The organism is Paenibacillus profundus (assembly GCF_021369635.1).
Classification (GTDB): Bacteria; Bacillota; Bacilli; order Paenibacillales; family Paenibacillaceae; genus Paenibacillus_B; species Paenibacillus_B profundus.
In genome coordinates this window covers 1-115343 of the sequence record NZ_JAJNBZ010000019.1, presented here as the reverse complement: position 1 = coordinate 115343, position 115343 = coordinate 1, and the positions used below count along the sequence as shown (strand labels likewise).

Genomic DNA, 115343 nt, shown 5'->3' with positions numbered 1-115343 from the left:
AAGGCTGAAATTGCTGTCCTCCGATGGCAATCCAGCGTACAGAACCATTGATGTCAACCCCTTTGAACATGACGAGTGCCAACAATGCAATGCCAGTGACATAGAGGATGACGGATAAATAACGCACGACAACCCGATAATCGAACCAAGCCGTAACGAGGAGCGGAATAAAAAATGCGGCATAGAGCATCATGTTGTTCTTGTGCAAGCCTTCATAACTCGTATTTGTCGTTGCGCTGTAAATAACGATAGTGCTAACCGCCATAAAGCACAGCAAAATCCACAGCATCAACGGATCCACACGTTTTAATTTTCGCAGCATACCATAACCTCTTTTATTTCATAATTGCTTGGCAGCGGCTCTCGGATGTATGCAAATGATATCAAAAGCGTTCCGTGGCAAAATCAGTGAGATTCATAACCAAAGTACGTATGCCCGTTGGCAACCATCAATGGAAATGATCAGGGAATGCTTCTGCATCGCAGACCTAAGCCGTAATTGGTCAAACATCCTACTTCCGCTTCCGTCCATTCGAACAGTCACCTCCCGCGCACATAATAAAACCCTCCAAGCATAGCTGCTAGAGGGTGCATAATGAAACAAATGTGTTTACTTACGCCTCCCCTTAACCGGGCTTTGGCACTATACAACGTAAAGAAATACAATCATTTCTTAGCCACCTTAAGAAAAGCCTTAGCTCGACAGTTCCTGTTCTACCCGTAGGCATCTTTCGATATTTCCGGGCAGTGGCCTTTGTTTGTATAGGAGCCTCACCTAATGAGGATATATAATCAGACTACCGAGAATACTATCCTTAAACTCCACCTTTGTCAACCATTTCCTCGATATCCAATATTGGCATCATGCTTATTTCCAATTCAATTATATCAAGCCGTTTAATAGTCCTTTGTCCTCTTCCTTATCGACGTGTCCGACGAGCCGGTCAAGGCGCGCAATCTGAAAACCATATTCATACATGGACGCCGCCACAATCGAGAGGCGCAGCATCCCTTCCTGTTCTTGTACGCAATGCTGCATTGCCTTCTGCATAAACAATTCGTTCTCTGCTTCCATCAGTTCAATTTCCGTGCTGTCTGGCTTTACCTTGTCCTCGAATTTGAGCAGCACGTGTTCATGACATTTGATAAGCATCTCCAGATGATGATCGAAGAACTTATTCGTCTCCGGCGTCCGGGTTGTTTGAAAATAATGCTCTTCAATCGCATTCAGCACCGCCATCCCCTTCCACAGCGTATTCAAGAGATGCTTGTACACAACCAATTGGCGCGTAGCCCGGTACTTGGCGCGCTTTAACTTCTTCGTCTCTTCCTCGAACAGCTTGTACTTATCCGCAAGCGACTTCATAATGTCTTCCAGAGCTTGCTTCTCTGTTCGGAACGCGGCTTCCTTGATCTCATCCGAAATAATCGTGCGCAGAAGCAGCGACATCTTGTTGAAGACGGTCTGGATCTGCCCGATGAATTGAACCTTCGGATTCGGCGGGAAGAACAAAATGTTAATGAGAAACGCCGAACCGATGCCAATCAGGATTTGCACGAATCGAATCAATGCATAATTCCATTGTCCCGAGGCTTCCATTACCGTAATGACCGTCACGAGCGTCAGACCGACGGTCTCTTCCATTTTCATTTTCAAACATATCATAATGACCAGAATACAGACGATACCTACCGCAATCGGTGCATTGGAAAAGGCCATCCCCGCCAATAATGCTACTACTGCTCCAACCGTATTAGTCTGGAACTGGTCCAGAAAATAACGCCAAGAACGGTAGATGGACGGCTGCATCGCGAAGATCGCAGCTACCGCGGCAATGACCGGTGTCTTGAATTGCAGGAACATACTGATATATAGCGACAGGGTAACCGCGATCCCCGTCTTCAATACTCTAGCGCCAAATGCCACAGTCACCCCTCCTTTAACTAATATATGACGCAATATATTCACTTACTCCTTCTCTATTGGTATCGAGATGAAGTACCTTCCTATTGTATACGGCAAGTCTGCCTGTATCAAGCATCAGGAGGTAAGAGCGCACGAGGGCCGCCGATTTTAATATGGACGCTGCGGACGCGCAAATAAGTCCTTGCACTTTAGTGGTGCAAGGACTCTTTTTTTCAACCGTGCAGCAAACGCTGTCTGATGACTATAACAAAGAAATGACCAGCAAATTATACAACACCAATGGCAAAATGACGTCGTTATTAAAATAATACGAACCGTACAGTGAGCGTTGCGGCATGGGATGCTGGGTATGCAAATAAAGATAATCTCTATCGACATTTGAGATGACCCCATCATATACTTGACCGTCAACCGTCTGAACTCGCACATGCCGATCCTTATACATGTTGCAGACATGGTGAACTTTTTCCCTGGCCGAATGCATGGCTTGAACCATCGCGGGGTCTGCCTGATAAACCAACTGCTGGTGAGCAGGATTATTGTGCAAGGGAAGAACCTCCGTTCTTACTGTAATGAGATATACTTCACCATATGCGCAATTTTTAGGTATCAGCACAGAAACTTGCTATTACTTGTCCGTTTCTGCCGTTTCCAAGTAGAAATAGAATGCAACGCTCTGAGCACCCCGAATTAGGGCGCTTCTTTTTGTTTGCAAGATCAAAAAAACCACAGGCACACGACCTTACTCGGTCATAGCATGTGGTTTCGTTTCTCTTCATTGCGGGTTTCTCGGCAGGCTCAACACCTGACGCATGTCGAGGCTTGCTGTGCTGCATTTATGACGAATAACCAAGCTCTGCAAACTGCTTAATACGTGCTCCTATCTCATCACGGACCCGCTGAACCACGGACCAATCCTGCCCTGCCGGGTCGTCGAATCCCCAATGCTCCCGTCGGACGTGTGCCGGAACCGCAGGACAGACCTCATTCGCGTGACCGCATAAGGTCACGACCACATCAGCGCGGCGCAACAGCTCCATATCGATGACGTTCGAGGTTTGTCCAGAGATATCGATATCCACTTCCGCCATCGCTTGAACGGCTTTCGGATTGACGCCATGCGCTTCAATGCCGGCAGAGTACACGTCCCATCCCTCTTCTAAGAAGTGTTTGCCGAACCCCTCCGCCATCTGGCTTCTGCAGGAATTGCCCGTGCATAGAAAATATATCGTCTTTTTCGCTGTCATTTCGATTTCCTCACTCTCTATGGATGTTTTGATTTGGTTGGGAATAAGAATTGCATCCGCAGAGCGATCCGAACTAATCCGATCATGACCGGGACTTCGACCAATGGTCCGATGACCGCGGCAAAATCTGAAATACGGAGTTGAACGCAACTAGCCCTGCAGCATATTCCGTGTCTCCCTGCGCCAGATCATTCCATACGATGACCATTGCGATGCAACGTGCGAGGGCAATCAAGATGAGACCAACCATATATTCAGGATGGTCGGGCAGCAAAAGAATCGCCAGCAAGAACATGAGAAGCGGGCCGATAATCCAGTTCTGCACGAGTGATAAGATCAGCACCTTAACGTCTTTGAATACACGCCCCATCCCGGAAATATAGAACCGAGCCCGACGCCAAGCGCCATAGCGAGAAAGATCCATAACGTCAAGTAGCGGTCCAACACCGACAATCGCCTCGAATTTGTACTGTTCATTGCTTTACACTCCCTTGCGCTCCGTATCTTCATCCATTGCCGCACCGATTCGCCGCCTGGCTTGCCTCGATGGTACGCAGCTGTACGGATGGTTCAGGCAGCCGTCCAACAATTTCCTGCAGCAGGGCGTAGTGTGGATTCGCGGGCTGCAGCGAATAATAAATCCACTGCCCTTTACGAGCTTCCTTGACGAGATTCGCATCCTTCAGCTTGCGCAGATGCTGGCTGATTGAAGGCTGGCTGACGTCGAATACTTCAAGCAACTCACATACACAACATTCGCGCCGGGACAATATGGCCACAATCGTCATACGAGTCGGATCGCCAAGTAATTTTAAAAAGGCGGATACGTTCTCAATTGCTGTATGCTTCTGTTCAGCATGATCCATATGTTCCATCTTGCACCTCCTGTCTTCTTCATCAAATATAATATCACCATATAGTTATTTGCTTATATATTCAATACAATTATGATGACATCTGTTTCATTCTTATGTAACTGCATCGTTTTCCGTTCACGAGCGCAAAATAAAGCCTGCAGATTGCTCTGCAGGCTTCGGCTTCAAAGTTCGTCATTATCCTGTAAATTCTTGTACCCACTCACCATTGTAGTATGCAACGCCGATTGAAGTATAGCTTGCGTTCAGAATGTTTTTACGGTGACCTTCACTGTTCATCCACGCATTCATTACTTCTTCCGGTGTGCGTTGTCCTTTGGCAATGTTCTCGCCAGCGGTACGATATTGGATCCCTTTGGACTGCATCAGATCGAACGGAGAGCCAAGGGTCGGCGAATTATGATCAAAGTAATTGTTGTCGTACATGTCTTTCGCCTTCACCATTGCGACATTAGTGAGCGCCGCGTCCGATTTCAATGGCTCAAGTCCTGCTTTGGCACGCTCTTGGTTCACTAAATCAACCACTTGCGCAGCGAAATCGGAGTTAGCCGTCACGCCTTGGTTCGGATTTTCCGTACCTGTTGCAGGTGTTGTTGGTGCTGGCTTGCTTGGTGCCGGAGTCGCCGGTTCAGGCTTGCTTTTGTCCGGTACCGCAGCATCTGGTTGTGTGACTACAGGCTTCGTATTAGGAAACAGCTTGTTCAACATATCGGTCAAGTTCTGATTGTTCTGCTCATTGCCTTGCAGTATCGTATTGAAATCGAAGCCGGAGCAATCGATGTTCGTCAGATTTTGATTAGGTGCTTGAGCTGCAACATTCAGCGGAGCGGCCATTGCCGAACCTGCTGCCACGACTGGTGCCAGAACGAGTGCTCCCGTGATAACGACTTTCTTGAACGTATTTTTCATTCAGATTATCTCTCCCTTTGCAGCCTACGAGGTTAGCTGACGGGTTCGGGTCAAAGAGGATTCCCCCTGCCGCATCTATGCGACTTCACCCCAATGTGTGGTTCCCCCGTGCTCAGATGAGCTTCGGCCTTATTTTTGGTACGTCCAGATCGTAACACGGATTCCCGTTCGATTCATTTTAAATTTAATGTTATTTTATGAAAATATAACCATGCAAGAAGTTCAGCCTATACTTTTTTCCCTATATACAACAAATGAGACGAGGTTCCTAGGATGTATGGACTGTCTGCTGCATCCATAACAATTTGCATGATCGATTGAAACGCTGCTTCCCCTTGGTCGCGCCAATACTGCCAGTGCTCCGGCTTCATCAAGCCCGCAATGCTGCCCGATCCGATGAGCTTAACTTGTTCGAACCCATGCGCTTCCATAAACGGCTCAATTTCTTCTATGGGAAAATAATAGGCTCCCGTAAACCTTCCTTCATCGCTATGATTGAAAATTCCGGTGCGCATAAACTCGGTCAGCCCTTCTATTGTGTCATTGGGCTTCCAATGCTGCGGATATAACAGCGAAGTTGCCACGTGCCTCATTCTCGGCATGAATGCGACGAAGACAAGACCGCCTGACTTTGTCACACGATGCAATTCCTGAGCGGCGCTAACCCGGTCTTCCTCCTGCTGCAAATGATACAATGGGCCTAACATCAAAGAAGCATCGAATTGCTCATCGGCATACAACTGCAAATTTCTCGCATCGGCAACGTCAAAGCCTTGAAACTGGCGCTCAAGCCCGTATTCCCGTACCTTCTCTCGTGCGCTTTCGGCCAGCTTTGGTGTAATGTCCGCCAATGTGATGTCATATCCGGATTTCGCCAGCTCTATCGCATATTTTCCGGGACCTGCCCCGATATCCAAGATGTGTCCTTTTTCCGGGAGGTGCGATTTAATATAATGACAATTGACCGTGAACTCCAAAGGTTCCCGCTCGAGACGTCCCCATTCGTCGAACGAAGAATAATAGTTTATCATTTGACTCATCTACATCCCTTCCCCCTTATTGTCCGATATATCAGTTGAATATAGCACGCAGTGGCACATTCTGACAATTCATTTCTAGAGCTAACGTCACCGTTTTCAAATGGAGCTGGAAGCAGAGTCACAACGAAAAGACTTGAATTTTTGTTGAAAATCGTTCATGAATGTTCTGTATTTGTTATTTTTTCTTCATGAAACGTTTCATGATGGGAATATTGATGTAATGAAGTAGTGAAGGAAAAATGTACGATTGGGGTGCTTGGTATGAAAGTACAGATGACAAAAGGCAAATACGAAGCGTTAACGCGCTTGTCGGACGAACACGGATTGGTCATTGCAACAGCGCTCGATCAGCGCGGTTCGTTGAAGAAGTCGCTGACCAAGGCGCTCGGCCACGAAGCCGACGTGAAGCATGTGGAAGAATTCAAGGTGGCCGTAACCGAGGAATTGACCCCATACAGCACGGCCATTCTGCTAGATCCGGAATTTGGCTGGAGCGCAGCGGAAGCGCGTGATAAGCAGGCAGGACTGCTCATCGCTTACGAGAAGACCGGTTATGACGCGACCGTCCAAGGGCGCCTCCCCGACCTGCTGCCGGAGTGGTCTGTTCGCCGTTACGCGGACAAAGGCGTAGACGCCATCAAAATATTGATGTACTACGACCCAGACGATGCGGCGCACATTAACGACCAGAAGCACGCGTTCATCGAGCGTATCGGCGCCGAGTGCAAGGCGAACGATATTCCGTTCTTCTTCGAACCGGTCACGTATTGTGACGACATTGCCGATGCGAAGGGTCCGGAATACGCAAAGGTGAAGCCGGAAAAAGTGAAGAAAAGCATGCGCGAATTCACGAAGCCGCAGTATCACCTCGACTGTCTCAAGGTCGAAGTGCCGGTCAACATGACATACGTGTCTGGCACGGCAGCGAACCGGGGCCATGAAGCGGAAGCGGTATATACGCGCGAAGAGGCGCTGCAGCACTTCAGGGATACGGCGTCAATTGCGACGGTTCCGTTTATTTATTTGAGCGGCGGCGTCTCGAACGAGGACTTCATCGAGACGCTGGAGTTCGCTGGCGAAGCAGACGTTCCGTTCTCAGGCGTGCTCTGTGGCCGCGCCACTTGGCAAGACGGCATTGCCGTGTATGGCGAGAATGGCGATACTGGCCTGCGCGCATGGCTGAAGGATGAAGGCGTGCAGCGCATGGAGCATTTGAATCGAGTGCTGCAGCAAGCGGCGAAGCCTTGGTGGACGGTGTATGGCGGCAAGGATCAGATCGTCATTACCGAATCATAAGAGCACTGCAGGCGATTGATTTAAGACTGCCCCTGTCCAAGACGGACAGGGGCTTTGCTGCGTCGTTCGGTCCTCATCGGCACACATCAGCATCTTGCTGTAGAGATCGAGATGTCGGCAGCAAAAAACGGCGCGTTGCCAATCCGAAATTCGGAGATTTGTTCGGATATTCAGGAATATTCGATGTCGAGTATGTATATATAGAACCTGCGCACATACCCCAAGATGTCCGGCCCGTTCGGGAAGAGATGCTCCCGGATCAATGTAAAGGAGGTTTCTCATGGATGAACGCGCAAAAGCACGACTTTGTTTTTTCGCCTATATACTGATGCTTATCATTTTTGATACGGCCTATTCATTTATGATATTAAATATGTTTCTCGCTTTTGCCGCTTTGGAGCTTGCTTTTTTATTGCCCTTATTTAAAGCAAAGAGCAAGCGGGAAATCCCCGTTAGTGCCGCTTTTTATATTGTTTTTATACTGTTATCCCCTAATGTCCTTTACGTGATAACGGATCTCATTCATCTCAAAATTTTTGAGTTTAATTTTAAAAAAGGTTTGATTGTTGAGGAATGGTGGAACTTTTTTGTTTTAATAAGCGGAGTAGTATTGGCTATTTATTATTACATTCTTATGTTAAAACAGATTCACAGTCTTATCTTACATATAAAGTGGAGCAAGACGATCCTATTGGCTTTTATCATCCTGTGCAGCATTGGAGTCTACATAGGAAGATTTCTGCGTTTTCACTCTATTCATTTATTTACAGAGCCATTCTCGTTAGTTAGTCAGGTATTGAGTTCAATCAATGAGGATTCTTTGCTATTCATAGGTTGGATGAGTATGCTGCAGTTCATCATGTGGTGGTTATTTTCAGATTCAAGGCGGAATTCGTTATGAATGACACCCACACTTGGTTATTTACGGTATGGATGATCACGATAGGTGTTGTTATGTTATTTACACAAGTTTACGTTTCAAGACTGCTGTATCGTTATGAAAAATCTGTGTTGTGGGGCTGTATTGGGTTTATACTGTTGTTTGGTCTTAATATGTATGTTTATCAAATTAGAAAATTAGAAAAACGTGCAGGCTATGCTTTTGAGCGATTAGATCCGCAAGCACGAAAAGTTTGGAGACGAGTTTATGTCCTCATTCTTATACAATATTTGTTGTTTTTCGTCTTTTTTGGGTGGCTTTCATCTCCCGGATAAGTGAACAATGTATTGATATAATAAAAGTAGTATTTTAAAATAACACTATAATAAACATTGCAAAAAGGAGGTAACTCATTTGATTGATGAACTTCGGAAAATCGGTTTATCCGATCTGGAAGCAAGATGCTACTTGGTACTGCATGAAGAACCGAACATATCGGGTTATGAGGTGGCCAAAAAAGTCTCTGTATCCCGCTCAAATGTGTATGCGGCACTCCGGTCTTTGACAGACAAAGGAATGTGCCGGGCGGTTGAAGCCGAACCTGTTTTATACGGCGCCGTGCCCATTGAGCAGCTCGTTCGACTGCTGAAGACGGATTTTGAACAGACAGCCCACACGCTGCTGGAGCAATTGCAGTCCCCTCCACGGAAGTCCGCGTCGTTCTATAACTGGCAGGGCGATAAAGCGCTGGAAACGACCATTCGACGTTTGTTGTCCAATGCAGATAAAAGCATCGTGGCGGACATATGGGCGGAAGATGTAAGCTGGTTCGAAGAGTCGCTGCTGGAGGCGGAACGACGGGGTGTTGCGGTAACGGTTATTTCCATCGGCGAATGCCATACCCGATTAAAGCATGTTTTGGTGCATAGGCGGAGCGAAGAGTGGAAGTATCTGGAACCCAGACGTTTTTCCATTCTCTGCGACTCCCGTTCCGCGCTCATTGGCAGCTTCGGCAAGTCACTCAAGTTGTCCGCATTGGAAACCGATCATCCTTCCGTGGTCGAGCTGCTGCAAAACGGCTTCTATCACGACGTCATTATGGATCGGATTGAGCGGGATTTCGGCAATCAATTGGCAGAGAAGTATGGGGAGCACTATGACAAGCTCATCAATCCTTACAGGGAAATACTTGAATAACCTGCGGTATTCCCTCTTTTTTTAACTGAATTGTAGTAGTATTTATGAATACCATTATTAACTGAAGGTGAACTCTATATGCCTACTGGGTATTTGATCCAGTCGATGGAGGCGTTCATTTACATCAGGGCTTTGCATTCTGGTCCATGTCCCTCTGCCTGATCGAGGACGGGCAGCCTGTTTTTGCAATGGTATATGATGCGTATCGTAAAGAGTTCTTCCATGCAATACGGTTTGTCCAAGAGGCACAGGGCAGCGTGACGGACTTGAATGGAGGGGCGTTTACCTGGGGCGCTTCAGGCATCATTGCCGGTAACGAAGCATTGCGTGCCGAAATACAGACGCTCCTGACACGTTAATTCGATCATTAGGCGAGACCGCCGTTCACACGCTGGCCTCGCCTTCTTTTTGAACATAGTAGAGCGAATGCTGAGCTGAAGGCTGGTTCGTGCCTCCGAGTCTAAGCTTGCATTGGATTTCGTACAATGGATTAGCGCGTATCCTCTTTCCGAAGAAAGTTCCATTGGATTTCATCCAGTGCTTTGCCCCCATTTCGCACCAATCGCTGAAAAACAGCCCAATCCACTGTACAAAATACAGTCCACGTGCCGACTAACCGTCTAATCCGCACATTTGACTGTATATTTTCCAATGGAGCTCACTTCATGAAGCTTACTTCGACAGGAAACCAATCTAATTCATCTTATCCTACCCTGATATCACGGGATAAAGCGGCCTCTTTCGAAATCGTAACTCCATTATGAAAAATGAATCCAATCGATATCGCAAATGCCCGCATCGCGCACTTGCCATTTACGGATATTCGAATTCGTGAATGCAATGTGCAGATTCTGCTTGCCTGTCAGCCGTACCGCCAGCTCTATCGTATATTCCTTGTAGAACGGAGCCAGCTTGCCATCGTGCAGCGGAAGCTCCATATCCACTACGGCTTTGCCTTCCGGTCCGCCAAGCATCATTTGCATGCGCGTATCTTCGGTCAATACCGCAGCGCGAACTGTAATCCGGCTTACGCCCTGCTCGCCGAAGTCAACATCATCGAACGCCATCCAATCGGCAAAATGCAAATCACGCACATGAACGTAGTTGCCCGGAATGAACAGACCGTTGGAACGGTCGTACTGTTCAGCTTGCAGCGACACGCCTTGCTCCGGTGGCGCAACAGGTGCGACAACCTTAACGTCGACACGGAACGATATGCCCGCTTCGCCCATCACTTCCCCAGCTTGCGCCGTGACAGACGCGGTTCCTGACGCTATGGCTGTAAGCTGACCGCGTTCATCTACCTCTACAACCTTCTCGTCGCTGGAGCTCCAGGTCAATGCCAGGTTGGACGCCGTAGCAGGCGTTACACGGACATTCAAATAACGGGACCAGCCGGCCTCAAGGACGATATCCTCTTCCGCATTAAACTGCGGCACGATGTGCTCTGCTGGAATAGGCTCATAGCTGTATTCAGCCCGTTCCCCGTCTCCCCACTGCCAAGTGATGACGGAGGCCTCGCTCTCCGTACCCTCGACGTTCACAGCCACTGCTTCCAACGTAATCGTCTCTTCCCCGTGGCGGTCGATCGATTTCACATAGTAGACACCATCCAAGATGCGGCCAATCGCTTCACGTTCCCCATCGCGGACACGATACAGATCATAGTACCATATGTTATCGGTATCGCAATCTTCAGCAAAATCCCACGACAGATAGAAGGATGCCTGCTTGTCGTCGAAGAAAGCCCGAGCAACCTTAAATTGAGATGGAGCCTTCGGTGCCGGCATCCCCGCGCCTGCGGTCAGCTTCAACTCGCCAAGATTGACCTTCACTTCTGCGTCCTCGCTCCAGGCAGAAGCGATGCGCATACCGATCGCTGCAATGCTTCGTCCTTTATATGTTCCTAAGTTAGCTATCACCGTCGTCCAATCCTTGCTAACACCTGCACTACAATCGACAACGACCGGAGTTGCAGGTTCGTCTGTAAAGAATAGAAGCGCCTGCACTCCAATCGCATTCGCAGGGATCTCCATGCCCGAACGTCCTTGATGCGTTACTTCTGTCTTGTACGTGAAAGTCAGTTCCACATCTTGTTGAACCGGCAATTCAGTTTTGAACAAGCGGATATCCGTTGCCATGCCGGCGCTCAGTACGCCCTCGGCCTTGACAGAGGAACCTCCGTTCCATGCCGTGCCATAATCGTAATCGACCGCCAGCGGTTCCCCTTTCGATGCAGTCCACCACTGCCATGTCGGCAAAATATCTTGCGCGCTCATGTTGTTCCAGCCTTTGGCGGATGCCGTGCGTCCGTTCAAGAAGAAGAATAGGCCGTGACCGTTGTTGAATCGCGTCGCAAAAGGATAGTTACCGATAACGGAACGCTCCGCAATAAAGTGCGCGATACCGTCCCAGCTCTCGGATTCAGCGCCGATGGCCCGACCGCTTTGCGCAGGATTGCCGTTCCCTCCGGACCAATACAGCCGCTCGCGGTGTTCGACGTATTTCTGCATGTTCGGGTCCGACGGATTCGGCGCTCTGTGCCATACCATATCCGTACCGAACAGGGCCAAGCTGGTGCGTGGCGTACGGGAAGCATCTTCACGGAACACCGTCTTCAACTCGTTGCCGCGTTCGAAGCGGAACTTGTCGTTCTCGATGCCCGAGTACAGTGCTTCAAATGGATCCAGGCCGATTTCTCGAGCATAGGAATTGCTGTTCTCCAACCGTTCGGGCGTGTACGCATAGTTGATGAAAATGCTGTCGTTCGCTTTGCGCCCATCTTGCTGTTCCATAACCCAAGGAGCATTCTTTTCATTGAAATAGTTAATGTATTGCAGCTCCCCCGTTGGGCTCAAACAGTCATAAATGCTGACATACATGCCACGATCGCGCAAATATTTCAGCATCTCCATCAGCTTGATGGCATGCTCTTCGCTAATGGCAGCTTCTTGGTTGATGAAGTAGCCATCGAACCCGAAGTAATGAGCCATCTCAACCATCTTGTCGGCAATCGGGAACCGACCGTCTTCCGTCACTTCAACCAGTTCGCCAAAGTCAATGTTGCGCGGCCAGAACCAGCAGCCCAGGCTGATGACGCCGTTGCGGTGCGCCGCATCCGTGTAGGCCGGGTTAGGAATGTTGACGACTCCGTATTCATGCTCCCCTTCTTCTGTCGGCGAGCCGTACACCGGCAATCCGTGCCAAGAAGCATAAATATCTTGATACTGCCAGAACTTCAGAATATTGCGGCTAAAGCTGTCATTATACCGGTAGGAGCCGAACCACTCTTCCTTGTCATAGTCGGCAGACAGGTTCATCACCTTCGCCGCATCAGTCAATTCCGGATGAGCCTGCGTTGGCTGGAATGGCTTAATCCGCTTCGCAAGCGGCACTCTCGAACGGAAGTACGGCGCATATGGGTCCGTTCCCGGGGACCATTCTCTTAGCTCCCGGGCATTATAGCCGTGCAGATAAGGTTGTTCCGGTCCGCGCGGGGTTTCTGCGGCTGCCGCCCAATTCAACGCATCTTTCTTGTCATTCTTCGTGATGTTCATAGCAGATGTTGGTTTCCAATCCATCGAACAGTACCTCTCTTCGTGATATGATGTTTTCTAAGAAATGAAAAGGGTTACATGCTTAATCCTAACAAAAATATTGCAAAAATCAAATCAAAAAGCATTTCCTACCGGATTTCGTTCTTGTTGGGAAAGTGAAGCAACTCGAATCACCTATACTGATGGGGTGCATGAAACGGTTCATGGGCGGTAAATACGACAATCGCTTCAGCTTGTGGAATGCTCCGACCCAACTCTTCCAGAAATCCGGTGTAATCATTATCATGAATCGCTATTATTGGCGATCCATGCGCCAAAAATAAAGCAGGCGCTTCCGTTGCTGTACTCGTACCTAACGTCTTCGTCATTCGGCTCTCCTCCGATGTGTTCCTGCAGTTTCCATAGCAGTAATTAACATATCCCGATATGCTTACTATGTTTTAAATCATACCATGAATTTACAATTGATGCTATCGTTTTTTAACTGAACATTTTCATTAGCAGCGCAGCAGCGATGACTGTCGCGGCTCCGCCAAGCCGCGTGGAAATTTGAGCGAACGGCATCATACCCATCCGATTGGATGCGGATAGAATTGCAACGTCACCCGTCCCGCCCAGACCGCTATGGCAACCGGTCACGATGGCCGATTCCACCGGGTACATATTCATCCAGCGCGCAACGAAATAACCAGAGCCAACCATCGCCAATACAACGGACGCGCATACCAATACATATCCCGGACTGATGATGTTGACTACATCATTCAACGGCACGTACAGCATGCCCAGTCCGACCATGAGCGGCCACGTCAATGAAGTGGAAACGAATTTGTACATATGAAATGCGCCGTGTTCCATCTTCGCGGGCAGCAGCTTCGCATATTTGACGATCGTCGCTCCGATAATCATCATGATGGCGCCCTATCCCATGCCGACCGAAGCAAGCGTGCCCGCCACGAGCGGCACGAACATCCGGACGAAGCCTTTGACCAGCACAGTACGATTCATGCCAATTATACTGCCGGCCACGAGACATGAAATATAGAAGTACAGAAAATTCGCTTCTTTCATGAGTGCAGTGACCGCATCCGTAACAGAAGGGTTAAACACGTTCAGGAACACCAGCACGGACGGCACGAATATAGACAAGATCGCCGGACCGCCGATATCCTTCAGAATCGGCACCTTCAGTCCGATATCCCCAAGCAGCATTCCCAAAATGATAATAACGGCAAAGCCGCCGATCATATCCGAAGGGAGCTTGCTGAAATAGGCCGCCAGGAATATGATAGACGCAAGTCCGATATAATGCGGCAAAGGAATGACCCCCACCTTCAAGTCGGACCATTTCGACCTTCGGCCGGACTTCCTCTCCGTTTTTGCTTCCGATTTCTTCAATGGACCCGTCTCATATTGTTGGGCGTTTTCCATCACCAACACCTCCATCATATAAGTTACGGCTCCATCATAACGGAATTGTAAACGCTTTTATAGATTTTGAAAGTTAAGCATTCATTTTTTGACACTCAAGATACTCCGTATTCTTGGCCGTTTCATGCTCTATCATGTAACCGGTTACAATCAATGCCAAAGCCACCACTCCGCATACCAGCCACATGATTGTTGCCTGCAGACTGAACCGAAATTTATTGTGCGGCACGGTATGCTCACCTCTTCAATGGTTTTTCCTCACTCCAATGGCGTTTAGCTAACCCGCGTATACGAAGTAGGGAGCAATGATGTTGAAAAGTCTTGGGTATTCCGGGGCTTAATTTCATAAGGTTCTTGTGAATTGACATTACCACGCAATTGCTGTGTCGTCATCCCGTATTTGACTAGAATGCGCCGAATGCTGCTCATGATCTCATAATCCTGCAAGGCATGGATACGCTCCAATGTTTCTATCGTATCGTTCAAATATAGTCCCGACGAGTTTTCCAAAAATCCAACAATGCCATTCATACGGGATCAGCTGATGAATGAGTACTTTCAGCATGCTCATATAGACCTCCCATAATGAAACTATGTAAGTTGAACTATTGAATTTATTGATAAGAGTTGGATACCGTTTCGTTACTTATTTCAACATATTGGAGCGGCGATACTCTCTCCGTTCGGCACTTCCTGACACTCTCCCTTTCAATCAGTAATAATCGATTCCCGCATGTCTTAGGCGTTAGGCTGTGTGATCTAACAGTGATGTTGCTGCATCGTCTGAGTAACAATGTTACTAGAAATATGTACATCAAAGTTAACCTTACCCTACGGAAGGATGACCATTCTGAACGAGAGGGAGAATGGATAGAAGTACTTGGCAGCGTATCGTTATTGGCTGGCAAAGTGATCTTTCTTTCGTTCCATTTATATAGCTAATGATGAATGACGCGTTACGCTCTCACTTTACCCGCAATCGCTTCCATACTTATATGAACCGATTTCTCGATATAACTAATAATCTCCTCAAGCCGGAAAAACTGCAACGCTTCCCCTCGGGTATCATCTTTTCGCACGAAGTCATCTTTCAAATCGGCAATGAGCGCTGGCAGACAAACGCAATCGATCTCATCGATTTCCACTGCAATGGGGTTCATGTCCTTCCACTCTAAATGATAATGATCAATGAGAATGCCGTTCAGCCGTCTAAAATCATTGTAATATCGCTGCTGTGTCTCTTTTTTCTCGCCCGCTTCCAGCCACTTTATTTTGGGATAGTAAATATCTTGCAGCCATATGTCATCCGCGATGAGGTGGCAGTAATATCCTAAATGAAACGGACGAGCTTGTTCCGACAAATATTTGCGGCAGAACCGCTCATGATTGACGAAGCTGTGCCCCTCCGCATCCTTGTATACAAAGTGAGATTGCTGCTTAGGAGCATTTATATGTTTACTAGCATCGGGAGCGATGCCTCCCACCAGAAAGCTATCGTCTTGTATGCCTAGCTTGCCGGTCAGTAACGTTGCGATCGTAAAGTGCATGATTCTGGATCCCATGGCCTGCCTCCCTCTAGAGGTTATTCAATCAAACAGCGTTTAAATGTTCCATCCATTCTTCAATAGTCTGTTTAATCTCAGCTCTATCGCGTGATGGCAGCAAAGCAACGATGAATTCTACCGATTGCTTACAGTTCTCTCGAATATCGTATCTACTTTGTCATCGGGGCTGCAGTTCATTAGCCTTTCTCTCCACAAGTGATCGGTAATCGGAAGATATTGATCCAGTTGATCGACCAACTCCCCCCATCCCTCAAAATCATCATGCACTTCGGCGAACTTGCCATATTCAAATTCCAGTTCAATACAGCGATTGGTCCAAAGCACACAGTCTATCACATAAATATGAACTCTATACACTTCATACCATTCATTGGATATAGAACGCCCCTGATCGTCAGTTATCGTAAAACATTGATTTGTCATTTCAATTTTCATCGTTATATCACCTTAGCTTATGCACACAGATTAACTATCCATTCAAGCTGTTGAACCGCTCAGCTTAACAATGACCTCCGCAAGTGGCATATCCGACATGGAAGTCAGCATCAGATCATGTTCTGCGAATGGCAGATGGCGAGTTACCTCGTTCGGGACGACGACGCAATTCAATCCCGCCGCCTTGGCAGCCGTAAAGCCATTCAATGAGTCCTCGAAGGAAATGGCCTGACTGCCCTCGACCTCCAATGCCGCCAATGCTTTTACATATAGCTCTGGATCCGGCTTCACCTTGGCCACGACGTCTGCGGTCTGTATCGTATCGAAATAATGGAAGATGTCATTCTTCTTCAAAAGCGGCTCGATCCATGCATATTCGGAGCTCGATGCGATCCCGACCTTCAAGTTGAGCCGTTTCGCTTCTTTCAAATAATCCTGTACACCCGCTCTTAGCTCAATACGCTCCATTAAAGCGGCATGCGCTGTTTTGCACTCACGTGTAATCACTTCCACATCGACACCAGCTTGTTCAGCCAGATTCGCATATGGGTTGAAATCATGGAATGTCGTGCCGATGCATTGCGCATATACGGACAAGGGCAGTTCAAATCCATATCGCTGATATACTTGCTGGAACGCATAATACCAAGGGGTTTCCGTATCAATAATTAATCCGTCAAAATCGAAAACAAGGGCTTGTATCATTCTATTCACTCTCCTATTTAGTCTCTTATCCTTCCACTTGCCTACATGAGCAAGCTCAATATTTCTCCCTGACCTGTATATAAAATCACCCGAGATAGAAATGTTCCAAGGTGAATTGTCAGTAATTATTGTGCTATCTTCTCCTTTCACTGCGATTGATACACGTTAGGAAACCGCTGCAAAATGTGATTGACGAAGCGGACGAAGCGCTCTTTGTATCCATGTTGAATCTGCTCGTGCTCAAGCCAGAACTCCCCATCCGCCAGTTCAAACATTTCAATAGCCGTAATCTCCATACAATCCGGATGCTGCAGCACTATTTCCATCGGCTGGATGTCATCGTCCCAGTTAAATCCAAGCACGTAAGCATGCAAAAGTTCAGGCGTTTTCAGCTTATGCATAAGTCCAACTGGTTCGTCTGAGTAGAGCACCTCATCAATGAGATTCCGCTCGTCCTGCGTCAATGTCAGACGGACTGCGCCTTTAGTAGATAGGAGCAAATCCGCAATCTCGGGATAATGCCTCGCTTGAAACCAAGGCGTACATTGTACACCTGCTGGATGATCCAGCCCCGCCCCGCGGGCTATCAATGCTTGAACCGCAGCTTTATTTTTGAATTTAATGGCTTTGCCGATTACACTCTCACCGAGCTTATCCTTAATACGCGGATCGGCGCCAAGCTCCAGCAGAGCCTCGAACAGTTCAATCGGCGCTTTCTGCGTAATGGCGTAATGCAGCGGCGTTCGTCCGTAATTATCCTGCTCGTTCAAATCGGCCGCGACAGCTGCTTCTCTCAATTGAGCAAGAGACTTGTTCTTGATTGCAGTGAATAGTGTCATATCATCCTCCAAGTTCTCTGCGCCACTCCATGGCTCAATCCAACAGTTCATTTAAGTAGACTTTACGATTTTCCAAGAGCAGCACGTTGAAATTATAGATGTCTGCGTCGGGATACCCGAGCAGAATGGGCGAATGTGTGGCAATGATGAGCTGAGCGTTCTTCTGCATCTGATGGATAATGCTGAGAAACGCCAATTGACGCGCTGGAGACAAAGCCGCCTCACAAGTGTTGAATTGCTGGAATATGAAAAGGATATCGGTCTTCCTTTTCAATCCGATCGGTGAGTTTCTTTACTTCACGCAACATCCTATCACTTCCATAACAGTCATCCACCATCCTCTAACGGACGGATTGCTTCAAAATACCTCTCGCCCTACTATTATACCATCCATACCCCACACGATTCCAAGAACATTCGTTCCGTTTCGACTGGCGGGATTGCCGCTGGACCGTGGGTTGCTTTTCTGAAGACCTGCGCTGCCTGACTTTTCATACGAAAAGAACTAGCCGATCGTAACCTCCAATTGGTAAATTCGTTAGAATCACGATCAGACATTCCACTTTACTGTCGAAAGGGGGCTATCTCTAAGTCATTTTCATGACTTCTGAGACAGCCCCCTTTTCACAGAACCGTTATAAATCTTTCTAAATTGGACTTTCGAAACCGCTAGAGCGCACTGCAACTACAGTTGCGGGCCAGCAAGCTTGATTGTGTCCGATACACCGCTGAATTTTTCGAAATTTTGAGAAAAGAGCTGCGCAAGCTGTCTCGCTTGTCGATCATAGGCCGATTTATCCGCCCATACGTTTCTCGGATCGAGCAGTTCATTGGGAACCAACGGAATAGCATCAGGGATAAGCATGCCGAACACGGGATGAGGAGTGAATGACGCATTCTCAATACTTCCATTTATAATCGCCGTAATCATAGCTCTTGTGTACGACAGATTCATCCGCTCGCCAATCCCGTAAGGACCGCCGCTCCAACCTGTATTGACCAAATAGACGCGCGCGCCGTGCTTCGTTATTTTGTCGCCGAGCATTTCCGCGTAAACATCCGGTCTAAGCGGAAGGAATGGGCCTGCAAAGCATGCTGAGAACGTTGCTTCCGGGTCGGTTACGCCGCGTTCCGTACCCGCCAGCTTGGAGGTATAGCCCGACAGGAAGTGATACATCGCTTGCTCCTTCGTCAGCTTGGACACAGGAGGCAGCACACCAAAGGCATCGGCGGTTAAAAAGATAATGACGTTCGGATGGCCGGCGACTCCGGGTATGACCGAGCCTTGAATATATTCAATCGGATAGGCGGCCCGCGAATTCTCCGTCAATTCATTATTATGGTAGTCTGCCTCGCCGGAAACGGCGTCAATCACCACGTTCTCCAAGACGGAGCCGAACTGGATCGCATTCCATATTTGCGGCTCTTTCTTCTGTGTCAGCCCAATGCATTTGGCATAACATCCGCCTTCGAAGTTAAATACACCTGTGTCCGACCAGCCATGCTCGTCATCGCCTATTAATCTGCGGTCCGTGTCAGCCGACAACGTCGTCTTGCCTGTTCCCGATAAACCGAAGAACAAAGCGGTATCTCCCGCCTCCCCTACATTAGCCGAACAATGCATCGGCATTACGTCATGGAATGGGAGCAAATAGTTCATCACGCTGAAAATCGATTTCTTCATCTCACCCGCATAGTGGGTTCCGCCGATCAGTACTGTCTTTCTCTCGAATGAAATGACAATGAAGGTCTCGGAATTCGTACCGTCCGTGACCGGATCCGCTTTCAAGCCAGGCATCGCAATAACGGTAAATTCGGGTTCATGAGACTGCAGTTCAGCCGCAGTAGGACGAATAAACAACTGATGAACAAATAAATTTTGCCATGCGTATTCGTTAATAATTCGGATAGGCAGGCGATAGGCTTGGTCTGCCCCTGCATAACCGTTGAACACGAATAGATTGCGGCTCTCCATATAATTCATCGTTTTCTCATAAAGCAAATCAAATTGTTCAGGAGTGAGAGCCTGATTAACTTTCCCCCACGCAATATGGTCTGTCGACTGAGGCTCCCTAACGATGAACTTATCCTTCGGAGAGCGTCCTGTATACTTGCCTGTCGTAATTTGCAGCGCGCCTGTAGAAGTCAGATGCCCTTCTCCGTGGAGGAGAGCGGACTCAACAAGCTTAGCAACCGGCAGGTTTCTATGAGATACTTCCACATTTGAACCGGCAATTCGAGTTCTTCCCTTCGTATTCGCGATCACGGTTATCCTCCTATTCCTACCTTACAAAATTCCTGATGGAATCGTTCTTGCTTCACTCATCTTCACTTGCACCAGGTTCGCCAAATCTATGACTCTACTTGAATATCCCCACTCATTGTCATACCAAGCCATCAATTTGATAAATCCGTCCGATGCACTTACGGTTAAGCCGTCGATAACCGCCGACTTGTCATTTCCTATAAAATCAGATGAAACAAGCGGTTCCTCCGTATAATCCACATAAGCCGAAAAAGGGCCCGCCGCCGCTTCGCGCAACACGGATTGAACGTCCTCCGTACTTATTTCCCGCGAGACCTTCAAGGTCAAATCGATTAACGATACATTTTGCGTCGGAACGCGAATCGAGCTTCCTTCGACACACCCGGACAGATGAGGAAGCACATCGCTCAATGCTTTGCCAACGCCGGTCGTAGTCGGGACAATGGATTGCGTGCAGGCCCTTGCCCTCCGTAAATCTTTGTGCGGATTATCCAGATGTTTCTGATCGGAGGTGAACGAATGAATCGTGGTCATCCATCCCCGCTCCACGCCGTATGCTTGATCTAAAATGTGCAATACGGGAGACAAGCAGTTCGTTGTACAGGATGCCGCTGACAGCAGCGCGTGCTTCTGGGGATTATACTTATCATCGTTGACCCCCATTACAACCGTGAGATCCATCCTGTCTCCCGGCGCCGAAATAATAACCGTTGAAGCTCCTCCTGTCATATGCTGCTGCGCACCGTCGCGATTATTGAATTTTCCGGTAGCGTCTATGACAATATCCACGCCAAAGGCTTTCCATGGAATTCGGGATGGATCGCGCTCATACACCACCTGTATGGAATGTCCATTGATCACAAGCAAATTATCCTTTCCCGAAATGGTTGCATCCCAAATCCCATGAACCGAATCGTATTTCAACAAATGGGCAATAGTCTCGATAGGATACATACTGTTAATAGCTTTCAAATGGTTTGGCGTCTCCGACATAAGCTTCCTTATTAATAGGCGGCCGATCCTCCCCATTCCGCTAATACCGATTCCTTGATTCATCTTGTCTCCCCCAAATATGAATTGTATATATTATCCTACGCAATTAATGTACAATATCAATAAATAATACGCAATATATAAAAGCGTATTGACGATATTCAATTATTTATGACGTCATTTTGAAAACGATTTCAATAGTGTCAATAATAAAAAAGGGTGTTCATGCAGCCGTACAACCTATCTGCATACTCGGAATTGTTCGAGCCCACCTGCTGTACGTCAGATGGCTTCCATTTTTCAGAGAAAAAAGACAGGCAAAAAAGCCGCCAAACACAACAGAAATCCTTGTGTTTAGCAGCTTTTCAGTTATGGAGCCAGGGGGATCTTACTTGATTGTCCTTGTTGCCGAAGTTCACCCAATGAGGGATAACAACCTTATCGATCGCTTTCAACGTCGTGCTCCTTCATCTGCGCAATTGTTTCATCTGTTTGCTAAGCATGCCGCTCGCGTTCGAACTTTTGAATCAATTGCTCCATAACCTGATCGGGCGATCTGTCAATCAACCAGCTTTGCCCGAACATTTGAATAATCTTGATCGCCGGGAAGTCCCCCCAGAATCCGATGAACTCGTCATCAAGACGAATCTTGTCCTTCACGTGAGCATTCATTTCTTCCAGGCAGCTTTCAAGGATGGCTCTTGCATTCGGATGGCTAAGCCAATCACTTAATAAACTGAACTTATGAAAGGAAATCTCTTCATTTCCGAAATGGCAGTGCAATCTCTCGCAAATGCGGATATCCCGCGAGGAGCTGCCTATCATGAGCTGGAAATAGCCCGTTTCCGCGACCCATTTGTTATATTTCGTGTTGTAATACGCAAAGTCCCGTTCTTCCAGAACAAAACGTACTTCCTTCTTCTCGCCGGGCTCAAGCGCGAGCTTAGCGAACGCTTTGAGCTCCTTCTCCGGACGCACCCACTTGCACTCCTCGTCATGCACGTACAACTGCACAACTTCTTTGCCGAACACGTCGCCTGTATTTTCTACGCTGCATGTGACGGTCACTTGTCCGCTATGCTGTACAGCCTTCAAATTCGAATAAGCGAACCTCGTAAACGATAAGCCGTGCCCGAACGGGAATTGCGGCGCAAGCTCTTTTCTGTCGTAATACCGATATCCAACGAACATTCCCTCTCGGTAATACAGCTTTCCGTTCTCGCCGCGCAGACGCATATGCGATGGGTTGTCCGACAGCTTGACCGGGAACGTTTCGGACAATTTGCCTGACGGATTTACACGTCCGAACAAAATGTCGGCGATCGCTCTGCCGCTGCCTTGTCCGGCGAGCCACGAATGGAGGACGCCCGGCACATGCTGCACCCAAGGACGCATCGCAAGCGCTGTACCGCTGCATGTGACGACGACGCAGCGCGGCTGAACCGCTGCTACCGCTTCAATGAGCTTCACTTGGTGCAAAGGCAACTCGATGCCGGTCAAGTCATGCATTTCCGATTCCGCATACTCCGGCTGTCCGACGAACAGCACAGCCATATCCGCCTTCGCTGCCAGCGCCGCGCTTTCTTGGATGAGGAGCTCATCCTCGCTGTCATCCTGCGGGTAACCCTCCGCATAGGTCAGCGCAATCGAATCGGCCGCGATCTTCTTCATCTCTTCCCACGGAATATCCATGCAGGTCGGCGTTACCTTGGCACTGCCCGCTCCTTGAATTCTCGGCTGCTTCGCGAACTTGCCGATGACGGCGACGGACGTTACCTTGGCGGCGTCAATCGGAAGAATGCGATTGTCGTTTTTAAGCAGCACCATGCTTTCGGATGCCGCTTTCCTTGCCAGCTCATGGTAATCGATGGCGGCTTGCACGCGATCGTCCTGCGAATCCGTTGTTTTGCGCACGAGTTCGAGAATGCGGCGCACAGTCTTATCGAGCTGCGCCTCCTCCAGCTGCCCGGCTGCCACCGCCTCCACAATCACCTTCTTGTTGTAATGAGCCGGTCCCGGCATTTCCAAATCGAGGCCGGCCTTGAGTCCGCTTATACGATCGTTGACGGCTGTCCAATCGGACAGGACAACGCCTTCATATCCCCATTCCTCGCGCAAAATATCATTCAGCAAATGTTCGTTCTCACTGGCATAGGAACCGTTCACGAGATTATAAGAGCACATTATGGTCCAAGGATTCGCTTTTTTAACAATTCGTTCGAAGGCGTTCAAATAAATTTCACGCAGCGTCCGCTCGTCTACCTCCGAGCTTGTGACCATCTTCTCGTACTCTTGATTGTTGCAAGCGTAATGCTTGATTGAAGCGCCGACGCCTTGGCTTTGCAAGCCGTTCACGAAAGCAGCGCCAAGCTCGCCCGACAAGCAAGGATCCTCAGAATAGTATTCGAAGTTACGACCGCCGAGGGGGGTACGCTTCATGTTGATGCCTGGCCCCAGAAGCAGCTGAACGCCCATCTGTCTGCCCTCCGCGCCAAGAGCGACTCCAACCTCATGGAGCAGATCCGTATTCCACGATGAGCCGATCGCCGATCCGGTCGGATAACATGTAGCTGGCATATTTTCCCCCGTAATGCCGAGTTCCTCATCGCTGTTCGTTTTGCGAATGCCGTTCGTCCCGTCATACATATGAATCGGCGGAACGCCAAGGCGGTCAACTCCTTTCGTCATCCACATATTCAGACCGGCGCACAGCGCGGCTTTTTCTTCCAGTGTCATCGCTTTCAATAAGTCTTCTTTTGAATGTTTCATTTTTGCATTCCTCCTCGTTCTACCCTTCCTGCAGATCTGCTTGCTCTTTTTCTTTCTTAAGCTCCTGCAAGTCATACACTTTAAAGAATGGAAACCAAACGACGAAAATAATGAGCAATATAACCGCGAGCAAAATCAATCCATTCAATCCGGATAAAATATAGGTTGACAATCCAATTGGCGTATACCACAGCTGGTACACCTTGGCCGGTATGTCGACAAGACCGGAATCGAGCACCATGTAGACGATAATTGGCGTGATGAGACCATTAATCCACATCGGAATCATTAAAATGGGATTGAAAGCGATCGGCGCCCCATAAATGACCGGCTCGTTAATGTTGAACAGCGAGGGAACAATCGTCGCTTTTCCGATCGAGTTCAATTTTTTTGACTTCGCGAACAGGAACCAGATGATGAGCGGCAGCGTCGCGCCTAGTCCGCCAACGCCTACCCAACCGGAGAAAAACGTTTCGAATGTATTAATGTTGACGGGTTCCAAGCCTTGCGCGGCCAAAGCGGCATTCTCCTCGATCGCGGGAATCCATATCGAATAAAAGATCGGGGTCATCACCCAAGGGCTGACGCCGAAGGAATAAAGCACAACGCCGATAAAATTAAACAATACGAAGCCGATGAGGCTTTGGCTGATCGTGTTAAGCGGTTTGAATATGTTGACGATCAGTTCGAAAATATCGAAATCAAGCTGGTAAATAAGCACCCAGCCGAACATTAGAATCAGACCGATCGGAACGAGAAAGTCAAACCAGTCCACGATAAATTCAGGCAGCTTCGTATCTTTCTTGAACAAAGAGAAACGGTTAAACATATTCATGACGACCGCTACAAGGATACCGACAAGCAGCGCAGTAATCATGCCGGACGGTCCGAACCGCTCCAATAGAAACTGAATTGTGCCGTCATCGCTAATCTTCGGTTTCAGCAGCATCATGAACAAGGATAAGCCTGTTGCTCCCGCTATCAGCTTAATTTTGTGGCGATCCTTTTTCTGCATGACCATATACGGCGTCAGAAAGGCAATAAATATGCCGAGAAGACCAAAGCTGAACGTTGTAATCGGTGTCAAATCAGGCATCCCCGGAAAATAATTATTCAGAATCGACACCAGCGTAATCAATGAACCGATGAAAATCATCGGCAACGCGACCATGATCGCTTCTTGAATGGAGTCCACCCATACATTTTTCGTGAATGCTTCCAGCCGCGGCGCGAATTTTTCCGTCATCCACTTCATCAGACGATCCATTATCCTTCCTCCCTACGTTCTGTTTAGCACTTTTCGATTGCTTGTTTAGTATAAAATCTTTTGTTACCGCTTTCTTGTTGTTATTTGCCGCATGTTGGTTCACTTTTTGTCTTATCGAAGCCCCTTCCATATAGATTGGCCTCCGTGAAGTAACGTATACAGCAAAAAACACCTCTTGGCTGTTAGAGGTGCTTCATCCTTCGCGTGGTATATAAAGTACAATCAAAATTGTTTATCCAGTGTAATCAACAGGACGCCATGAGACGGAATAATAAAGGTCTGCTTATAGCTTTGCGCATCGGTCAACTGTTCCGTCCGCAATTCGGGGCCGCTTTTATTTCGTAAATACGCTATTTCTTCCTCCGACGGGCAAGCCGGCTTACCCAATCGAATCCATTCGTCGAACACAGAGCCATGCTCGCGATCAAGCCGGTAGCTCGTCAGTTTATAATTGCCCTTTAAGCCATCCAGCTTAAGATGATACGCTCTGTTTCCTCTCTCCTCAAATATGGTGTACCGACTCGTTTCCGTCAACCCCGACCAATCGCCGCTTGCGAAGAGCTGATCCACATGCGTGTAATGGTACATTAATAGCTGCAGGCTCCCATCATTCCGGCTCGTTACGATATAGCCGTCCCCACGAGCGACAAGTCTCTTTCCCAGCTTGGCCAGCAGCTCGAATGCATAAAAGCTCGGCTTCTTTAAGCCGTTGCGATTCATTAAGCCGAACCCGCCGTAGAACAGCGGCTGAGGGACTTGGCTTTCTTCGAAAACGTCAGTGAACGACCAGAATGCGATTGACGTCAGCGTCCCTATCGTTCGGAGCGCATGATGAATGACGAAGGGCCCCATAAACATCGTATCGTGAATCAAATTGCGGTCATAGAGGGAGAAGTTCCACTCTGTCATATGCAGCTCAAGGCCCGGCGCTTCGTTCTTACCTATTTGAGCTCTTAGCCGCTCTACACTATCAAGGTAGAAGGATGGCGGCATGATCTTCGTCAGCCTGTTGGCCTCTTCCTTCAGATTCGGATATTCCGAGTACACATGAAACGAAAAAAAGTCGATCGGCACATTCCCGTCACGGCAATAAGCCATAAAATCCTTCGCCCAGCTGTCATTCCACAGCGAGCCGTAGCCGAGCGCAGGCCCGCCTACACGCAGTTCGGCAGAAACCGACTTGATCGTACGCGCGGTGGAGTTGTAAAATTCAAAATACTGCTCCTTCGTGCCTGCCCAGCAGACGCCTGCCAGATCAGGTTCGTTCCATACTTCGAAATACCACTTCTTCACTTCATCCAATCCGTACCGATTCAGGCAATAACGAACAAATTCGCGCACAAGCGCATCCCACTTGCTCTGGATAGCCGGCGGGGAAATATTGCCCTTCCACCAAAAAATAGTCTCGTTCGAGCGGCGCAGCGGCGTCGGCATGAAGCCCAGTTCCACGAATGGGTGCAACCCCGCCTGCAACAAGAAATCATACAGCTTGTCTACATATGACCAGTTATAGATGGGCTGGCCGTCCTCCGTTTCGCTATATACCATCATCTCGTCATTGAATATGCCATGGAATCGGATATGGGTGAAAGCAAGCCTTCGCTGCAGATCCAGCAATTGCTCCTGCCAATCCGCTCGGAGCCCTTCAGCGGCTCTGCCGGCGGTTGTCACCCGATTCCAATGCGGCTCATAAGGAAGACCTGAATGGTCTGCGTGTATTCGAATATCAATCCGGTCATGAACGATACTCCTTCTGTCAAAGCCAGCCGTGTCCTCTTCAGATCGCTCCAAATAACGGTATAACGATTCCATCGCTTGTATCGTATCGGTTTCATAATAATCGCCGCTTGACGATTCAGCATAAGTGAGCGGCTTCCTCGCCGGACTGATCGGCGTCTCAGTTATTGCGGCATCTCGAAAAGCGCTTGGCGTGCAATCATACTTCTCTTTGAAATATTTGTTGAATAGCTTCACGTTCGCAAAACCGCAGTCCAAGGCGATTTGCGTTATGCTTTTGTCGGACTCCGTTAACTCGGCTACCGCCTTCTCCAAACGGACCGAAGTCAAATATTTCTGAAATGGGATGCCGATTTTATCGCTAAAGAAATGGGAGAAGTAATGCAAGCTTAGATGCTCCTCATCGGCGATTGTTTGCAGCGTTATTTTCTGGCCATAATTACGATCGACGAATTGCAGCACACGATTGAGCCGTTTGTAATCGTATGCCTTGTTATTCTCTAGAGACGCTTCGTTCATGCCAGTCGAGAAATAACGCAGCAGATGGCCAGCTAACAGCTGAAGCACGCCCATTGAATAATGGCGGCAGCCTGGCGCCTTCTTGCTTGCCTCCCATGCCAATTCCGCAAGACATCGGCGAATCCGATCATAACGGCCGCGGTCGTCGGGCGTCTGGTTCAATGAGTTGCACTCGACGAATGTATGATTATCCAGAAGGTCTGGATTAAACTGGAGAGTCAGCAATACATTGTCTTGGCTTGTGCGCTCGATCTGGTGGATGGACATGCTGTTCACGACGATAATATCGTCCTGCTTCAATGTGTACGGACGCTGATCCAAATAGATGGTGATGGTGCCCTGCAACACATAAATAATTTCAATTTCCTTATGCCAATGAAAAGGAATATGTGCAACGCTATTGACGAACAGCCGAATCGGCAAGTCTTCTTGATGCTCGATAAACTCATAATGATAACGCATATCGATACCCTTTCCTTTTTTTGAGTGTCTACTTAAAGGGGATAATACCACAGGTGGAGGTCTTTTTTCGATGGATCAAGCAACAGTGTGCCCTGAACTATTCGCAAACAGCCGAAATTTAGCAAAAAACTTTAAAATCCCTATTGTACGTGCGACTACTGCCAAAAATCGGAGTTTTGTCTCCCATAAAAAAAACCGCTTGGAATCCCAAGCGTTAGATTGATTGGATGATGGAATTTGGTCGGATCGCTCCCTGACTTTATCACGAGAAAATTTTGTACATAATTCCAAAACGAACAGGACCCACTTAATAGAACATAATGTTCCCCGCCCTACCTTATGTCGTATTCCGCATCTCTTCCTCAACGGACTCTCGCAGCGCCTTTTCATTAATTCCATTTTGTACGAATTGGAATCGGCATCCGGTCATTCGCTGTGCTCTATCGAAAATTTGTCCTACATGGTAACCGGTATGTTCAACCAAATGATAAACGTTATACATGTCTATCTTCTCTTGTGCCGTAGTATCCATTGCATGCTTCCATTCTGCGAAAGCGTTGTCTAATTGTTGCAGCATGCGTTGTTTATCAAGATGAGGGTATGGGAAATAGTCCTCGATCCCCTGCTCGAACGTGGCGTTAACCTCGATCAATCGGAGCGTATTGCGCTTTACATGCTCCATGATATGTAAGACGATGCCACCGATACTGGCAGCATTTTCGGAATCCTGCTTCCAAATTTCTTCATGTTTCAATTGTTCCAAGCTAATTTTCACTTTCGGAAGATAGTGGTTTACCATGCGACATACCGAGATGACGTGAAATAATCGGAACGTATTCTCTTGAGCCATCATGTCCTCCCACAAGTTCATTTTAATGAAACAACTTGTACATTAACCAGTCTTCGTTCGCTATTCTTTCGCCAAGTGTTGCACCACGATGTCGCGGATTGGCTTCGTTATGGAATCGAACTTGTCTTCATCCTGTAGGTCAATCCAGTCAACCTCTACGATTTCTTGATTGTATGGCTTTGTCTTATCTAATGATAAAGTGCCGCCGATGATTTCTGCCCGATACGTATGCTTATGTTTAATCTCGCTCATTCGCCCGTGGAGTGTAATCTCGTATCCCGTTTCTTCCTTGACTTCGCGAATACACGCTTCTTCAGGCGTCTCTCCTTGCTCGATACCTCCGCCGGGATAACTCCATACCAATTTCCCGCGATCCGTACGCTGCCTAACCATCAGAATCTGATTATTATTTCTCACGATGATAGCTTGAGATCTCAGCATAACCACCCTCTCTTTACATAAATAATGAACCATGAAATCCAATAAATCCATCTTCATCCTTAATAACAATCCCAGTACATATACCACTCGCCGTCGGCACGCGATCTGTAAAAATACAGATTGCCATTGTCACCGATCATGAAGCGCGGCTTCTCCTCAGATGCGAACTGCATGACGAATTGGCAGTCTTCCATCGAGATCGGGGATTGGATGTAGGACGGATAACCCCCGATTTTAGTAAAAGTATAGCGCGTGAACTCATCAAAAAATTGGTCACTCCATTCGTCGTCCTCATTAACCTGCGTCAAATCAACATAGTCCCATGCCTCTTCCCAGCACGGATAATCATTTTCTTCGGATAAGTGCCATTTAATCTGAAATTCTCTTAATCCTCTCACTTCTTCCGGCGTGTCAACCAACTGCAATCCATCCACAGATGGATGCTCGATAAGTTTCCATCCGTCTCCGTTCTTCGCGGGCTCCAGTGGCAGCTGCTTCTTATTCAGAAACACTTGGATCATACTGGAATGGCCCACGCCTTCGATGCCGCCTGGTATTTCAGGTACATACGCTTGCAATACGGGAATCATATGACCATCCGTATCGGTAGGCCATCCCGCTTCTGCATCTATGTAAAAGTGTCCGCCAAACCAGCTCCGTCTGCCATCTTCTGGACGGAATCCACCAATCTGTGCCTTAACCGGTTTCTTCCCTATTTCTTTCAGCTTCTTAAATGCCTCAATCTCCATCATTGTTCACCTCTTGTATGCAATATTATATCTATGCAGTCGAAGTCAGATCCATTGGTAAACATCAGCAGTCTACTCCGCTTCTGCTCCGATACGGCTCACATCAAGATGATCAACGAGCTGCAGTTGAATGGTTTCCTTGTTTTTCTTTCCGTCATTATCCTTCCAGATCATTTCAACGTAGGTGTTCTCATAATCTTGTTTCGTCTTCGCTATTTCACCGTACTCATAAGGCCCCGTAATAGTCCCTATCTTGTTCACATTGACCAGTATATTCACTGGACCGCCCTCTGCACGGGCCTTTTTACTCAACACAGGTTCAGCTCCGAACTTCACATCCTGTTCAAAAAAAGTCACCGAATAATAGTCACTGTCGGCAACATCGTCTGCCGATCCCAAATAAACCAAGCTGGCATTGCCCCGTTGTATGTTATCGGGAGTCACTACAATTCGATAGTTGTCCACCCGCCAATTGATACCGCTTCCTGCTAAAGTATAGATGTCTGTCCCTTTGTTGTCGCGTACTCCCTGTTGTCCCTGCTGATAAGCATAGAGTATGCCCCAACCTACATTCGTAAGTAAGAAGATTACGGCTAACCACGTCGTTTTTTTCATCATTGCCTCCTATTCCCCAGCCTCTATTCCATATTTTACTTAATAATGCAGCCCGATCAAAGGGCTAGATGAAAGAAAACTGTAAATTACGCCAATAGTATAGGCGGTGGGCGGCAGCTTGCACTAAATTATTTTTAACGCATCAAAGTCATACATTTCTCTAAAAACTACATTAGCACAGATATAAGAAAGAGTCCCGATTTAACGTCATATGCTTCCTGCCTGCGGCATTCAATTCGAATTCCAGCACCCAACCATTACATTGATTGATCGGACACTTTTTGATAACGGGGAATGTGCTAAAAGAGTCGGCCGCAAGCTACAAAAACGTACGCAGGGCATGCTATAATGATAAGAAATGGAGTTGATTATCGGATGACAGATTTGCTCGATCCCCGGAATGATTTCGTGTTTAAGCGAATTTTCGGCAGTGAAGAAAATAAAGACGTGCTACTCACTTTCTTAAATCGAACCTTCGCGGAGTCGGGCGAGCCACCGCTAACGGAAATCGTTCTTCTAAATCCATACACGGATAAGGATGCTCCGCTGGATAAGCAGTCCATCTTCGACATTTGGGGCAAGACTGCGGAAGGCAAGCTGATTAACGTCGAGATGCAGTTGTTTAATAAATACGATATTGAAAAGCGTACCCTTTATTATTGGAGCAAACGCTACTCCAGCCAGTTGCAGGAAGGGCAAACCTACAAGGAGCTGAAGAAGTGTGTCACCATCAATATCTTGAACTATTCGTTCCTGCCTAATGACCGTTACCACAACGTGTTCCATCTGCGGGAAGACCACACTGGCTTTGAATTAACCGATGATATCGAAGTGCATTTCATGGAACTATCCAAGCTGGACGACCAATCCGTTCCGGTTGAGAGCGGCTTAATCAATTGGCTTCTGTTTCTGAAGGGTGCCGACAAATCGAATTGGGAGGTGCTGAAGATGAATGAACCGACATTGAAGAAAGCGATGGATACGCTGGAATTCTTAAGTCAGGATCGTGAGGCCCGCCGATTGTATGAGGAACGACAGAAGTATTTGCATGATGAGGCTTCTATGATTGAATGGGCAAGAGAACAAGGTGAGCGAAATAAAGCAATTGAAATCGCTAAGAACATGCTAGCGTTGGGAATCGAGACGGCAGTCGTTGCCAAAGCTAGCGGCCTATCTGAATCGGAGGTCAAGTCCCTAAAGGCGGTTCAATAATTTGCTTACTTATGGACTGACCGCCTTTCGGCAAGGCATTCAGCGGCTAACCAAATCGCCCTGTCCTCCTCAAAAAGGACAAGGCGATTCATTTTTTTATCGAGGGAAACGATACTGAAATATAACGCTAACTATTCGCAAAATTCAAAATACCAGAAAAAAATTTCCTCCTGAGACCAACCGTGTCACCACGATCAATCACAGCCAAAGAATGTTAAATGCATTTTTGAGGCTTTGTATAAATTCTAGCTTCTGCCCAAGCAGGAAAAAGAACAAACCTCTTAAACGGGAAGAGTAGACGCGCTGGGTGTAGGCGTAAAGGATGACCTTGGTGAGCATTTTGGGATGGTAACTATGACGACCTCCGCCAGGATAAGCGGCAGCAAACAGTTGGTCGTCCAGTCGGTTCACCATCTCGTTAACGATACGAACAAGATGATTGCGGGGAAATATTCATTTAACCTTTATACAAGCTAGACTTTAACTGTGTAAAAATATATTCTTGCATTTGATTTGCAAGAAGAAGTATATTCGCATCTTTTTCGTTTTTTAAAACCCAATTCAGAAACACCATTGAGTTAGCGGCATATAATTCTGCTACATGTTACAATGATCACAAATTTTTTTGATCGTAATATCTTTAAAGTCAGCTTGTTTGAGTAATTCAATTAGTCCCCGTTCAATCGCTCTTTTTCTATGCTTTAGAATAACTACATACTCAACTACAGGAGGGATAAATATGTTTAAGCAATATGTAAATAATGAACAATTCAATCTTCAAATTAATCGTTTCATAAATGATTATTATCAAGAAGATGATAGAGCAAATGCTGACTTGGAAACCATTATTCCGAGATTAAATGATGCAAATAGCTGGTATGAAGCTTGGCTGGATTTTGCCAAGAAACGCGAAGAGAGCAAGGACTATGACTTAGCCTCGGTCTACTATCAAGCTGCAGAATTTTACCTTGCGCCTGCAGACCCAAATAAAGAAAAAATGTATCAAAAATATAGAGAAACCTTCTATAAGGGCTTTCATGATTTTGATTATGAATCCTACAAGATTCCCTATGAAGACTCCTACCTTCCTGCTGTAAAATTATTGACACCTGGGGCTAAAAAAACATTACTGGTCTTTGGCGGTTATGATTCTTACATGGAAGAGATGCTTAAAATGATGAAATTTATGAAAGGAATTGATTACAATATTATTGTATTTGATGGTCCAGGCCAAGGAACTGCATTAAAAAACGGTCTCAAATTCATTCACAACTGGGAAAAACCAATATCATCGGTGATTGATTATTTCAAGTTAGATCGTGTAAGCATCGTAGGCGCTTCTTGGGGAGGATATTTAGCTATGCGTGCTGCGGCATTCGAAAAGAGAATAGATAAAGTAGTTGCCTTTAACATTTTCTATTGTGGTCTAGATGCATTAAAAAATCGTATGCCAGATGAAACATATAATGGTATTATGCAGCTAGTTGATGGTAATGAAGCAGATAAAGTTAATTCTTTATTTGAAAATATGATGGCTAACAATATTGATTTAAGCTGGAAAATTACAAAAGGAATGGAAAACACCGGTGAATCGACGCCTTTTGATCTCATTAAAAATTTTGAAAAACACACGATGCACGGAATTGGACCATTCATTAATCAAGATGTTCTTTTATTAGCTGGAGAAGATGATCAATACGTGCCTATTAGCCGGCTGCCACAAATTCAACAAGAATTAATGAATGCTGCTTCAATTACAACTACAGTATTCACGAAAGAAACAGGTGGTGAACAACACTGTCAAGCAGGCCATAGAGAGTTAGCGTTTAATGAAATGAAGAAATTCCTATAACAAAAAGACAAAAAGGCAGCCCGAGGCTTGATTCTTGGGTTGCCCGTTTTTTTGCGGTCCATAGAGTGCTTCTTGAGCAGCTACTTCACTTCATAACCGTAAGCACCCGCGAAATTCAGGATCACTTGCAGAATGTATACGGCATCGAGGTCGCTCCCACACTCATCTCGAATATCACCATCAGGGGATCGTTCCTGAAATACAGTATAGTATGCGCCTTACCTCCTCGCAATCGTTTCTGACGGAAAGGGAGAATGGAGCTAAGGACTCTTGAACAGAGGTCCTGCACCATAAATCTCTGCACTCAATCTCCTTATCCCTTTGCCTCCCAGCCTTAAACTTCAATCTTATCTACAGAATTCCCTTCAATTAAATAACATCAAGCGCTCTCCTGACTTTTCTTGCGAAAACAAGCGGTTTTTCAACCGCTTCGATGTTGATATAAATCAAACGAGGGCGCTCGAATAGCCATTCGTTGTGTACAGACGTAACTTTGATTCCTTGATTGCGAATGGCCGATGTAAATTTATCGACTTCGTTTTGTAAAAATGCTGCTCTACCTAAACATAGCGCTCTGCCAGATTTATTATTTAATGATTCGAATGAAAAAGAAGACGTAACTGTAAATTGTTTTCCCAATATTTTTGCTCTTATTTGATCTCGGTTTATTGTCGATACGCACTTTCCCCCAGCGAAGCCGGACTGGCCCCCGATAATGTTTGAGAACTGCCCGCAAAGCGATCCGTTACTTGCCATACTTTCATCCCTCCCTATTCCATTTAGAGTATGAGCATAAGACCAGGGTTGAAACGGATTCTCGCCTACTTTATTAGCTGCCAAACGGCAACCTGCAGAATGATGTCCCCAATTATTGCATCTGCTCTAATCACTCATGACGCCAAGAACATGTTAAAGCAAGGAACTGTACAACATCAAAAAACACGACCCACGAGATCGTGTTTACGTCTGTATGATGGTGGGACCTAAGGGGATTGAACCGAAGCGCGGTGTCCGCCAAACCAACTACGTCTGCCATCCTCCGGACAGAATCCGCCTATCTGTGCTTTCACCGACTTTTTTCCTATTCCTCTTAGCGTCTTAAATGCCTCAATCTCCATCATTTATCACCTCTTGGATCCACTTCAACCGCTTCTCTGCTTCATTCTCCCCTTCTGTCAGAAGATGCCCTCTCAAAAGATGGCTTTGGTTAACTTCCATCAGGAGATCGACCGCTTAGATACGCTATGGCATCTATACAAAACGGCATGCGCCTTACCTCATCGTAATCGTTCCTGACCGTAAGGGTGAATGGAACAAAGGACTCTTCTACTGAGGCCTGCACCATATTGCCGTTTCCAAGGGAGGGGGCTGCTGCCATTCCCGCCTGCGCGCAAACAAAAAACGAGCCTAGTCCCGGCTCGCTTCTGTGTTGCAACCTATGTATCCTTTGATTCCGCCGCCTGCGCCACAGCCAGTTCCCCTACCACCGTGTGCAGCAGCTTCGGCTTGGAAAATAGATTATATCCAATGGAGCGCAACGTATAAAAAGGGCCAAATGGCAAGGCCCACCAGCCGAAGAGGAACGTGTACGCCGTAAACATCAAATTCAAGAGCGGCGTATAGTGGTAGCCCTTGATGTAATGGCGGGTTTTGCTCCGCAAGCTAATAAGACCGAACGAAAAACAAACTTCATACTGGACGAGTTCCGAATCCTTATCCAGCCGAATGCCATCATAAATGAGCTCGGAGGACATCATGAATTGTTCCCGATTAGTCAGGAGCCAACCTTCAAAATCAGCCTTTTTCCGGGCATTTCGGCGAAAGACTACATATAATAGAAATAGTATACATGCGATGACGATCTGGAATATCGCATTGCTCATATCTTGCCGATATATGCTGTTGCCTAATCCAAGCAGGAAGAGGAAACATATGAAAAGCAATAATTTGTGCATCTGTCCATCACCTGTTTATGCCGCAAAAACCAAGCAGTCACGCTCTATCGCCCGACTGTTGCACGTCTTATCTGCATTGGTTCCTGTCTGGCGCGAATAGTTTCGTTTCATCATTGGTTTCTCGAATCCTTTCATGCACTTGGTTTCATACGATTTACGATGATCTCATTCACCACGGAATTAAGCTTCCGAGGCTGAACTCGTATATTATGCATGACTGCCTTTATCGTATTTAGAGGTCCCTTCGGCAAGGCCCACCATCCAAATATCAAGCAGTACATAGAAAAAAACAACGAATAAACCGTTGTGAAATGATGCCCGTTCACATAATAAGCGGTCTTGCCCCGGTAACTGATATACGCGATCGAAATGCATACTTCGTACTGAATAAATTCAGTCTGGTCATCGATAAGAATACCGTTGAACATCAATCCGTCTTGCTTCAACCGTTCCCGATTCTCGACAATCCAGTCGGAGAATTCGTCATTCAATCGATGATCTCGCCAAAACAAGAGAGAAAATACGAATGTAACGATCGAAATAGCCGCCGGGAGGGTTGCATGCTCCGGATTAGGATCCGAAACAAGCAGACTTAGGAATAGCATCGAAATAATGAACAATACAACATGCATAGAAGCGTCTCCTGATAGTTTATCTACTTTAGTAACTTAATGCTCTCCTCTATCGGCTCATTAGCATCCTCATCCCACACAACCGAAATTTCAAACGTGCCTGGTTCGAAGAACAAGGGAAACCGTCTCCTGAACCAAGGCTGCATCGGCAGCTCCATCGCTTCATCGATGGACACCCAGAGCAATTCGCCCTCCGGCGGATTGGCCAGCAGTTCTCCCTCGTACGAATCTGCTACATAGTTGAACACCATGTACCGATAGTTTTTTTGCGGGACTACATATTCGTCCAGCCCTTTATAAATCAAGTTTTTGACCCGAAGCCCCGTCTCTTCATACACTTCTCGAATAACGCCTTCCGATAAGCTTTCCGGGAAATCCACCTTCCCTCCAGGTCCCAAATAACCGGGAAAGCCGCGCTCATTGGGGCGATTGATCAACAGCACACGATCGCCGTCTTGCACCAGGCACATCGTGTACATGCCATATTTTACATCCTGCTGCGTCATCTGTAATTCACCATTTTTCTTAAGTAATTACTTCTATTTTTTGAAACCATTAACATTCCAGTTCGTACTAGCTACAAACAAAGAGGAAAGGATGTATCCGGATGGACGTCGGTGCGATAATGATATTCTCCTTGATTATCCCTATATTGGTGCTCCTGGGCATCATCTCTTCTAAGATCATTGCCGGAAAAGGCCTTCCAGACAGCAACTACACGCCGTTCGACTACATCACTGGACATTCCGCCGTCGAATTCCACGAAGAGAAGGAAGACAAGGAAGAAGAAGACGATCAGGGCGATGACAAGGATAAAAATAAGAGCAAGAAAAAGTCATAATTTATAGAAGTCGGGCTCAACTGAGCCCTTCTCATTTTCCACAAACACTAGTAATTCAATTTATTGATTGTAGCATTATATGCCACAATGTGACAAGAACGTTTATCCCTCTATTATTCATACACTATTCATCCCGTCATTCATTGCAACGCCAAGCCACAGTCAGGGCACTCCGCTTCTTTGCCCTTAAGGCGATACCCGCACGCGGGACATTTTACAGGCACTTAAAAGTCCGCAACCATTTTTAGAAAACATTCTCTCTCCTCTATTTGAATCTAACGGCACATCCCGCTACGCAACAAAGCCTCCCTGCGCAAGAAACCTTGCACAGAGAGGCTTGCACCGGCACCACCTACCATAGCATCCCTTCACCTAGCTCCAGATAAACGTCTGTTTCCTCAAAAGCACTACGATTATTTTGCGCTTTATCCGAGAAAAAACGCATCATGGTAGACAACCCTAAAGAATCGCTGCGGAAAGGCTTGCTGCGTGTGCCGCCAACAAGGCATACGTTTTTTTGATATTCCCATCCGCCTTGCGTATAAAAGTTAACTAAAGAAGGTTCACAAGTAAATATGCCGATATCCGGTTCATTTTTTTCGATATACGAAGCTGCTTCTTTTACAAGCTTCACACCGAATCCTTGATGGCGGTAAGGAGGATTGGTCATGACCTCGCTCAGCCCAAACGCTTTATACGTGAGTCCTCCATGTGTAATATTTTTGCCTGGAACGGCAACATGGCTAATTACGATATCGCTCTCAACCAATACGAAAGATGTTGGATGAGTTGCCGGATTCTCTGGCCAGTCTATATTCTTCCCCTTGCCTTCGAATGCTTGAGGCCACTGCTGCCGCATTAGCCATATAATCTGCTCTTTAAGATGCAAGGGACAATCTTCTTGGGCAAATTGAAGCAATTGCATCATCGATCGGCTCCTTTTGTAATAAGAATTGGATGTTCACTGCCGTGTTTTCCCATAAAAGAAGAGTATAATCACTATAGCGAAAAAAGCAACCAACAACCACTTTTCAATATTATGCCTCATGACGGGTTGTTCTTTTTTGCCGTTTTTCTGATTAGCGCCATAATCGTATCCACGGCTGAATTCTCTTCGGCATCCCTTGATTTCATCTGCCTTATATAGGCTTCACGATGTTGGTAGACATCGAATAGGCTCTCCATAAAATTTCCGCCTGTCAGATGCGCTTCAAGCAACATTTTGGCGTACCCGGCCTGTTGAAAGTTCTCGGCATTCAGAATCTGGCCTGTCCGGGCACCGCCGCTTGCGTGTGGAATAAGCAGCATCGGCTTATGCAGCACAAGCAATTCATGGATGGAATTCGAGCCTGCGCGCGACACGACTACATCGGCCGCTGCCAATAAATCAGGCAAGCCATCGCTCACATATTCAAATTGTTTATAACCTTTATCTACGATGGATGCATCCGTTTTTCCTCTGCCGCAAATATGAATCACTTGAAAGTGCGCCAATAATTCCCTCAGCACGCTCCTGACTAGGGTATTAATCCGTTGCGCTCCCTGACTCCCTCCCATAATGAGCAGCACAGGCTGATTGTCACCGAAATGACAGGAAGCGAGCCCGCGCTCACGCTTGCCCGTCTTCAGCGCCTCCTTTACGATGGCTCCGACATGTATCGTGTTGCCCGAACGAACATAGTTACGCGTTTCCGGAAAGGTAGTGCACATGGTTGCGGCAAACGGCAGTGAAATTTTGTTGGCAAGCCCGGGATGAACATCCGATTCATGAATGATCGCAGCAACCTTGTTCATTTTTGCCCCAAGTATTACCGGAACCGCCACAAAACCGCCCTGAGAAAAAACAAGATCGGGCTTCAGCTTTTTCATCAAAAAGCATGTTTGAAACACGCCCCTAATAATCTTAAACACATCAGTGACATTAGCCCCATCGAAATATCTTCTCAGCTTCCCCGTTGAGATGGCATGATAATGAACTTGTTCGAATTCAGCCACAAGCTGTCTTTCAATTCCGTGTTCCGAACCGATATAATGAATGTCCCATCCCTCCCGTATACATCTGGGAATGAGCACAAGGTTCACTGCAACATGTCCGGCAGAGCCGCCGCCCGTAAATATAATTCTTTTATTCATGCCAAGAACCGCCCGTTTTTAGCATCCTTCTGACTTCATCTTTTGTCATGAGCGAGCTTTCAGAATGATAGCTTTGAAAATAAACCGGAGGGCAGTTAGCATAATGCTCCTGAAGTCCTTCGATAGGAAAGGCAGGCAAAATAACAAAGTATTGATCATCGAAATGGATGGACCTGCCGCTTTCAACTTCTGAAATTAACGTTTCATTGAGCCTTTCGCCGGGGCGCATGCCCAATTGTTTGATTGGCACGTCTCCCGTCCCGAATTGTTCAATCATGACTTGCGCGATATCTACAATTTTGCAGGACGGCATATTCATGACGAAGGTTTCGCCGCCTCTGCTCTTCTCTGTTGCAACGATCAGCATGCGAACGGCATCTTCCAGCGTCAGGACAAACCGCGTCATCCGCATGTCTGTCACTCCAACCTCCAGTTGATGCTGAATTTGATGCTTGAAGATCGGGATGACGCTGCCGGTGGATCCCAGAACATTGCCGCTCCTCACACAGACAAAACGGGTTTGCGTATCTCTTGCATTTGCATGAATGATCAATTTTTCACCGATAGCCTTCGTAATCCCGTATGTACTCGATGGATTGGAAGCTTTATCGGTCGACACGTAAATTACCTTTTGGACACGGTGCTCTATGGCTGCCTCAATGACATGCTGTGTTCCGATTACATTCGTCTTCAAGGCGACGTCCGGCTGATTCTCACAGATCGGCACATGCTTCAACGCGGCAAGATGATAGAGCACATCAACTCCTTGGCAAGCTTGGACGACTTCCTGCTTGTCACGGATATCTCCAATGATGAATGTCAATCTTGGGCATTGAACTGCTGGTTCATTGCTACTTGCAACGCTTCATTGCGGGAAAAGACGCGAATTTCTTGCGGATGATGATAAGCCAACAGTTGACTAATCAGCTCTCTTCCCCAAGAGCCCGTGCCTCCGGTTATTAAAATGGTTTTGTTCATCATGATGTTCCTCCTAAATGCTTAGCGAAGCAAAGCTCGCTTCGAAAGCATGCGCTTTGTACATGGGCGCTTACAAAGCCATCATAGATTGGCTATGTTACGCCAATATGACAAAGAGGATAACTGATAAGACGAAGTATTACTCCCTCGGAATCCACGCAGAGAGCACTCAATTGACAACATTGCTTATTTTACTGAATATTTGAACAAAATGGTTAATTCGTTAGGAATTGTTTACCTTTCGTAAAATCCATGGTAAATTATAGGTGGTCAATTACTTGCATCACAAAGGAAGGTGAAGTTGTGAGTACCGTTGCTGCGAAGCCTAAAAGCTTGGGGGAGCTAATACAGTATCACCGCCAAAAAAAAGACATCAGTTTAAACAAATTACAGGAACTGGTGGGCATTGATAAGGGTAGCCTGTCTCGGATTGAAAATGGTGAGGTTAAACGCCCCGATTTTCAAATGATTCTCTCCATCTCTACTGCATTAGACATTCCCTGTGACGACATTGTAGAACTGTATATCGAGATAGGACACAAAGCAAATGTGATGTATTCAATTTTACTGAAAGTACTTGAAATTTCCATACCCTCTTCGTTAGTTATTAAGATAGCGACTAAATTCCTTGAATCACCTAAGGAAAATAGTGAAGATTTAGTAGAAAAACTGTATCAAACGACAGACTCCGTAAAAGATACCTCCATTAAATTATCTTTGTATAAACTCATCATTGATTACTCACGAGACCACGGAATTATGTTTTATATCGCTAAAGGATTAATGCAAGAATATCTCATTGAACGAAATGATTTCAGTAAATTAAACGGTACCTATCAAAAAGGTAGATACATTTTGAAATATGCTCATTGTTTATCGGTAGAAGAGCGCGTTAACTTACATTATAGACTTGGGGTTCATGCTTACAATTTATGTTGTTTTGAGGAAAGTATCGCCTTATGTGAGAAAGTAATCGACGAAGATCCAACAAAAAGTATTTTGAGCGCTGAAGCACATGGTATCATCTGTGATTCTTATTATTTCTTGGGCAAATATGACATGTGCGAAGAGTATATGATTAGATATAGTGAGTTTCCGTTTCCGTTTATTAAAGACAACGTAAAAGTAACGACCGCTGTTTTGTATGCTAAAAAAGGAAATGTGGATTTGGCTATAGAACAACTTCAAGAATGTTTGAAAAGTTGTGGACAAAATTCACTGCTGCACATTATAAATCAGCTTATGCTGCTGTATCTCCAAAATGATAATCTCTCGGCTATTGAAGAGCTTTTAAATTATGAAGAAAAAATAATTTCTATTCCTTACACCTCACCTTTTAAGCAGCTGGAAGTCGCACATTACTATGAAATAAAAGGGAATTATTATATTTCATTAGGAAGTACGGAAGAAGGAATAGACTGTTTTTTTAAAAGCGCTTTGAGATATTCTAGAGTTAATGCAGTTAAAAAGGAACGTGAGTGCATCAATCTAGTAGTCAGTTTACACATTACCAGTAATGAAGGAATGAGCATTGCTAATCTTAAAAAACTCCAAATACTTTACAATCAATGTAATGAACAGGAGGAAGAACATGAACAAACGGTCAATTAATTACTCGTTTTTAGCTGGAATTATTCTTGTGGCTGCTTCACTTTGGGGATCAGACTTTATTACCACATTTGTTAATGATCATATTTGGTAATTGTGAAAATACTAAAATCGTCAATTGGGATTCTGTAAAGAGTAGAACGGAGACAATAAAGGAGAGACCATGATAATGGTTTCTCCTTTATTGATTTACTATAAATGTATTTCAAAAGAAAGGTTTCATTTAATTACATAAAAACAATAATTACCCAACCTCTGGTACAATCAAGAAAGATACAGTTTATGGATGAAGCGCGCCAACCATTTACGCTGTCATAAAATACGAAAGGGTGTTCCAGTAATTAAGCCTTTCTACTATTGTTATGAAAAGCATGACTGCTTAAGCGAAAAAATTGAAAGTATCCGGCTGCAATTGATACAGGCAGTAGATAATAACAAGAGCTTCACTGATTTAACTGTCGTGAGATTGAGTCAAGAATTGGATGTTTATCTTTTGGAGTTTCAGAAAAGGAGTGAAGCTAACTAAAATTTCAGGAAATCAAGTGAGAATTTTATGTCTTTGATCTTGTTATATTTAGTTATATATGGTATTATATCGAATTCGGAAGATACTCTTCATTTCATCAATAGAAAATAAATGATGTATCACTTCATATTAGCTATTTCTCCATAAAAAGCGTGATGCAATGTCCGCTTAAAAAAGGGAATATAGAAAATTGTACTTGCTTGTGCTATGGTGTTTAATGTTTATGCATTATCGGCTTCAGCAGAGGCTGCTCCTGCAAAGGTTGTAACTGCTGCACAATCGTTATCAGTGCATGACATTGTTCCTAACCGAGTACTTCTCAAAGTTTGCAGGAAAGTTTAATTCCTATGAAGAGGTAGCTCAAGCTAATGGTTTCTCAACAGCAAATCCTGCACAGGGAACGCAAGGATTACGTAATGCATCCAGTGCAAACGGATATGTTAAAGTAAACTCTGTTGACGAATATGCGGCATTATTGAATTATTATAATGATTTGACTTCTTCGACACAAAACGCAGTCGAACATCAGTCAAGCTCTGTGAAAGCGCTCGCTGACTACGAGACTCGGACAGTTACACATGAGAAGACATGGAATGATTTGGGCGTTTCATGGATGAAGGCGTATGTCATATGCGAAGTTAGCAATAAAACTGATAAAATTGTTGGCACACCTAAAACAGATAGTGGTCTTTACGGATTCACCCCCGGTAATAGTTGGGAACACAACAAGGACAGAGCTTCCGTGCATGTGAACACTGAGAAAACAGGTGGATATGCTAACATCGTTGGAACTTTGTCTCTGTACATCATTATTGAGGGTATTGGAAAAATAACCTCTAAAGATCTGACTTGCTATATGACCTTCTAGACACTTCTTAAACATAACGGGCGACTCATAAAGTTGCCCGTTATTTAATATTTTAGTTAATGGAGGTGTTGTAATGAAAGAACAGAACAAAAATAATAAAAGCACTTCTAAGCGAAAACTGATAATTGGAATTGTAGTTGGTTTTGTAATAGTATATACCGTTTCAATGTAATTACGTATATACTCGCTACAGATTCGTTGACTCCGTAAAAATATTAATTAACGGTCATTGGTGAATCGAGATACAAAGCCACTCTCATTCAACTATATATCATAATCAGAGGCACCTGTACGATGGATAAATAGTGGTTGCATTCAAAGCTTTTAAATCAAGACTTTTTTGTTATGTAACCACTATAAGTGTTCAACAGACAAACAGACATAAAAGTTAGTCAAAATCAGTAATTTTAGATATATACATATACACCAAAGTCGTACCAAGCCATTTTCGCTATTTTAGAGGCTATTTCAGGGGTGTTTTGAGGTGTTTTGGACGGAAAAAGCCCCCCCCCTTTCGGATGGTCAACAGGAGGAATGTGACATGCGGGTCAGGGAGTTCATGCACTTCCAAGACCCGATAATAGGCACCTGTGGATGGATTCGAACCTTTTACCTCTCGCTTCAAGGCGAGTACTCTCCAAATGATCTACATCTACATGGCACAGATGGCGGGATTTGAATCCGCGGTCGCTTCCTTCCAAGGGAAGACAGGACTTCAAAATTCTTCACATCTGTAAAGGATCCGTCCTCACGGTTAGTAAGCCCGGCGAGCTATTCGAAACTTATTTAATATATCCCATATTACAGTCAAACAAGCCCAACGCCATTTGTATGGCGCGCGCTGCCGAAGTTTCAATACATCTCATGTTACTGTCAAACTCACGTCTATGTGGACGGAAAAGAGAATGAAGTGCTGTTTCAATACATCTCATGTTACGGTCAAACCCTAGAAAAATCAGGCTTTTCGAAAAATTGAATACGTTCATTCTACTACAGCGACGCGGGTTTCGCCATTATTTTCCCAACCGAAATGAAATTAGACAGTTACCATCCTCAAACTACCTGTATCCCTTGTGGCTCTAAGATTAGAGCTGGATCGGTGAACCTGAGAGGTTGGGAAAATTAAAGAAAAAAACTCGGTTTGTTTAATCGAAGCCGTAATCACCTATCATTTTAAATATCACTATTAAACCTATGGCATTAGCTCTATCATCATCCACTCTCAAGGTTGATAACTTCGCTTTCAAATGCGCTATACCGTTCATAACCTTGCCGCAGTAGTTCCATGTCAATCTGGAGTCGTTGAACTGCTGCTTCATTGCCGCTTGCACCGCTTCATTGCGCAAAAAGACGCGAACTTCTTGCGGCTGATGATAAGCCAACAACTACCTGTTCAACTCCCCTCCCCAAGAGCCCGGCCTCCAGTTATTAAAATGGTTTTGTTCATCATGGAGTACCTCCTAGATGCTCAGCGAAGCAAAGCCTGCTTCGAAAGCATGCGCTTTGTATACAAAGCAAAACCACTAGTTAATTCACACCATTTTATGGTGTATATTGTATCCTCACCTCCTTCCTATGACCTATTACTCAAATCCTTTTACACACCTAAAATATGTAAAAATGCATAACAAGGAATGCAAAGAGAATGGCACAGTTACTGGGCTGATACACAACACCAAGCATCTGGCATAAAAATGAACTCCCTTATCACAGCCGTTTTATCATGTCTGGCATTTCAAATGAATAATAAAATCGAACTATGTGCCACCTTTCACAATTAATTCTTAAGTCCCATTAAATAAGCGAGAATTTACTGTATATTAAACGATACAAACAGGCATCGTTCTGCATACAGAATGAATAGTCAAAACATTATTTCCACCTGTGAAGTTCGAAAATGAAAGCGCATGCATTTCTTTTGAGGTATTACTAGGCAAAGCTAGGGAAATCTAGTGACGCAAAGCTAAAGGGGCTAAAGAAGAAATTCTATGCCAGCCAGTTGCCGATTAATAGAATCCACTCCCTATTAGTCGTATGCGTTATTTATGAATTGCTCATAGTAAGAAACACCCTAGCTGCCTATTAATATAATACATTGATAGGAAGTGAACACGGATGAAGACAAGGAGAAAGCAGAGTGCCCGAAGGTTATTCGCAATGACGGTGATGACCATCATGATGTTCGTATCTTCATTGGCGCCAGCCTATGCAGGAACGACTGTTCCCGCAGCAAAGGAACCTGTTGTGAAGCAGAACTCGACAAAGGAAATCCGTAATGTCATGTATTATGGCGATTGGTCGATCTGGGGAGGACAAGGGAACTTTTATCCCAAGGATATTCCCGCGGATCAATTAACCCACTTGAACTATGCGTTCCTCGATTTTGATGCCCAAGGCAATCTCGTCTTTACGGACAAAGATGCAGCTGTGGGCGCGCCTGTAGGTCAGGATGGCGTACAGTGGGACGCAGCCAATGCCGGCGCACTTATCGCCCTGCAGCAATTGCGCGCAGAAAATCCGAATCTGAAAATCGGCATCTCTCTTGGCGGATGGTCCAAATCAGGCGACTTCTCCGTTGTAACGGCAGATGCTTCGAAGCGGGCGAATCTGGTTCAGAATGTAATGAAGTTCATCAAATACACGAACATGGACTTCGTGGATGTGGACTGGGAGTTCCCGGCTGAAGTTCGCCAGCCAGATCTGGTCGATAATAAAAACGATGAAGGCACGAAATACGCCACGCCGGAGGATAAAAATAATTATATTTTGCTCCTGCAAGACTTGAAAAACGCATTGAATAAACAAGGAGCCGAGCTTGGTAAAGCGTATGAACTGACTGTTGCCCTGCCCGCTCCCAAAAAGAAGATTGATATCGGCATTGATGTGCCTAAGTTATTTAACATTGTAGATTTTGCCAATATCATGACTTATGACATGCGCGGCGCATGGGATGAGGTAAGCGGCCATCACACCGGCTTGTATCCGAATCCAAATGACCCGCTCACCGGCAACAATCTATCCATTGACGAGAGCGTGAACTATTTGATTCAGCAAGGTGCCGAGCCGAGCAAGATTGTCATCGGAGCGGCTTACTATACTCGCGGCTGGGATAAAGTGTCGCAAGGCTCCGACCCGAATCATCCGGGACTATTCGGTGAAGCCGCACTATCTGCCAAGGATGCGGATTACACTCCATCCCGCGGCGCGGTTGGCGAATCCCCTCTCGTCCTTGGGGACGGCGGCCGCCGAACAGGGACTTGGTCTTATCGCAATCTCGACAAGTTGAAGGCCACATACCCGAATCTCAAAGAATACTGGGATGATTTTGCAAAAGCTCCCTATCTGTATGATGACACAACTGGCGTATTCTACACGTATGACAATGAAAAATCCATTCAAGAGAAAACGAAATATGTGCTTGCGCACGGTTTAGGCGGCGTCATTGCTTGGATGGCTGCCAATGATGCCCCTACTACGAACCCTGCCAAGCGTGACAAATTAACAAAGGCGACGAAAGAAGGCCTCTTTGGAAGTCAGCCGTTGAAAACACATGAGATCCAATATGCCAAGCTGGACGTGACGGCTGCTATGAAACCGTATACAGAGCCTTGGGGCGACAATAAAGGGTATGAAATTACCCTCGTCAATAACGAGTCTTTGACCGAATCGAATCAAGTATTGAGAGCCGTGGAAAGAGGCACAAAAACGCTTAAGCTGCCGAAGCTTTACATCCAAGCCGATGGACCGTTGACTTCCGGCGATTATTTGGCAGGAACCGTAACCAATGAGAACGGTTATACGGTCGTCGATTTGAAATCGGTTTATGACGCCAAAACGATTGAACCTGGCAGATCCTATACGTTCAAACTTAAGGGAGATGCCGAGATTGCAAGCATGGAACTTGTTCAGCGGGTATCGAATAACAGCCCGGAAATGAATAGACAATTCATTCTGGGCGATGAGACTCCAGGCAAGAATCAAGCGCCTGTATTGCATGGCGTATCGGACCACACGATTCAAGTCGGCGACGTGTTCGATAAGCTGGCCGGCGTAACCGCTACGGACGTGGAAGACGGAGATTTAACGTCGCGCATTGCAGTGACGGGAGAAGTAAACACCAATCTGGCTGGCAAGTATCAGCTGACGTATTCCGTAACGGATTCACAAGGATTAACGGCAGAAAAAGCTCGCACGATTACGGTTGTCGAAGCGGCGGTATCTCCAGAGTATAACTTTGGGGTTGGTGAAGGAATCGAGTGGCCGAAGCAAGTCAATTCTCCGTTCATGGATATGGTTGCATGGGTTACTAAGCCAGGCTATTCCAACAACGGTGCGCCTAACCTCGTCAGAATTTCAGAGGATACAGGCGTGAAATTCTTCAATCTCGGCTTTATTCAATCCATCTCGAAGCAAATCGTTGACGGTAAAGTGCAATGGGGCTGGGGAGGATACTCTGTCCTGAATGAAAAGAATGCAGACAACGCCCAATATCAAGGAATTAAGCAGTCTATCCGGGAACTGCGCGAGATGGGCGGCGATGTCACGATCTCGCTAGGCGGTTTGAACGGCGTTACGTTCTGGGAAGTGACTCAAGATACAGATACGCTCTTCAATACGTATATGGAGCTTGTTCAAGGCTATGGACTGACCAGATTAGACCTAGATATTGAGGGCGGCGCTCAGAACAAAGCCCTGAATATCGCCAATGCGAAGGCGATTAAGAAGCTGCAAGATGCAACGGGAGTCGATATCGTATTAACACTCCCTGTACTGCCAAGCGGTCTGACTTCCGTTCAATTGGATGTGTTGGAAGCTTACTTGTCTGCCGGCGTGGATGTCAAAGTCGTGAACATTATGACGATGTGCTATGGAAACGGAACACTCCTACCTGGTGAAAACTATGGAGCCGCTTCTTTGAGAGCCGTCGATTCGACGAAGAATCAAGTGAAGCAATACTTCAAGCAATTTGCAAACATGGATCTAACCGAGCAAGAGGCTTATGGAATCATCGGAACAACGCCATCTATTGGCTTTGAGGGCGAGGCTCATCCGATCTTTACGACAGAATGGTCGCAATGGGTTGTGGATCATGCGATCGACAAAGGGTTGGCCATGACCTCCTTCTGGTCCATAAACCGGGATGCGATGCTAGAAAATAATATTGGTGTTACAGCGCAATATCAATTTACCGATATTTTCAAAACATTCGGAAATGGAAGCACCCCCCCGGTAGCTTCAAAACCCGTGATTCATGGCGCAACGGATAAAACGATTTTCGTTGGCGAGCAATTCGATCCGAGAGAAGGAGTTACCGCTACGGACAAAACGGACGGCGACCTCACCGATCGCATCGTGATCGAAGGAACGGTTGATTCCTCTACTCCAGGAGCATATAAGCTGGTGTACACCGTAGAGAACAGTCAAGGGCAGCAAGCGGTTGCTGAACGTACTATCACCGTTGCAGAAAAGATTAACAACAAGCCTGTGATTCATGGCGCAACGGATAAAACGATTCTTGTTGGCGATCATTTCGATCCGAGAGAAGGGGTTACCGCTACGGATGAAGAGGATGGCGACCTGACCGATCGCATCGTGATCGAAGGAACGGTTGATTCCTCTGCTCCAGGAACATATGAGTTGGTATACACCGTAGAAGACAGCCAAGGCCTGCAAGCCTCTGCGGAGCGCCAGATTACCGTTATCGATGGACTTACAGATACGTATGATCCGAAGAAGATCTACTACGAAGGTGATTCTGTCATCTACAAAGGAGACAAATACACGGCTAAATGGTGGGTACGAGGAGAAGCGCCAGATACCTCGCAAGCATGGAAAAAAGAAGTCATCCCAAATGAAGATGGCAGTGTGGATTACGTGCCGGGCTCTGTGTATGTAGAAGGCGACTTAGTCCGCTATGAAGGCACACTCTATCAAGCCAAGTGGTGGACACAGAGCATTCCGGGAAGCGATGAGTCCTGGAAGCTTGTAGAATAATAGAAAGACGAAGCTGTATCTATCAGGGCTGACCCGTGCATGGAAGTCTATAATCGAGGATGTATTTCCGTTATGATTATAGATGGCCTGCATGGGTTAGTCCCTTCTCCTTGCTTTCAACCTGAATGACGACCGTAGCCGCCGAAGCTTCTCTTTCCTTGAAACACTTCGTGATCAAAAGATGACTTATTGAGCAACCTCTTCTACCCGCCAATATAGGACATGTTTATTTTTTTTCGCTGTATCGCCGTCTGTTCGGTACGTTCATCCGAATAGCGGTCATTCCGCTTCTCCCACAAACCGCGAATAGCGGCAAGGATTTCATGGTCCGCCACACCTCCGCGAATCAGTTCTCGCAAGTCAAATCCCTGCGAAGCGAACAGACAGGTATAAAATTTCCCCTCCGATGACAACCGCGCACGCGTACATGTCGAACAGAACGACTCCGATACGGAGGTAATAAAGCCAATCTCGGCTTTACAGTCTGTGTATCGATATCGTTGTGCAACCTCCCCATAGTAATGGGGCTCTAAAGGTTCCAATTCGTAGGTAGCGCACAGTCGTTCATAAATCTCCTTTTTGGTGACAACACGCTCAAAGCTCCAGTCATTGTCGTTCCCTACATCCATGAATTCAATAAAACAGAGCGTGATTCCCTGTTCTTTGAAATAGGCTGCCATAGGCAGGATTTCTTGCTCGTTTACACCTTTTTGCACAACCATGTTCACTTTAATTTTGAAGCCTATTTTTCTCGCATGCTCAATATTTTCCAATATAGCAGCAGGTTTAATCCCACGCCCATTCATATGTGCGAAAAGATCCGGATCCAGCGCATCCAAGCTAATGTTCAATCTGCGCAGACCTTTATCATATAATTGCTGGGCGTACTGCTTTAGGAGAAGACCATTGGTGGTCAATCCGATATCCTCGATCCCGTCAATATGAACAAGCATCTCCACTAATACCGGTAAATCGCTTCGCAATAAAGGTTCGCCGCCAGTTAAACGAATCTTCTTCACACCGAGAGAAGCGAATAGTTGTGCCACGCGGCAGATCTCTTCAAAGGTCAGCAGCTCATTTTTCGGTAAGAACATAAAGTCATGACCGAAAATTTCCTTCGGCATGCAATATGTGCATCGAAAATTGCAGCGATCGGTGACTGAAATGCGCAAATCGCGTATCGGTCGGCGCAACTGATCACGCATGGGTTCTATGGTCATATTACAGCCTCCCTCTCTCTTCATGCTATTCCGGCGTATTCATATTTTGAAACACATGGCCGGAGTTCACGGTTAACTTGCTTCCCTGAACCCAGCGCACATCAACTTGTGCCAATAATCTCATTACACTGTATTGACCCTTGCGCGTTTCTTTTCCGCCATCGGCACATAGGCCTCATAAGCCAAGTATAACGTTCTCACACCTTGTGTCCACTCTCGTACATGACCCGTAAACATAGTCACAGCGCCTGCACCTGGATGCAGTACAAATTCCATAACATAATGAATATTCAGGGGGCCGTCGATAATCTCGTATTGCTTCATTTAACGCTCACCTTCTAAATAGTCTAACATCATTCATCTATACAAGCTTCATCCTGGTTGCCCAGCACCGTTATATCTTCGTCCCGATCGATATCCGCATCCTTATATGCCAAGACAAGTATGAATGATATTCGATACTTTCTGCAACCAATCCCATTTTTCCTTCGTGCGTACAATGACCACTTTGGGCTCCAGCGCTTCCTTAAATCCCTCTACGAAAATAATGTGTGGCTTGGCTAACGCAGCTAACATGATTAATTCTTGAAGCTCAGGCCCGCCCTCCATATGCATATGCATCTGAACCATACCGTCGCCAACTGCGATAGAGCTTAAGCTCCCTGAGACAGGAACTTCATACTGTCTGTGTCTGCAGACGGCATGGAGAGCGGTCCGCCGCGTCCATGATGTTTAATCACCGAGACACGCAAACCTCGGGTTAACCAGGAATTGAATCCACTTTTCGAACCGTGTCGTTTTCCCGCAATTTTTATAGCCTACTACCTGCAATATTTTCATAGTACCCACTCCGCAGGCCCTTCCTCAACCCCTAATAAAAGTACGTCCACTTCGCGTCTGCTTCATTCCCGTGGATCCGCCCGGGAGAACGATCAACGCATTGCCCCACGCGATCGAAGCGCCGCGCGGGCAACCGCGCGGTTCAAATTCAGGCATATCCGGACCGCATGATGGATAATCTATCTGCTGATTTTCCCATGTAATAATTCCGTTCTTCACAAATACCTTCCAACTGCAGGATCCCGTACAATTGACGCCGTGCGTAGTACGTACGACTTTATCGTGCGACCATCGCCCGCGATACATGTTCTCCCATGTACGATCCTTTTCCTCGGGAATCAATGATTTGTCTATTCTTATACACTCATTATGAAAGGGAACCATTTTCATTTCTATAAGGGGAAATCCCTCTTTTTTTCAAAAAGCCGTCATTCGCAGCACATAAAAAACCGTCTCCTGAATATTCGATTCAAGAGACGGCTGTTAATATGATTATTCACATGGAATAACTGAGATTATGATCACAATAACTGTGCCCATCCGATGGTTTTACGGTTGAAACGAGTTAGATTGGTTGTGATTGCGCTCTTAGCTGCGCACGCTTTCTTAGCTTCATAAGCTCGACAGCGATAAGCGGGAAGATGGACAGAACCGTAATCAGTGCCCAGTGCGTCAAGCTAAGCGGTACGAGATGGAAGATGTCCATCAACGCTGGGATAACCGCTACACCAAACACGATAGCTAGTGACAACATCGCACACCAGAACAATGGACGATTGGACATGAACCCGATTGTGAAGATCGACAAAGTGTTGCTTCGCACATTGAAAATATGAACGACAGAGGACCAGCCCAAGATGACAAATGCCATCGTCTGCCCTACTTCATATGACGGTCCAACTTGATCAGAGATTTGCACAAAGTTTCCTACATAGAAGCCAACTAACGTCAGGATCGTGTAAATCGTTGCTTGAAGGGCAATCTTCTTGCCTAAACCATTCGAGAATATGCCTGCATTCTTCGCTATTGGCTTCTGGCGCATTGTATCAGGCTCCATCTTCTCGCGGCTCAAGCAGAAGCCTGGGATACCATCAGCTACGACGTTAATCAAGAGCAATTGAATAGCGATTACCGGTGCTCCCCAACCTAGCATAATAGCAATTATCATGATCATGATCTCAGAGAAGTTACAGCTTAGCAAAAAGTAGATCGTCTTGCGAATATTTTCGTATACACGTCTTCCTTCACCAACGGCATCGACAATCGTTGCGAAGTTGTCATCGGTCAATACCATGTCCGAAGCGCTCTTCGCTACATCTGTACCGGTGATTCCCATTGCCGTCCCGACATCTGCAGCCTTCAAGGCAGGAGCGTCATTGACCCCGTCGCCTGTCATCGCTACCACAGCTTCATTAGCCTGCCAAGCTTGTACGATACGAATCTTATCTTCTGGAGATACACGACCGTATACTGCAATATCTTTAACCTTTCGCGTGAGCTCCTCATCCGACATACGCTCAAGCTCCGCACCCGATATCGCGAGGTCGCCCTCTTCCAGAATGCCAATCTCACGGGCAATGGCCGACGCCGTTGCCATATGGTCTCCTGTTATCATGACCGTCTTAATCCCTGCATCCTTAGCGGCTTGTACCGCAGCCTTACTCTCCGGACGCGGCGGATCAATCATCCCTACGAGACCAGCAAAGCGAAGACCCTGCTCCAACTCTTCTGCGTCCAGCTTCTCAGGCAGCTCATCATAGTGCTTGTATCCCAGCGCAAGCACTCGAAGGGCTTGCTCTGCGAATCGATCGTGAACTTGATTCGCCTGTGCTTGATATTGATTCGTGCATGCTGCATTTGGATCCAACGGAATACGGTCGAATGCGCCCTTGGTGATAGAGATGTAGCCATCTGCTGTACGGTGTACCGTCGTCATCAGCTTCCGTGAAGAATCAAATGGAAGCTCATGTACACGCGGATACTTCGCTTCAAGCTCTGATTTTGTCATCCCTTTATTCTGCATCAAACGAATAATCGCGGACTCGGTTGGATCACCGATAATCGTTTCTTCGCCATCCTTTACTTCAATGGATGCATTACTTGCAAGGCTGAATAACGTTACAAGCTCGATCTCTATGTCATTAAATACGGAAATGTCTTCCTTCGGCTCATGAGATACAGCCCAGATCTGTTTAATCGTCATCTGATTCTGTGTCAGTGTTCCCGTCTTATCTGAACAGATAACCGACGCGCTGCCAAGTGCCTCTACGGCTGGAATGCGGCGAATGATTGCATTTTTCTTCACCATATTCTGAATGCCAAATGCAAGGGTGATCGTTACGATAACAGGCAACGTCTCCGGCACGGCAGCTACCGCTAAGGATACAGCCGTCATCAACATTTCCATCATCGTCTCGCCATGCATGAGACCAATCGTGAAGACAATCGCACCGGATACAACAGCAACGACGCTTAGCTTCTTCCCAAGCTCCATGAGACGATTCTGAAGTGGAGTCTTGCTCTTCTTCGTATTGTTGAGAAGGGAAGCGATCTTTCCCATCTCTGTCTCCATCCCCGTTGCTACGACAACCGCTCTGCCACGTCCATTGGTGACCAAGCAGCCAGAGAAGAGCATATTCACTCGATCTCCGAGAGGAGCGGATTCTTTCACCTCTGCATTTTCATTTTTCTCCGATGGAACGCTCTCACCCGTCAAGGCAGATTCCTCAACAAGCAAGTTGGAACTCTCTATAATACGGGCATCGGCTGAAGCCATATCTCCAGCTTCGACCACGATAATATCACCAGGTACGAGCTCTTTAGCATCGATTGGCTGCAATATTCCATCACGCACAACCTTTGCCACAGGAGTATTCATATTTTTAAGAGCATCTAAAGCCTTTTCCGCGCTAAGCTCCTGACGGATGCCAAGCACCGCATTCAATACAACGATGGCGATGATAACGATAGGCTCTGCATAGTCATGCCCCGCCGTCACCGCAAGATAAGTGGAAATGATGGCCGCTGCGATCAGGATTAACGTCGTAACCTCTGATAACTGATGCAGTAGCTTCGCCCATATGCTCTCTTTCTTCTCTTCTTCAAACTCATTATAGCCCTCTTTCTGAAGCATCTCCGATGCTTGCTTACTGCTTAGGCCTTTCTCTCTGTTCGTTTGAAGCGTCTTAAAGATGTCTTCCAGTTTCCTCTCCATCCAATTCATTGCATGCACCTCTCTTTTTTCGTTAATCTATCTTCCCCAAATTCGAATCAAAAATTCAACGAGCAATTCCTTTTTCATGTCCAGTCTAACCGGATGCCCAAAACATTCTGCTTTCACTTTTTCAAGAATAATGGTCAGCAGCACACTGTTCGCGATCATGGCGATGCCTCTGATTTCATCCTCTGTGATAGAATCGTCCGCCATGGTTGCAATCTCTTTTTCAAGCTCCTCGGTAATATATTCAAATATCGAGGGATACATAAATTCCAGCTCTTTGCTGCCCATTTCTTTAATGGTAATTAAAAAGAAATCTTTATGACTTTCATAAATGTCATTTATAAATTGAATCTTGGCCAGCAGCAGTTCACGAATGTTTTCGTGTTCGGCATGGAAAAAGGTGTCGATCTTTGCTTTCATCATCATCATTTGTTGTTCCAGCGCTTCATGAATCAAATCATCTTTGCCTTTGAAATGCTTAAATATGGTCGCTTCATTAATGGCTGCTTGCTTGGCGATACACTTGGTTGTTGTGCCCTTGAATCCATGCACCGCCATATTTTCCAATGCAGCCGACATCATTTTTTCTCTGCTAGTCTGTTTCACGAATATCCTCCTCCCAATTCGTCAAGCAAGTACTTGCTTGCTTTTTAGTTTATGTATCAATCAAGGATATGGCTATGATATACATCACAATATAAAACCATGCAAATATACTTTTTTAAGACCAATGGGAGTATTCTAAAAAACGTGTTCTTCACAATATTGAAAAGACAATATAACAATCCTTATATAAATCATAGATTTGCTATGTTACGCCAATTTGTCAAAACAAAAACCGCCAGGCTTCAGCCTCACAGATAATATCTGAAGTCGGATTCTGTTATACTAATAAGACTTTGGCTAGCAAGAAAGATTCAAGTCAGACATCTTTCATTTCCAGAACTCATGTTCCTCTATCATCCCAAAAACGAAAGGAGTGAAATCTGAATGATAGAAATCAAAAAACCAAACATGTTGGAAGTAGAACAAATTATGGCGCTTTCTCCGCAAGCTTTATTCGAGGGTACGCTGGGCAGAGCAAAACCGTCTCATGAAAAAATCAAAAAACTAGTAGATCCAATCTTGGAAAAGGGCGGTTATTACTTAATAGCGACTGAGGATGAACAGTTGAAGGGCTGGATTTTAATTGGAGCAAGCAAAGACCAATTCACCGATAGCGCGACTGGCTTTATCTATGAGTTATATGTGTTGCAGCCATACCGAGGTCAAGGAATTTCCAAGCGGTTAATGAAAAGTGCCATAGATGAGTTGAAGCTTGAAGGCTATCCTGAAGTTCGCCTAAGCGCCTTCGCAGGCAATCATGCCATACAACTCTATGAAAAAATGGGGTTTGCAATACGGAACATTACGATGAGCCTGCCCTTGTGACAGCTGGTTGCAAAGTGAAGCGTAAAATAGTCCCCTCCTAGTAATAGGACGGGGACTCAGACACTCTTCTTACTCTAGACACCGCAAACCCTCTTAAGGCTGCTTGATAAATCCGCCTTCAAATGCTGTCAATCGTTCATAATCTTGACGCAGCAGCTCCCCGACGGGCTTCATCGTCTTGCGGTCCATATGAAAAATACCGAACGTATCGATCCAATTGTTATGGTTCACATACCAATCATACATAATCCAGAAGTCGATCCCTACCAGGAAGCCGTCCGCGTTCCATTCCGCCTCGCCGTCGGACGATATGACCGCCCGCTCCATCAAAGCCTGGAGTGTCTCCTTGTACGTCTTCACCTGCTCGGCCGCCATCGTATCCCGTTCGGAGGACCAATGACCGAATTCGGTATTCCATACCGGCTTGTTCGGCCACAGCTCCTGCACCTTCTGCAGGAAATCGCGCGTCCCCTCATAATACGTGCTGCCGTGGAAAATGCCGAAGTACATCGTCCATCCCGCCACATCGAGCGGCTCCATCGAAGGGTCATGCGCGCCCGGCTGATCTGCGGCTGCGCTCTGCGTCGTCAGACGGCCATCGGCGTAATGCTCCCTCAAGTCTTGCACGACACGTATGTTATACTTGGTGCGCAGCTCCACCTCGACGGATTCATTTTGCGTGCTCCACATGAGAATCGAAGGGCGATTATATTGGGAGAAGATCATTTCTCTCCACATTTGATCGCACAGCCGCTTCTGCTCCTGCGCCTCGTAATGCTCGCGCTTGAATTGCCATAGCGGAATTTCACTGATGGTCGCCAGACCGAGCCGGTCCGTCAGCACCGACGTATACACATGGTTCGGATAATGTCCGGTTCTCACGAAATTAACGTGCATCGACTGCCGCATATGTGCGAGATCATCGCGGATTCGCTCCCATGTCGCGCTGCGCCCGGTATCTGGCCACTCCTCATGGCGCGCGATGCCAGCCAGAAACACGGGGCGACCGTTCAACAAGAGACGGGTTCCTTCTGTCGTCACGGTACGCAGACCGAACTGTGTGGCGAAGCGATCCGCTTCATCCGCGGTGTCCGCCATCGTAACGCTGAACTCCGCCACGTACAGCTCCGGCTTCCAAAAGGCCCATAGCCGCGGCTCGCGTATGCGCACTACCATCTCAACCGCGCGCGTCTCATATGGCGCCAACGTTGCCGTCCACGACAAATCGCCGTCCCAAGCCGCCTGGCTGCCCTTAATATCCGCAGCGCGCGGTGAATTCAGGAACGCGGCACATTCCCCATCCGCATCGAAAATCTGCCCTTCCACTTGCGATTTCACGGGAAGTGAGCCGCGATTTTCCAAGACGACAGTAAACCTAACACTTCCCTCTACATCCAGTGGAACTGCATCCACTCGCGCTATATGACAACAGGAAGTTCCGCTTATATACAGATCATGAATGACACCGGTATAGTTAAAAAAGTCCGTTCCAGGCGTTGCAGGAATGATATCCACCCGGCTGCCCCATGGGGGATTATCAATCCGCAGCGCAATCGTATTTACCTCGCCTGCCTTCACATAGGAACTCAGATCCAATGCGAATGGCGTAAATCCGCCCTCATGATAACCAACCCAATGTCCGTTCACCCATATATCCGCAATATAACTAATCGACAACGCATGCAGCGTCACCGCTGTATTTGCCCATTCCGTTCCCAACACGAACGTGCGGCGGTACCACACTCCGTCTTCATACGTTTCGCTAGAGTTCGCTTCCTCTTTCCCTTGTATATCGTTCTCTGGCAACGGCAGCTTGCGTGTATCCCAGTCCGCATCGTCGAACTCCACGCCGGTGCGGCCAGCGGCTTCTGCGCGCAAGCGTTCGAACCAGCGCTCGTCACGCGGCGACAGCGAAAAATGATGGTCGGCCGCAAAGCGCTCCTTTTTCCATATTCCCTTCAAATCGAGTGTCAAACGCTCCTGCGCATCAAATGACGGTACGGGAATGCCGCTCTGAAAAGGGACGCATATCCCGTCAACGGTACGCAATTCCATCGTCGTTTGAATCATGCTCGCCGCATCTGGCTGCGTCATAAGACGATTCATTGTCTACTCCTCCAATTGGTATAATGTAATCACGAACCGTTGTTTCCATCGTAGCGTCCGTCATCAGGCTGATAGACGCGAACATAATCGATCTCGAACGTCTGTGGAAACACCGTCGTGTCATCTGGATAGCCCGGCCAATTCCCGCCGACGGCCAAGTTTAGCTGTAAATAGAACGCACGGTCGAACGGCGCCGGGAAAGGCTCATTGTCAGCGTCCTCATTGTTGCGTGTAAGCCATGTCGATGTCCGGTAGTACTCCTCGTCATCGACATACCATCTCATTTCCGTCGGAGTCCATTCGAGCGCAAACAGATGGAAATTGTCTGCTAACGTCGCCTCCAACTCCACATGTCCGCCCCTATAGATGTGCGGATTCCCCATATGCAACGTTCCGTACACTGTTCTCGGCTCGTGACCGAGATATTCCATAATGTCGATTTCACCGCAGCTCGGCCATCCCCCGTACTTCTGCATATCCGTCGGCATCATCCATATGGCGGGCCACATTCCTTTCCCGCGCGGCAGCTTGGCGCGGATTTCGAATCTTCCATAGGTCCAATCCGCTTTGCCCTGCGTGACCAGCTTGGCGGACGTATACGGCTTGCCCCCATACTCCTGCTTCATTGCCTTAATTACGAGCTTGCCGTTATAGAGATACGCGTTGGCCGCATCACTCGTATAATATTGGTCCTCATTGTTGCCGAAGCCCCAGCCGCCGACTTGATGCTGCCACTTTGTCATGTCGATGTCTGTCCCTTCAAACTCGTCGTTCCACACGAGCTTCCAACCTCGCTTCTCCTGCGGAACATTTGCTTCCTTCCCCATATATGTATCGCCCCCCATCAGCTACTCACTCGCCCGTAATTCCGGAGCGGTCAACGCCCTCCACAAACCAACGCTGCAGCACGAAGTATAGGATTAGCAGCGGAGCTATCGTCAGCATCGTACCGGCCAGGTTGATCGCTTCGTTCAGTTGGTTGCCCGGGCTGCCCGGCGGATACACCTTGTTGTAGCTGTCGGCGAATCGCTGCAGCTCCAGCGGCAAAATCGTCAACTCGTTGCCGAAATAAAGTCCGGCTAAATACGTTTCATTCCAGTACCAGACGAAAGAGAACAAAAACACGATAATAATCGAAGGGACAGCCATCGGTATAGCGATGCGGTAAAAAATTTTCAAGCTGCCCGCCCCATCGATCTCCGCCGCTTCCTCCAATACTGCCGGTATGCGTTTAAAAAATTGATAAAAAATAAGAATGAATAAAGCGCTCTTCAAGCCCTGCCCGAGTATAGCCGGATAGATGAACGTTTCCAATGAACCGAGCAGCTCGTATTTTTTGAACATCAGGTAGGTCGGCATCATAGTAATCTGCGTCGGGATGACGAAGGTTGCCAGCATCAATCCGAACAGCAGCTTCTTGAGCGGAAAGTCAAAGCGGGCGAAGCCGTATCCGATGATAGCAGCCGCTACGGTTTGCAGCAGCGCGGGCACCCCTGCGACCAAAAGTGTCTGCAGCAGCGTTGTTTTGTAATCTAGCACCTTCAATGCTTTCGCATAGTTTTCGAAATACAGCGTCGAAGGGATCCATTTTACCATCGAGTTCACCAAATCATCCAAGCTCATGAAGCTGTTGACCAGCATAAACAGCATCGGATACAAGTATACGAAGCCGATTCCGATGAGAAGGAGATACACCACCGCCTTGAACACAAAGCCATCGTTTTCTCCCATGCCGAACAACCGCTTGCGGAATTTGTTCGCCGTGTTGATCGATCGATTTTTCCACATGGCGCTCCCCTCCTTATCGTTTCTTCATGCTGAGCAATCCGGTCCAGATCGCGAGCATGAGCATGATAATGATGAAATAGACCCACGCTACCGCAGTAGCGTAACCAAAGCCGGTAATCGTACTGAACATGTTATTTTTGATCAAGATGATGATCTCATTCAAAGCGAACGTCGATACGTAAACGATGGTATAGATGACGTTGACGATGACGAGCGGCATCAGATCAGGCAGCGTTACCTTCCAAAATATTTCCCATGAAGATGCGCCGTCAATGCGGGCCGCCTCATAGATGGATTGATCCACCTTCTGCAGACCAGCCAAAAAAATGAGAATTTGTACGCCGGAGAACCATAGCACCATAATGATCTGCTTGAACAAATACATAATGGGCTCGGCGATAACCGGATTCAGACTGTTCTCGATCATCGTGAACAGGCCATACTGCTCAATATTCGGAATGGAAGTGGCACCCTGGTTAAGCAGCTCGTTGATGACCGGTCCGCTTGTGATGATGACCGGCAGGAAAAAAATCGTCCGGAACAATCCGCGGAATTTAATTTTTTGATTGATAAGCAATGCGATAATCAAGGAAAACACGACGATAATCGGTACATTGAGCGCCATTTCCTGAAGATACTTGAGCACCTTCTCTACAAATGCCGGATCCGAGAAGATCGCATACTTATAGTTTTCAAAGCCGACATACGTCGTCTTGATCCCCGTTGGCGTAATCTTCACCCGATGAAAGCTGAGAAACATCGAGTGAAGCATAGGGTACATGGTGAATATGAGAAATCCAACGATCCATGGCGAGACGAACGTCAATCCGATAAGCGCCTTTCTGCGCTTGTTCGTCAGTCTAATCCGGGCCATCAGCGGTTCACCTCGATTACTTGGAAGCCGTTCGCCGGCACGGTAATGTCTTCCCCCTGGAAGTCACGGTTCGCATAATTGATGATAACGGCGATTCCATTGTCGTATGTTACTTGCACAACATCAGCAGCGAGACGTGCCCTGTTCTCGATTGCAGCGTAACGTATCGGCTGCAACGCTTCATTCAGAATACGGTAGCCGTCTGCCATCGATTCGCGCCAATCTGCATACGCAGACGTATAGACATCGTTCGAATCCGTAAACTTGAGCTTGTAAGAAGACTCGTGCGTCAAGTAATAGGACGGATACGATGCCGTTTCGATCATGCGCAGCAGACTGGTCTGCGGATTGGCAAAGAAGTTGGTGTAAGGCGCATAATAATCCTTGTAGCCCTTCAGCACCATCTGCACAAATGGCACCACCTCGCTGACATAAATGTACTGCGAAGAGTCCATCGGAACTTCCAGCACTTGATCGGCATAAGGAAGCATGTAATCGTTCGGTGAATACATCAGCACCGAAGGCACCGTTTCCGCGAGCCCCTTCATGGCTGCCATATACGTGTCCGCCGTATTCCTGCGGGCCGACGGCTTGCCGTCTACCGATTCGGAGAACAGCACGGATCCGGTCGTGTCGACCGCTGCTCCCGACACGTTCAGATCGGCGTATTGCTTCTTATTTTGCTGCACGATGTCCCTTGTGCTATCCGCAGACAAGTAATACATCGTATCGTACACTTTTTGGTAAGTCGGCAACGTGATAATGGACTTATCGATTTTCTTGGCTGCATCGGATTGGGCGGAAAATCGTGCAGAGCCTTCATATGCGGCTGTAAAATCGCTATACAGATGAAGCTGTCCGCCTTGCTGCGATACCGCTGCCGCCAGCCGCGCAAAGTCATCCGCGGAGCCGAGCGCCGTCTCGTATTTTACGGGTGCCGGACTTGTGCCAGACAGCCCGCCTTCGTTCCAGCCTTTATACACAACGTTCACATTTTTAATCCCATTCTGCTTCATATCGGCGAGCATCGCTTCCAGCTGCGCGACGGTCGTCACCGGAATGAGACGCTGTGCGAACATTCCATTTTCCGTTTCGGCGCCCAGCACATCCACTTGCACCGGTATCGCCGCATCGCTGCCGGCTTCCATCTTCTTAAGCACGCCCTTGTCAGCCAAGTAGCTTTGATACGTCTTGGCCATGCCGACATAGCTTGCATCCTGACCGTTCAAGAACTTATATCGAATTTGCATATCCTCTGGATTGCGTTCTTTCTCGAAGACAACGATGCCCCCCAGCGTACGACTCGTCATTTGCAGATAAGACTCACGGGACAGAAACTGTGCCGTCGTCCAGTTATACGGTGTATTCACTCCGTTCGGATATGCCAAGATTTTGGCGTTATATTGGCCGTTCTCCACAATGCCAAACAGCCCATTGCCGCCTTCCCCGTGCACGATGCCGAATACCGGATACTGAACGGCATGCGGCGGATTCGTATACATATCACGCTTCGAGGTCTCGATGCCTTCATTCATGCCGTAAATTCTGGCTTCATACGGGATTTTGAATTTCCCCTTGTTGTCCGCAAGACGAATCAACGCTCCGGAGCCGTCGGGAATGAACATATATCCGTCTTTTTCACCGGCTTTGGTCGCCCCAAGAAACGGATAGATGTACACAGCCCCCAGCTTCACCTTCTCCCCTTCGACAATGCTGTGCTGGGGAATATGGACGACCAATTGGTCGTCTTCCAGCTTGACGTAAAGATCCAATCCAAGCTTGAGATCATTCAGACGGATGATGGCTTTAAACCCGTTCTCAATCGGCTCGAACACAACCGATTTATTGGCCTGGGATACCAAATCCGTCCGGGTCGAATTCGGCTTTTCCTGCTCGAAATAGTCGAGTGACAAGCCGGACGCCATGAAGTTTTGCCACGATTCGTTCGCTTCCGTATCCGTTATCTCGGAAGACCACGTATAGCCCGAACGTTTGTCCACCACTTGAATCGACAAGCTGGCTTCCTTGAGCCGCAGCTCAAGCCAGTCACTCTCCGCTACCTTGCGGTATTCGGATGACAGCGGCGCTCCGGGCTTGGCATGATCGGGAAAAGCCACCTGCAGCTCGGCAGTCGAGCTGGCTCCCATGTCCTTACGTTCAGGCCCGTTATTCAAAAAGACAAAATAGAATACAATTGCGGCTATCAATACGATGCCAGCTGTTACGAGAGTCCTTATCCAGTTAGAGTTCCGCACGTACCATCAGCTCCCGTATGACAGAGTATACAAAGTCGAACACCTGATCCAACAGCACATAAACAATGAACAGCACTAGACTCAGAATCAGCATGCCGAACAGCGTAATCAATATATTGCGAATCGTTCCGCCAACTGTGTAATCATGAATTTCCTTTACCTTGATGAACATCAGCACCACGCACCATACGATGACAATATTACTGGAGAAGCTGTACAAAAATGCGTCATTGAATGTCAGCACATTAGAGACAACCACGATAATCGGACTGAACACCAAGTATGGCGCCATTGCATAAATGGTCCCTTTGTACACTTCTGAAAACTTGCCTTCCCCTTCACTAATCGTACTGACCAAATAATTGGAAATAATCCACAGCGCAAACGGCGCGAATACTTTGGCGATCTCCCTCATTAGAATGAGATTGGAAGGCTCCATATTGTTGAAAATGAACCCCGTATCATACAGTGCAAACACATATTCCACAAAAAAGAGCGCATACAAAAACGTTGCGGACCATAGCGACACCTTCTGCTCTTCCTTGATGCCATAGAATCCGTCGAACGGATTTTTGATGAACCGGAATAAGAATAGCACCTCGCGGATAAACGCGATAGACATCATGTTTCTTTTGATGCGAAGCACCGGATCGAAGACGCGCGTTTTACGCTGCACCCATCGCAGCAGCACTCGCAACAGGAGCCAGGCGAGCACCAGGTAAATGACAACAATCAGGTTGTTCTGCAGCCAGCGGTTGCGTATTTCCCAAAAGGCGTTCGAATACCCTTCCTTATCGTTCGCGATTACATATTCCTCAATCGATTCCGCATACAATTGCTGCTTGTAATAGGCGTCAGCCAAACCTTTGTGCGCCAAATCGAACAGGTTGTTTCTTCTCAGCACCTGGCTCCATGGCTCCCGGCTCTCGACGTAATGCCCTTCCTTATACAGCTCCAATGCGTGATGGACCAGACCGGTGAATTCTGTCGGCTCGAAAATTTGAATGTTGTTGCGCTCTTTATCGAGCACATAAAGATGTTCTCGGGAATCGACGGCGATGCCCGCAGCGTTCAGGAACAAGCCGATACGTGATTTCCCGTCATCGGGAGCGCCGAACGAGAACAACAGATTGCCTTCTGTATCGAATTCAAAAATGATGCCCGTTTGGCTGAGCGTATAAATGTTGCCGCTCTTGGAAAGGTACACATCCGTGTAATACGGATCAAAGGTCATATCCACAGGCAGCAGATTGAAGCCGGAAATGTTGAAGCGCTTGACGGACTTGCCCTCATCCCCTTGGGTAATCGTATAGATTAATCCCTTCTCATCAATCGCGATGTTGGTCGGAGAAGGCGGTACGTTTTTGAACAGCTTCGCCCGCTGCGCATCGGTGAAGAAGAACCGCTCCAACATAATGCGAAGGCTTGATTGCGATTCGTTGCTTCCGAAATAACCAAGGAAGTCGCCGTGCGAGCTCATCTGAACGACCCCGTTCGTCGTTCCCTCACTGATGATATATACGTTGCCGCGCTTATCGACCGCCACCTTCAACGGCTTGAACGGATTGTTCTTGCCGAACAGAGGAGATTCCGGACGCTCGTACGTGTGGTTCACACTTCCGTCCTCGCCAAACTTTACGACTTGGCCAAGCCCGCCATCGGCTGCATAGACAAAGCCTTGAGCATCGACAAACACACCGGTCGGGGACTGCAGGACATCCTCGCCGACCGTCCGGATCAAGCGGCCTGCTTCATCGGTCACGACGATGCGGTGGTTGTTCGTATCCGCGACATAAATCCGGTTGTGAGCGTCAATATAAAGGTCGGAAGGTCCGGAAAACTCCAATTCCCCCACCTTTTCAATCGATCCCGCAGGATAATAAGCGTCCTGGGTTCGAACAAACTGCCTGTTATGGTCTTCCGTATATGTCTTGTATGGCGCCTCAGCCAATACTGCGGATGAGGAGTCAAGCCATAGAAAGACGACGAGAACAAGCAGCAGCATTTTGCCGTAAACGTTTCTCATGGTAGTCTCCTCTATTTCAGACCTGAATGCGCCATCGTGTTCATGACTTTACTTTGCAGCAATATAAAAATGATCAGGTTCGGAACGAACATAATTAGGGAAGCGGCAGCGGACATCCCTTGACCGGCGACCGTGTTGCCGGATTGTGACGCAATCGAGCTCATGAAGAAGGACATCGTCTTCAAGCCTTCATCGTTGACATAATAGTTCGAAGTCTCAAGGTTATTCCACACGGCCTGGAAAGCTAAAATCGCAACGGTAGCTAGTGCCGGCATAATAACGGGCACGATGACCTTGCGGAATACCGTAAATTCGCTCGCCCCATCGATGACTGCGGCTTCTTTGAGCTCGTCAGGCACCTGATCGATGAATTGCTTGAGCAAAAACAAGCCGATCGGCATCGCAAGCAAGGGCAAAATATGAGCAAAATACGTATCCAGAATGCCAGTTTGCACGACGACTAAATAACGCGGAATTTGCACCGCGATCGGCACGAACATCAAGGCAAGCGTGTTGACCTCGAACAGCGCCTTGCGCAGCTTGAACTTCATCTTCGACATGGCATAAGCTGCCAATGAGCTTATGAATACCGAAAAGAACATGACCGATAAGGTGACCAGCAAGCTGTTGAATATGAACCGGCTGAACGGAATGCCGGATGTCGACGTCGTAAAGAACAACTCCCTGAAGTTATCAAGCGTCGGCTTCTGTACAATAAAGCGCGGCGGGAATGCAAACAGCTCATCAATCGGCTTAAAGGCATGAAAAATAATAAACATAATCGGCAGCATCATAAAGAACGCCAATGGAATAAGGATGGCATAAAACTTCAGCTGACTGCGGTGAAACTTGGACGGATTCATTTTTGTGCCTTGATAAGACATGGCCTGCACCCCCTATTCTTTCTCACCGAATAATTTCCAGGAAAATTTCGATAGCATATATACACCGATAATCAAAATGACCGAAATCGCGCTTGCATACCCCATTTCATAACGAATAAGGCCGTAGTCAGAAATATGGTTGACGATGAGCTGCCCGGAATATTGCGGCGTCGGGTTGCCGCCGGACAGTTGGACGCCGATATCGCCGGCTTGGAACGTTGTCACGACCGCCATCACCGCGCCGAACAGCATCTGCGGCTTCATCGACGGGATCGTGATATAAAAGATTTCTTGAAAACGGTTTCTAACACCGTCAATATATCCCGCTTCATAGATGGATTGATCAATGTTGAGCACCCCCGCGAGCATCGCGAGGAAGCCCACCCCCATGCTGCTCCACAAGGATACGATGATCATGATCGTCATCAGATGCTCCGGCGATTGCAGCCACTGTATCGGCGCATTGATCAACCCCATATTGAGTAGAAGCGAGTTGATGTACCCCGCCTGGTCGCCGCTGAAGATGATCGTCCATACGACCGCCATCGCGACGCCCATCGTCATCGACGGGGAATAGATGATTAGCGCAAGTATCGTCCGCGGCTTCTGTGGAATTTGCGCCAGCATCCACGCGAGCAGGAACGAGATGAGATAGCCGCCCGGCCCCACGATCAAAGCGAATTTAATCGTGTTGGGCAGGACATGCTGCATGAAAATCTCATCATGCGTCAGCAGATCAATATAGTTTTTGAACCCGAGCCATCTCGGCATCTCCACCGTATTGAAATAAGTGAAGGAGAGGGCTATCGCCACCAGCACCGGGATGATGATAAACGTTCCGAACATTACAATATAGGGCGTCAGAAACAGGTAAGCTTCATTCCATCTGCGTGTCTTCATTTTCGCTCAACCCACTTGTCTATCGTTGATATGGTCGGGACCGGATAAGGCTTGATCATCTTACCATCCGCGTAGTAGCCGAACTCCTCCATTTTGCGCAGGATTTCCCGATTCGTACGCACCACCGCATCATCGATAGCAGTCCGCGGATTGTCTCCGTTGAACACGACTCGGTTCCATACGTTGCTTATTTCCCGCTCAACCATGTAGGCGCCCGGTACGCGAGACGGCTCCCGCACCCATTCGAATTGCTCTACAACTACCTGCTTGTCTTCCTCCGACCAAGGCACCTGCTCCAGCGCCTCGAGGTTGGCGGTATTCCACATGTAGGTCATGCCGAAGGTCGTCTGCATGAGATTGGCAAACTCAACTTGAATCGGAGTGGATAACCACCATTCAAGAAATTTCCAGGACTCTTCCGTGTACTTCGTCCCGTTGAAGATCATACCCGTCTGTCCGCCTGCCGGCGCCCAGCGCTCCACCGTTCCATCTGCCTTTTCCACTCCCGGATGCGGAGCAATCTTCCACATGTTGGCGATTTCTGGAGCTGCCGCCTTCAGCTGAATGTACGTATTAAAGTCAGATATCCCGACCGGCATCGTGCCGTAACGGAAATGATGGTAGAAATTCGGTACGTCCTGCGGCAAATTATAAATGGTAAATAAGTCCGTCATAAACTTAATGCCTTCCAGCGCTTGCTCGCTGTCAATGGCGGTGCTCATGCCGCCTTCGCTGAACAGCTCTCCGTCAAATTGATAAATGAACGGCGTCGTCGCGTTGAACGGCTTGAAGCCTTTGTATAGCGCAAGCGGTTCGTAGAAGTTCATGCCCAGCCGCTGCAGCTCAGGCAGCATCTCCACGACTTCATCCCACGTATCCGGCGGACTTAGCTTCAACATGTCAAGAATGTCCTGCCGATAGAACAGCACCCAGAAGTTTTGTGTTTCCGGCAGTGCGTAGACGCCGTCCCCGAAGGAGAATGGAATCATCGCGCCTTTGGAGAATCGTGTGACGATCTCTTCGTAGCCTGTGAATTGCCGCAGGTCCATTGCAGCCCCGCGGATCGCCAGCTCATATGGAATCCAGTTGCTGACGCCTAAGGCAACGTCAGGCTGCCGATTGGATGCATTGGCCAAGACGAGCTTGTTTTCATCCGGCATGATGGACAGCTTAACAGCGATCCCCGTTGCAGGTGTAAACTGTTCATCAATCATCTTCTGCATCAGCTCCACGAATGGCCTAGGACGGTTCACCCATACTTCTAGTTCGTCTTCCGCCTCGTTCGTGCTGGAGTAGGATTGATTCGTGAAGGACAAGAAGAAGCGTTTGATCGCTTCCCACAGCTTTTCAAAAAAGCCTGCATTGGGCGATGGAAGCTTGTCATCCTCATCCTGGAACAGATAAATACGATCCAAGGCAAGCGGAGACTCTGAAATCTTCTGCAACAGCGTGCCGAGCAGTTGGGCCGCGGATGCGGAGCCCTCTGAGAACAGGTTCAGACGATTGGGCAGCTCGTTCGGATTTTTGGCGATTGTGCGCAGCTGCTTCGAAGCGAGCTTCAGATTCACAATTTCGCCAATCTCCTCCACCTCCGGATTCAGCATGCTAATTTCGAGAAAGCGTTGATCCAGATCATCCGCCCACTTCAGCAACTGCTTATCCAGGCCTGGCATATATTCGAGCAGATTCCAATCTCGGTTCGCGTCCGCTTTGTTGCCGGTCAACTTCTTGATTTCCAACGTCATGCGGCTGATCTCTTTCATCTTGGACACGATATCCTCAGCCAATGGACGCATGCTCGAGAGGTTGACGGTCATGGCCAGCGTATGCTTGCCCTTGCTCAAATAAAATTGGTATGGCTCATCCCCGTTGCCGAGTGTTTCATTTTTCCATTTCTTTGTGTAGTGGAAGGCATAATTGTCCACTTCGCGAAAAGGAACGACTCCGTCGATCTCAATTCTGCGGAACACAGGCAGATCGTATTTGGTCTCCTGCAAGTATTTGAATGCAAGGCGGTAATACCCATCCTGCGGCACGTCCAGCTCCCAGGTCAGCGACTGCCCGCCTTTTTCATAGGATCTCGGGTCGATAATATTGAGCAGCTGCTTTTCCGTGTCGTACGGAGTGAGCCGGCTTTCACGTGCCGAGGCCGCCCGAATGGAGGAATCGTTCTTAATGAGCGGCTGCTCCGCTTCGGTAATCAGAAGCGTCTCCATATGTTTTACGCTTTCATCTACAGTTGGCTGGCTCTTCAAGTAATCATCATACGTTTCTATTTGATCAGGGACTTTGATGTTCACATTGCCCAGCAGCATTTCCCCCCTGGTGTTGACTAGCGTTATGGTGTTTATGCCTCTCTCCAGCTTGAACTTGAGCGGATCCATATGAAAATAACTCGCATCCATGGCGTATACCGTTCGCCATTGCTTCACTTTCTGTGAACGAGGCAGCAGCTCATTGCCATACCGATCCCATTTTTCTGCGAGCGGCTTGTTCTCCCACAGACTCGGGAACAGGATCCGGCGACTCTCATAGAACGGATATTGTCCGTTAATTTGCAAATAACCCTCGGTAGGTAAAATACTGTCATTCAATATGTAGTAATCAAAAGCAAGTTGATATAATCCGGGTTCTTTGACGTTGACATTCAATGTGACCTTTGCATCCTTATTCCAACGCACCGTATCTCCGCCATATCCGAAGCTTTCCGACTGGGAAACAATAAAGCCTTGGTTAGTCTCATCCTTGCTGGGTGACACGGCGATTTGTATATTTGGGATTATGGGAACCTCGGACCACTCTTGCAGCTTTTCCGTGTAGCTTGGCTCAAGCAAATGGTGTGCATTCTCAACTTCACCAGCCTGTAGCGGCACTGGCTGCTCCGATTCCGCCTGCGCTTGCGTTCGTGGCGCCTTATACCCGCCAACAAGAAGAGTTGCGATCATGATGCATATCAGCAATGTTCGATAAGTTTTTTTCATGGTCTCTTCCCTGCCTACTTCTTTAGTAATGCCGTAGGTGCGAAAGAGTTAACATGCGCGATCAAAAGGGGGGCTTTTTGAAAAACCTCTTGGCATATTCTCTCGCACCTACGGTCAATGGCGTTTATTGATTTATTCGTTGCATCGCTTGGCTGACGAACTCATTCGCCTTGTCTTCCATCTCTTTCGCTTTATCCGCTGGCTTCAATTCGCCTTTAACGAATTTTTCAGACAGCTTCTGCTCATCATTCAGCCAGACATTGTATTCTCTCCAGCCCGGGAGCGTTTTGCCGAAGCCAGGCACCGCTTGATCAAACAGCTTGATTGCCGCTTTCACGCCCTCCATCTTCAACTGTCCGTCCATTTTCTCCCACACTTCCGAAAATTCGGCAACCGGGAATTTATCGATATCGATATTTAATTCCTTATTCAAGTCGAGACGAGTCAACCAGCCTTCTTTGCTCCACGTCATGAACTTCATTAACTCATAAGCGGCTTCTGGATGCTTCGTCGTGGAGGATATGCCAATGTAGTCCAGAACGATCGGCATTCTTTGTCCCGCTTTGCCGCGGGGATACGGATAGAAATCAAGCTTGCCTGCTCCATCCTTTTCCATTTGCGCCCCCAATGCTGCCATGTTCCAAGAACCGTCGATCCCGAGCGCAACGTGCCCTTTTTGCATAGGCCATGCCCCTTCGTCTCCGAACACGGCTTTTTTCTCTTCACCGGTCATTTTCTCCTCCACTTTCAATCGGCGAAGCTCAAGCTTCTGATTGTAGCCATCAATCCATTGCTGATTCGTGAAATGAAACTTCTCGCCATCAAAGGTGCTGTTGCCCATAGATACATCACTCAACGCCGGCCAATGCTCATCGAAGGACAGGTTGCCCCACGGGCCGCCAATCCCGTAAATATGCTCTGCCGGATTGGATACTTTCTTCGCGATGTCGATCATTTCATCAATCGTCCAATCGTAGCCCGGCAGCGGGATGTTGTTTTTCTCGAGCAGCGTTTTGTTCACAAAGACGCCCATGATGAATTGGAAGGTAGGCGACGCCAGGCGTTTGCCGCCATATACCGCTTGCTTCGCAATGTTCGGATAGATGGCTTTTGTTTCCTCGTCAGCATCCCATAATTCCGTCAGGTCATACAGCCAATCATTCTCCACGCCAACTGGCACGTTCTCTACCCAAAATACGTCTGGCAGATTGCCGGCGCTAGCTGCCGCAGTCAGCGAATCCGTCCAAGGCCAGTTAATGGAACTATCTTTCTCAACGGTAATATTAGGGTGTTTCTGCATGAAAGCTTCTAACAGCTTGGCTTCCATTTCCGGGGTTTCCCAGCTTGCAAACTTCAGCGTAATCTTTTCTGTTTGCCACGATGGTTTCTCTTCTTCCTTCGGCGTGCCGGTTGCCGGCTGATTCGTCGAACTAGAGCTTTCGTTAGCCGCATTGTTCCCGCCCGTACAGGCAGTAAATATGGATACAACCAACAACAAAGCCAGCAATAATGAAAAACTCTTTCTTCTGCTCATCTCGTTATCCCCTTTGTCTTATAATATATAGGTATAATTGCATGAAACCGTAGTAAGACTCTCAAATGACATCGTTTTCATAAATTCAGAATATATATGTATCCATTGTAGAAATACCACTCTTTTAGTCATACAAGCTACAATAACCACACTTTTATGAAATCGATTTCATTTTTGTGCATTTTATAAAAGGGGTCCTCGGCTAAGAAGCCCGGACTTATGTTCTTTTATAATCCGAGGAACCGCGTATGCATAGTTGAGAATCAATAATCGCTATTCGGTCATGTTCATCATCCAGCTCACCGTTGATCTGCCGAATTAGCAATTCAGCCAGAGCGTACCCCATTTCAACCTTCAGTTGGTTGATCGTGCTCAGGGGCGGCGTCAAGTATCGGGATACCCTCTCATTATCAACCCCAACGATGGCGAGCTCTTGGGGAATGGCTATGCTCCCTTCCCGGCATGCATCATACACGCCTAAGGCCATCTCGTCATTTGCCGAGAATACTGCCGTGAAATCAAGTTCTTTGGCCCAAAGACGCTGTATTGCCGCATAACCGCCTTCTTGGTTGAAGTCACCGTTCTCTACAAGCTCCGGACGAAATGGAATGCCATGATCTCTCAAAGCTTTAATATATCCTTCTAGACGGTCAAAGCTGTCTACGGCATGCGCATAGCCGCTGATGAATGCAATATCCTTATGTCCCTGCTCAATGAGATGCTCCACCGCTTGCTGGGCAACCTCAGCCGTATTGGTCTGGACGTTGAAGATTTTAGGGTCCACAATGCTGCGCCCGATCGTGCCGATTACATACCCTCGTTCGACAAGCTCCATCACTTCTTGCTTGGATAACATCGACTCCACCAAAATCATTCCGTCCACGCTTCGGTTGGTGAGCAGCTGCAAATACTCCGATTCGATATCTTTATTGTTTTGCGCATCACAAATGATGACTTTGAATTTCTCGGAGTAGGCCTTGTTCTGAATGCCTTTGACCAGATTCGTGTAGTAGGACACCATAATATCCGGTACAATCACGCCTAGGGTCAACGTTTTTTGCTGTCGCAGATTTTTCGCAGCAGCATGGGGCACATAATTCAATTCCTCAATAACCTTCAGCACCTTTTTCCTCGTATCGGCCTTTACCAGCGGGTTATTATTCAATACTCTGGAGACGGTCGTCGGAGAAACCTTTGCTGCTCTTGATACATCCACAATTTTAATGTCCATTAAAAACTCAGCCTCTGTCATATATTTTCAGAAAAATGAATCGCTATGTACACTTCGGCACACTTCCATCTGACTCACACCCAGAGTATAACAAGAAATGAAATCGTTTTCAATATTATTTTACAACCGAGACGACAAAATTTACTTGAGCAGCCGCTTGGATCTAATGTAATTCCATGCTGCACTGCTGCACATTCTGAGGAGTAACGTTGCACAGAACAAGCTAACTGTAGTTGTGCAGTTGGAGGGCAACAAGCAACCATACCGATCGGGTATTTCACTTTACCCGTTACATGAGGATATTGAATTTTGAGATGACTGCCATTGCCTAAGCAGCAAACTAGTGAGCGAAGACCAGTCACTGGTCCTATGAATGGCTGTCTGACCCTGACCGTTCGTCGCATCATAGGGACGTCGTCCGGTCATTCCATGAATGTCCGAATCCACATTTGGGGAGACGAGCTCTCTCCGTTTGGCGCTTATAGTCACTCTCCCCTTCGATCAAAAACAACGATTTCACAAGTCAGCCCAACGCTCAACTGTGATGTGGCATGGCAGTTATGCGGTAGCATGAACTGCTGCACAGTCTGAGGACTAACGTTGCACGGAACGGGGAGAAGACAGGCACACAACTTCCCCCATACGGAGGGATGAATCATTCTGAATGAAAGGGAGAGTGGCGATAAGATCTTTTCAGAGTATAGTCGTTGACTGGAAGCACTAAGGATCATATCTGTTATACAACCGTAACGAATCACGTGCCTTGTCTCTCCGTTTCCTTATCAAAGCGCAACAGTTATGTCACCAATCTCATCTCACCAGTTATCAGCCGTTAACCTTGATTCAGCTTGTCTAGCGCAATTGTGGCTTGGTCGCATATGCGTCTGGAGTGAGCCCGGCCACCACCGCGAATCGGATCGCTCTCTGCAGGCGGGATTCGATAGTCGGCGAGCGCCGCTTCCAAGTAAGGACGGGCCTCCTCTATCTTCTGCTCGCCTGCGATAAAAATGGCTTTGTCTTTCACATACAGCTTCCGGTGTTCAATCAACTCGCACATAATGCGCACGCCTTTATCTGGATTAACCTGAAGTTTTTTCGTGAGCCACAAAAAAAGAACATTTTCCAAACTAGCTTCGTTGGGAAAGGAGGGCCGGCATGTCAGAAGCATTGAAGGTTCCTATGGATGATCTGGAGACGTGCGATTATGACCTGGAAGATTAGTCCTCTTTTTGTTCTTCTGTATTCCGCAGTGAGCATAACGTCATGATCATTTCACGGAATGAAGCAAAGATGTCATTTACGTACGGCAGCACATTCGCTCGTACCCGAGACCCATCTTCCCCCAGCTCATGCAAATAATCGTGCAGAATCCATATGACGGGGCAATCGCCGTCTTCGTCCATTCTCAACGTGTCGAAGCAGACAGGGCCTTGACTGTCTTCACATTCCGTAAAAGGAACATAACCTGCCGCTAACAACGGCTCCCAGGACTGAAGCAGAAACCGGTAGTTGGACACCCTGTCCTCCGACGACATCGCAGGCATTTCAATGAATCGGCAATCGCCTTTATATCCGTCCTCTTCCTTCACGTTATTGAAGTGTAGATCGATATAATGATACGTTTGGAGCAATGCCTTCAATAGTGGTGGAAAGGAGATCGAGAACTCAGCTTCCAATTCCCGAATTTCCTCATCGGTAATAGTAGAGGGGATGAGCTTCCAGTTCACCCAACCTTCTTCATCTACTTCACCGGCTCTCATATCATCCGGCACATTTTCCTCCACACTCATGAACGCTAATGGATCCACGTTTTTCAGAAACGAATCCAAATAGTCCTTTATCAGTGCCCTTTCTTCCTTCATCTGCTGTAACTCCTTTCGATGCTTGGCAGTTCAGTCCTTCTACTATAATTTCGAGTATTTTCAAGTATTTGCGGGCTCTGGTTCACTCCACACAACTTGCTAGGTGGTCCAATATAAACTCATAATATGTACGTTCATGCGGAACAAAATCGCCCATCGTCAGCTTCACTTCCACGCCAGCAGGACCGTGCACAGGCACGAATTCTGTTCCAGCAATGCTCTCTGCTTCATGGGTAAACAACAAGCGAAAATGCCCAACTTCGACTGTGACAATCGAAGTGACTTCATCTTCCTGCAATCGGAAATCCGTTAAAGAGCCTTGATACTCATGGAAAAAAACATGTCCTAACTCATTGTCAATGATGTTGTCGCCCTTAATCGAATCGGAAATGACACCGGTATAGGTGAGCTGTGACGGATCCAAGTCAATTCCTAGCTCCTCCCTCAACTCTCGGACGCCATCCAGCGGACGTTCCCCGGCTTCCAGATGTCCTGCTGCCGTAATATCCAATAGCCCGGCGTAATCTTTCTTTTGGCTATGTCTTCTTTGAAACAAAAGGTACGCTTTCCCGTTCTCCACCCTCCATAACCAACAATGAAACGTTTGGTGCCACAGCCCTTCGGAATGAACCTCATCCCGCAGCTTAACACCTGTATGCTCCATATTGCTCGTGAACGTGTCGATATACTCTTTTCTAACCATAATGCTCTCTCCTATGCTCAATGGTTGCGTTCGCCTTCGCCGCATGTTTGAAGCGAATGATGGAAAAATCCAGGGTAGAAGCGATAACGCTATTGCGAATGGGATGCAAATCCGGGGTGAACCGCAATTCTACGTGCTGGCTCGCGATCCGCTCTAGCAAATCGCCGACCGGCTCGACCTGCAAAGGAACGATTTCCTCCGCAGCTGTGTAATACCCAGCCGTTTTGGCTTCTTCGAACAATTGAAACTTCTCCGCGGGAAACGTATATACATATAGCTTCGTACTGCGGATTCGCTCCAGCCACCCATTTTCGACGACGATAATTTTATCTACGGTCGTATTCGCGAAGAAAAGATCGCGATCTTCCTCTGTCGTCCACGCCGCTTTCCAATAGATGACCCGGGGACAGTCCCTTGGGAAAAAGTAATGCACAGCGCTAGCCTCATCAATCGCGAATACCATAGGCGGATATTGCGGAAACGAAGTCGGCGGCCGTGGCTTGAATATTTCGATATCCGGTTCCTCGCTGAAATGATAGAGCATATGTCCTCCCTTTCACATTGTAATGGCATGCCGAGATTTTTCACGCTTGGTTTGCTTTGTATTCAATGAGCCAGCAGTCCCGCATTTCGCCTTCGTGATATTCATGCTGCGGCAGTAATTTGACCTTATGAAATCCGCACTTCTCATACACTTTAAGCGCACGCTCATTCCACGTTTGCGGATCCATGACGATTTTATCGGCATGATGTTCCGTTGTTAAATGACGTGCCATGGCTTGAACCAGCTCGGTTCCAATCCCTTTGTTCCAATACTCCGTTGCTCCGATAAATTGATCCATCCCGAAAATTCGTCCCTCGGATTCTTCATAACCATATTCCTGACGTTCTTCTTCCGCGAGCGAGTAATATTGAATGTATCCGATGGCCGTATCATCATACTCTACAATGCACGGTGTAATGTCGCGGGAGCGCCCATAAAAATGCTTCTGGACCATCGCGAGGTCGTGCGGGCGATCCCGGCCCTCATAATAACGCAGCACTTCGGGATCCGACAGCCACGTGACAAGCAGGGTAGCGTCACTATCACGGAGCGGTCTGACATGGATCCTATTGGCAGTGAACAGCATCACATTTTCTTCCTCCTTTTGAATACCGAGATGACGTCGGTCGTCTGGCCCGATAGACTTGTATCGAAGCAGGATACTAACTCCCAGCCATCCATGCCAAGCTGATTCAGCTCATCTTCGAACGATTTTTCGTCGACCTTGCCGCCGAGGAAACCCCCTGTTTTAATTTTCAACGTCTTATACTCCCATTGTTCCATTGCAATTCATCCTTTCCTTAGCTGAGATCATTACGAATGAGTCTCTACTTATCACTGTTCCAAAAGAGTCCCTTTTTGAACTACTATAAGCCTACGGCAAAACTAGCGCCTCTGTCCATGCCCTGCGCCAAATTTCATCGGCCGTTTCCTCCGGGGTCAGCTCGGAAGAGTCGAGCCACATGCCAATTCGAGGCGTTTCATTGTGAAGGATATGATCTAAATCCGATACCGTCCATATTCCGTAGCCCTGCTTGTTCCGGGCCGCTTCCCGGGCCGCCACGATGTCGGTTCGCGGACAGAGCACGACCATATAGAAAGGGCGGGTCTTGACGGACTGAATGAATGTGTTGACCTCGGCCCCTACAATCACGTCTTGTACCACCGTATGGAATCCGGCTTCTACGTACGCATCCGCTGCGGCTGCCGCCAAGCGGTACCGCAGATGCAGCTGTCGAATCGCTTCCTTCGATGCGTCAGGCAGCATTTCCTCGTGCCCGCTCACAATCATACGGCGGAATGCATCTCCACGCACATGAACTCCTTTCGTGAATCGTTCCGCCAATAGCTGCGCGACCGTTGATTTTCCGGATGCCATAATACCTGTTACGAGAAAGAGGCTTGGATTGCCTTGAGCGTTTAGTTGGTTTTGCTTCATAACATAACCTCCTAACATTAGAATGGGTTGTTATTCCCCTTAGCCACTCATCTATCTAATACAATTTGACTCCCGATGACGATACCTTTACATTCCTTTTCATGCCCGATCTCAATCGTTTTTACGATAGGAATGCTTCTTCGTTGCGTCAGAGCTACGAGGTATTCTTCAACGATGGCGTACTCCCCGTGCTGCTCTAGCTCGGTGAAGGAGCCGAGAATGATGCCGGTACAGTGTTCGAAGGCACCGAGCTGCTGGAGCTGCGCGATGAGAGACACGATGCGATTCGCGCGTTCGCCCAAGCTTTCCAGCTGAATGACGGTGTCCGTGAAATCCGGGAAGTACGCCGTCCCCGCCAGCTTCAAAAAGCAGCGGATGTTGCCCCCGACGACCGTTCCGCTCATGCGGTTGCCACGAATCCATTCGTATCGGAAATCCAACAGATTACGCGGCCCCTGGAAGAATGTGCGGTAGAAATGCCTTTTGTTGCTGACCTATTTATTGCTAATCTGAATCATGGGGAGAGTGAACAAAAGAGCACTTTGACACTCTTTACCTTGCTCTATCTGACGTTAGCTCCAGCAGCTGATGCGCCGCACGCTCATCAATCTCCGTATGTATCTCTATGCCTTGAAATACAGCCGCAGAGATCGTCGTCTTGAAATCATACTTGAATTCTTCATCCCCGGCTTACGTCAAAGCCGCCTTCCCTTGCCAATGAATCGTATAGGCGTCGTTGTCTGCCCGGTCGAACCGGATGCGATGAAATGCGGTGCTGATGCGATGACCATTCGGCCACGGATTGTTAATAAAATAGATTCGATCTCCCATGCTGCACCTCATTCATTGTTTTCGCTATTCTGGACCGGTCGTCGTAGTAGTAGTCACCGTTTCATCGACGATATCCTCCCGCACGATGTCGCCATTGTCATTATAAGTCGTAATATACAGCTTTTGTCCCTGAACCTCATCCAAAAAAGTATAGTACAATTTGAACGAATCGCTTACTTTGATGAGCTCCGCTTGCCTTTCAAGCCCCTTCACTCCATCCTTGACAACCACTCTCGCCTCGTCTGGATGTACGACGACGCCGACGAGCACCGGAAATGGGCTGTCCCCGAATTCCGAGCCTGCCGTGCTCGGCACATACATGCTTGCATTGCCAATCGGAATGGGGTTGTCACGCGCTTGCTGCTCAGGAAGCGTCATATGTAAATTGGAAGCAGAGAAACTGCCGCCATATCCCCATTTCCAACCTGATGGTGTCTTCTTCACATATTCCGTAGAGACCGCAGATCCGGATTTGTTTCCAGTAGCATTCCGCAGGAAGAATACGACGACTCCGCCCTCTAACGGCTGTTCATGAATGATATAACCGACATACGCGTCCCCGCGCACCTTCTCGATGGCGCTGACGATTGAATCGCTTGAGCCATCATCAGATTGTGACTTATACACGAACCATATCGCGCCGACGACGGCAATGGTGAAAATAGCGGATATCAATAATTTTTTCAAGAGCGTGCAACCTCCTTCTATATCGGCGATCGGCTACGATGACGTTCTTGATGCAAAACATCGATTCCCTTGCCCTTCTAATTGTCCAAGTATTCTTGAAAATAATCGGCAACATGCTCCAGGCAGATATTCTGGGCATCATCATCGTCGTCGGAATTAAGTTTTTCCCATGGGGGAGCTATCAATAATGATAAATGGAGATAGCGATAACCCTTCCTCCAGATCCTGTTCAGTGAACTACCTGACATACCCGTCGGACAGAGGGCAGCTATCTCCACGTTCAGTGATGCTAAAGCCTGAAGCGGGCGATTTATCATAACAATGGTTTGCGTTAGTAAACACACTCCTCCAGGCTTCATAATTCGGAACAATTCCAATGCCATTAACAAGAACCAACTGCTTCACAGCCGGAAAATTGTCTGTAGCGTTGTGTAATTTCCGATATTTCTATCGGTTTTCCATGCTGCAATCGAGATTCCTCTGCTGCAAAGGACATCATATGGCTCTGTACGGAACCACGCAACGAAGCTTGCGCATACGTATTATTCGGGTATTGAATAAGATGGCAGAACTCGCTAAGCATAATGCTGCAGCCTTCACTTCCTTCATCATGGACCTTTATTTCATGAGAGCGGTTGCTTGCAAAATCAAACACCGTGAATGATTGCTTCTGCATATTCCCTCTAATTTCACCACGTGTCCCTGAAATCTGCACCGTACGCGAGCTATCATGGGTAAATGCCGATAAGGTGAAAGAGGCCGTCGCTCCATTTTCAAATTCCATATTAACCACTTGGTGATCGACGACGTCATTGTCACATCGGTATACACAGCGGCCATATGGCGTATGGCCAACCGTCTCGCGAATACTTTCATCAGATAGATCTGTAGAGAAATGAAGCGCGCGTCGGCGGCCTTCTCCTAAATAATAACGCAAGTCGGAATAACAGCAGTCCTCAACATGCGGACAACTGTCTGTGCAATGCTCGGTTGCCCCCTCCGGCATATTTTCCTTCTTGAAGTGAAACAGAGAGCCGAATGAAGTTAACCGCTTGCAATCTTGGGCCATCAGCCACAAAATAATATCTAGATCGTGGCACGACTTCGCAAGTATCATCGGGCTGGAATGCTCCGTGCTGCGCCAGTTGCCTCGCACATAGCTGTGTGCCATATGCGCAAAGCCCACATTCTCGCTTAATTGGATATTTACGACCTTGCCAATATCGCCCCGATCGATAATCTGTTTAATTGTAGACCAGAACGGCGTGTAACGGAGAACATAGCATATCGTTAAAATGCGACGGTGCCGCAGTGCAGCCTCCTCAATCTCTACACATTCGATAGGCGATGGCGAGATTGGCTTTTCGAGCAAGATATGATACCCTTTTTCAAGCGCTGTCATCGCTGCGTCGTAATGCATCCGATCCTGCGTGCAAATGAATACGGCATCCGCGAAGCGAGGCTGTTGAAATACGTCCTTCCAGTCCGCATATACATGTTCGTCAGCAATATTATACTCTCGCGCGAAAGAAGCCCGTCTTTTCTCATCCGGTTCGGCAACGGCTACAAATTGCAGTTCTTCCGGGTATTGCAATGCATGCTTCGCGTATACTTCCGCGCCACGCACTCCGGCCCCCAGCAAGATTGCCTTCACACTCATATCCTAGACACCTCTTTATCTGCTTCTCTCTCTTGGTTGAATCAAAATCGAATGCTACATCCCATAATTAATAACACTTCTAATGGTATAGTGCTATTATAACTATTGCCGTTCACAATTCATTGGATTATCTTACTTTATTTTTGGATTTCCTTCTTCATTTTAATTGCTGCGATCGGCTTGCAGGAATAATCGTTCGCGCTCTCTACGGCATACGGGATAAATCCGATGAAAAAACAAAAATGCGCTCCCGCCACGGAACACCGTTTTAGGGAGCGCACGGTTCATGCTAAGCATGTTCAGTATGATAGATACGGATTACAGCTTAGTCAAAATGAGCGGACCATCCTCCGTAATGGCAAGCGTATGCTCATACTGAGCGGACAGGCTGCCGTCCGCCGTTCGAGCGGTCCAGCCGTCGCTGTCCAGCTTGACATGATACGCTCCTGTGTTCAGCATCGGTTCAATCGTAATGACCATGCCTTCCTTCAATCTTACACCGCGGTTGCGAATGCCGTAATGAGGGACTTGCGGCTCCTCGTGCATGCTTTTTCCAATGCCATGTCCGATGAAGTCCCTTACGACTGAATAGCCGAGCGGTTCGGCGTGATGTTGAATGGCGTAGCCGATGTCTCCAATCCGGTTGCCTACGACCGCCTGCTCGATACCCAGGTGCAGGCATTGCTCCGTCACCTTCAACAATCGATCGGCCTCTTCCGACACCTCCCCTACCCGATAGCTCCAAGCCGAGTCGGACAAAGCGCCATTGAGATTGACGACCATGTCGATCGTGACGATATCCCCTTCCTTCAACAATTCCTTGTTCGGGAAGCCATGGCAGATGACGTCATTGACGGAAGCGCAAGTCGCGAAGGGATAGCCGTGATACCCTTTCTGCTCGGGTGTCGCTCCATGCTGCTCGAGAAATTTTTCTACGAATTGGTCGATGTCATGTGTGGTCACACCCGGTTTGATCATGTTTTTAATTTCTGCGTGGCATTGGGCCAGAAGCTTGCCCGACTTCTGCATTTCCATAATTTCTTGTTTGCTCTTCAAAATAATCATGCTACACCTCGATTGTTTCCTATTGATGATATATATCATATTTTACATCAAAATGGTTTGCCATTCGGCATTCTTGTGAAACTTTTTTGCAATTTTCATTCGTAAAGCTTGTTAATTGTCCATCATCACTGGGGAATTAGCAGGTTAAATGGCGTTTGGAGTATGGGCAAGTTGTTCCTCCGACCGCCTTGCTTCACTCTCCCCTTCCATCAGAATATGGTCTCACGACCCAAATGGACCAAGAACTTGAAGAAAGAGATACGCTGTGCAGGCTTTCAGAAGACGGCCCCGTATACCTTCATGAACCCCCAACTCAAAAAGAAGCCAGAGGCATTGTTCCCCTGACTTCTTTTTACCATATGATAAGGTTTATGAGTCCATACAGATTATCATACGTATGATTTGGCTCTAAGCAATAGCAGCCACGCCGTCTGCAGGAAGCAGATCGACATGGAGAATTTCGTTCGTGACCGGATGGCGCTGAATGGCCTTCACTTCTACGGACACGCTGCCTGCCCCGTCAATGCTCAGCCCCAGCTTATTGCTAAGACCATCTCTGACCCATTTTGTAAATTCCTTCGAGTCGATATGAATCATGGTGCTGCTTCCTTTGTCGAGAATAACGCAAGGGATTCTTCCCTCGTTGCGCAGTTCCCGCAAGGCGGAGCGCTTCTCATTCGTTCTTGTTACCGCTTTAAAACAATGTGTCATATCAATTAACTCCTCTACGTATTCATTATTTTGCCCGTCACTACGGCTCATGCATGCCTGTATGATCGTTGGTTCGATAAATGACCATAATGCAGCTTCTCTGCTCAGATGTATCACGATTCGAGCGATAACCTGCCGAATACTTAATATCGATCACTTGGTCGTCTTGCAGCGTAGCCAAAAATTCATTGGCCTTCTTCTCCGCTGAAGCGGTACCTAAATCTAAAAACTCCTTCACCTGAATCATTGCATCATTCCTTTCTCAGTTGTCCATTAAATGTAAAAAGGCACAAATATGCACGAAGGCATCTCGCCCTGTATGGAGCGAAATGCCTCGTTATTCATACTGTATCAATATAGGAACTCGTTGTCAATCTTCCCTGATGTATCCATAAATAGTAAGTGAATAACCTTTTTCTTCAATCTATATAAGTTGAACTAATTATCTTCCGATAAGCGATTGCGTTCGATGATACATTTGACTGTATATTTTCCAATGGGGCTTACTTCGCCCCCGCAAAATAGTGGAGCTAAACTGTAAAATACGTTTGAAACGAATCATAATCTTTCAGATCAAGTGAACGTTTAAGTGACGAGGCCGTGCCCGAGCCAAAATATAAGAAATCTTGAGCTCGGGCCGGCTTCGTTTAGCGTTATATAGATTGCTCCTTACTTTCATATACCGTTGTTGACTTCCTTGTATTGGCGCTGCATCCGATATTCTTGCGGTGTCGATTGATTTTGCTTCTTGAAAAACCGGATAAAGGCCAATGCAGAATTATAGCCAAGCGCAACTGCGATTTCATTGACCTTCATGGAGCTGTTCAGCAGCCATTTTTTCGCTTGCAAGTTGCGATAGTCGTTAATATAGTCGGATAGCCCAATCCCGGTCATCTGCTTGTATAGTCTGGAAAAATAAGATGGATTCAACCCGACATAATCTGCGATGGCACACAGCGATATATCGGTCGCTACGTTATCTTCGATATACCGGTGTACTTTTTTGACTAATTCAACCGGTATCTGCTCCCCTTGTGCAGCCTGTCGTTCAAACAAGCAATCGGCCATTTTCAAAAAATACTGCTTCAAATTCAGCCAAGATACCGAATCGTCCCTCTGGTATAATGGAGCCAAGTCGAGGACAGTGATTACCTTCTGCTTGAACGCTTCATTTTGGCTCAAGAACGACAAAAAAGTGGCCGCCATGGAATGATACAACTCCATTTTTCGTTCATAGGCGTACGTATCGTCACTCCATATTTTCGTCAGATGGAGATACAGCTTGTAATATTCCTCCCGATGGTTGTTCTCCAGGCATTTCACGAGCAGCTGAATGCGGGTATGGCGAAAAAAATCGTTCGTTGTCCCTCCTGTCTCGCTCTCTTGCTGCTTCAAGATGTCAGAGTCAGTCAGAATGACCTCGCTGGACAAGCCAAGGCCATATACGAAACAATACTTCAGCATATGGAAGCGGTCGGAGACGGTGTGCCACTCTGTCGGTCCGCTGCTCATAGCGAATGAAACAGACACTTGCAGCAGCTGCTTGCAAGTCCGCTGAACCGTCTCCAGCGTGTCGCTTAAGCACGAGTACATGTTTCTCCATGCAGCAGAATCGGATACGCCTGACGCTTGCATCTCGCAGGATGCAGATGGCTCCGAAGCAAGGCTTGCCAGCGCGAGCTCCCGCGGTTGGATGAGCCAGACGATTTTGGACGTGTCGTATACACATGAATAACAGCGCACATATGGTGCTACATATTCCTCGGTTATATTTTGCACCCCGTAAATAAGCAGCGCCTTGTCCGGCGTCGTGAACGTGTCTTTCCATGCATCCACTCGCCCGAGCAACAGCAGCACCGGCAGATCCGCCTGCAGAGGAATATCGAATTCCCGCAAATGCCGTGCCAACTCGCTTGCCGTCTCCTGCTTTCCTTGCAGAAGCTCCCAAGCGTACTCCTTCTGCAGCAAAGGCAGCGCCTGCCGCATACGGTTGTTGGCCCGCTCTACCATTTGGCGCTGGTCGCCTTCTTCCTCCAGCAACGCGATCGCCCGTTCGACAGAGCGAATGATCTTATCGTCGCTCTCCACCTTCAAGATGTAATCGAACCCGCCGCAGGTGATGGCGCTCTGAATATAATGGAAATCGTTGTACCCGGTCAGAAAGATGACTTTGCAGGCCGGCCATTGGGATTTGATTTCTTGCAATAATTCAATCCCTTCCAGTCCCGGCATCTTGATGTCTGAAATGACGATATCGACGCGGTAATTCTGCAACACATCCAAAGCCTCTTCGCCAGAATACGCTTTCATAATATCGAGTTCCAAACGTTCCGTCTGTTCGAACAGTTCAAGCAGGCCATCTACAATAATAGGCAGATCGTCGACGATGAGCAGCCGATACATGCAGGTTCCTCCTTTACTTCATGCCGAGATAGATATGCACTCTGAGTCCGCCAAGCTCGGAGCGAGATACCTCAATTCCGTAATCTGCGCCATAACGGAGCTGAATCCGCCGATGCACATTAATAAGTCCCGTCGTTTCGTCGATACATTCCGCGGAATGTCTGAATCGATTCAACAACCGCTCCAGCTCTTCATCGCTCATGCTGTTGCCGTTGTCCTCTACGCAGATTGCAATCCCTTCCGCCTTCTGCTCACTGTGCACCCACAATTCGCCGGTTGCCAACAAGTTGCCGAGTGCATGCTTATAGGCATTCTCGATAATGGGCTGCAGAATGAGACGTGGAACGAAGATGTGCGGTGTCTCTACGTCGAACCAGACGCGGATGCGATCTCCGTAGCAGATCGACTGCATATCCACATACGTGCGGGAATGCTTCACTTCCAGCTCAAGCGGTATCTCGTCTTCATCGTTCCGTGTAATAAATTGAAAATATTCGCCGATGTACAAGCAAAATTGATAGGCCTTCTCCTTATGCTCAGACTTGATTAACCGGCACAGCACAAAGAAGCAGTTGTATAAAAAGTGAGGATTGATTTGGGCTTGCAGCCGTTTCAACTCTGACCTTTGGTTGCGAATTTGTTGTTCATAATTTTGCTCGATCAACGTCTTCAATGATTGAATTGTATCATTAAAGGCTTGATATAGATAACCGAACTCGTCATGTCCGCGATCGTTCGGGATCGGCTGCAGATTGAACCGCTGCACCCGCTTAAACGAATGGATCAGTCGCATTAATGGACGATAGATGAGCTTGAACAGCGAATACGAGAAGAACAGCCCAACGCAGATCGCGAGGGCGCATGCCCACCAAAACCATTGCCGATACGTCTGAAGCGGCCCCAAAATGGTGGATTCCGGAATGCACGTGATCGAGTACGAATTCCATAACGGAGAATACTTATACACGGTCAAATAGCTCTCGCTGCCATATCGCACCATTTCGTAGCCTTCTTCCATTCCTCCGCGCCGCTTCTCCTGCGCAAAAGCCTTGATCTGCTCCATCAATTCCGAATTGCCATTGCTCTGAATGTCCCAGTCGCGATCCAAATTCAAAAGCACGCTTGCTCCGCCCAGCGAGCCGGCAATTTGGTCAAGCGCCTCCTTTATTTCGCGAATGGACAGCTCCACACTAACGGCATACAGCGGCTCCTTGAAGGAATTCGCTGGATACTGCATGCTGATGAACAAGCGATTCCGCCAATAGATGAACGGTTCATCGTAATGCTTGGCGCTAAGCTGCATGGCCTTATATTCCTGCTGATCAATTGCCGTTTCGTATTGCAGACTGAGAATGGTTCGTTCAAGCAGCGGAATGTAAGCTTTCGCTTCCCTTATGAACGGACTCGAATTTTTCATTAGATCAAGCCGCTGCTGAATGGCCGTTATTTTCTGCGCTCGTTCGTAATCGGTCATATCTCTGCCCGTCGCCGCTAGTTCCAGCAAATCTCTGTCCATAACATAGTTGGGCAAATATCGCATGATCCGATCCGCCTCCTTCTCGAGCGAATCGAGATAGAACCGGGTCGTGTTCATGGTCGACCGCGATATTTCCGTCTGAATGCTTTCCGCTCCCTTGTGATTGATGAGCCACGTGATCATAATGAGCGGAAGCAGCACCGTCATGAACGCCGCCATGATTTTCATAAAAATCGAGGAGTCTTTCAAGCGAAATAATAGCTTCATCATCTGATCTCCCTAAGTAGATAACTTTAAACTATTATTCTTTGACGCTTCCCATCACAATTCCTTTAATGAAAAATCGTTGCAGAAACGGATAGACGATCAGGATTGGAAAGGCGGCGACAAATATTTGCGCTGCTTTGCTGGTCCGATCGGACAGTTGAATCATTAACTCTGCGTCTTGCGATTTCAGAAATCGGAAGTCCAGGTTAATAATAATCGTCTGTAAAAACGTTTGCAGCGGGTATTTATCAGGATGATTCATCAGGATCATCCCGTCGAACCAGCTGTTCCAATGCCCGACCATCGTGAAGAGACCGGTTGTCGCAAGCGCTGGCAGAGACAATGGCACATATATTTTCCATAATGTCGTGAAGTGTCCGGCGCCGTCCATCCTTGACGATTCGTCCAGTTCCTTCGGCAAATTGCGGTAAAAATTAAGCAGCAAAATAATATTGAACACCTGCACCGCACTCGGAAGCACTAATGCCCATATCGAATCGATCAGACCGAGCGTCTTAATCGTCATATACCAAGGAATGAGACCGCCGTTAAACAAAATCGTGAATACAAATATCCATACGTAAACGGTACGCAGGCGAAATTGCCTCGTGTCTTTCGATAATGGATATGCCGTTAGTATCGTTAGAAACATGCTGGCGGCTGTCCCGAGCACGACACGCTGGATCGAAATCCAGAAGGCCTGCAAATATTCAGGCTTGCCGAATACATTCTCATAAGCGGCCGTGGTGAACTCGACAGGCCATAATGTCACTTTGCCAGCCGAGGCCGACGCGCCGGAGCTGAACGAGATGGCCAAAATATGGATGATGGGCATCAAGCACATAAACGAGATCGCCGCAAGCAACAGAAAATTGCAGCCAATAAACAGTCGCCGGCCCAGTGTCTTTTTCATAAGTACGCCAAGCTCCTTTGCTAGAAAATACGATAGTTCGCGAAACGATAAGCCAACATATAAGACACGGAAATCATAATAAAGGAGACGATTGACTTTAACAGACCCACCGCGGTTGCAAATCCGAATTGCGATTGCTGGATCCCCATGCGATAGACGAACGTGTCAATAATATCTGCGCTTTCATACACTTGCGGGCTGTATAAATTGAAGATTTGATCGAAGCCCGCATTCAACACATTGCCGATGTTCAAGGTTAACATCAACACGATAATCGGCATCATTCCCGGCAAGGTCACGTAGAGCGTCTGCTTCCAGCGCCCGGCTCCGTCGATCTCTGCAGCTTCGTAAAGCGATGGGTTAATCCCGGTGAGCGCAGCCAAGTACACGATCGTTCCGAATCCGAATTCCTTCCATACATCTGAAATGACCATCACGTAAGGAAACCACTTATTATCGCCCAGGAAAAAAATCGGATCGATGCCGAATACGCCAAGGAGTTGATTGAAGATGCCTGAAGAAGGCGATAAGATGTCGATCAAGATCCCGCTCAGCAGCACCCAGGATAAGAAATGCGGCAAATAGACCAGCGTTTGGAAGGTCCGTTTGATCCATTCTTTGCCTAGTTCATTTAACAAGATCGCGATCGTAATCGGCACGATGAGTCCGGCTGCAATTTTCATAACGGCAATGAAGACGGTGTTGAAAAAGATTTGGCCGATATCGGGATAATCAATCACAAACTGAAAGTTTTTCCACCCGACAAACGGCGATCCAAACAACCCTTTACTCGGGATGAACTTCTGAAAAGCCATGATAATGCCAGCCATTGGAATATAACTGAATATGAGAATGAAGACCAATCCGGGAAGGAGCATGACATGAAGCGGCCACTCGGTCTTCCACATGCGTTTTATTGTATTCATACGCACCACCTGCTTGAAATCAAAATAGGAAAAAGGGGAACCGAACGCGTTCCGATTCCCCTAAGGAACGAGATGTCATCTATCCATCGATGCAATTATTTATTTTTGGCGTACCATTCGTTCACTTCCGCAGTAATCTGATCTCCACCGAGCTTCTTCCAATCGGCGACAAATTGATCGAATTGCTCAATTGGAACTTGATTCATAATGATTTTGACGAACACTTCGTCACGTTTCTTGTTCAAAATCGCGCCTTTTTCAACCATTGTCGGCGTCGGCGCGCCATAGAACTTGGTCTGTTCGAATAGATTGTCCTGCTTCATCTTCGGAACGAGTGACAGCGATCCGTTCGGGCCGGAAATCAAATATTCCCACCACATGGAAATATCGCCCTCCACATATTTCATAGCTCGGCCATACCGGGTTCTGTGTTCCTTCGTCGTCAAAATGCTGGCGTCCTTGTTCTGAATCGCCTTCGGCAATACTTCACCGTTGTCATTCGTCTGGTTGTGTGGCGTCAGCGGGTTAAGCAGCCAGTAGTTGCTAGACTTCTCCACCCGATCTTTACCAAATTCGTACACTTTATTTTCTTCCGTCTGGTTGTTGTCGACCACGATCCAATGATTCAGCAGCTTGATAACAGCCTCTGGATGCTTGGCTTTTTTGGACACGACATAGTAATTGATGGCACCCAATCCGATCTGTGACTTTGCTGGCTTGTCGTCAGCTGATGGCAGCCGATATACGCCCCATTCCTGAACGGCCTTTCCGTCCTTTACCGCCCCTTGGACGAGATGGGCCGGTGTCCATTCGGCACCGTATAGTACGCCAATGCTGTCACCGAAGATCAATTCGGATGCCTTCTGCGTATCCTTGACAGCAAATTCAGGATCAATCAGTCCTTTCTTGAACATATCCTGCAATGCCTTCAATGCATCCTTCATTTGCGGTTGAATGTCTCCGCTCACGATTTGACCTGTACCATCGTCAATCCACTGTTCCAAGTAAGCATGGTAGCCGTTCAAGAAGCCGACAAGGCCGGTTGCGCCGTCGTTAAATGTTTTATTCAATGCCAAGCCGTACGACTTGCCCGTTCCGCCGGGGTCCTTCGTTGCGAACGCTTCCATAATTGTCATTAAATCTTGCATCGTGTTCGGTTCAGGCAGGTTGAGCTGCTTCAGCCAGTCGGTGCGCACCCACACGAACTGTCCGGTATAAGGATTCCCCGTCTGTGGAATCGCCATCAGCTTGTCATCGAACGTAGCAGACTTCATCTGCAGACCGCCGTCCATTTTCATGAACTTTTTCGTTTCAGGCGTGGCGAACTCTTCATACACACTTGTCAAATCCATAATCATATCTGCTTCGATCAGCTGCTGCAGTTGAGCGGCTTCAACCGGGAAAAAGTCAGGGATATCATTGGAAGCTATCGCCATCTTCAGCTTTTCTGGGAACTGGCTGCCGTCGGCTATCCATTTGTTCGTAATTCTCACCCCGGTGTCTTTCTCGTATGCGTCGTACACCGAGTTGTTGTCAAAGTCTTCTCCTTCATCAAACTTCAGATACGGATCACTGGCACGAACCGTTGAAACTTCCAAGACGGCATTCGCCTCGGTGGCTGGTACTCCCTCTGGCTTCTGTGCCTCCTCTTGCTTCCCGCATGCAGTGGCGGCAACGAGGCTAATGATGAGCGCCACGACCAAACTGATTTTCTGTTTTCTTTTCACGTGCGACCCTCCCAGTAAGTGAAAGTAAGTAGTAAATATATCTTATAATGCGTGTTCAAAAAGGTTGGTTTTCAGCACCGAGAAGGTTGCAGGAACTCGAAGCGTATGCTTCCGAAGCGAGTTTTGCTTTGCAAAACTTGTAAGGAGCAGCGCAGTGTAGGCAAGACTACATGAGCAGCTGAAATGTTTCCGCAGGAAACATACTTCGAAAGCATACGCTGTTCGAGAGTGAATGCAAGATTCGATGCCGAGTTACTTCCTGGTTGACTTCGTGATCAAAAGCGGACTTTTTGAACACCCTCTTATAGATTCATTATAAAAAGAGCTTGGCGGCGTTTCTATATACTGGTCTTTACATCTATATACAACTATTGCGGCAACAGTCTTAAACCTAAATGTCATAAACAAAAAAGAGCGATTGTCTGCTTATAACGCAGACAATCGCTCAGTAACGCACGACTCACTCTTCTGTCGGTGCAATCATATGTTCAGGCCGCACGATGCGGTCGAATTGCTCCTCGGTCAACAGCTTGCTATGCAGCGCCGCTTCCTTGAGCGTCATTCCTTCTCGATGAGCCAGCTTCGCCACCGCGGCCGCGTTCTCATAGCCGATATGAGGATTCAATGCGGTGACGAGCATGAGCGATTTATCGAGATTGCTCTGAATCGCTGCCCGATTCGGCTCGATGCCGACTGCACAATGGTCATGGAAAGAACGCATGGCATCGGCCAGCAGGCGCGCCGATTGCAGAAAATTGTAGATAATGACCGGCTTGAACACGTTCAGCTGGAAATTACCTTGACTGGCCGCAAAGCCAATCGCCGCGTCATTGCCCATCACTTGGCAGACGACCATCGTCATTGCTTCGCTCTGTGTTGGATTCACCTTGCCCGGCATAATGGAGCTTCCGGGCTCGTTGGCCGGTATCGTAATCTCGCCAATGCCGCAGCGTGGCCCGCTAGCCAGCCATCTCACGTCATTGGCGATCTTCATCAGATCGGCCGCCAGCGCCTTCAATGCTCCATGTGCATGCACGAGTTCATCATGACTCGTCAGAGCGTGAAATTTGTTGACGGCGGATGTAAACGTCTTGCCGGTCTGCTTGCTAATCTCTGCTGCCGTCAGATCGCCGAATTGCGGATGGGCATTGATCCCGGTCCCGACCGCCGTTCCGCCAATTGCTAATTCCTGCGTATACTCCGCGCTTTGCTTCAGCATGCGTTCCGTCTTATCCAACATACGGACCCAGCCGCTTATTTCTTGTCCGAGCGTCAACGGCGTCGCGTCCTGCAGATGGGTCCTGCCGATTTTGATGATGTCCTGGAATTCCTCGCTCTTGTCCTGGAGCGTACGTTTCAATTCAGCCAATGCCGGCAGCACCTCATCTTCGAGTGCCAAGAGAGCGGCGACGTGCATTGCCGCCGGGAACGTATCGTTCGAGCTCTGCGAACGGTTGACATCGTCATTCGGATGAATACGCAAGCCGCTTCCGCGCTGCTGCAGCCATTGATTGGCGCGATTGGCAATCACCTCGTTGACGTTCATGTTCGTCTGCGTGCCGCTCCCTGTCTGCCAGACGACAAGCGGAAAATGATCGTCCAGCTCGCCGCGGATAATCTCATCCGCCGCCGCAACGATCGCATCCGCCTTCTCCACCTCCAGCTTGCCGAGCGAGCGGTTCGCCAGCGCCGCGCTTTTTTTCAAGATGGCGAATACGCGGATGAGCGGCAGCGGCATCTGTTCCGTGCCGATGCGGAAGTTATCAAAGCTGCGTTGGGTCTGAGCCGCCCAAAGCCTGTCAGCGGGTACTTTCACTTCTCCTAACGTGTCGTGCTCGATTCGGTAATCCATGGCGATTCCTCCTCATATCGTATTCGTCAGTTTAGTTGCCTACTCCATGCAGCATTTGCCGCAGCATTTCCGTTCGAATCATGAGGTACCCTTCGTTGCTGGCTGTCAAGACCTCATGCTTCTTCAATTCGTTCAGGCACCGATTGACCGTTTCTCGCGTCGTGCCGACCATGCCAGCCAGCTCTTGATTGGTAAGCCGGGTATCGAATTTATTCCATCCCCCCTCACAAGCGGAACTATGGGTGTTGCTTAAGCGAATGAGCGATGCCATGACTTGACGTTTCAAAGTATAGCATGATTTTTCCTCCAGCCGGGTCTGCAGATCAATAATCTTATCCGTCAGCAATTGAAACAATCTCGTGGTCATGTCTGAATTATGTATCAAGATCTCCTCGAACGGCTTCAGCGCAGTGACCAGACACAGACTATCGGTTTCGGCTGCCGCATTAGCGGTATAGCTCCCATTGCGGAAAAACCCTTCATTCGGAAACATTTCCCCGTCTGATGCCATATAAAAAGTTTGCTCCTTGCCCTCCTCACTAATCCGGTAAATTCGAATTCTGCCATTAATAACAAAGTATATATTATCCATAGGATCATATTGACAAAATAATTGGGAATTGCGTTTATATGGACGCAAAGCTGAAACATTGGCCATCGCTTCCAGCTCCCAATCTTTAAAATACTGGAACAGAGCTATGGATTTCAAGGCTTTCGTAATTGGTGCGGACGTCGTTGCAACCATAACAGCTCTCCACCTCCTATTAGTGCGTTGTTCAAAAATGTATCGTGATGACAGCAGAGTGTGACCGTATCAGCTTCCCTTATTATAACACATTTTAATGATATTGATAATCATTATCATAGTAAATTTTAGCCCCTTTTTAGAACATGTCATTGATTATGCTGCAGCATTCATGTACTATAGCTGGTACTGAATTGTGAACATGACGCAAGTGCTGCAGTCAGTTCCATACCGTACGCATTGGATGATACCCGTGCCCCCCTCCCACCTGATCGTCCACAACAAAGGAGTGAACCCATGCTCAAACCATTCATTCGAATCGTGGATCACCAGCTTCAATATAATGGTACGAAAAGCCTGTTCTATACGGGACTGAAGGGCAGTCTTGCAACAGAGCCAGCTCAAGAAACCATTCAGTTGTTCAAGCATGACACGGAGAAGCTTCGAGCCTTCTTTTCCCCCGCTCATTTTCAAGAGCAAGGTCAGTTAATACAGTACAGCACCCGTAAAATTATTGAGCTATTCATAAAAACGAATCAATTTTTGAATTTTACATCTAAGGATTATGCGCGCTTGAGCGTGGTCAACTATACATTTATGCAACAGATCCGGGATATTCTCCATCATCATTTCCCCCTCCCGGAACAAGCAATTCGAGCCGTTTTTGCCGTTCATTATAACCAGCTGCGCATGTTTCTCATCGACACGAACGGGAAGGACATATTTAAGAAATACGAGCTTAGTGAGCACACGTTTGAAATCGTTTGTGCCGAATACCGGCCCGAATTTCAAATCTGTATGTTGCATCTTGATCTCGAGCAGATGATGGAGCCCGTGTTGGATATTGGATGTGGCCATAGCGGGAAGCTGGTCAATTACTTGAGAGCGAACGGGATCGAAGCCTACGGCATGGATCGGATGGTGGAAGACAATGGCTGGTTCATGAACCGGAACTGGTCTGACACGAAATTTCCAGATAATCATTGGGGTATGATGATCTCGCATATGGCCTTCTCGAACCATTTCGGACATCATTTGTATCGCAAAGACGGGAAATACCGGGAATACATGACTAAATTCACAAACATGCTTCACTCTCTCAAAGTCGGAGGCAGCTTTGTATACACGCCCCAAATCCCCTTTTTAGAAGATGTCATCATGACTTCAGAACGGTTCCGTGTCATTAAGCACGGGGCGGTAACGACGGCGATCATGAAAACGGAATAGAACGTAAAACGGACAGCCTTTCCTACGTCCTACTTATGGCCGTCTGCAGCGGCACTTGAACATCATCGGGGTAATGGATTCGGCTCGATTGTCACAAATAAGCGGCACTCCTCGTTATATGTGCACCTTAACGGAAACCGAGCATTTGCTGCTTCGGGTTTAGTCCAGCGCAAGCTGTCATGTGGCTGCAAAAATGGGGAATTCATTTTATTATTGCCGGGAAACGGGACTGGGAAATACAGAAATGGGCATGGGATAGTGCCCGTCTTCAATAGAAAGGAATGGGAGCGTAATGGAGTGGAACGAGCTATTTACGCAATATAAGCCGCTGCTCTTCACCTTGGCGTATCAGTTGACCGGAACATAGACTTCCTCAGTTCAGATATCCCCAAGAGCAAGGATTGTACCATTCCACCAACGGTTTTTACTTATCAGTCTCATATATACTCTCTCCATGCAGTCCAGACAGTTTCAGAAACAACATAATTACGCACCATATGCCCCATTGGAAAACATACAGCGGAATCTGTCACTCAGACGGCTAAAAGCGTTCAGACTGTATTTTGTCCAATGGAATCCGGCTGTTTTACAGCGATTGGTGCAGATGGAGTGTGAACCATTGGACAAATTCCAATGAAAGCGACCTTGAAGTGATATACCTCGCTGTTTCATTGGACAAAATCCAATGAAGAATGGGATAAAAAAAGGTGGGGGCGGTCTGCCCTTCAACCTTAGAGTCATATGACATTAACTCCTTCCACTCCCCCACGTCCGATAATCAGATTGCATCCATGCTGTTTCACTTCCGCCCTGTCTGTTCTTTGGCTGTACATGCCGGTGTATAAGCAACCTATTTCGAGATTATTTACCCTTATTTTATCTTTATCACGAATGAGTAGTCCTTTTTGCTTTTTCACACGTCTGATTGATTTACGTTATCCAACAAAAAGACCCACGGGGCAATAATCCACTTCCCCATGGGCCACAAATTCGTATATATGATACCGTGAGCTTCCTAATCCATGTCTAAGCGCCGAACTGTGCGTGGTGCAAACGGCTGTACATACCGCCAACGGCTAAAAGTTCTTCATGTGCTCCTTGCTCCGCAATGCCCTGCTCCGTCACAACGACGATACGGTCCGCATTGCGGATCGTTGCCAGCCGGTGAGCGATGACGAGTGTCGTGCGCCCTTTAGACAACTCGGCCAGCGATTGCTGAATCGCCGCTTCCGTCTCGGTATCAAGCGCCGATGTCGCTTCGTCTAGAATGAGGATCGGCGGATTTTTCAAGAACATCCGCGCGATGGCAAGCCGCTGCTTCTGTCCGCCAGAGAGCTTCACGCCCCGATCGCCGATAATCGTCTTCATGCCTTCCGGCTGTGACTGGATGAAATCCGCGAGCCGCGCCCGGCGAGCCGCTTCCCATATTTCCTCATCGCTCGCGTCCAGCTTCCCGTACGCGATATTTTCCCGAATCGTGCCAGAGAACAGGAACACATCCTGCTGCACGATACCAATCTGCTTGCGCAGCGACGCCAGCTTGAACTCTCGAATATCGATGCCATCGACCGAGATGCTGCCCTTATTCACGTCGTAGAAGCGTGGCAACAGACTGCACAAGGTCGTCTTCCCCGCTCCTGACGGACCGACGAACGCAACCGTCTCCCCTGCCCGAATGTTCAGGCGGATATTGTTCAAGACAGGCTTATCCTGATCGTAGCCGAACGATACATCCTTGAAGCAAATGTCGCCACGCAGGTGATCTACATCCACTGCATTCGGCGCTTCGGCCACATCTGGTTCCGTGTCGAGAATTTCGACGTAACGCTTGAAGCCGGCGATCCCTTTCGGATAGCTCTCAATGACCGTGTTAATCTTCTGGATTGGCCCTAGGAACACGTTCGTCAGCAGGATGAAGGCGAGAAACTCGCCGTAGCTCAACTCGTTCTGAATGACGAACCAAGTCCCGCACAACAGCACGAACACGGTTACGATCCGCATCAATATGTAGCTAATCGAGGTGTTCCATGCCATGATTTTATAGGACAGAAGCTTCGTCAGCCGAAAGCGCCCATTGTTCTTAGCGAACAAGTCTTTTTCATAGGGCTCGTTAGCAAACGCTTGAACGACGCGAATGCCGCCAATGCTATCTTCGACCCGTGCGTTGACATCGGCCAGATCGGACATCATCCGCCGGAAGGCGCCCATCATCTTCCGATTGAAGTATAGCGCCAGCCACAGTAGAAACGGCACAACGATAAACGTCAGCACAGCCATCTTCCAATTGATCCCGAGCATTAGTCCAAATGCGCCAAGCAGCGTCATGACGGCGATGAACAAATCCTCCGGCCCATGATGCGCCACTTCGCCGATTTCCAACAAATCGTTGGATATGCGGGACATCAGCTGTCCGGTCTTATTGTTGTCGAAGAAGCGGAACGACAGCTTTTGCAAGTGGTCGAACATTTTTTTCCGCATGTCGGTTTCAATGTTGATGCCGAGCATATGACCCCAGTACGTAACGACAAAGTGAAGTACCATATTGATGAGATAGATAGCTAGTAAACCGAGACACGCCCACAAAATCCATCTCCAATTCCCCGTCGGCAACAGCTGGTCAACCACTTTGTTGACGGCAAGCGGGAAGCCGAGCTCCAGCAGCGCGGCAATGACCGCGCAGGAGAAATCAAGAATGAACAAGCTTCTATATGGACGGTAATAAGCGAAAAAGCGCCTTAACAAAAACAATCCCTCTTTTCTGTTATGTATCATGTAAAATGAGCAGAGTCTCCAGCCGTCAGGAGCACACATCCATTAACATAATATCGATTCTCATTTTCATATGAATTGTAGTCTACGATCTTCTGCAGAGACAATGGACAATCTTCATGCTTTTTTTGTACAAACTCAAGTCGGGGGATCAAGCGAGCGCCTGCAGTACATCATCCATTTTTTTGCGATGCGAAATAACACCATAATTCATCCACGTCAAAAAATCAACCTCATATACGCACTGATTCCGTACCGCAGGCAACATCCGCCATAATGGGTGGTCCAAGAGCTTCCGTTCCTCCCCGTCTATGGACGACTCCTGCTTCTCGAACGTAATGAACAAATGATCGGCGTCAAGCTGATGCAGCCATTCAAGCGGCAAGTCGGCCCTTCTCGTGCCGTGTGTCAGCTGCTTCACGAGCGGGTGCGGCGTCAGTCCTAAAGATCCGTATAACACGGGACCTGTATACCCCATGTCGGCTCCGCCATACAAGGCGATACCGTTCGAAGTGATCCGCAGAACCGCGATCGATTGTCCTTTGGCAGTCCGGCTTAAGATGCTCTTAGCAGCGGCAGCTTCACTCTCATACTGGGCAATTACTTCCTCCGCTCTGTCCGCCTTCCCGAACCAATCGGCCATCGTTCTCAGCGACGAACGCCAATCCTCGCTAATCCTTGCCAATTGATAGGTCGGCGCATACGGCTCGAAGTTCGTTCGATTCATTCCCCCATCGATCATGATGATGTCCGGCTCGTATTGCGACAACACTTCGTATCGGCCAGACGAGACGTCGAATACAGGAGTCTCATCCAGACCGAGATAATCCTGCTTGCCCCATAAGGAATGCGAGCATTGTACGACAGGCGTAATGCCGAGCGCTATCAGAAAATCCTCCAAATATGGGGAGATGACCCGGATATCGTCGCGATGCATGAGTCTATACCGGGTGGGCGTAATACCGACCGTCTGTGTAAAGCGGCGATTGAAATAATACTCATTGCTGAATCCCACTTTGAGCGCAATGTCATGGAGCCGGTCTTCCGTGCACAACAGCAGCTCTTTGGCCCGACTCATGCGCAGCTCATTGAGATAATCAAGAGGAATCGTGCCGGTTAATTGTTTGAACAGACGCGTATATTGCCACCGGCCCACCTTCGCTTCCGTCGCCATCTGATCCACGGTCATCTGCTCGCAGAAACGGTGACGCAACCGCTCGATCGAGAGCGCAACGGCTGCACGCGTGTCCGTCTGATCCGCGCCCGCCACATTATTTTCCAGTATATGTGCGATCAACTCTTGAAACCGGACATAGTTCTGAAAGGAACCTATTTCATCACTCTCATACCGGAAACGATAGATGGACTCGATCAGCTCGATATACCAGGAGAAAGGATGAAGCTCCACCTCTCCCTCGCACGGAAATGTCGGAGCTTCGTCATTGCTGGCGCTATTCAATTCTCCGCCTGACCCTAATGTCCGTAGAATTTCAAAAGCCACACAGTAGTATTCAAGCGCAGCTTCGCTGTCTTGTTCGATAGACACCTTCATGTCAGGAGTCAGAATGAAGCCTTTCCCGCGTTCCAAGCGGCACCATGTTCCATTGATATTCAGGCGCCCTTCTCCCGCTGCAATCGCTAGAATCGAGTATTGGGCAGCCACGAGTGTGCCTGGTTCATAGTTCAGAAGCTGAACATAGTAACGAATATCCGTCAACGCATAAAATAAAGAACGCCGTGTGATCGGCTTTATATCCTGTTCGTACATACGTACCACCCTAAACTGATAATGATTATCACTATTACATTCTATATTAAAAAAAGAAGCCGTTCAATCATTATTGAACAGCTTCAAGATACTGAGAGACTCTTTTGAGGTTGAAAGCGCAAGAAACTCACATTGATTCTTGCGCTTGCTGTTTGTTGCTTGTTCTGAGCACCCATACGATTAATAGGCTCAACAGAAGCACGCAGAACACGTACGGATACGTCACATGTGCTGTGTATAACATGGTTCCGGCAAGCGGTCCGAGGAATGCCCCGCCCCCTTGAACCGAAGCGATGTAAGAAGCGACGCTTCGCTGCTCATGATCGAGCACCGCCAACGAAGCCCCTGCACTATAGCCGAGCATCGTAAAGCCGATCCCGATTCCTAATACCGTAAACCCTACGAACGAATGATGGATGAGCGTCAACAAACCGATCAGCCCTAAGCCAACGCACGATAATCCGACAGTCAGCAAGCGTTTCGGCTGCCATTTCAAGTATTTGCTAATCAGGATTTGCGATGCAACCACCATCACCCCAGAAATGGCCAGCCCTGCTCCGATAAGCTGCGTCGCACGCTGTGGATTATAGTCCAGCCGATCCTGCACATAGAAGCCGATCGTCACCTGAACGATGTTCAGCGCGGCGGATAGCGCCAAGCCAATCCACACATAGAGGCGAATCCGCGCGTCATTGGGTGAAAGCGCGGCTGAGTGACGTCGCACCTCTCCCTCCGGCTCGTCGGGAATGAACAACAGCAGCAGGATGGCCACTGCGAGTAGAAGCGCCGCCGCCGCATACATCGGAGCGGTCAGGCTTACTACCGCAAGCAGTCCCCCAAGCGCCGGACCCAATACGAATCCAAGTCCGTTCGCTGCGCCGAACAGTGCCATGCCCTGGGTGCGGGTCTGCTGCGTCGTCCACCCCATGACATACGCCTGCGCCTTGGCGGGAATTCCGCCGAAGAAGAAGCCTGCTATGGCGCGCAAGCAGAAGAAAATCCAAAACAGGGTCGACGGATTGGTCACGAGCCGAGTGGCATAATCGGCGAGCAGACCAAAGCCCGCCAGCGTAACCACATAGACGAGCATAATCGATACGAGCATTTTTTTGCGGCTCATGAATGTCTTTTTCTCCCAAAAAAACCCTCCGAAGAGCCAACAAATGCCCGATACCGACACTAATATTCCCGATTGAATCTCGCTTAGCCCCAACGTACGGGATAGTGGGCCTATGATGGGATTAAATGTCGCAATCGAGATCATTCCGCATAAGACGATAAGAAACATAATTGCAAACTTGTATTTCAATTCCATTCTCCCTTTCTCAACAGATAACGACTTACGTTCTTAGGAACATATCTTACTATTCATATGATCGCGCATCTACCTGTTGACGGAGTCCGTTGCTGGTTAACGGGAGAATCTATTTTCATAGTTTCACTTCTCGTGGCATTATTGGTATAATAAGGATAAATCTATGGTGAATGTGGGGAAATGAAAATGAAAAATACTGGCATGATTCGATCGTTAGATATGCTTGGTAGGATTGTCATTCCGGCCGAAATCCGGATGACACGCAACATTGAAATTGGCGACCCTGTAGAGTTTTTCATCAGTGAGGACAACGTAATTGTAATACGAAAATACAAGTCCACGGAATGCACCTTCTGCCGCGGGCTCGACAACGTGATTTACTATAAAGAACAGTTCGTCTGCCAGTCCTGTATCACAGATTTGAAGCCGTCTTTCCATCCGCATGAGGACATCGCTACACCACTTCCAGAATTGCCGCAATCAACACGCAAGAACACAAAAGCGTCGGAAATGAAGCAACGGCTGCAGCAAGCGATGCAGCAGTATCCTAATGCCAACCAGAAAGACCTGGCCCTAATGTTGGGAGTCAGCGCAAGCCGGATCAGCCAGCTCAAGAAAGAATTGAACGCTCACGAATAAGGCTGTAGACAATAGCAAGAGCTCCTTCGTATTCCATTTACGAAGGAGCTCTGTTTTTTCCGCAAACAATCATATTTGAGTTTTGGGAATGCTCAACAATACCATTCATTTTACTTGCCGAGATGCTCCTTGATTGCCTCGAGGCCAGCGATCTGCCCAAGAAAAAACGTATCGCCGACGAGTGTATCAACCGAATAGACTTGATTGTTTTTCACCGCTTTAAGGTTCTTCCATACCGGATTATCCGTCCAGATGTTGATCATTCCTTGCGGATCATCCGGATTCATCTGTCTGCGGTTCTCCGCGATGAATATATGGTCGGCGCCAAATTCACTCAACGCCTCGATGCCGATCCGCCCGCCGATTTTCCCGTCTTCCGGCAATCCCTTCACTGGCGTCAAGCCGATGTCCTCATAAAATATCGGGAAGTTTTTCGGATGGATGACGGTAAAATCTTTCCCGTTAGATACTAAAAATAGCGCCGTTTCCCCTTGATGCTTGGCGGCTGCAGCCGTTGCGTCCTGCTTCAGCTTGTTGAATTCGGCGATCACTTCCTTCGCCTTTTCTTCTTTGCCTACGAGCTCCGCAAATTTCATTAGACGGGACGGTGCGTCGAGCGAGTAATCGATCACGACGGTATCAGCCATCTTGTTGAATTCTTCAAATCGGTCGGCCTTGCCTGTACTGCTGATGACAATGAGATCAGGCTCCATCTCCAGCAGCGTCTCCAGATTCGTTTTGCCGCCCAGATCGGTTACCTTTTTTCCTGCTGCATATTTCGCAAATATCGGCGATTTATCTTTCGTTCCGAAGCCTTCTGACACGATCGGGGATTCGTCCAGCACAAGCAAATAGTCTGTCGCCATAATGTCGACGCTGGCGATTCTATCCGGCCTCTTCTTCAGAACGAGCTCGCCTTTCACATGTTGGATCATACGCGGGAAAGCCGATTGCTCTGGCTGTGCTGGTTCATCAGACTGCTGAACCGTGTTCGCCGGTGTCTCACCAGCAGCACCTTGTTGCGTCCCCCCACCACAAGCTGTTAATACAGACGAGGCGAGCAGAACCGATAGTATACTTGCTATCCATTTCGATTTTTTCATGTTTTTCGAACCCCTTTACGAATATATCTGTGTAAAAAATGACCGTTCCAGCTTCCCTATCTACCTGAGCGCATCAGCAAGTAAATAAAGTAAGGACCGCCCAATAACGAGATGACCACGCCCGCGGGAACTTCCGTATGTTCCATCAGACTGCGGCCGATTGTGTCTCCGGCCAACACGAGCAAGGCGCCGACTCCCGCCGTAATGGGCAGCATGTATTGATGCTGCGGACCGACCAATCGTCTGGCGATATGGGGCCCAAGCAGCCCGACGAACCCGATGCCTCCGCCGATAGCTACAGAGGAGGCGGCCAAGCCGACCGCTGCGGTGATCAGTATAAGCCGCTCCTTGTTAATCGATACTCCAAGGCTGCTGGCAAGCTGTTCGTTCAAGCTAAGCATGTTCAACACTCGCGCTTTCCAGTACACGATCGGCAGCAAAATAACGATCCAAGGCAGAAGAGCCAGGACAAACTCCCAGTTCGAACCCCATAGCGATCCCATTTGCCAGGTCACGACAAATTCGAGATTGCGCGGGTTCAACTGCAGCGTCAAAATAATACTGGCGGAGCTGAAGCCGGCGCCTACCGCAATGCCGGTCAACAGCAGACGAGTAGGTGAAATGCCGTGCCCTTTTTTATAAGACAGCATATAGATGATGGCTGCTGTCACCCCTGCCCCAATCAGGGCTAAGAAGGGCATGAAGAATGGAGGGGCAACTTGCGCAGTCGGGTAGAACGATACAAACAACAGGACGGCTAGTCCGGCACCGGAGTTAATTCCGAGAATCCCTGGGTCGGACAAGCCATTGCGCGAAATCCCCTGCAGAACAGCACCCGACACCGCCAACCCCGCCCCCATCAACACAGCGATGATCATTCGAGGCAGTCGCAGGTCAAATAACACGATATTTTGTTTTTTCGAACCTTCGCCAATCAACGTCTGCCATATTTCATACGGTGCAATGCTATACCGTCCTGTGTTCAGGCTGATGATAAAACCAATCATCAGCAGCAGTGCGAACAACATGATGAGCCTGATACTCCGCTTTCTTCGTGCTTGGGCGAACAGATGTGGATTCATGACAGTTCCCTCCGTTCCTTACGGGCCAGATAAAGAAAGAAAGGAACACCTATGACCGCAATAATGGACCCGAGCGGTGTCTCATAGGGAAGAGCGATCAATTTTGCTCCCATATCGGCGTAGACGACCAGCGCTCCCCCCAATATGGCGGAGCAAGGAATAATCCAGCGGTAATCGACTCCGACCAAGAACCGGGCCAAGTGCGGAATAATAAGGCCAATAAAGCCAACACCTCCAACCGTAGAGACCGAAGCGCCTGCCAATATCATGACGACGAAAGTGCCAATGCCTTTAATCAACCCCGTCCGCTGGCCAAGTCCCGCTGCCACATCTTCCCCCAAGCTCAGTATCGTAATGGAACGGGAAATGAGCATGGCCACAAGCAGTCCGCCAACAATCCACGGCAGCATGACGGAAACTTGAAACCATTCAGCAGTTGAAATGCCGCCCGCCGTCCAAAAGGCCAAGTCATAATTGATTTGAAAAAGCAATGTCAATGCCTGACTGAGCCCCGTAATGAGCGAGCCAACGACCGCTCCGGCCAATACCAGCTTCAGTGGAGATAGCCCGCCGCGGGACATGAAGGCAATGCCGTATACGAGTAATGCACCTAGCCCCGCCCCGATGAACGAGAACAGAATGATATACTTGAAAGGCAGCCATGGCACGAACGCGAACACCAGCACGAGAACAAAGCCAGCTCCGGCGTTGATGCCAAGCAAGCCGGTATCGGCAATCGGATTACGGGTCATCCCCTGCATTATCGCGCCTGCAACGGCAAATGCCGCACCTACCAATGCGCCGGCCAGCGCGCGCGGCATACGCAGCTCCCGTATAATGACATGGTGGTCGTTCTGTGCATCGTAAGCGACGATCGAATTCCAGACCGTGCCGAATGTAATGTTGGCGACCCCCGTTACAATGGAGGCACCGATACCAATCACGATAAGGAACAGGCCGGCACAAATAATAACGGTCGCTGCCCACGGACGGGTTCGAAGGGGTGTGTGATGAGGCAGCGTCTTCAATAGGGTCATCGGAATTCCAATCCTCCATCATGGTCAATCAATGAATCTGAGTTGAAATTGATATTCATTATCAATATTATTTTTGCAGAAATCACTAGAAATTGACATAGCCAAACCTGCTTTTTTTGTTGTACAATCCTCCACTTGTTGCATCCGCAAAATGGATAAGCGCTTCATCCAGCGCCTGTACATGACCGAGCGCCGAATAATGGAACCACGGATATATGCCGGTAAGATGGATATTTCCCTGCAACGGAATTTCACCGCGCCAAGCCTGCCCCTGATCGCGAAACAGTAAAATATGATCCGCACGGAATTCATTCAATTGTTCCAGCTTGCATAGATCGGTGAACGTAAAGCCGTACGTGCTTTCAGGCGCGTTCAATTGCAGCTCACCGTACAGAAACTTTCCGATTTTCCGTCGATTCGCGCCAAACACTCGGACGCCCTGATTCGATATCCGTGCGGCGAGCACCGTTTCATTGCGCATTTTTTTGCGGATGCGCCGCTGTGCCGCTGCCGTTTTCAAATCATAATAAAACAACCATTGCTCCGCCACTTCCTCTACTCCGATGATCGCTGCAAGTTGGGTGAAATGCTCGCGCCAAGTGAATGGCTTAAACGTAATGAAGTGAGTTGGCGCGATAGCAGCCAATTCGTCATGCCATTCCGCCGCATGATCGGTTCCGATGATGAAGTCGGGTTCTTCCCTGCGCAATTTGTCGAGATTGAACTCCCCTGCCGTATTGCGCCGATAGGGAGACTTGTGATCGCAATCATTCCACAGCGGCACAAGCTTCTCCGCCGGTACGCCCAATGCAAGGAGATTCCCGAATAAAGCAGGATGGATCACGGCTATTTTCTTGCTCAGCGATTTCACGTAGTGGGATGGAGAGAGTCCTGTCGTTTTTTTGAATGCGCGGCTAAAATAACAGACGTCGTTATAGCCAACCATTTGCGCCACATCCTGAATTTTCATTTTTTCTGACAACAGCAGACGGCGCGCTTGCTCCACTCTCTTATGGGTAATATATTGCAGCGGACTGAGAGAAGTATATTCTTTGAATTGTTCATAAAAGGCGCTGGATGTCATTCCGGAAAATCTCGCTATCTCTTCTACCTGAAATTGTTCGATAAAATGCTTATCCATATGCTCCCGAATATTTCGCAGCACCGCCTTCGTATTCGGTTGGTTCTCCGTTCGCGACACCCCGGACAAGATCAACTGCCAGAGCTCTTGAAACCGAATTTGCAGCAAAATAGAATCAGACGGTTCATTGTGCCAGCAGCGGAACAACTCATCCATCCGGTGATGTGCAATCGAGAGCGGATGAACTTGCATTCTACCCTGCAGCGGCAGGGTGGTGTCTGTGATTCGCCAATTATCCCCGTCTCTGAATCCTCTTGCTGCGGCAAATTCAATACAATACACCGCAGCAGATTCGGTAAGCAGCTCAAATGAAATGCTGCCTGTTCCGGGGGCAAGCGCGATAAGCTCCCCCTTGTCCAGCATGTCGCTCGAATGCGCGTCATGAATGATTGCTTTTCCTTCCGTCATCAGAATGATGCGGTGCTGATGTTCAGTGACAGCTTCAATCGATTTCATTGCGGAAGAAGCAGTAAACAACTGTACATTGATGATGTCAAACACATTGGGCATTGTATCGGGCCGTTCCATAGCATCCTCCCATTATCACTAGCCATTCAGTTATCAATTGATAATCATTCTCATAATTGATTGTATGGGCAATTGAGAGGGCTTGCAAGATGATAAAAAAAAAGAGAGCTGTCCCAAAAGCAGATAAATCACTTGAGGGATAGCTCGGTTCATTGTTTCCTGCGGTCGATGCGGATTTCGAGATCAGCTATTCCTCGCGTCACGGCCTGAAGACTCTCCGGTCCGAATAGCTGTTCCATATGATATACGCCGTGCGGGAAGGAGGAGCCATATACGGCATTAGCTGCAAATACTGCGACTCTGGCTGTAATTTCGGCTTCATTTTTTCCGTGCAAGAAGCACTCGACCCATGCATCCTCCCCTGCCTTGCAGCCCCGGGCATCGATTTTGACGGCAAACGTCTCTTCCCCGATGCGCATCATACCGAAGCTGCGAACGACCGCGCGGCGAATCCATTCTACTTTCAATAAGCTGAACATTTTCGCTGCCCTTGCTTCGGCGATCAATGCCGTCACCGCAGCCGAGTCGAAGCAGAGCCGCGTGGATACGGTCGGCACGCCGAGCGTGCGGGGAAGCGTCTGTTGATCCGAAAAATTAAACCGGTAAGCGGCTCTGCGCCCCCAATCGGCTCCGAAATCTATATGCTTCCCGTCCGTGAAGCTAGCGACTGTAATCGGTCGTCCATCTTGTATGACTTCGAAGCTCGTGTTCAGGTTATTCACCGTCCACTCGATAGCGGCTTGACCGTGCTGGTCTCCCATCCCGAGCATAATGGATATATCGATCGACTTCGTCTCATCCATCAGCTGTTGAGCTTGCAGAGCCATCAAATTCGTCAAGCCTGGCGCAAGACCAACACTCAGGATAGCCGTAGCGCCATTCGCCGCAGCTTCTTCCTGCCTTTGCTCCACCTGTGCAAGAAAGGCGCGGTTCGCTGATACATCTACATAATGCGTGCCGCTGTTGAAGCAGGACCGGACGAAAGCGGTATCCGACTGATCCAGGCACATAATAACGAGCTTGGCGCGAGCCAGCATGTTGGGATCGGCTGCCTCTTGGACGTTTAGCTTTAAGGGCTTCACTTTGCCGGAGGTTGACCGGCAGAACTGCTCTGCACGTTCAACATTGCGGCCCGCCGCATACACCTTGCCAGGATATAAGTCGCCCAATTCCTTGCAAATCATTTTCCCCACATGACCGTACCCGCCAACTACTACAATGTTGTCCTTCATCGTTGTCTCCATCCTTTATTCTGCTTTTACGGCAAACCATCCATCGATCAAATAAGAGCCAAAATAGCGCGTGACCTGTGTGAAGCCTGCTTCCTCCAGCAGCTCCGCAACCATCGATGCAGGCACCGGATCGCTGCCATGGCCGATAGAGTCTGCGAATTGCTCCCATTCCTGAAGGGGGATGCCATGCTCAAGCATGTGGCTTTTCCATGCCAGCATCTGTACAGCAAATGCCTCTGAATTCGGATTTCCGTTCAACGAGGCCAAGAACAACGGTGCTCCCGGCTTCAGATGTTCGGCTATACGGCACAGCAGCTCCCGCTTCTGCAACAAGCCTTGGACGAAATGAAGCACAAGCATGCAGGTGGCCGCATCGTATCGTTGAGCCTGTGCGAGCCGAGCAATTGTGCCCTCGATGAACGACACTCGATGTCCAAGCGTGGCCCGATCGACACGAAGCTGCGCCACATCGAGCATGCGCGCAGACGGATCGAGGCCTGTAAACAGCCAGCTCTCATGTCTGCTGCCGAAGGTGATAATCTCCTGCCCCCCGCCTGCGCCGACAATCAGAACTTCGGCCGGATCGTTGCCGCTCTGCAGCTGCGCGGTCATAAGACGGTCGGTCATGTCGTACAGCAAGTGATAGCCTGGTATTTTTATAGAAATGGTCTCCACATACCGATGTACGTCCGGATCATCCCAGCTCATCGGAGATTGTGAGTGATTCATCATCATCGCTCCTGTCATTTCAGCTTTCCAACTACTTGCGCTTCCTGTACACTTACAATAAGAATTATTCTCAATTATACCGATGCAGAGCAGAAGCACCATCCCACTATTCTGGGATTGTTAAGCGATGATCGAGAGAACGCAACAGAGGAGATACGACATGGACGCGAAGATGGATTCAGTCACACAGAAGCTGTTGACTCTGGCGGAGAGCTCTGCTTCTTCACAACAATACAGGATGACGATGTTGCAGTATTTGCGCGAGGCGGTGCCCTTCGCGGGCGCATGCTGCACCGCTGTGGACCCGCAGACATTGCTGTCTACAGGGGCCATTACTGAAGAAGGGGTAGAAGCGATTCATCATAGTCTGTTCGAACATGAATACATGCGCGAGGTCGAGGATTTCAACTCTTATCATACATTGGCGAGAGCATCCGATCCCGTCGCTACATTGAGCGAAGCGACGGAAGGCCGCTTGGAACAAAGCGCACGGTACCGGAATATTTTGCTCCCCGCCGGCTTCAAGGATGAAATGCGGGCTGCCTTGGTGTGCGAAGGGGCTTGCTGGGGTTATTTAACGTTATACCGCCGTCATGAGCATCCTTTATTCGAAGAGACTGAGCGTGCCTTCATCTCTTCCCTCGTTCCGTCCATGGCCCACTTTATGCGTAAGGCAAGCTTGACGGTACCGGCTGAGGATGAAAAATGGAAGGGTTCGGAACCGGGGATATTGCTCCTCTCCGAGCAGCTGCGCCCTATCTCTTCCAATGCAACGGCCGATCATTGCCTCTCCCTGCTGCAAGACTGGGAACGAATCGACCAGCAGACCCTGCCGCGCCCGGTGCGTGCAGTCTGTTCCCGTGCGCTATCAGAGACAGCCGCCGTCCCCCCCGAGCGAACTTCCTTGGCGAAGGTCTGCATTCGGATGCCTGACGGCCCATTTGTCACGATTCGCGCCAGCAAGCTTAAGGGATCGGACGCTTCCATCCAACTGGCCGTCTGGTTCGAACCCGCCACAGCGTCCGATATCCTGCCGCTCATCGCGGAAGCGTATGAATTGACGGTACGCGAAAAAGACATTCTCATGCTGGTAGTAAGAGGCTGTTCCACCGCCGAGCTTGCCAAGACGCTTCATATTTCTACCTATACAGTGCAGGACCATTTAAAATCGATATTTGCCAAAACGGGCGTTACCAGCCGCAGAGAGCTTACCTGGCACATGCTCTCCCGGTTCAGTCTGCATCCGGACATGTAAGGCAGCCTACCGGCGCGCGCGGAAATAACTCAGCTTCGCGCCGACCGTCCCGACAGTGACAGGATCGCCGCTGCCTTCTAATAAATATGCGCTTGCCGCGGCAGATCCAAGCTGCATGTTCATAAGTGGCGCCATATTGGACCATGATCACTCCAGCATGCGCAAGTTCTCAACGCTTGATGGAATTCACCACCACAATCGCGGATATACCAGCATCCAGAATATGCTTGGTCTGCCGAAGCTCTGCTTTCGTCATGCACAATATATTGGATTTTGTACAATAGAACAGCACGCATACTTCCTTTCGCGTAGGCTTCATTGGATTTTATGCAGTGCTTTGACACTCATTCAGCACAATCGCTGAAAAAATAGCGAATCCACTGTACATATTACAGTCCACGTGCCGGATAACCGCCGAATGCGTTCGTTTCAATGTATATTTTCCAACGGGGCGTGTTCGCTTTGTCATTAAGGCGGCGAATCCCGCTGCTCAATAACGCCGAGCGAGCTCGCCAGGATTGATGCCATACTTCTCTCGGAATGCTTCGGCGAAGTAGCTCGGATTCGAATATCCGACAGCACAGCTGGCTTCGTTCACATTGACATCCCCTTGCTGCAGCAAGAGGCAGGCCTTCTCCAACCGTTTGCCGCGCAAATAAGCGAATACGGTCGTTCCGTACATTTCTTTGAAGCCGACCTTCAATTTATAGTCGTTCATGCCGATCATCCGGGACAGCTCGATGAGAGAGGGCGGCTCCGACATATTCTCCAGCATAATATCTCGCGCTTGCTTAATTCTCTCCACATCGGTTCGCGACAGCTTCGACGACTCTACCCTTCCTTCGAACAGGAATGAGCGAAACGCCAAAGACAATAGTTCCAGCACCTTGCACTCCAGCTCCAGATTCCGGGTATTCGCCGTATTGGCGGATTGAATGATTTGCTTGACGATAACCGAGGCGGACGGCTCGATCGTCTCCTGGAACATGCGGAAAGCCCCCCCGCCGAGAATCTGCTCAAAGCTGATCGAGCGCCTGCCGTTCCCTTCCTCCATGAAGTGGTGAAAGGTCGGCACGGGGATGCCGATGCCGAGCATGACATAGTCTTCGTCTCCGTTCATTTCGAAGCGCGCATCCACATCATTCACGAATTGCAGCGTGCAGCTGTCAGAGGCGGTTTCGTGCCAAGTTCCTGCCAGATGGGTCCGTCTCGTGCCTTGCAAGCAATAGCTCAATTCCACCATGGCCGTCCCGGAAGGAAGGCTGATTGCGCGGTCCCGATGCAGCCGATAATCGGATATGACCACTTCCATATCGAAGCGAGGCACAAAGCGGCGGATCATCCCTTCGCCGATGCGTGAATGGAATGGCAGATGCTCGGTGCGTCCCGCATGCTGCCGCTGCAATGCCAGTTCATCGAAAAAGGTATTGAAGTTATAATGAAAGTCTGTTGTGTTCAATAAATCTCACTCCGTTCCGTCGCTCATGGCGCTTGGGATGTCATATATCCCTCCACTTTACTGATAATGATTATCATTGTATTATTTTATATGAAAAAAAGAAGCCGTTCAATCGTCGTTGAACAACTTCTTCGCTTATGAATGACATCTCGCTATATGTTGTGCGGCAACCGTTTCAATCCAGGCTGTTACATCCGGACACTCCATAATGCGATATAAGGTGTACTCAGGATACCCATCTGCGGGCACCACATGATCAAATCCATGGTCGTGTAACATTCGTTACTCTTGCCTTCGCAAGCAATGTGGACAGCTGAGGAAAGACTTCCTGGAATGGTGCGGTAAGTTCCATCCCTTCTTCCTGTATATCTTCAATTTCTACCGTATCTTTGGCCTGAATGAACCAAGTGACATTGGCTCTAAAGTCATTCCAATCGTTATGCTCCAATGCGATTCCATGCTTTGTCACTTATTTCGTAGTGTCTGAAGCTGAGCCTATAATTTTAGGTTTCAATCATTTTCAATAACGGCCACCTTTCCAGCCATTTCTTTGCATGAACACGTTCTCTAAAAAAATGTACGTCTTCAAATAACGGACACCTTCTGACATGCATCTGAAATAAATCATCCAAGCCATACGGACTGCAAATCTCTATCTCATTATTACGCCATCTCACTCCTACAGCCGTCGCGGTCTCGGTCCAGTAGCTTAAAGCATGACTTGTAGACTGATAAGGCGCGTTATTATTTCTCAGATGCATCCGTGCCTGATTTTTAACTGACCATTTTTCATTTCCCGTCACTTCGATCAATCGGTTCTCAATGAGGATGTCCGTTGCTTCTGTAATATCCTCCACATTGTAATAGACGACATCGATGTCATTCAGATCGGACATCTCGTATCCGTGCAGCATATCCCAAATCCGGTTGCGAACATATCCTGCCGCAATGTAGCATTCAGGCAAGTTCAAGCTTTCCACTAGCTTCAATTCCTTCAGCAAGTCTGCTTGCGAAAGAAAAAACGTCTTGAGCAGTTCTGCATCATTCACTGGCTTGTCCCCCTTCTTGGTTATAATGGATGGTGTATCCAACCTGGTATACAACCCTCCGTAGTTCATATTGTCAGGCAACGAATCAACCAGCCGTATCTCCTCGAGCTCGTACTGGGGCAAAGTATCCATGTCGTGGACCTCAGCAAAACAGACCAAACCTACACTTCGATCAATGGAGTACACTCCATAGGGTGTCAGATCAAATTGAACTGCTCCCGTCTCCTCATACAGTTCCCTGCTTGCCGTATGGAGAATCTCTTCCTCAGGCTCTCTCCGGCCGCCTGGCATTTGCTTAAACGTCCCGCCGTTTGTCCTTCATGCCTGCAGCAAATACATCAAACCCGAGCTTTTCATAATAATTGGTTAACTTCTCTGTGCATACAGCTGCACCTTGGACAATTTCAGAAATTCGTTCCACCCGAAGCAATCGTATAGACAGTAAATTTGGTCAGGACTTGGCACCTCTTCTGTATAGCGAATGTTCATGTCCATTTTCATTTCTCCTCAATCACTCATATGTTTGACAGCCCACACCCTTAAGTCACGACACACATAACTTAATCAATAAAAGCGTAAAGGTGGTAGTTCTATGCCTTCCGTATCCCACTACAAAAAAAGCGTGAAGTACTTGAACAAATTCGTTCGAGTTACTGCCAAGAATGGAAATGTATATACGGGCACAATTGTCAAAGTGGATGACAAAAAAGTATATTTAAAAGTCAATTCAGTGAAACACGCCAAAAAGGTCCATACTTCATTTGTTCCATTTATATTGCCTCTGGTGCTCTTCGATCTTTTGGCCATCGTCTTGTTGGAGACGCCGCGGAGACGGCGACGGATCTTTTAAGTTGCCGCTGCCCTCAATTATTTGAGGGTTTTTACTATCATACAATAAGAGACCTGTTTATTTAACCTTATGTTATTAAACGATCGGACAAAGCCCTTAACCTTCCGGTGGGAAGCATTAAGGGCTTTGTATATATCTCAACTCAATCGGGATCAAACCGTTACACGGGTTTACAGATGGCGACTCCCGGGGCAAAGTCTCCGGTTGGACCATACAGTTGTTCTCCGGTTGTGGTAAAGGCCACCAGTCTCCTCGAGTACCGGGGCACAAAAGTCAAAATATACAGCAGGGACTCGTCCGAGTTCAACGCCATCATAGTGACACCAACTATGGGTACTGGTCTCAGGTTGTGATTGAAGCTGCTCGATAGCGTCAATCTTTCGGCAACTGGGTCAAAATTGAAGATTTGTACCTCCAGTGAATTCAGCACGTACACTTTGCTCCCGTCACGGGACACCAGTATCGTGTCCGGGTTGCCGCTCAAGCCAACCCTGCTCGTTTCACCGAAATAATCCGGGCTGCTCGTATCCAACACGACTACTTCCTGTGCCCCCCAGTTGGCGACAAAGGCATAATTGCCGTCGGGTGAATAGGCGAGGTTCGCTGGAGAATCACCTACCTCCACTTCGCTCCCGGTATCCGTCAGGTTGCCTTCGGCATCGATATGATAACGTCTTATTCGGCCTGTAGAATAACTAGCGGCCAGAATGAGGCCGTTACCGTTCGGCGATACGACCACGGCTTGCGCGTCTGCCGGAATGGATTTGACGGTTTGATCGGAAAACGAATAGGAGATCAATTGACTGAACGCACCGACCGCATATCGGCTATCCGGCGTAATGTCGAGACTGAACACGGGCACCGGAGTAAAGACCGTATGCTTCAGCGAAGGCGGGTTAGTCGTGAGGTCGATATCCAACAGTTTAAAGCCGCCGGAGGAGGATGCGACGAGCGCTCTGCTGCAATCTCTTGATATGACAACATTATTAGTATCTATTCCTTGCACATCCAAATTAACCTCACCGATAACAGGTGAAAGTGTTTCGTCAAAAAATTGAAGCTTACCATCGAGGGAAGTCACCAATAAGGTGTCGGTAGGCAGACGGTGACTTGCTTGTCCGGCAGCCACCCCTCCGTCGGACTGCACGCCCGGCACGATCCCCAGGAGAGTACCATTGAGGTCGAAGGCAGCAAGCTGGTTTTGACCAGAGATGATTAACTTCGTCTCCGTGGCATCCAGCGTCATTCGTTCTACGCCGAAATAATTGACAATATTCAAGTTATGATTGAATCGTCCTGTCAGGCTCAATCTTTGGGCCACCGGATCGAACTCGAAGCTGGCGACCTCCTGCGTAGTCAGAACGTATACTCGCTGTCCGTTTTTGGATACGACGATCGTCTGCGGGTTCCCAATGACAGGCGTTCGGCTCGTTTCTCCGAAATAATTCGGGTTTCCGGTATACAGAACCACGATTTCATTAGCGAAAAAGTTGGCTACAAAACAAAATCGGCCGTCGGGCGTGTAGGAAAGGTTGAATGGCGTGTCGCCCGCCATCACTTCGCTCCCGGTGTCCGTGAGCATGCCCGCATTGTCAATCAAATAGAGCCGCACCCTGCCTTGGTCGAAGCGGGCAGTCAAAATGCGACCGCTCAAGTCGGGGGAGACCGCCACCGCTTGCGCATCCGCAGGGATCCAGCTGCCGTCTCCGTGCTCAAGACTATATGACACCATATTCAGCTGCCCAACAGAAGTTCCGTCCACGCTTACGGCAAAGCGGTTATCGGCACTGAGAGCCACGTCTTCCAGCGCGGTGGGTGAGTGGAAAGTATTGACAACGGATGGAGGTTCCGTGCGCAAATCGATTTTAAACAACTGCTGAGTTAAAAAGGCGCTTATAACCGCTTTATTAAAATCGCTTGTAATAGCTACATCCATAATGTCGCCATCGATACTGATTTGCTGGGCTACTGTTAGCGTATCCGTGTCGACAAAGCTGACTCTTCTTATCGCGCGTTCAATGGCGATGACATAATTGTTGGGTAATGTGTTCATCGGCTTGTCCTCCTTTTCAAAATGCTTTATTAAAACCTATCATTCTAGCAAAAGGATGCAGAAATAAGATAGGTTTCAATATTATATGAGAACAGCTTCAGATGGCCCCGGCTATGTTATTAGTTACAACAATCTTTATTCAAATCTATCGGAATCGCGAGCTCAAAATAATGGGTGCGATTTAGCGGTATTGCCATTTCTATGATGGAGTCTTCATTATCGTCCATAATTAATGCCTACCTTAGCCGCTTACAAAATCGCGGATTACTTCAACATACCGCTCAGGCTCTTCAAATCTTGGAAAATGACCGCTATTATGAAATAATTCCGTTCGTCTGCATGCACCTTTACTAAACGCCTCAGCTTGCTCCGGGCTCGTGACAAGATCGTACCTTCCTTGCAGTAGAAGAGCGGGACACATTATATGTGTCAAATCATCAATCAACGATGCAAACACGCTTCCCTCTTAATAGACCTTCTTCTGATTTGGAAGATGAATATATCCCTTCATAATGGACCCTCCTTTTTCTTCACAACCTGCCGTTTGCTCATCATCTTAACCTATACGCTGGCGTTCATCATCCGCCTCTAGAAGTAATTACGGGCCTTCATGAGTTCGCTCAATAATCCGCTTCGTACCTATTTCCTAAAAACCTTCTCTTCATTCTGCAGCTGCGTGTTCCTTCAATTGGGCGGAGACAAGATCACGCTCTTCCTCAGATACGTGATAATAATAAATGCCCTGAATCATTTGGTTGGAGCCTGTTATCTCAAGCGATTCAATTTGATAGTCGTTCCAGTCTTTTTTGAACTGCAGGAAAAAGGATTTCATTTCTTCAAAAGAGATATTTGTTTTAATATTTTTACCCATGATGTTCAATATTTCTTCGATCTTAAATACAGAAGATAACGATGCCGTTTTTTGCAGTAAAATGGTTAAAACCTGCCGCTGGCGTTCATTTCGCCCCAAATCTCCTTTAGGATCGGATTTCCTCATTCTGGTATAATGCAGCGCTCTCTCCCCGTCCAATTGAATCTGCCCTTTGTCATAATGATGTTTCTTTCTTCCATATTGATCCATTTGATTAAAGGCAAAGTCGTTAACTACTTCAATTCCTCCGAAAACATCAACAAGCTGAGTTAACCCCTCCATGTTTGTCTGAACGACGTAATCGATCGAATGGTTCAAAAAGCGTTCGACCGTTTTTTTCATCATTTCAGTTCCACCATATGCATAAGCATGATTGATTTTATCCATTTTATCTTTCCCGACGATTTCTACTCGCGAATCACGTGGAATATTAAACATCAATGCATTTTTAACAGCAGGATTCAAAGACACAACGATAATGCTGTCCGCCCTCCCCGGATCGCCGATTTTCGGCCGATCGCCAATACCAAGCAATAAAAAGGTAAGCGATCGTTCGATCTCTCCGGTTTCGGCCGTCTCTTTCTTTTCCGTCTCCTCGAACGTGATCTGCATTTCTTCCGCCGTCTTTTCCATAGCACGATAAATATAAATCGTATAGCCTATTGCAATAATGACAAATGACAACAAAACCGCTAAACTGATTTTCAAATGTTTTTTCATGGAAACCTCCGACTGAGCAATGAATGTAAACACAAAGAGCCCTCCCTATAAAGAGAGAGCTTGCAGCTTATAGCTGCGTTTGTTCTGGCTCTTAGTGTTTTTCATGTTAACTTACCATGAAACATAAAGGGTTATGAAAAAGTTAACCTGCTATGATCTACGTCGAAACCTGTTGATTAATTCCAGCATAAAATCGAGTAGGAGGCTACCCATTAACTGAGTAGCCGACCTCTCACACCACCGTA

Annotated in this window: 99 protein-coding genes, 1 tRNA gene, 9 pseudogenes and 3 riboswitches (1 of these 112 running past the window's edge); of the genes and pseudogenes, 18 read left to right on the top strand and 91 right to left on the bottom strand. The window is 47.8% G+C overall.

What is annotated here, in order from left to right:
- From LQV63_RS20400 to LQV63_RS20365, 8 genes and pseudogenes are all read right to left on the bottom strand, one after another.
- Window positions 1-322, bottom strand: the 5' end (the start) of a protein-coding gene (locus tag LQV63_RS20400; protein WP_019420549.1) for an FtsW/RodA/SpoVE family cell cycle protein. It extends 839 nt beyond the left edge of the window; 322 of the gene's 1161 nt are visible here — the first part of the coding sequence; it begins with the start codon at window positions 320-322; its stop codon lies off the left edge, out of view.
- A gap of 294 nt (window positions 323-616) precedes the next feature.
- A riboswitch (M-box (ykoK) riboswitch) is annotated at window positions 617-790 on the bottom strand.
- Window positions 791-883: 93 nt separating this feature from the next.
- Window positions 884-1927 carry an FUSC family protein gene (locus LQV63_RS20395; protein WP_233698083.1) on the bottom strand — a complete coding sequence of 348 codons (1044 nt, stop codon included), beginning with the start codon at window positions 1925-1927 and terminating at the stop codon, window positions 884-886.
- Window positions 1928-2168: 241 nt separating this feature from the next.
- Window positions 2169-2474, bottom strand: a complete 306-nt coding sequence (locus LQV63_RS20390; protein WP_019420551.1) for a hypothetical protein — start codon at window positions 2472-2474, stop codon at window positions 2169-2171.
- A 289-nt stretch (window positions 2475-2763) separates the two neighbouring features.
- A complete protein-coding gene (arsC, locus tag LQV63_RS20385; protein ID WP_233698082.1) occupies window positions 2764-3174 on the bottom strand; it encodes an arsenate reductase (thioredoxin) in 411 nt (136 codons plus the stop codon).
- Between the two features lie 121 nt (window positions 3175-3295).
- A pseudogene (locus tag LQV63_RS20380) lies at window positions 3296-3651 on the bottom strand (arsenic resistance protein); the annotation flags it as partial.
- A gap of 29 nt (window positions 3652-3680) precedes the next feature.
- Entirely contained in the window at window positions 3681-4049 is a 369-nt protein-coding gene (locus LQV63_RS20375; RefSeq protein ID WP_019420554.1) for an ArsR/SmtB family transcription factor, read from the bottom strand.
- A 177-nt stretch (window positions 4050-4226) separates the two neighbouring features.
- On the bottom strand, window positions 4227-4958 hold the full coding sequence (locus tag LQV63_RS20370; protein WP_019420555.1) for a CAP domain-containing protein: 732 nt from the start codon (window positions 4956-4958) through the stop codon (window positions 4227-4229).
- A gap of 6 nt (window positions 4959-4964) precedes the next feature.
- A riboswitch (cyclic di-AMP (ydaO/yuaA leader) is annotated at window positions 4965-5097 on the bottom strand.
- Window positions 5098-5185: 88 nt separating this feature from the next.
- Window positions 5186-5998: a class I SAM-dependent methyltransferase gene (locus LQV63_RS20365; protein WP_233698081.1), complete on the bottom strand. Its 813-nt coding sequence runs from the start codon at window positions 5996-5998 to the stop codon at window positions 5186-5188.
- Between the two features lie 261 nt (window positions 5999-6259).
- Between LQV63_RS20365 and LQV63_RS20360 the strand changes: the two genes are divergently transcribed.
- The 5 genes and pseudogenes from LQV63_RS20360 to LQV63_RS31530 all read left to right on the top strand — a co-directional run.
- Window positions 6260-7294, top strand: a complete 1035-nt coding sequence (locus tag LQV63_RS20360; RefSeq protein WP_233698080.1) for a tagatose 1,6-diphosphate aldolase — start codon at window positions 6260-6262, stop codon at window positions 7292-7294.
- A 280-nt stretch (window positions 7295-7574) separates the two neighbouring features.
- Window positions 7575-8195: a DUF1361 domain-containing protein gene (locus LQV63_RS20355; protein WP_233698079.1), complete on the top strand. Its 621-nt coding sequence runs from the start codon at window positions 7575-7577 to the stop codon at window positions 8193-8195.
- Window positions 8192-8509, top strand: a complete 318-nt coding sequence (locus LQV63_RS20350; protein WP_019420559.1) for a hypothetical protein — start codon at window positions 8192-8194, stop codon at window positions 8507-8509. The genes LQV63_RS20355 and LQV63_RS20350 overlap by 4 nt, the downstream gene beginning before the upstream one ends.
- A gap of 79 nt (window positions 8510-8588) precedes the next feature.
- Window positions 8589-9371: a TrmB family transcriptional regulator gene (locus LQV63_RS20345; protein ID WP_233698078.1), complete on the top strand. Its 783-nt coding sequence runs from the start codon at window positions 8589-8591 to the stop codon at window positions 9369-9371.
- A gap of 95 nt (window positions 9372-9466) precedes the next feature.
- A pseudogene (locus tag LQV63_RS31530) lies at window positions 9467-9592 on the top strand (inositol monophosphatase family protein); the annotation flags it as partial.
- Between the two features lie 537 nt (window positions 9593-10129).
- Here LQV63_RS31530 and LQV63_RS20335 read toward each other — a convergent pair.
- The 18 genes and pseudogenes from LQV63_RS20335 to LQV63_RS20250 form a co-directional block, all read right to left on the bottom strand.
- A complete protein-coding gene (locus tag LQV63_RS20335) occupies window positions 10130-12952 on the bottom strand; it encodes an endo-beta-N-acetylglucosaminidase (RefSeq protein ID WP_233698077.1) in 2823 nt (940 codons plus the stop codon).
- Window positions 12953-13131: 179 nt separating this feature from the next.
- Window positions 13132-13296: pseudogene (locus LQV63_RS20330) on the bottom strand (dioxygenase); the annotation flags it as partial.
- 112 nt (window positions 13297-13408) lie between these two features.
- Window positions 13409-14359, bottom strand: a pseudogene (locus tag LQV63_RS20325) (2-hydroxycarboxylate transporter family protein).
- Window positions 14360-14632: 273 nt separating this feature from the next.
- The gene (locus LQV63_RS20320) at window positions 14633-14890 is read right to left on the bottom strand and encodes a hypothetical protein (RefSeq protein ID WP_233698076.1); all 258 of its coding nucleotides are present in this window, start codon (window positions 14888-14890) and stop codon (window positions 14633-14635) included.
- Window positions 14891-15315: 425 nt separating this feature from the next.
- Entirely contained in the window at window positions 15316-15921 is a 606-nt protein-coding gene (locus tag LQV63_RS20315; protein ID WP_019420572.1) for a hypothetical protein, read from the bottom strand.
- 117 nt (window positions 15922-16038) lie between these two features.
- Window positions 16039-16347, bottom strand: coding sequence for a hypothetical protein (locus tag LQV63_RS20310; RefSeq protein WP_233698075.1), 309 nt, complete (start codon window positions 16345-16347; stop codon window positions 16039-16041).
- Between the two features lie 54 nt (window positions 16348-16401).
- Entirely contained in the window at window positions 16402-17064 is a 663-nt protein-coding gene (locus LQV63_RS20305; RefSeq protein WP_233698074.1) for an HAD family hydrolase, read from the bottom strand.
- 146 nt (window positions 17065-17210) lie between these two features.
- Window positions 17211-17903: a DUF4274 domain-containing protein gene (locus LQV63_RS20300; protein WP_019420575.1), complete on the bottom strand. Its 693-nt coding sequence runs from the start codon at window positions 17901-17903 to the stop codon at window positions 17211-17213.
- A gap of 34 nt (window positions 17904-17937) precedes the next feature.
- Window positions 17938-18126 (bottom strand): annotated as a pseudogene (locus LQV63_RS20295) (AAA family ATPase); the annotation flags it as partial.
- A 462-nt stretch (window positions 18127-18588) separates the two neighbouring features.
- Window positions 18589-20169 (bottom strand): phosphoenolpyruvate carboxykinase (ATP), encoded by a 1581-nt coding sequence (gene pckA, locus LQV63_RS20290; RefSeq protein ID WP_233698073.1) that lies wholly within the window; start codon window positions 20167-20169, stop codon window positions 18589-18591.
- A 21-nt stretch (window positions 20170-20190) separates the two neighbouring features.
- Window positions 20191-21225, bottom strand: coding sequence for a type I glyceraldehyde-3-phosphate dehydrogenase (gap, locus tag LQV63_RS20285; protein ID WP_233698072.1), 1035 nt, complete (start codon window positions 21223-21225; stop codon window positions 20191-20193).
- Window positions 21226-21657: 432 nt separating this feature from the next.
- Complete coding sequence (locus LQV63_RS20280) at window positions 21658-23931, bottom strand: beta-glucosidase family protein (protein ID WP_233698071.1); 2274 nt, start codon at window positions 23929-23931, stop codon at window positions 21658-21660.
- A 19-nt stretch (window positions 23932-23950) separates the two neighbouring features.
- The gene (locus LQV63_RS20275) at window positions 23951-25198 is read right to left on the bottom strand and encodes a PTS sugar transporter subunit IIC (protein ID WP_233698070.1); all 1248 of its coding nucleotides are present in this window, start codon (window positions 25196-25198) and stop codon (window positions 23951-23953) included.
- Between the two features lie 222 nt (window positions 25199-25420).
- On the bottom strand, window positions 25421-27916 hold the full coding sequence (locus LQV63_RS20270) for a GH39 family glycosyl hydrolase (protein WP_233698069.1): 2496 nt from the start codon (window positions 27914-27916) through the stop codon (window positions 25421-25423).
- 337 nt (window positions 27917-28253) lie between these two features.
- Window positions 28254-28769, bottom strand: a complete 516-nt coding sequence (locus LQV63_RS20265; RefSeq protein ID WP_233698068.1) for a DinB family protein — start codon at window positions 28767-28769, stop codon at window positions 28254-28256.
- 57 nt (window positions 28770-28826) lie between these two features.
- Window positions 28827-29207 (bottom strand): NUDIX hydrolase, encoded by a 381-nt coding sequence (locus tag LQV63_RS20260; RefSeq protein WP_019420584.1) that lies wholly within the window; start codon window positions 29205-29207, stop codon window positions 28827-28829.
- Window positions 29208-29266: 59 nt separating this feature from the next.
- A complete protein-coding gene (locus tag LQV63_RS20255) occupies window positions 29267-29959 on the bottom strand; it encodes a DUF1963 domain-containing protein (protein WP_233698067.1) in 693 nt (230 codons plus the stop codon).
- 69 nt (window positions 29960-30028) lie between these two features.
- Complete coding sequence (locus LQV63_RS20250) at window positions 30029-30574, bottom strand: hypothetical protein (RefSeq protein WP_233698066.1); 546 nt, start codon at window positions 30572-30574, stop codon at window positions 30029-30031.
- A 372-nt stretch (window positions 30575-30946) separates the two neighbouring features.
- Between LQV63_RS20250 and LQV63_RS20245 the strand changes: the two genes are divergently transcribed.
- Entirely contained in the window at window positions 30947-31783 is an 837-nt protein-coding gene (locus tag LQV63_RS20245) for an Rpn family recombination-promoting nuclease/putative transposase (protein WP_233698095.1), read from the top strand.
- Between the two features lie 285 nt (window positions 31784-32068).
- Here LQV63_RS20245 and LQV63_RS32355 read toward each other — a convergent pair.
- A pseudogene (locus LQV63_RS32355) lies at window positions 32069-32236 on the bottom strand (IS1182 family transposase); the annotation flags it as partial.
- A gap of 286 nt (window positions 32237-32522) precedes the next feature.
- Between LQV63_RS32355 and LQV63_RS20240 the strand changes: the two are divergent.
- The gene (locus LQV63_RS20240) at window positions 32523-33635 is read left to right on the top strand and encodes an alpha/beta fold hydrolase (protein WP_233698065.1); all 1113 of its coding nucleotides are present in this window, start codon (window positions 32523-32525) and stop codon (window positions 33633-33635) included.
- A 369-nt stretch (window positions 33636-34004) separates the two neighbouring features.
- Here LQV63_RS20240 and LQV63_RS20235 read toward each other — a convergent pair whose 3' ends face one another.
- From LQV63_RS20235 to LQV63_RS20215, 5 genes are all read right to left on the bottom strand, one after another.
- A complete protein-coding gene (locus tag LQV63_RS20235; protein ID WP_233698064.1) occupies window positions 34005-34391 on the bottom strand; it encodes a DUF1259 domain-containing protein in 387 nt (128 codons plus the stop codon).
- 227 nt (window positions 34392-34618) lie between these two features.
- On the bottom strand, window positions 34619-34756 hold the full coding sequence (locus LQV63_RS20230) for a hypothetical protein (protein WP_233698063.1): 138 nt from the start codon (window positions 34754-34756) through the stop codon (window positions 34619-34621).
- A gap of 315 nt (window positions 34757-35071) precedes the next feature.
- Window positions 35072-35590, bottom strand: a complete 519-nt coding sequence (locus tag LQV63_RS20225) for a hypothetical protein (protein WP_233698062.1) — start codon at window positions 35588-35590, stop codon at window positions 35072-35074.
- A 131-nt stretch (window positions 35591-35721) separates the two neighbouring features.
- Window positions 35722-36222, bottom strand: coding sequence for a hypothetical protein (locus LQV63_RS20220; RefSeq protein WP_233698061.1), 501 nt, complete (start codon window positions 36220-36222; stop codon window positions 35722-35724).
- Window positions 36223-36245: 23 nt separating this feature from the next.
- On the bottom strand, window positions 36246-36728 hold the full coding sequence (locus tag LQV63_RS20215; protein ID WP_019420595.1) for an 8-oxo-dGTP diphosphatase: 483 nt from the start codon (window positions 36726-36728) through the stop codon (window positions 36246-36248).
- Window positions 36729-36829: 101 nt separating this feature from the next.
- On the opposite strand from LQV63_RS20215, the gene LQV63_RS20210 reads away from it, so the two are divergent.
- On the top strand, window positions 36830-37063 hold the full coding sequence (locus LQV63_RS20210) for a DUF3951 domain-containing protein (protein WP_019420596.1): 234 nt from the start codon (window positions 36830-36832) through the stop codon (window positions 37061-37063).
- A gap of 352 nt (window positions 37064-37415) precedes the next feature.
- Here the strand turns inward: LQV63_RS20210 and LQV63_RS20205 are convergent, their stop codons facing one another.
- The 3 genes and pseudogenes from LQV63_RS20205 to LQV63_RS20195 form a co-directional block, all read right to left on the bottom strand.
- A complete protein-coding gene (locus LQV63_RS20205) occupies window positions 37416-37991 on the bottom strand; it encodes a GNAT family N-acetyltransferase (RefSeq protein ID WP_019420597.1) in 576 nt (191 codons plus the stop codon).
- A 116-nt stretch (window positions 37992-38107) separates the two neighbouring features.
- Window positions 38108-39196 (bottom strand): undecaprenyldiphospho-muramoylpentapeptide beta-N-acetylglucosaminyltransferase, encoded by a 1089-nt coding sequence (locus tag LQV63_RS20200; protein ID WP_233698060.1) that lies wholly within the window; start codon window positions 39194-39196, stop codon window positions 38108-38110.
- A pseudogene (locus LQV63_RS20195) lies at window positions 39189-40177 on the bottom strand (polysaccharide biosynthesis protein). The gene LQV63_RS20200 and the pseudogene LQV63_RS20195 overlap by 8 nt, the downstream one beginning before the upstream one ends.
- 300 nt (window positions 40178-40477) lie before the next feature.
- Here LQV63_RS20195 and LQV63_RS20190 point away from each other — a divergent pair.
- From LQV63_RS20190 to LQV63_RS20180, 3 genes are all read left to right on the top strand, one after another.
- Window positions 40478-41785 (top strand): helix-turn-helix domain-containing protein, encoded by a 1308-nt coding sequence (locus LQV63_RS20190; RefSeq protein ID WP_233698059.1) that lies wholly within the window; start codon window positions 40478-40480, stop codon window positions 41783-41785.
- Between the two features lie 283 nt (window positions 41786-42068).
- Complete coding sequence (locus LQV63_RS20185) at window positions 42069-42308, top strand: aspartyl-phosphate phosphatase Spo0E family protein (RefSeq protein WP_233698058.1); 240 nt, start codon at window positions 42069-42071, stop codon at window positions 42306-42308.
- Between the two features lie 292 nt (window positions 42309-42600).
- A complete protein-coding gene (locus LQV63_RS20180; protein ID WP_233698057.1) occupies window positions 42601-43176 on the top strand; it encodes a hypothetical protein in 576 nt (191 codons plus the stop codon).
- Between the two features lie 657 nt (window positions 43177-43833).
- Here the strand turns inward: LQV63_RS20180 and LQV63_RS20175 are convergent.
- Both LQV63_RS20175 and LQV63_RS20170 read right to left on the bottom strand, forming a co-directional pair.
- A tRNA-Pro gene (locus tag LQV63_RS20175) sits at window positions 43834-43911 on the bottom strand.
- A 410-nt stretch (window positions 43912-44321) separates the two neighbouring features.
- Entirely contained in the window at window positions 44322-44561 is a 240-nt protein-coding gene (locus LQV63_RS20170) for a hypothetical protein (RefSeq protein WP_233698056.1), read from the bottom strand.
- 537 nt (window positions 44562-45098) lie between these two features.
- Window positions 45099-45183, top strand: a riboswitch (cyclic di-GMP riboswitch).
- A gap of 108 nt (window positions 45184-45291) precedes the next feature.
- Between LQV63_RS20170 and LQV63_RS20165 the strand changes: the two genes are divergently transcribed.
- Entirely contained in the window at window positions 45292-49170 is a 3879-nt protein-coding gene (locus LQV63_RS20165) for a glycosyl hydrolase family 18 protein (protein WP_233698055.1), read from the top strand.
- 203 nt (window positions 49171-49373) lie between these two features.
- Here the strand turns inward: LQV63_RS20165 and moaA are convergent, their stop codons facing one another.
- The 6 genes and pseudogenes from moaA to LQV63_RS20135 form a co-directional block, all read right to left on the bottom strand.
- Window positions 49374-50390, bottom strand: a complete 1017-nt coding sequence (gene moaA / locus LQV63_RS20160; protein ID WP_325175908.1) for a GTP 3',8-cyclase MoaA — start codon at window positions 50388-50390, stop codon at window positions 49374-49376.
- Window positions 50391-50525: 135 nt separating this feature from the next.
- Window positions 50526-50714, bottom strand: a pseudogene (locus LQV63_RS20155) (molybdenum cofactor biosynthesis protein MoaE); the annotation flags it as partial.
- Between the two features lie 102 nt (window positions 50715-50816).
- Window positions 50817-51020, bottom strand: a complete 204-nt coding sequence (locus tag LQV63_RS20150) for a P-loop NTPase family protein (protein ID WP_233698054.1) — start codon at window positions 51018-51020, stop codon at window positions 50817-50819.
- Window positions 51021-51335: 315 nt separating this feature from the next.
- Window positions 51336-51620: pseudogene (locus tag LQV63_RS20145) on the bottom strand (hypothetical protein); the annotation flags it as partial.
- Window positions 51621-51795: 175 nt separating this feature from the next.
- A complete protein-coding gene (locus LQV63_RS20140; protein WP_233698053.1) occupies window positions 51796-54453 on the bottom strand; it encodes a cation-translocating P-type ATPase in 2658 nt (885 codons plus the stop codon).
- A gap of 27 nt (window positions 54454-54480) precedes the next feature.
- Window positions 54481-55008: a TetR/AcrR family transcriptional regulator gene (locus LQV63_RS20135; protein WP_233698093.1), complete on the bottom strand. Its 528-nt coding sequence runs from the start codon at window positions 55006-55008 to the stop codon at window positions 54481-54483.
- 435 nt (window positions 55009-55443) lie between these two features.
- Here LQV63_RS20135 and LQV63_RS20130 point away from each other — a divergent pair, with 435 nt between their 5' ends.
- On the top strand, window positions 55444-55881 hold the full coding sequence (locus tag LQV63_RS20130; RefSeq protein ID WP_026010939.1) for a GNAT family N-acetyltransferase: 438 nt from the start codon (window positions 55444-55446) through the stop codon (window positions 55879-55881).
- A 93-nt stretch (window positions 55882-55974) separates the two neighbouring features.
- Here the strand turns inward: LQV63_RS20130 and LQV63_RS20125 are convergent, their stop codons facing one another.
- The 21 genes from LQV63_RS20125 to LQV63_RS20025 all read right to left on the bottom strand — a co-directional run bounded on the left by LQV63_RS20125 (window position 55975) and on the right by LQV63_RS20025 (window position 78525).
- Window positions 55975-57987, bottom strand: a complete 2013-nt coding sequence (locus tag LQV63_RS20125) for a glycoside hydrolase family 2 protein (protein ID WP_233698052.1) — start codon at window positions 57985-57987, stop codon at window positions 55975-55977.
- A 29-nt stretch (window positions 57988-58016) separates the two neighbouring features.
- A complete protein-coding gene (locus LQV63_RS20120) occupies window positions 58017-58814 on the bottom strand; it encodes a glycoside hydrolase family 16 protein (protein WP_233698051.1) in 798 nt (265 codons plus the stop codon).
- Window positions 58815-58839: 25 nt separating this feature from the next.
- On the bottom strand, window positions 58840-59775 hold the full coding sequence (locus tag LQV63_RS20115; protein WP_233698050.1) for a carbohydrate ABC transporter permease: 936 nt from the start codon (window positions 59773-59775) through the stop codon (window positions 58840-58842).
- 13 nt (window positions 59776-59788) lie between these two features.
- Window positions 59789-60649, bottom strand: a complete 861-nt coding sequence (locus LQV63_RS20110) for a carbohydrate ABC transporter permease (protein ID WP_233698049.1) — start codon at window positions 60647-60649, stop codon at window positions 59789-59791.
- A complete protein-coding gene (locus LQV63_RS20105) occupies window positions 60649-62904 on the bottom strand; it encodes a DUF5696 domain-containing protein (protein WP_233698048.1) in 2256 nt (751 codons plus the stop codon). The genes LQV63_RS20110 and LQV63_RS20105 overlap by 1 nt, the downstream gene beginning before the upstream one ends.
- Window positions 62891-64930, bottom strand: a complete 2040-nt coding sequence (locus LQV63_RS20100; protein WP_233698047.1) for a YIP1 family protein — start codon at window positions 64928-64930, stop codon at window positions 62891-62893. Before LQV63_RS20100 ends, LQV63_RS20105 begins: the two co-directional genes overlap by 14 nt.
- An 11-nt stretch (window positions 64931-64941) precedes the next feature.
- Window positions 64942-65814 (bottom strand): carbohydrate ABC transporter permease, encoded by an 873-nt coding sequence (locus LQV63_RS20095; protein WP_019420117.1) that lies wholly within the window; start codon window positions 65812-65814, stop codon window positions 64942-64944.
- A 12-nt stretch (window positions 65815-65826) separates the two neighbouring features.
- Window positions 65827-66714, bottom strand: coding sequence for a carbohydrate ABC transporter permease (locus LQV63_RS20090; protein ID WP_233698046.1), 888 nt, complete (start codon window positions 66712-66714; stop codon window positions 65827-65829).
- Window positions 66711-69695: an extracellular solute-binding protein gene (locus tag LQV63_RS20085; protein ID WP_233698045.1), complete on the bottom strand. Its 2985-nt coding sequence runs from the start codon at window positions 69693-69695 to the stop codon at window positions 66711-66713. Before LQV63_RS20085 ends, LQV63_RS20090 begins: the two co-directional genes overlap by 4 nt.
- 124 nt (window positions 69696-69819) lie before the next feature.
- Complete coding sequence (locus LQV63_RS20080) at window positions 69820-71229, bottom strand: extracellular solute-binding protein (protein WP_233698044.1); 1410 nt, start codon at window positions 71227-71229, stop codon at window positions 69820-69822.
- A gap of 217 nt (window positions 71230-71446) precedes the next feature.
- Complete coding sequence (locus LQV63_RS20075; protein WP_019420121.1) at window positions 71447-72460, bottom strand: LacI family DNA-binding transcriptional regulator; 1014 nt, start codon at window positions 72458-72460, stop codon at window positions 71447-71449.
- A gap of 832 nt (window positions 72461-73292) precedes the next feature.
- Window positions 73293-73517, bottom strand: a complete 225-nt coding sequence (locus tag LQV63_RS20070; RefSeq protein WP_233698043.1) for a hypothetical protein — start codon at window positions 73515-73517, stop codon at window positions 73293-73295.
- 160 nt (window positions 73518-73677) lie between these two features.
- Window positions 73678-74322, bottom strand: a complete 645-nt coding sequence (locus LQV63_RS20065) for an SMI1/KNR4 family protein (protein ID WP_233698042.1) — start codon at window positions 74320-74322, stop codon at window positions 73678-73680.
- Between the two features lie 82 nt (window positions 74323-74404).
- A complete protein-coding gene (locus LQV63_RS20060; RefSeq protein ID WP_233698041.1) occupies window positions 74405-75025 on the bottom strand; it encodes an NUDIX hydrolase in 621 nt (206 codons plus the stop codon).
- Window positions 75018-75569 (bottom strand): DUF6886 family protein, encoded by a 552-nt coding sequence (locus LQV63_RS20055; protein WP_233698040.1) that lies wholly within the window; start codon window positions 75567-75569, stop codon window positions 75018-75020. The genes LQV63_RS20060 and LQV63_RS20055 overlap by 8 nt, the downstream gene beginning before the upstream one ends.
- A gap of 40 nt (window positions 75570-75609) precedes the next feature.
- Window positions 75610-76155 carry a GNAT family N-acetyltransferase gene (locus LQV63_RS20050; RefSeq protein ID WP_233698092.1) on the bottom strand — a complete coding sequence of 182 codons (546 nt, stop codon included), beginning with the start codon at window positions 76153-76155 and terminating at the stop codon, window positions 75610-75612.
- Window positions 76155-76352, bottom strand: coding sequence for a DUF4177 domain-containing protein (locus tag LQV63_RS20045; protein WP_019420127.1), 198 nt, complete (start codon window positions 76350-76352; stop codon window positions 76155-76157). Before LQV63_RS20045 ends, LQV63_RS20050 begins: the two co-directional genes overlap by 1 nt.
- Window positions 76353-76443: 91 nt before the next feature.
- Complete coding sequence (locus LQV63_RS20040; RefSeq protein WP_233698039.1) at window positions 76444-77007, bottom strand: AAA family ATPase; 564 nt, start codon at window positions 77005-77007, stop codon at window positions 76444-76446.
- 47 nt (window positions 77008-77054) lie between these two features.
- Entirely contained in the window at window positions 77055-77447 is a 393-nt protein-coding gene (locus LQV63_RS20035; RefSeq protein ID WP_233698038.1) for a S66 peptidase family protein, read from the bottom strand.
- 250 nt (window positions 77448-77697) lie between these two features.
- Window positions 77698-77838, bottom strand: a complete 141-nt coding sequence (locus LQV63_RS20030) for a hypothetical protein (protein WP_233698037.1) — start codon at window positions 77836-77838, stop codon at window positions 77698-77700.
- 24 nt (window positions 77839-77862) lie between these two features.
- On the bottom strand, window positions 77863-78525 hold the full coding sequence (locus tag LQV63_RS20025) for a hypothetical protein (protein WP_233698036.1): 663 nt from the start codon (window positions 78523-78525) through the stop codon (window positions 77863-77865).
- A gap of 50 nt (window positions 78526-78575) precedes the next feature.
- Between LQV63_RS20025 and LQV63_RS20020 the strand changes: the two genes are divergently transcribed.
- Window positions 78576-78713, top strand: a complete 138-nt coding sequence (locus LQV63_RS20020; RefSeq protein ID WP_233698035.1) for a hypothetical protein — start codon at window positions 78576-78578, stop codon at window positions 78711-78713.
- A gap of 194 nt (window positions 78714-78907) precedes the next feature.
- Here LQV63_RS20020 and LQV63_RS20015 read toward each other — a convergent pair whose 3' ends face one another.
- The 11 genes from LQV63_RS20015 to LQV63_RS19965 form a co-directional block, all read right to left on the bottom strand.
- Window positions 78908-80185: a Gfo/Idh/MocA family protein gene (locus LQV63_RS20015; RefSeq protein ID WP_233698034.1), complete on the bottom strand. Its 1278-nt coding sequence runs from the start codon at window positions 80183-80185 to the stop codon at window positions 78908-78910.
- A 318-nt stretch (window positions 80186-80503) separates the two neighbouring features.
- On the bottom strand, window positions 80504-81250 hold the full coding sequence (gene map / locus LQV63_RS20010) for a type I methionyl aminopeptidase (RefSeq protein WP_233698033.1): 747 nt from the start codon (window positions 81248-81250) through the stop codon (window positions 80504-80506).
- Between the two features lie 408 nt (window positions 81251-81658).
- On the bottom strand, window positions 81659-81961 hold the full coding sequence (locus LQV63_RS20005; protein ID WP_233698032.1) for a 50S ribosomal protein L25: 303 nt from the start codon (window positions 81959-81961) through the stop codon (window positions 81659-81661).
- Between the two features lie 40 nt (window positions 81962-82001).
- Complete coding sequence (locus tag LQV63_RS20000; protein ID WP_019420135.1) at window positions 82002-82208, bottom strand: sporulation protein Cse60; 207 nt, start codon at window positions 82206-82208, stop codon at window positions 82002-82004.
- 428 nt (window positions 82209-82636) lie between these two features.
- Window positions 82637-84364 carry a response regulator transcription factor gene (locus LQV63_RS19995; protein WP_233698031.1) on the bottom strand — a complete coding sequence of 576 codons (1728 nt, stop codon included), beginning with the start codon at window positions 84362-84364 and terminating at the stop codon, window positions 82637-82639.
- Window positions 84365-84377: 13 nt separating this feature from the next.
- A complete protein-coding gene (locus LQV63_RS19990; RefSeq protein WP_233698091.1) occupies window positions 84378-86108 on the bottom strand; it encodes a sensor histidine kinase in 1731 nt (576 codons plus the stop codon).
- A 34-nt stretch (window positions 86109-86142) separates the two neighbouring features.
- A complete protein-coding gene (locus LQV63_RS19985) occupies window positions 86143-87021 on the bottom strand; it encodes a carbohydrate ABC transporter permease (protein ID WP_019420138.1) in 879 nt (292 codons plus the stop codon).
- Window positions 87022-87041: 20 nt separating this feature from the next.
- Window positions 87042-87947 carry an ABC transporter permease gene (locus LQV63_RS19980; RefSeq protein ID WP_019420139.1) on the bottom strand — a complete coding sequence of 302 codons (906 nt, stop codon included), beginning with the start codon at window positions 87945-87947 and terminating at the stop codon, window positions 87042-87044.
- Between the two features lie 95 nt (window positions 87948-88042).
- Window positions 88043-89674 (bottom strand): extracellular solute-binding protein, encoded by a 1632-nt coding sequence (locus LQV63_RS19975; protein WP_233698030.1) that lies wholly within the window; start codon window positions 89672-89674, stop codon window positions 88043-88045.
- A gap of 460 nt (window positions 89675-90134) precedes the next feature.
- Window positions 90135-91526, bottom strand: a complete 1392-nt coding sequence (gene fumC / locus LQV63_RS19970) for a class II fumarate hydratase (protein ID WP_233698029.1) — start codon at window positions 91524-91526, stop codon at window positions 90135-90137.
- Window positions 91527-91557: 31 nt separating this feature from the next.
- Window positions 91558-92271, bottom strand: coding sequence for a Crp/Fnr family transcriptional regulator (locus tag LQV63_RS19965; protein WP_019419441.1), 714 nt, complete (start codon window positions 92269-92271; stop codon window positions 91558-91560).
- Window positions 92272-92568: 297 nt separating this feature from the next.
- Between LQV63_RS19965 and LQV63_RS19960 the strand changes: the two genes are divergently transcribed.
- Entirely contained in the window at window positions 92569-93498 is a 930-nt protein-coding gene (locus tag LQV63_RS19960; protein WP_019419442.1) for a class I SAM-dependent methyltransferase, read from the top strand.
- Window positions 93499-94524: 1026 nt separating this feature from the next.
- Here LQV63_RS19960 and LQV63_RS19955 read toward each other — a convergent pair.
- The 3 genes from LQV63_RS19955 to LQV63_RS19945 all read right to left on the bottom strand — a co-directional run bounded on the left by LQV63_RS19955 (window position 94525) and on the right by LQV63_RS19945 (window position 99323).
- Entirely contained in the window at window positions 94525-96240 is a 1716-nt protein-coding gene (locus LQV63_RS19955; RefSeq protein ID WP_233698028.1) for an ABC transporter ATP-binding protein, read from the bottom strand.
- Between the two features lie 178 nt (window positions 96241-96418).
- Window positions 96419-98035, bottom strand: coding sequence for an AraC family transcriptional regulator (locus LQV63_RS19950; protein WP_233698027.1), 1617 nt, complete (start codon window positions 98033-98035; stop codon window positions 96419-96421).
- 127 nt (window positions 98036-98162) lie between these two features.
- Complete coding sequence (locus tag LQV63_RS19945; protein WP_267934126.1) at window positions 98163-99323, bottom strand: MFS transporter; 1161 nt, start codon at window positions 99321-99323, stop codon at window positions 98163-98165.
- Between the two features lie 213 nt (window positions 99324-99536).
- On the opposite strand from LQV63_RS19945, the gene LQV63_RS19940 reads away from it, so the two are divergent.
- Window positions 99537-99989 carry an AbrB/MazE/SpoVT family DNA-binding domain-containing protein gene (locus tag LQV63_RS19940; RefSeq protein ID WP_233698026.1) on the top strand — a complete coding sequence of 151 codons (453 nt, stop codon included), beginning with the start codon at window positions 99537-99539 and terminating at the stop codon, window positions 99987-99989.
- A 110-nt stretch (window positions 99990-100099) separates the two neighbouring features.
- Here LQV63_RS19940 and LQV63_RS19935 read toward each other — a convergent pair whose 3' ends face one another.
- From LQV63_RS19935 to LQV63_RS19910, 6 genes are all read right to left on the bottom strand, one after another.
- Window positions 100100-101092: an ABC transporter substrate-binding protein gene (locus LQV63_RS19935; protein ID WP_233698025.1), complete on the bottom strand. Its 993-nt coding sequence runs from the start codon at window positions 101090-101092 to the stop codon at window positions 100100-100102.
- 56 nt (window positions 101093-101148) lie between these two features.
- On the bottom strand, window positions 101149-102174 hold the full coding sequence (locus LQV63_RS19930) for a FecCD family ABC transporter permease (RefSeq protein ID WP_233698024.1): 1026 nt from the start codon (window positions 102172-102174) through the stop codon (window positions 101149-101151).
- The gene (locus LQV63_RS19925) at window positions 102171-103211 is read right to left on the bottom strand and encodes a FecCD family ABC transporter permease (protein ID WP_233698023.1); all 1041 of its coding nucleotides are present in this window, start codon (window positions 103209-103211) and stop codon (window positions 102171-102173) included. Before LQV63_RS19925 ends, LQV63_RS19930 begins: the two co-directional genes overlap by 4 nt.
- Window positions 103212-103296: 85 nt before the next feature.
- On the bottom strand, window positions 103297-104880 hold the full coding sequence (locus LQV63_RS19920; RefSeq protein WP_019419454.1) for an AraC family transcriptional regulator: 1584 nt from the start codon (window positions 104878-104880) through the stop codon (window positions 103297-103299).
- A gap of 149 nt (window positions 104881-105029) precedes the next feature.
- Window positions 105030-106112, bottom strand: a complete 1083-nt coding sequence (locus tag LQV63_RS19915; protein ID WP_233698022.1) for a saccharopine dehydrogenase family protein — start codon at window positions 106110-106112, stop codon at window positions 105030-105032.
- Between the two features lie 15 nt (window positions 106113-106127).
- On the bottom strand, window positions 106128-106841 hold the full coding sequence (locus LQV63_RS19910; protein ID WP_233698021.1) for a class I SAM-dependent methyltransferase: 714 nt from the start codon (window positions 106839-106841) through the stop codon (window positions 106128-106130).
- A 160-nt stretch (window positions 106842-107001) separates the two neighbouring features.
- On the opposite strand from LQV63_RS19910, the gene LQV63_RS19905 reads away from it, so the two are divergent.
- Window positions 107002-108096 carry a helix-turn-helix transcriptional regulator gene (locus LQV63_RS19905; RefSeq protein WP_233698020.1) on the top strand — a complete coding sequence of 365 codons (1095 nt, stop codon included), beginning with the start codon at window positions 107002-107004 and terminating at the stop codon, window positions 108094-108096.
- Between the two features lie 6 nt (window positions 108097-108102).
- Here LQV63_RS19905 and LQV63_RS31520 read toward each other — a convergent pair whose 3' ends face one another.
- The 5 genes from LQV63_RS31520 to LQV63_RS31515 all read right to left on the bottom strand — a co-directional run bounded on the left by LQV63_RS31520 (window position 108103) and on the right by LQV63_RS31515 (window position 111099).
- The gene (locus tag LQV63_RS31520; RefSeq protein ID WP_267934121.1) at window positions 108103-108231 is read right to left on the bottom strand and encodes a hypothetical protein; all 129 of its coding nucleotides are present in this window, start codon (window positions 108229-108231) and stop codon (window positions 108103-108105) included.
- Between the two features lie 355 nt (window positions 108232-108586).
- The gene (locus tag LQV63_RS19900; RefSeq protein ID WP_233698019.1) at window positions 108587-109555 is read right to left on the bottom strand and encodes a helix-turn-helix transcriptional regulator; all 969 of its coding nucleotides are present in this window, start codon (window positions 109553-109555) and stop codon (window positions 108587-108589) included.
- A 256-nt stretch (window positions 109556-109811) separates the two neighbouring features.
- Window positions 109812-110003, bottom strand: a complete 192-nt coding sequence (locus tag LQV63_RS19895) for a hypothetical protein (protein ID WP_233698018.1) — start codon at window positions 110001-110003, stop codon at window positions 109812-109814.
- A gap of 55 nt (window positions 110004-110058) precedes the next feature.
- Window positions 110059-110895: a nucleotidyltransferase family protein gene (locus LQV63_RS19890; RefSeq protein WP_267934120.1), complete on the bottom strand. Its 837-nt coding sequence runs from the start codon at window positions 110893-110895 to the stop codon at window positions 110059-110061.
- 75 nt (window positions 110896-110970) lie between these two features.
- Window positions 110971-111099, bottom strand: a complete 129-nt coding sequence (locus LQV63_RS31515) for a hypothetical protein (protein ID WP_267934119.1) — start codon at window positions 111097-111099, stop codon at window positions 110971-110973.
- Between the two features lie 97 nt (window positions 111100-111196).
- On the opposite strand from LQV63_RS31515, the gene LQV63_RS19880 reads away from it, so the two are divergent.
- On the top strand, window positions 111197-111454 hold the full coding sequence (locus tag LQV63_RS19880; RefSeq protein WP_019419464.1) for a hypothetical protein: 258 nt from the start codon (window positions 111197-111199) through the stop codon (window positions 111452-111454).
- Between the two features lie 160 nt (window positions 111455-111614).
- Here LQV63_RS19880 and LQV63_RS19875 read toward each other — a convergent pair whose 3' ends face one another.
- Window positions 111615-113507 (bottom strand): beta-propeller fold lactonase family protein, encoded by a 1893-nt coding sequence (locus LQV63_RS19875; RefSeq protein WP_233698017.1) that lies wholly within the window; start codon window positions 113505-113507, stop codon window positions 111615-111617.
- 661 nt (window positions 113508-114168) lie between these two features.
- A complete protein-coding gene (locus tag LQV63_RS19870; protein WP_233698016.1) occupies window positions 114169-115131 on the bottom strand; it encodes an LCP family glycopolymer transferase in 963 nt (320 codons plus the stop codon).
- Window positions 115132-115343 lie beyond the last annotated feature (212 nt).

Excerpts from the sequence above, each read along its gene's own strand:
- arsC (WP_233698082.1), bottom strand. The coding sequence starts at position 3,174 with ATGACAGCGAAAAAGACGATATATTTTCTATGCACGGGCAATTCCTGC.
- LQV63_RS20375 (WP_019420554.1), bottom strand. The coding sequence starts at position 4,049 with ATGGAACATATGGATCATGCTGAACAGAAGCATACAGCAATTGAGAAC.
- LQV63_RS20370 (WP_019420555.1), bottom strand. The coding sequence starts at position 4,958 with ATGAAAAATACGTTCAAGAAAGTCGTTATCACGGGAGCACTCGTTCTG.
- LQV63_RS20365 (WP_233698081.1), bottom strand. The coding sequence starts at position 5,998 with ATGAGTCAAATGATAAACTATTATTCTTCGTTCGACGAATGGGGACGT.
- LQV63_RS20360 (WP_233698080.1), top strand. The coding sequence starts at position 6,260 with ATGAAAGTACAGATGACAAAAGGCAAATACGAAGCGTTAACGCGCTTG.
- LQV63_RS20355 (WP_233698079.1), top strand. The coding sequence starts at position 7,575 with ATGGATGAACGCGCAAAAGCACGACTTTGTTTTTTCGCCTATATACTG.
- LQV63_RS20350 (WP_019420559.1), top strand. The coding sequence starts at position 8,192 with ATGAATGACACCCACACTTGGTTATTTACGGTATGGATGATCACGATA.
- LQV63_RS20335 (WP_233698077.1), bottom strand. The coding sequence starts at position 12,952 with ATGGATTGGAAACCAACATCTGCTATGAACATCACGAAGAATGACAAG.
- LQV63_RS20320 (WP_233698076.1), bottom strand. The coding sequence starts at position 14,890 with ATGAATGGCATTGTTGGATTTTTGGAAAACTCGTCGGGACTATATTTG.
- LQV63_RS20315 (WP_019420572.1), bottom strand. The coding sequence starts at position 15,921 with ATGGGATCCAGAATCATGCACTTTACGATCGCAACGTTACTGACCGGC.
- LQV63_RS20310 (WP_233698075.1), bottom strand. The coding sequence starts at position 16,347 with ATGACAAATCAATGTTTTACGATAACTGACGATCAGGGGCGTTCTATA.
- LQV63_RS20305 (WP_233698074.1), bottom strand. The coding sequence starts at position 17,064 with ATGATACAAGCCCTTGTTTTCGATTTTGACGGATTAATTATTGATACG.
- LQV63_RS20300 (WP_019420575.1), bottom strand. The coding sequence starts at position 17,903 with ATGACACTATTCACTGCAATCAAGAACAAGTCTCTTGCTCAATTGAGA.
- gap (WP_233698072.1), bottom strand. The coding sequence starts at position 21,225 with ATGAATCAAGGAATCGGTATTAGCGGAATGGGGAGGATCGGCCGCCTA.
- LQV63_RS20280 (WP_233698071.1), bottom strand. The coding sequence starts at position 23,931 with ATGAAACATTCAAAAGAAGACTTATTGAAAGCGATGACACTGGAAGAA.
- LQV63_RS20275 (WP_233698070.1), bottom strand. The coding sequence starts at position 25,198 with ATGGATCGTCTGATGAAGTGGATGACGGAAAAATTCGCGCCGCGGCTG.
- LQV63_RS20270 (WP_233698069.1), bottom strand. The coding sequence starts at position 27,916 with ATGCGTTATCATTATGAGTTTATCGAGCATCAAGAAGACTTGCCGATT.
- LQV63_RS20265 (WP_233698068.1), bottom strand. The coding sequence starts at position 28,769 with ATGATGGCTCAAGAGAATACGTTCCGATTATTTCACGTCATCTCGGTA.
- LQV63_RS20260 (WP_019420584.1), bottom strand. The coding sequence starts at position 29,207 with ATGCTGAGATCTCAAGCTATCATCGTGAGAAATAATAATCAGATTCTG.
- LQV63_RS20255 (WP_233698067.1), bottom strand. The coding sequence starts at position 29,959 with ATGATGGAGATTGAGGCATTTAAGAAGCTGAAAGAAATAGGGAAGAAA.
- LQV63_RS20250 (WP_233698066.1), bottom strand. The coding sequence starts at position 30,574 with ATGATGAAAAAAACGACGTGGTTAGCCGTAATCTTCTTACTTACGAAT.
- LQV63_RS20245 (WP_233698095.1), top strand. The coding sequence starts at position 30,947 with ATGACAGATTTGCTCGATCCCCGGAATGATTTCGTGTTTAAGCGAATT.
- LQV63_RS20240 (WP_233698065.1), top strand. The coding sequence starts at position 32,523 with ATGTTTAAGCAATATGTAAATAATGAACAATTCAATCTTCAAATTAAT.
- LQV63_RS20235 (WP_233698064.1), bottom strand. The coding sequence starts at position 34,391 with ATGGCAAGTAACGGATCGCTTTGCGGGCAGTTCTCAAACATTATCGGG.
- LQV63_RS20230 (WP_233698063.1), bottom strand. The coding sequence starts at position 34,756 with ATGATGGAGATTGAGGCATTTAAGACGCTAAGAGGAATAGGAAAAAAG.
- LQV63_RS20225 (WP_233698062.1), bottom strand. The coding sequence starts at position 35,590 with ATGCACAAATTATTGCTTTTCATATGTTTCCTCTTCCTGCTTGGATTA.
- LQV63_RS20220 (WP_233698061.1), bottom strand. The coding sequence starts at position 36,222 with ATGCATGTTGTATTGTTCATTATTTCGATGCTATTCCTAAGTCTGCTT.
- LQV63_RS20215 (WP_019420595.1), bottom strand. The coding sequence starts at position 36,728 with ATGACGCAGCAGGATGTAAAATATGGCATGTACACGATGTGCCTGGTG.
- LQV63_RS20210 (WP_019420596.1), top strand. The coding sequence starts at position 36,830 with ATGGACGTCGGTGCGATAATGATATTCTCCTTGATTATCCCTATATTG.
- LQV63_RS20205 (WP_019420597.1), bottom strand. The coding sequence starts at position 37,991 with ATGATGCAATTGCTTCAATTTGCCCAAGAAGATTGTCCCTTGCATCTT.
- LQV63_RS20200 (WP_233698060.1), bottom strand. The coding sequence starts at position 39,196 with ATGAATAAAAGAATTATATTTACGGGCGGCGGCTCTGCCGGACATGTT.
- LQV63_RS20185 (WP_233698058.1), top strand. The coding sequence starts at position 42,069 with ATGAAGCGCGCCAACCATTTACGCTGTCATAAAATACGAAAGGGTGTT.
- LQV63_RS20180 (WP_233698057.1), top strand. The coding sequence starts at position 42,601 with ATGACATTGTTCCTAACCGAGTACTTCTCAAAGTTTGCAGGAAAGTTT.
- LQV63_RS20165 (WP_233698055.1), top strand. The coding sequence starts at position 45,292 with ATGAAGACAAGGAGAAAGCAGAGTGCCCGAAGGTTATTCGCAATGACG.
- moaA (WP_325175908.1), bottom strand. The coding sequence starts at position 50,390 with ATGACCATAGAACCCATGCGTGATCAGTTGCGCCGACCGATACGCGAT.
- LQV63_RS20150 (WP_233698054.1), bottom strand. The coding sequence starts at position 51,020 with ATGGTTCAGATGCATATGCATATGGAGGGCGGGCCTGAGCTTCAAGAA.
- LQV63_RS20140 (WP_233698053.1), bottom strand. The coding sequence starts at position 54,453 with ATGAATTGGATGGAGAGGAAACTGGAAGACATCTTTAAGACGCTTCAA.
- LQV63_RS20135 (WP_233698093.1), bottom strand. The coding sequence starts at position 55,008 with ATGGCGGTGCATGGATTCAAGGGCACAACAACCAAGTGTATCGCCAAG.
- LQV63_RS20125 (WP_233698052.1), bottom strand. The coding sequence starts at position 57,987 with ATGAATCGTCTTATGACGCAGCCAGATGCGGCGAGCATGATTCAAACG.
- LQV63_RS20120 (WP_233698051.1), bottom strand. The coding sequence starts at position 58,814 with ATGGGGAAGGAAGCAAATGTTCCGCAGGAGAAGCGAGGTTGGAAGCTC.
- LQV63_RS20115 (WP_233698050.1), bottom strand. The coding sequence starts at position 59,775 with ATGTGGAAAAATCGATCGATCAACACGGCGAACAAATTCCGCAAGCGG.
- LQV63_RS20110 (WP_233698049.1), bottom strand. The coding sequence starts at position 60,649 with ATGGCCCGGATTAGACTGACGAACAAGCGCAGAAAGGCGCTTATCGGA.
- LQV63_RS20100 (WP_233698047.1), bottom strand. The coding sequence starts at position 64,930 with ATGAGAAACGTTTACGGCAAAATGCTGCTGCTTGTTCTCGTCGTCTTT.
- LQV63_RS20095 (WP_019420117.1), bottom strand. The coding sequence starts at position 65,814 with ATGTCTTATCAAGGCACAAAAATGAATCCGTCCAAGTTTCACCGCAGT.
- LQV63_RS20090 (WP_233698046.1), bottom strand. The coding sequence starts at position 66,714 with ATGAAGACACGCAGATGGAATGAAGCTTACCTGTTTCTGACGCCCTAT.
- LQV63_RS20085 (WP_233698045.1), bottom strand. The coding sequence starts at position 69,695 with ATGAAAAAAACTTATCGAACATTGCTGATATGCATCATGATCGCAACT.
- LQV63_RS20080 (WP_233698044.1), bottom strand. The coding sequence starts at position 71,229 with ATGAGCAGAAGAAAGAGTTTTTCATTATTGCTGGCTTTGTTGTTGGTT.
- LQV63_RS20075 (WP_019420121.1), bottom strand. The coding sequence starts at position 72,460 with ATGGACATTAAAATTGTGGATGTATCAAGAGCAGCAAAGGTTTCTCCG.
- LQV63_RS20070 (WP_233698043.1), bottom strand. The coding sequence starts at position 73,517 with ATGTGCGAGTTGATTGAACACCGGAAGCTGTATGTGAAAGACAAAGCC.
- LQV63_RS20065 (WP_233698042.1), bottom strand. The coding sequence starts at position 74,322 with ATGAAGGAAGAAAGGGCACTGATAAAGGACTATTTGGATTCGTTTCTG.
- LQV63_RS20060 (WP_233698041.1), bottom strand. The coding sequence starts at position 75,025 with ATGGTTAGAAAAGAGTATATCGACACGTTCACGAGCAATATGGAGCAT.
- LQV63_RS20055 (WP_233698040.1), bottom strand. The coding sequence starts at position 75,569 with ATGCTCTATCATTTCAGCGAGGAACCGGATATCGAAATATTCAAGCCA.
- LQV63_RS20050 (WP_233698092.1), bottom strand. The coding sequence starts at position 76,155 with ATGCTGTTCACTGCCAATAGGATCCATGTCAGACCGCTCCGTGATAGT.
- LQV63_RS20045 (WP_019420127.1), bottom strand. The coding sequence starts at position 76,352 with ATGGAACAATGGGAGTATAAGACGTTGAAAATTAAAACAGGGGGTTTC.
- LQV63_RS20040 (WP_233698039.1), bottom strand. The coding sequence starts at position 77,007 with ATGAAGCAAAACCAACTAAACGCTCAAGGCAATCCAAGCCTCTTTCTC.
- LQV63_RS20030 (WP_233698037.1), bottom strand. The coding sequence starts at position 77,838 with ATGGGAGATCGAATCTATTTTATTAACAATCCGTGGCCGAATGGTCAT.
- LQV63_RS20020 (WP_233698035.1), top strand. The coding sequence starts at position 78,576 with ATGCAAAACATCGATTCCCTTGCCCTTCTAATTGTCCAAGTATTCTTG.
- LQV63_RS20015 (WP_233698034.1), bottom strand. The coding sequence starts at position 80,185 with ATGAGTGTGAAGGCAATCTTGCTGGGGGCCGGAGTGCGTGGCGCGGAA.
- map (WP_233698033.1), bottom strand. The coding sequence starts at position 81,250 with ATGATTATTTTGAAGAGCAAACAAGAAATTATGGAAATGCAGAAGTCG.
- LQV63_RS20005 (WP_233698032.1), bottom strand. The coding sequence starts at position 81,961 with ATGACACATTGTTTTAAAGCGGTAACAAGAACGAATGAGAAGCGCTCC.
- LQV63_RS20000 (WP_019420135.1), bottom strand. The coding sequence starts at position 82,208 with ATGATTCAGGTGAAGGAGTTTTTAGATTTAGGTACCGCTTCAGCGGAG.
- LQV63_RS19995 (WP_233698031.1), bottom strand. The coding sequence starts at position 84,364 with ATGTATCGGCTGCTCATCGTCGACGATCTGCCTATTATTGTAGATGGC.
- LQV63_RS19990 (WP_233698091.1), bottom strand. The coding sequence starts at position 86,108 with ATGAAGCTATTATTTCGCTTGAAAGACTCCTCGATTTTTATGAAAATC.
- LQV63_RS19985 (WP_019420138.1), bottom strand. The coding sequence starts at position 87,021 with ATGAAAAAGACACTGGGCCGGCGACTGTTTATTGGCTGCAATTTTCTG.
- LQV63_RS19980 (WP_019420139.1), bottom strand. The coding sequence starts at position 87,947 with ATGAATACAATAAAACGCATGTGGAAGACCGAGTGGCCGCTTCATGTC.
- fumC (WP_233698029.1), bottom strand. The coding sequence starts at position 91,526 with ATGGATTACCGAATCGAGCACGACACGTTAGGAGAAGTGAAAGTACCC.
- LQV63_RS19965 (WP_019419441.1), bottom strand. The coding sequence starts at position 92,271 with ATGGTTGCAACGACGTCCGCACCAATTACGAAAGCCTTGAAATCCATA.
- LQV63_RS19960 (WP_019419442.1), top strand. The coding sequence starts at position 92,569 with ATGCTCAAACCATTCATTCGAATCGTGGATCACCAGCTTCAATATAAT.
- LQV63_RS19950 (WP_233698027.1), bottom strand. The coding sequence starts at position 98,035 with ATGTACGAACAGGATATAAAGCCGATCACACGGCGTTCTTTATTTTAT.
- LQV63_RS19945 (WP_267934126.1), bottom strand. The coding sequence starts at position 99,323 with ATGTTTCTTATCGTCTTATGCGGAATGATCTCGATTGCGACATTTAAT.
- LQV63_RS19940 (WP_233698026.1), top strand. The coding sequence starts at position 99,537 with ATGAAAAATACTGGCATGATTCGATCGTTAGATATGCTTGGTAGGATT.
- LQV63_RS19935 (WP_233698025.1), bottom strand. The coding sequence starts at position 101,092 with ATGAAAAAATCGAAATGGATAGCAAGTATACTATCGGTTCTGCTCGCC.
- LQV63_RS19930 (WP_233698024.1), bottom strand. The coding sequence starts at position 102,174 with ATGAATCCACATCTGTTCGCCCAAGCACGAAGAAAGCGGAGTATCAGG.
- LQV63_RS19925 (WP_233698023.1), bottom strand. The coding sequence starts at position 103,211 with ATGACCCTATTGAAGACGCTGCCTCATCACACACCCCTTCGAACCCGT.
- LQV63_RS19920 (WP_019419454.1), bottom strand. The coding sequence starts at position 104,880 with ATGGAACGGCCCGATACAATGCCCAATGTGTTTGACATCATCAATGTA.
- LQV63_RS19915 (WP_233698022.1), bottom strand. The coding sequence starts at position 106,112 with ATGAAGGACAACATTGTAGTAGTTGGCGGGTACGGTCATGTGGGGAAA.
- LQV63_RS19910 (WP_233698021.1), bottom strand. The coding sequence starts at position 106,841 with ATGAATCACTCACAATCTCCGATGAGCTGGGATGATCCGGACGTACAT.
- LQV63_RS19905 (WP_233698020.1), top strand. The coding sequence starts at position 107,002 with ATGGACGCGAAGATGGATTCAGTCACACAGAAGCTGTTGACTCTGGCG.
- LQV63_RS31520 (WP_267934121.1), bottom strand. The coding sequence starts at position 108,231 with ATGGCGCCACTTATGAACATGCAGCTTGGATCTGCCGCGGCAAGCGCA.
- LQV63_RS19890 (WP_267934120.1), bottom strand. The coding sequence starts at position 110,895 with ATGCCAGGCGGCCGGAGAGAGCCTGAGGAAGAGATTCTCCATACGGCA.
- LQV63_RS31515 (WP_267934119.1), bottom strand. The coding sequence starts at position 111,099 with ATGGACATGAACATTCGCTATACAGAAGAGGTGCCAAGTCCTGACCAA.
- LQV63_RS19880 (WP_019419464.1), top strand. The coding sequence starts at position 111,197 with ATGCCTTCCGTATCCCACTACAAAAAAAGCGTGAAGTACTTGAACAAA.
- LQV63_RS19875 (WP_233698017.1), bottom strand. The coding sequence starts at position 113,507 with ATGAACACATTACCCAACAATTATGTCATCGCCATTGAACGCGCGATA.